The 115,101-nt window shown below is 63.2% G+C and carries 98 protein-coding genes, 3 tRNA genes, 1 pseudogene and 1 other annotated feature (2 of these 103 running past the window's edge); of the genes and pseudogenes, 76 read left to right on the top strand and 26 right to left on the bottom strand.

Annotated features, from left to right (window positions below):
• Positions 1–953, top strand: the 3' portion of a protein-coding gene (rpoD, locus tag AAEU42_RS12635; protein ID WP_342234028.1) for an RNA polymerase sigma factor RpoD. The gene continues 283 nt to the left of window position 1, outside the view; 953 of the gene's 1,236 nt are visible here — the last part of the coding sequence; the start codon falls outside the window, past its left edge; its stop codon occupies positions 951–953.
• A gap of 159 nt (positions 954–1,112) precedes the next feature.
• Here rpoD and AAEU42_RS12640 read toward each other — a convergent pair whose 3' ends face one another.
• Entirely contained in the window at positions 1,113–1,640 is a 528-nt protein-coding gene (locus AAEU42_RS12640; protein WP_342233925.1) for a hypothetical protein, read from the bottom strand.
• Positions 1,635–2,249, bottom strand: a pseudogene (locus AAEU42_RS14590) (collagen-like domain-containing protein); the annotation flags it as partial. The pseudogene AAEU42_RS14590 and the gene AAEU42_RS12640, both read right to left, overlap by 6 nt.
• A gap of 394 nt (positions 2,250–2,643) precedes the next feature.
• Between AAEU42_RS14590 and purE the strand changes: the two are divergent.
• The 12 genes from purE (at position 2,644) to AAEU42_RS12700 (ending at position 15,961) form a co-directional block, all read left to right on the top strand.
• A complete protein-coding gene (purE, locus tag AAEU42_RS12645) occupies positions 2,644–3,141 on the top strand; it encodes a 5-(carboxyamino)imidazole ribonucleotide mutase (RefSeq protein ID WP_342233926.1) in 498 nt (165 codons plus the stop codon).
• A gap of 11 nt (positions 3,142–3,152) precedes the next feature.
• Positions 3,153–3,713 carry a GNAT family N-acetyltransferase gene (locus tag AAEU42_RS12650; protein ID WP_342234029.1) on the top strand — a complete coding sequence of 187 codons (561 nt, stop codon included), beginning with the start codon at positions 3,153–3,155 and terminating at the stop codon, positions 3,711–3,713.
• 5 nt (positions 3,714–3,718) lie between these two features.
• Positions 3,719–4,429 carry a phosphoribosylaminoimidazolesuccinocarboxamide synthase gene (gene purC, locus AAEU42_RS12655; protein WP_342233927.1) on the top strand — a complete coding sequence of 237 codons (711 nt, stop codon included), beginning with the start codon at positions 3,719–3,721 and terminating at the stop codon, positions 4,427–4,429.
• A 1-nt stretch (position 4,430) separates the two neighbouring features.
• Positions 4,431–5,879: an amidophosphoribosyltransferase gene (purF, locus tag AAEU42_RS12660; RefSeq protein WP_342233928.1), complete on the top strand. Its 1,449-nt coding sequence runs from the start codon at positions 4,431–4,433 to the stop codon at positions 5,877–5,879.
• Positions 5,880–5,889: 10 nt separating this feature from the next.
• Complete coding sequence (purM, locus tag AAEU42_RS12665) at positions 5,890–6,927, top strand: phosphoribosylformylglycinamidine cyclo-ligase (protein WP_342233929.1); 1,038 nt, start codon at positions 5,890–5,892, stop codon at positions 6,925–6,927.
• On the top strand, positions 6,924–7,559 hold the full coding sequence (gene purN, locus AAEU42_RS12670) for a phosphoribosylglycinamide formyltransferase (protein WP_342233930.1): 636 nt from the start codon (positions 6,924–6,926) through the stop codon (positions 7,557–7,559). Before purM ends, purN begins: the two co-directional genes overlap by 4 nt.
• Positions 7,556–7,816: a hypothetical protein gene (locus AAEU42_RS12675; RefSeq protein ID WP_342233931.1), complete on the top strand. Its 261-nt coding sequence runs from the start codon at positions 7,556–7,558 to the stop codon at positions 7,814–7,816. Before purN ends, AAEU42_RS12675 begins: the two co-directional genes overlap by 4 nt.
• Positions 7,791–8,501 (top strand): IMP cyclohydrolase, encoded by a 711-nt coding sequence (locus tag AAEU42_RS12680; RefSeq protein ID WP_425288219.1) that lies wholly within the window; start codon positions 7,791–7,793, stop codon positions 8,499–8,501. The genes AAEU42_RS12675 and AAEU42_RS12680 overlap by 26 nt, the downstream gene beginning before the upstream one ends.
• A 15-nt stretch (positions 8,502–8,516) precedes the next feature.
• Positions 8,517–9,539 carry a DUF7662 domain-containing protein gene (locus AAEU42_RS12685; protein ID WP_425288220.1) on the top strand — a complete coding sequence of 341 codons (1,023 nt, stop codon included), beginning with the start codon at positions 8,517–8,519 and terminating at the stop codon, positions 9,537–9,539.
• A gap of 20 nt (positions 9,540–9,559) precedes the next feature.
• A complete protein-coding gene (locus tag AAEU42_RS12690; RefSeq protein WP_342233934.1) occupies positions 9,560–10,738 on the top strand; it encodes a phosphoribosylaminoimidazolecarboxamide formyltransferase in 1,179 nt (392 codons plus the stop codon).
• A 244-nt stretch (positions 10,739–10,982) separates the two neighbouring features.
• Complete coding sequence (purD, locus tag AAEU42_RS12695; protein ID WP_342233935.1) at positions 10,983–12,266, top strand: phosphoribosylamine--glycine ligase; 1,284 nt, start codon at positions 10,983–10,985, stop codon at positions 12,264–12,266.
• A gap of 11 nt (positions 12,267–12,277) precedes the next feature.
• Positions 12,278–15,961 (top strand): phosphoribosylformylglycinamidine synthase, encoded by a 3,684-nt coding sequence (locus tag AAEU42_RS12700; protein WP_342233936.1) that lies wholly within the window; start codon positions 12,278–12,280, stop codon positions 15,959–15,961.
• Positions 15,962–16,136: 175 nt separating this feature from the next.
• Here AAEU42_RS12700 and AAEU42_RS12705 read toward each other — a convergent pair whose 3' ends face one another.
• Genes AAEU42_RS12705 through AAEU42_RS12720 form a run of 4 tightly spaced genes read right to left on the bottom strand, consistent with a single transcriptional unit; the run spans position 16,137 to position 20,162 of the window.
• Positions 16,137–16,943 carry a nuclear transport factor 2 family protein gene (locus AAEU42_RS12705; protein ID WP_342233937.1) on the bottom strand — a complete coding sequence of 269 codons (807 nt, stop codon included), beginning with the start codon at positions 16,941–16,943 and terminating at the stop codon, positions 16,137–16,139.
• Positions 16,944–16,964: 21 nt separating this feature from the next.
• The gene (gene ilvD, locus AAEU42_RS12710; protein WP_342233938.1) at positions 16,965–18,644 is read right to left on the bottom strand and encodes a dihydroxy-acid dehydratase; all 1,680 of its coding nucleotides are present in this window, start codon (positions 18,642–18,644) and stop codon (positions 16,965–16,967) included.
• A 9-nt stretch (positions 18,645–18,653) separates the two neighbouring features.
• Entirely contained in the window at positions 18,654–19,781 is a 1,128-nt protein-coding gene (locus tag AAEU42_RS12715) for a YkvI family membrane protein (RefSeq protein ID WP_342233939.1), read from the bottom strand.
• A gap of 57 nt (positions 19,782–19,838) precedes the next feature.
• Positions 19,839–20,162, bottom strand: a complete 324-nt coding sequence (locus tag AAEU42_RS12720) for a Dabb family protein (protein ID WP_342233940.1) — start codon at positions 20,160–20,162, stop codon at positions 19,839–19,841.
• Positions 20,163–20,385: 223 nt separating this feature from the next.
• Between AAEU42_RS12720 and AAEU42_RS12725 the strand changes: the two genes are divergently transcribed.
• From AAEU42_RS12725 to AAEU42_RS12735, 3 genes are all read left to right on the top strand, one after another.
• Complete coding sequence (locus tag AAEU42_RS12725; RefSeq protein WP_342233941.1) at positions 20,386–22,281, top strand: sigma 54-interacting transcriptional regulator; 1,896 nt, start codon at positions 20,386–20,388, stop codon at positions 22,279–22,281.
• Between the two features lie 288 nt (positions 22,282–22,569).
• Positions 22,570–22,645 (top strand) — tRNA-Ala (locus tag AAEU42_RS12730).
• 22 nt (positions 22,646–22,667) lie between these two features.
• Positions 22,668–22,743 (top strand) — tRNA-Ala (locus AAEU42_RS12735).
• Positions 22,744–22,819: 76 nt separating this feature from the next.
• On the opposite strand, the gene AAEU42_RS12740 is transcribed toward AAEU42_RS12735, so the two are convergent.
• The 3 genes from AAEU42_RS12740 to AAEU42_RS12750 form a co-directional block, all read right to left on the bottom strand.
• Positions 22,820–24,097, bottom strand: a complete 1,278-nt coding sequence (locus tag AAEU42_RS12740; protein WP_342233942.1) for an Ig-like domain-containing protein — start codon at positions 24,095–24,097, stop codon at positions 22,820–22,822.
• Positions 24,098–24,190: 93 nt separating this feature from the next.
• Positions 24,191–24,736, bottom strand: coding sequence for a hypothetical protein (locus tag AAEU42_RS12745; RefSeq protein WP_342233943.1), 546 nt, complete (start codon positions 24,734–24,736; stop codon positions 24,191–24,193).
• A 21-nt stretch (positions 24,737–24,757) separates the two neighbouring features.
• Entirely contained in the window at positions 24,758–25,885 is a 1,128-nt protein-coding gene (locus AAEU42_RS12750) for an FtsW/RodA/SpoVE family cell cycle protein (RefSeq protein WP_342233944.1), read from the bottom strand.
• A 176-nt stretch (positions 25,886–26,061) separates the two neighbouring features.
• On the opposite strand from AAEU42_RS12750, the gene tsaE reads away from it, so the two are divergent.
• The 7 genes from tsaE (at position 26,062) to AAEU42_RS12785 (ending at position 32,291) form a co-directional block, all read left to right on the top strand.
• Positions 26,062–26,481 (top strand): tRNA (adenosine(37)-N6)-threonylcarbamoyltransferase complex ATPase subunit type 1 TsaE, encoded by a 420-nt coding sequence (gene tsaE / locus AAEU42_RS12755; protein ID WP_342233945.1) that lies wholly within the window; start codon positions 26,062–26,064, stop codon positions 26,479–26,481.
• Positions 26,482–26,483: 2 nt separating this feature from the next.
• Entirely contained in the window at positions 26,484–27,194 is a 711-nt protein-coding gene (tsaB, locus tag AAEU42_RS12760) for a tRNA (adenosine(37)-N6)-threonylcarbamoyltransferase complex dimerization subunit type 1 TsaB (protein WP_342233946.1), read from the top strand.
• A gap of 14 nt (positions 27,195–27,208) precedes the next feature.
• Positions 27,209–27,838 (top strand): uracil phosphoribosyltransferase, encoded by a 630-nt coding sequence (gene upp / locus AAEU42_RS12765; RefSeq protein ID WP_342233947.1) that lies wholly within the window; start codon positions 27,209–27,211, stop codon positions 27,836–27,838.
• Between the two features lie 221 nt (positions 27,839–28,059).
• Entirely contained in the window at positions 28,060–29,538 is a 1,479-nt protein-coding gene (locus AAEU42_RS12770; protein ID WP_342233948.1) for a phosphohexomutase domain-containing protein, read from the top strand.
• Between the two features lie 17 nt (positions 29,539–29,555).
• Positions 29,556–30,500 (top strand): transketolase, encoded by a 945-nt coding sequence (locus tag AAEU42_RS12775; protein ID WP_342234030.1) that lies wholly within the window; start codon positions 29,556–29,558, stop codon positions 30,498–30,500.
• A 1-nt stretch (position 30,501) separates the two neighbouring features.
• Entirely contained in the window at positions 30,502–31,449 is a 948-nt protein-coding gene (locus tag AAEU42_RS12780) for a transketolase family protein (RefSeq protein WP_342233949.1), read from the top strand.
• A 14-nt stretch (positions 31,450–31,463) separates the two neighbouring features.
• A complete protein-coding gene (locus AAEU42_RS12785; RefSeq protein WP_342233950.1) occupies positions 31,464–32,291 on the top strand; it encodes an HAD family hydrolase in 828 nt (275 codons plus the stop codon).
• Positions 32,292–32,337: 46 nt separating this feature from the next.
• On the opposite strand, the gene nth is transcribed toward AAEU42_RS12785, so the two are convergent.
• Complete coding sequence (gene nth / locus AAEU42_RS12790; protein WP_342233951.1) at positions 32,338–32,994, bottom strand: endonuclease III; 657 nt, start codon at positions 32,992–32,994, stop codon at positions 32,338–32,340.
• Between the two features lie 86 nt (positions 32,995–33,080).
• Here nth and AAEU42_RS12795 point away from each other — a divergent pair, with 86 nt between their 5' ends.
• The 6 genes from AAEU42_RS12795 to AAEU42_RS12820 all read left to right on the top strand — a co-directional run bounded on the left by AAEU42_RS12795 (position 33,081) and on the right by AAEU42_RS12820 (position 39,367).
• Positions 33,081–34,322, top strand: a complete 1,242-nt coding sequence (locus tag AAEU42_RS12795; protein ID WP_342233952.1) for a serine hydroxymethyltransferase — start codon at positions 33,081–33,083, stop codon at positions 34,320–34,322.
• 151 nt (positions 34,323–34,473) lie between these two features.
• Positions 34,474–34,911, top strand: coding sequence for a LytTR family DNA-binding domain-containing protein (locus AAEU42_RS12800; protein WP_342233953.1), 438 nt, complete (start codon positions 34,474–34,476; stop codon positions 34,909–34,911).
• 44 nt (positions 34,912–34,955) lie between these two features.
• On the top strand, positions 34,956–35,366 hold the full coding sequence (locus AAEU42_RS12805; protein ID WP_342233954.1) for a DUF3021 family protein: 411 nt from the start codon (positions 34,956–34,958) through the stop codon (positions 35,364–35,366).
• A 101-nt stretch (positions 35,367–35,467) separates the two neighbouring features.
• Positions 35,468–37,753, top strand: coding sequence for a WG repeat-containing protein (locus AAEU42_RS12810; RefSeq protein WP_342233955.1), 2,286 nt, complete (start codon positions 35,468–35,470; stop codon positions 37,751–37,753).
• 76 nt (positions 37,754–37,829) lie between these two features.
• The gene (locus AAEU42_RS12815) at positions 37,830–38,099 is read left to right on the top strand and encodes a helix-hairpin-helix domain-containing protein (protein WP_342233956.1); all 270 of its coding nucleotides are present in this window, start codon (positions 37,830–37,832) and stop codon (positions 38,097–38,099) included.
• Positions 38,096–39,367, top strand: coding sequence for a replication-associated recombination protein A (locus tag AAEU42_RS12820; protein ID WP_342233957.1), 1,272 nt, complete (start codon positions 38,096–38,098; stop codon positions 39,365–39,367). Before AAEU42_RS12815 ends, AAEU42_RS12820 begins: the two co-directional genes overlap by 4 nt.
• A gap of 176 nt (positions 39,368–39,543) precedes the next feature.
• Here the strand turns inward: AAEU42_RS12820 and AAEU42_RS12825 are convergent, their stop codons facing one another.
• Both AAEU42_RS12825 and AAEU42_RS12830 read right to left on the bottom strand, forming a co-directional pair.
• Entirely contained in the window at positions 39,544–41,208 is a 1,665-nt protein-coding gene (locus AAEU42_RS12825; RefSeq protein WP_342233958.1) for a GGDEF domain-containing protein, read from the bottom strand.
• 273 nt (positions 41,209–41,481) lie between these two features.
• Entirely contained in the window at positions 41,482–42,423 is a 942-nt protein-coding gene (locus tag AAEU42_RS12830; protein ID WP_425288221.1) for a S1 RNA-binding domain-containing protein, read from the bottom strand.
• Positions 42,424–42,550: 127 nt separating this feature from the next.
• Here AAEU42_RS12830 and AAEU42_RS12835 point away from each other — a divergent pair, with 127 nt between their 5' ends.
• Both AAEU42_RS12835 and hisC read left to right on the top strand, forming a co-directional pair.
• Complete coding sequence (locus tag AAEU42_RS12835) at positions 42,551–42,745, top strand: DUF951 domain-containing protein (RefSeq protein WP_342233960.1); 195 nt, start codon at positions 42,551–42,553, stop codon at positions 42,743–42,745.
• Entirely contained in the window at positions 42,742–43,809 is a 1,068-nt protein-coding gene (gene hisC / locus AAEU42_RS12840; protein WP_342233961.1) for a histidinol-phosphate transaminase, read from the top strand. The genes AAEU42_RS12835 and hisC overlap by 4 nt, the downstream gene beginning before the upstream one ends.
• A 50-nt stretch (positions 43,810–43,859) precedes the next feature.
• On the opposite strand, the gene AAEU42_RS12845 is transcribed toward hisC, so the two are convergent.
• Complete coding sequence (locus tag AAEU42_RS12845; protein WP_342233962.1) at positions 43,860–44,702, bottom strand: DegV family protein; 843 nt, start codon at positions 44,700–44,702, stop codon at positions 43,860–43,862.
• Positions 44,703–44,893: 191 nt separating this feature from the next.
• Between AAEU42_RS12845 and pyrH the strand changes: the two genes are divergently transcribed.
• The 8 genes from pyrH (at position 44,894) to AAEU42_RS12885 (ending at position 55,343) form a co-directional block, all read left to right on the top strand.
• The gene (gene pyrH, locus AAEU42_RS12850) at positions 44,894–45,616 is read left to right on the top strand and encodes a UMP kinase (RefSeq protein WP_342233963.1); all 723 of its coding nucleotides are present in this window, start codon (positions 44,894–44,896) and stop codon (positions 45,614–45,616) included.
• A gap of 1 nt (position 45,617) precedes the next feature.
• On the top strand, positions 45,618–46,172 hold the full coding sequence (gene frr / locus AAEU42_RS12855) for a ribosome recycling factor (protein ID WP_342233964.1): 555 nt from the start codon (positions 45,618–45,620) through the stop codon (positions 46,170–46,172).
• Between the two features lie 101 nt (positions 46,173–46,273).
• Positions 46,274–47,014 carry an undecaprenyl pyrophosphate synthase gene (locus tag AAEU42_RS12860; RefSeq protein ID WP_342233965.1) on the top strand — a complete coding sequence of 247 codons (741 nt, stop codon included), beginning with the start codon at positions 46,274–46,276 and terminating at the stop codon, positions 47,012–47,014.
• Position 47,015: 1 nt separating this feature from the next.
• A complete protein-coding gene (locus AAEU42_RS12865; RefSeq protein WP_342233966.1) occupies positions 47,016–47,831 on the top strand; it encodes a phosphatidate cytidylyltransferase in 816 nt (271 codons plus the stop codon).
• A 4-nt stretch (positions 47,832–47,835) separates the two neighbouring features.
• On the top strand, positions 47,836–48,999 hold the full coding sequence (locus tag AAEU42_RS12870) for a 1-deoxy-D-xylulose-5-phosphate reductoisomerase (RefSeq protein WP_342233967.1): 1,164 nt from the start codon (positions 47,836–47,838) through the stop codon (positions 48,997–48,999).
• Between the two features lie 19 nt (positions 49,000–49,018).
• Positions 49,019–50,113 carry a M50 family metallopeptidase gene (locus AAEU42_RS12875; protein ID WP_342233968.1) on the top strand — a complete coding sequence of 365 codons (1,095 nt, stop codon included), beginning with the start codon at positions 49,019–49,021 and terminating at the stop codon, positions 50,111–50,113.
• Positions 50,114–50,117: 4 nt separating this feature from the next.
• Positions 50,118–51,155, top strand: coding sequence for a flavodoxin-dependent (E)-4-hydroxy-3-methylbut-2-enyl-diphosphate synthase (gene ispG / locus AAEU42_RS12880; RefSeq protein WP_342233969.1), 1,038 nt, complete (start codon positions 50,118–50,120; stop codon positions 51,153–51,155).
• Between the two features lie 21 nt (positions 51,156–51,176).
• A complete protein-coding gene (locus AAEU42_RS12885) occupies positions 51,177–55,343 on the top strand; it encodes a PolC-type DNA polymerase III (protein WP_342233970.1) in 4,167 nt (1,388 codons plus the stop codon).
• 42 nt (positions 55,344–55,385) lie between these two features.
• Here the strand turns inward: AAEU42_RS12885 and AAEU42_RS12890 are convergent, their stop codons facing one another.
• Positions 55,386–55,649 carry a helix-turn-helix domain-containing protein gene (locus AAEU42_RS12890; protein ID WP_342233971.1) on the bottom strand — a complete coding sequence of 88 codons (264 nt, stop codon included), beginning with the start codon at positions 55,647–55,649 and terminating at the stop codon, positions 55,386–55,388.
• Between the two features lie 115 nt (positions 55,650–55,764).
• Here AAEU42_RS12890 and AAEU42_RS12895 point away from each other — a divergent pair, with 115 nt between their 5' ends.
• Positions 55,765–56,037 (top strand): hypothetical protein, encoded by a 273-nt coding sequence (locus AAEU42_RS12895; protein WP_342233972.1) that lies wholly within the window; start codon positions 55,765–55,767, stop codon positions 56,035–56,037.
• Between the two features lie 92 nt (positions 56,038–56,129).
• Here AAEU42_RS12895 and AAEU42_RS12900 read toward each other — a convergent pair whose 3' ends face one another.
• Both AAEU42_RS12900 and pyrB read right to left on the bottom strand, forming a co-directional pair.
• Complete coding sequence (locus AAEU42_RS12900; RefSeq protein ID WP_342233973.1) at positions 56,130–56,561, bottom strand: aspartate carbamoyltransferase regulatory subunit; 432 nt, start codon at positions 56,559–56,561, stop codon at positions 56,130–56,132.
• 1 nt (position 56,562) lies between these two features.
• Positions 56,563–57,474, bottom strand: a complete 912-nt coding sequence (gene pyrB, locus AAEU42_RS12905) for an aspartate carbamoyltransferase (RefSeq protein WP_342233974.1) — start codon at positions 57,472–57,474, stop codon at positions 56,563–56,565.
• A 111-nt stretch (positions 57,475–57,585) separates the two neighbouring features.
• On the opposite strand from pyrB, the gene aguA reads away from it, so the two are divergent.
• From aguA to AAEU42_RS12935, 6 genes are all read left to right on the top strand, one after another.
• On the top strand, positions 57,586–58,680 hold the full coding sequence (gene aguA, locus AAEU42_RS12910; protein WP_342233975.1) for an agmatine deiminase: 1,095 nt from the start codon (positions 57,586–57,588) through the stop codon (positions 58,678–58,680).
• Positions 58,681–58,716: 36 nt separating this feature from the next.
• Positions 58,717–60,060, top strand: coding sequence for an APC family permease (locus AAEU42_RS12915; RefSeq protein WP_342233976.1), 1,344 nt, complete (start codon positions 58,717–58,719; stop codon positions 60,058–60,060).
• A gap of 7 nt (positions 60,061–60,067) precedes the next feature.
• Positions 60,068–61,801, top strand: a complete 1,734-nt coding sequence (locus tag AAEU42_RS12920) for a Na+/H+ antiporter NhaC family protein (protein ID WP_342233977.1) — start codon at positions 60,068–60,070, stop codon at positions 61,799–61,801.
• A gap of 20 nt (positions 61,802–61,821) precedes the next feature.
• On the top strand, positions 61,822–62,856 hold the full coding sequence (gene ptcA / locus AAEU42_RS12925) for a putrescine carbamoyltransferase (protein ID WP_342233978.1): 1,035 nt from the start codon (positions 61,822–61,824) through the stop codon (positions 62,854–62,856).
• A 14-nt stretch (positions 62,857–62,870) separates the two neighbouring features.
• Positions 62,871–63,809 carry a carbamate kinase gene (gene arcC, locus AAEU42_RS12930; RefSeq protein ID WP_342233979.1) on the top strand — a complete coding sequence of 313 codons (939 nt, stop codon included), beginning with the start codon at positions 62,871–62,873 and terminating at the stop codon, positions 63,807–63,809.
• Positions 63,810–64,151: 342 nt separating this feature from the next.
• Positions 64,152–66,647, top strand: coding sequence for an ATP-dependent helicase (locus AAEU42_RS12935; protein WP_342233980.1), 2,496 nt, complete (start codon positions 64,152–64,154; stop codon positions 66,645–66,647).
• Here the strand turns inward: AAEU42_RS12935 and AAEU42_RS12940 are convergent.
• Together AAEU42_RS12940 and AAEU42_RS12945 are read right to left on the bottom strand one after the other, a co-directional pair.
• Complete coding sequence (locus AAEU42_RS12940) at positions 66,613–67,287, bottom strand: HAD family hydrolase (RefSeq protein ID WP_342233981.1); 675 nt, start codon at positions 67,285–67,287, stop codon at positions 66,613–66,615. The two genes, AAEU42_RS12935 and AAEU42_RS12940, sit on opposite strands and share 35 nt — an antisense overlap.
• Before the next feature lie 111 nt (positions 67,288–67,398).
• Positions 67,399–67,989: a DNA-3-methyladenine glycosylase gene (locus AAEU42_RS12945; protein WP_342233982.1), complete on the bottom strand. Its 591-nt coding sequence runs from the start codon at positions 67,987–67,989 to the stop codon at positions 67,399–67,401.
• A 42-nt stretch (positions 67,990–68,031) separates the two neighbouring features.
• On the opposite strand from AAEU42_RS12945, the gene AAEU42_RS12950 reads away from it, so the two are divergent.
• The 8 genes from AAEU42_RS12950 to AAEU42_RS12985 all read left to right on the top strand — a co-directional run bounded on the left by AAEU42_RS12950 (position 68,032) and on the right by AAEU42_RS12985 (position 75,375).
• On the top strand, positions 68,032–68,952 hold the full coding sequence (locus tag AAEU42_RS12950) for a DMT family transporter (protein WP_342233983.1): 921 nt from the start codon (positions 68,032–68,034) through the stop codon (positions 68,950–68,952).
• A gap of 33 nt (positions 68,953–68,985) precedes the next feature.
• Positions 68,986–69,191, top strand: a binding site (T-box leader).
• A 39-nt stretch (positions 69,192–69,230) separates the two neighbouring features.
• Positions 69,231–69,749 carry a hypothetical protein gene (locus tag AAEU42_RS12955; protein ID WP_342233984.1) on the top strand — a complete coding sequence of 173 codons (519 nt, stop codon included), beginning with the start codon at positions 69,231–69,233 and terminating at the stop codon, positions 69,747–69,749.
• Between the two features lie 11 nt (positions 69,750–69,760).
• A complete protein-coding gene (locus AAEU42_RS12960; protein ID WP_342233985.1) occupies positions 69,761–70,282 on the top strand; it encodes a YcxB family protein in 522 nt (173 codons plus the stop codon).
• Positions 70,283–70,299: 17 nt separating this feature from the next.
• Positions 70,300–72,936, top strand: a complete 2,637-nt coding sequence (locus AAEU42_RS12965; RefSeq protein WP_342233986.1) for a valine--tRNA ligase — start codon at positions 70,300–70,302, stop codon at positions 72,934–72,936.
• 120 nt (positions 72,937–73,056) lie between these two features.
• A complete protein-coding gene (locus AAEU42_RS12970) occupies positions 73,057–73,824 on the top strand; it encodes a hypothetical protein (protein ID WP_342233987.1) in 768 nt (255 codons plus the stop codon).
• A gap of 90 nt (positions 73,825–73,914) precedes the next feature.
• Entirely contained in the window at positions 73,915–74,223 is a 309-nt protein-coding gene (locus tag AAEU42_RS12975) for an STAS domain-containing protein (RefSeq protein WP_342233988.1), read from the top strand.
• 13 nt (positions 74,224–74,236) lie between these two features.
• Positions 74,237–74,674 (top strand): anti-sigma F factor, encoded by a 438-nt coding sequence (gene spoIIAB / locus AAEU42_RS12980; protein ID WP_342233989.1) that lies wholly within the window; start codon positions 74,237–74,239, stop codon positions 74,672–74,674.
• Positions 74,671–75,375, top strand: coding sequence for a sigma-70 family RNA polymerase sigma factor (locus tag AAEU42_RS12985; RefSeq protein ID WP_342233990.1), 705 nt, complete (start codon positions 74,671–74,673; stop codon positions 75,373–75,375). Before spoIIAB ends, AAEU42_RS12985 begins: the two co-directional genes overlap by 4 nt.
• 53 nt (positions 75,376–75,428) lie before the next feature.
• Here the strand turns inward: AAEU42_RS12985 and AAEU42_RS12990 are convergent, their stop codons facing one another.
• Complete coding sequence (locus tag AAEU42_RS12990; protein ID WP_342233991.1) at positions 75,429–76,124, bottom strand: alpha/beta hydrolase; 696 nt, start codon at positions 76,122–76,124, stop codon at positions 75,429–75,431.
• A gap of 173 nt (positions 76,125–76,297) precedes the next feature.
• Here AAEU42_RS12990 and AAEU42_RS12995 point away from each other — a divergent pair, with 173 nt between their 5' ends.
• Genes AAEU42_RS12995 through AAEU42_RS13010 form a run of 4 tightly spaced genes read left to right on the top strand, consistent with a single transcriptional unit; the run spans position 76,298 to position 81,289 of the window.
• Positions 76,298–77,248: a glycosyltransferase family 2 protein gene (locus AAEU42_RS12995; protein WP_342233992.1), complete on the top strand. Its 951-nt coding sequence runs from the start codon at positions 76,298–76,300 to the stop codon at positions 77,246–77,248.
• Complete coding sequence (locus AAEU42_RS13000; RefSeq protein ID WP_342233993.1) at positions 77,241–77,645, top strand: GtrA family protein; 405 nt, start codon at positions 77,241–77,243, stop codon at positions 77,643–77,645. The genes AAEU42_RS12995 and AAEU42_RS13000 overlap by 8 nt, the downstream gene beginning before the upstream one ends.
• Positions 77,646–77,690: 45 nt before the next feature.
• Complete coding sequence (locus AAEU42_RS13005) at positions 77,691–80,402, top strand: hypothetical protein (RefSeq protein ID WP_342233994.1); 2,712 nt, start codon at positions 77,691–77,693, stop codon at positions 80,400–80,402.
• A complete protein-coding gene (locus AAEU42_RS13010) occupies positions 80,402–81,289 on the top strand; it encodes an SPL family radical SAM protein (RefSeq protein WP_425288222.1) in 888 nt (295 codons plus the stop codon). The genes AAEU42_RS13005 and AAEU42_RS13010 overlap by 1 nt, the downstream gene beginning before the upstream one ends.
• A gap of 31 nt (positions 81,290–81,320) precedes the next feature.
• On the opposite strand, the gene AAEU42_RS13015 is transcribed toward AAEU42_RS13010, so the two are convergent.
• A complete protein-coding gene (locus tag AAEU42_RS13015; RefSeq protein ID WP_342233996.1) occupies positions 81,321–82,109 on the bottom strand; it encodes a CotA family spore coat protein in 789 nt (262 codons plus the stop codon).
• A gap of 206 nt (positions 82,110–82,315) precedes the next feature.
• Here AAEU42_RS13015 and AAEU42_RS13020 point away from each other — a divergent pair, with 206 nt between their 5' ends.
• A complete protein-coding gene (locus AAEU42_RS13020) occupies positions 82,316–82,711 on the top strand; it encodes a serine proteinase (protein ID WP_342233997.1) in 396 nt (131 codons plus the stop codon).
• A 53-nt stretch (positions 82,712–82,764) separates the two neighbouring features.
• Here the strand turns inward: AAEU42_RS13020 and AAEU42_RS13025 are convergent, their stop codons facing one another.
• The 4 genes from AAEU42_RS13025 to AAEU42_RS13040 form a co-directional block, all read right to left on the bottom strand.
• On the bottom strand, positions 82,765–85,782 hold the full coding sequence (locus AAEU42_RS13025; RefSeq protein WP_342233998.1) for a bifunctional diguanylate cyclase/phosphodiesterase: 3,018 nt from the start codon (positions 85,780–85,782) through the stop codon (positions 82,765–82,767).
• 48 nt (positions 85,783–85,830) lie between these two features.
• Positions 85,831–87,294, bottom strand: a complete 1,464-nt coding sequence (locus AAEU42_RS13030; protein WP_342233999.1) for an extracellular solute-binding protein — start codon at positions 87,292–87,294, stop codon at positions 85,831–85,833.
• 166 nt (positions 87,295–87,460) lie between these two features.
• Entirely contained in the window at positions 87,461–88,372 is a 912-nt protein-coding gene (locus AAEU42_RS13035; protein WP_342234000.1) for a C40 family peptidase, read from the bottom strand.
• A gap of 47 nt (positions 88,373–88,419) precedes the next feature.
• Entirely contained in the window at positions 88,420–88,713 is a 294-nt protein-coding gene (locus AAEU42_RS13040) for a hypothetical protein (protein WP_342234001.1), read from the bottom strand.
• A gap of 160 nt (positions 88,714–88,873) precedes the next feature.
• Between AAEU42_RS13040 and AAEU42_RS13045 the strand changes: the two genes are divergently transcribed.
• Both AAEU42_RS13045 and AAEU42_RS13050 read left to right on the top strand, forming a co-directional pair.
• On the top strand, positions 88,874–90,154 hold the full coding sequence (locus AAEU42_RS13045) for a glycosyltransferase family 39 protein (RefSeq protein ID WP_342234002.1): 1,281 nt from the start codon (positions 88,874–88,876) through the stop codon (positions 90,152–90,154).
• 69 nt (positions 90,155–90,223) lie between these two features.
• Entirely contained in the window at positions 90,224–90,658 is a 435-nt protein-coding gene (locus AAEU42_RS13050; protein ID WP_342234003.1) for a tautomerase family protein, read from the top strand.
• 48 nt (positions 90,659–90,706) lie between these two features.
• On the opposite strand, the gene AAEU42_RS13055 is transcribed toward AAEU42_RS13050, so the two are convergent.
• Positions 90,707–92,029, bottom strand: a complete 1,323-nt coding sequence (locus AAEU42_RS13055) for a glycosyltransferase 87 family protein (RefSeq protein WP_342234004.1) — start codon at positions 92,027–92,029, stop codon at positions 90,707–90,709.
• A 339-nt stretch (positions 92,030–92,368) separates the two neighbouring features.
• On the opposite strand from AAEU42_RS13055, the gene rpoB reads away from it, so the two are divergent.
• From rpoB to AAEU42_RS13070, 3 genes are all read left to right on the top strand, one after another.
• Entirely contained in the window at positions 92,369–96,076 is a 3,708-nt protein-coding gene (rpoB, locus tag AAEU42_RS13060; protein WP_342234005.1) for a DNA-directed RNA polymerase subunit beta, read from the top strand.
• Positions 96,077–96,094: 18 nt separating this feature from the next.
• Positions 96,095–99,886: a DNA-directed RNA polymerase subunit beta' gene (gene rpoC / locus AAEU42_RS13065; RefSeq protein ID WP_342234006.1), complete on the top strand. Its 3,792-nt coding sequence runs from the start codon at positions 96,095–96,097 to the stop codon at positions 99,884–99,886.
• A gap of 123 nt (positions 99,887–100,009) precedes the next feature.
• Positions 100,010–100,086 (top strand) — tRNA-Arg (locus tag AAEU42_RS13070).
• A 203-nt stretch (positions 100,087–100,289) separates the two neighbouring features.
• Here the strand turns inward: AAEU42_RS13070 and AAEU42_RS13075 are convergent.
• Complete coding sequence (locus AAEU42_RS13075; protein ID WP_342234007.1) at positions 100,290–101,423, bottom strand: hypothetical protein; 1,134 nt, start codon at positions 101,421–101,423, stop codon at positions 100,290–100,292.
• 284 nt (positions 101,424–101,707) lie between these two features.
• Here AAEU42_RS13075 and AAEU42_RS13080 point away from each other — a divergent pair, with 284 nt between their 5' ends.
• The 12 genes from AAEU42_RS13080 to AAEU42_RS13135 all read left to right on the top strand — a co-directional run.
• Positions 101,708–102,109, top strand: a complete 402-nt coding sequence (locus tag AAEU42_RS13080) for a terminase small subunit (RefSeq protein WP_342234008.1) — start codon at positions 101,708–101,710, stop codon at positions 102,107–102,109.
• A 460-nt stretch (positions 102,110–102,569) separates the two neighbouring features.
• Positions 102,570–103,985 carry a phage terminase large subunit gene (locus AAEU42_RS13085; protein ID WP_342234009.1) on the top strand — a complete coding sequence of 472 codons (1,416 nt, stop codon included), beginning with the start codon at positions 102,570–102,572 and terminating at the stop codon, positions 103,983–103,985.
• A gap of 167 nt (positions 103,986–104,152) precedes the next feature.
• The gene (locus AAEU42_RS13090; RefSeq protein ID WP_342234010.1) at positions 104,153–104,386 is read left to right on the top strand and encodes a hypothetical protein; all 234 of its coding nucleotides are present in this window, start codon (positions 104,153–104,155) and stop codon (positions 104,384–104,386) included.
• Positions 104,383–106,257, top strand: a complete 1,875-nt coding sequence (locus AAEU42_RS13095) for a portal protein (RefSeq protein ID WP_342234011.1) — start codon at positions 104,383–104,385, stop codon at positions 106,255–106,257. Before AAEU42_RS13090 ends, AAEU42_RS13095 begins: the two co-directional genes overlap by 4 nt.
• A 68-nt stretch (positions 106,258–106,325) precedes the next feature.
• Positions 106,326–107,174 (top strand): hypothetical protein, encoded by an 849-nt coding sequence (locus AAEU42_RS13100; protein WP_342234012.1) that lies wholly within the window; start codon positions 106,326–106,328, stop codon positions 107,172–107,174.
• A 24-nt stretch (positions 107,175–107,198) separates the two neighbouring features.
• Positions 107,199–108,254 (top strand): chitobiase/beta-hexosaminidase C-terminal domain-containing protein, encoded by a 1,056-nt coding sequence (locus AAEU42_RS13105; protein WP_342234013.1) that lies wholly within the window; start codon positions 107,199–107,201, stop codon positions 108,252–108,254.
• A 354-nt stretch (positions 108,255–108,608) separates the two neighbouring features.
• The gene (locus AAEU42_RS13110; protein WP_342234014.1) at positions 108,609–109,046 is read left to right on the top strand and encodes a hypothetical protein; all 438 of its coding nucleotides are present in this window, start codon (positions 108,609–108,611) and stop codon (positions 109,044–109,046) included.
• Between the two features lie 125 nt (positions 109,047–109,171).
• Complete coding sequence (locus AAEU42_RS13115; RefSeq protein ID WP_342234015.1) at positions 109,172–111,004, top strand: hypothetical protein; 1,833 nt, start codon at positions 109,172–109,174, stop codon at positions 111,002–111,004.
• A gap of 12 nt (positions 111,005–111,016) precedes the next feature.
• Complete coding sequence (locus AAEU42_RS13120; RefSeq protein WP_342234016.1) at positions 111,017–112,672, top strand: hypothetical protein; 1,656 nt, start codon at positions 111,017–111,019, stop codon at positions 112,670–112,672.
• Positions 112,673–112,798: 126 nt separating this feature from the next.
• Positions 112,799–114,628, top strand: a complete 1,830-nt coding sequence (locus tag AAEU42_RS13125; RefSeq protein WP_342234017.1) for a WD40 repeat domain-containing protein — start codon at positions 112,799–112,801, stop codon at positions 114,626–114,628.
• Between the two features lie 19 nt (positions 114,629–114,647).
• Positions 114,648–114,953, top strand: coding sequence for a hypothetical protein (locus tag AAEU42_RS13130; protein ID WP_342234018.1), 306 nt, complete (start codon positions 114,648–114,650; stop codon positions 114,951–114,953).
• 92 nt (positions 114,954–115,045) lie between these two features.
• Positions 115,046–115,101 carry the beginning of an XkdX family protein gene (locus tag AAEU42_RS13135; protein WP_342234019.1) on the top strand. Its footprint extends 82 nt past the window's final position, so only the first 56 of its 138 coding nucleotides appear in the window; the start codon lies at positions 115,046–115,048; the stop codon falls past the right edge of the window.

Consider the following 115,101-nt stretch of genomic DNA (forward strand, 5'->3'; position numbering starts at 1 on the left):
AGGAAGAGGTGGTGGATCCCGCCGCCCTGGCCGATTCCTTCGGCATCGACGACCCGGTGCGGATGTACCTCAAAGAGATCGGCAAGGTGGATCTGCTGACCGGCGAGGAAGAGGTGCAGCTGGCCCAGGACATGGGCCTGGGGGCCGAGGCCTCCGCCGCCCTGGCCGAGGCCGGGGACGACCTGGACCCCGAGGCCCGCAAAGAACTGGAAAAGGCCGTGAAGAAGGGGGAGCGGGCCAAGCAGCGGTTGGCCGAGGCCAACCTGCGGCTGGTGGTCTCCATCGCCAAGCGGTACGTGGGCCGGGGGATGCTTTTCCTGGACCTCATCCAGGAGGGCAACCTGGGCCTCATCAAGGCCGTGGAGAAGTTCGACTACACCAAGGGCTATAAATTCTCCACCTACGCCACCTGGTGGATCCGGCAGGCCATCACCCGGGCCATCGCCGACCAGGCTCGGACCATCCGCATCCCCGTCCACATGGTGGAGACCATCAACAAGGTCATCCGGGTCTCCCGCCAGCTCCTTCAGGAGCTTGGCCACGATCCCAGCCCCGAGGAAATCTCCGCCGAGATGGGGATGCCCGTGGACAAGGTGCGGGAGATTTTGAAGATCGCCCAGGAGCCCGTCAGCCTGGAGACCCCCATCGGCGAGGAGGAGGACTCCCATCTGGGGGACTTCATCCCCGACGAGGACGCCTCCGAGCCTGCCGAGGCCGCCAGCTACACCCTTTTGAAGGAACAGCTCATCGACGTGCTGGACACCCTCACCCCCCGGGAGGAGAAGGTGCTGAAGCTGCGCTTCGGCCTGGAGGACGGCCGCACCCGCACCCTGGAAGAGGTGGGCAAGGAGTTCAACGTCACCCGGGAGCGCATCCGCCAGATCGAGGCCAAGGCCCTGCGCAAGCTGCGGCATCCCAGCCGGAGCAAAAAGCTGAAGGACTTTTTGAACTGAGCGGAGGTGAGGGATGCCCTCTCCCGCGGGGCGTCCCGAATGGAGCGCAGTTTGCCCCGACGACGCGGCATCTCAGCCGGAGCGAGAAGCTGAAAGACTTTTTGAACTGAGATATCAATCACAAGGGAGGGACCGCCGTTGGCGGTCCCTCCCTTTGTCTTACGACGGAGGCAGAAGGATATCGGAGACGCGGAACACGGACAAGGTGCCTGTGAGAGAGAGGGGGCGGTTGGACTGGAAGTGGAGACGGAGATAGAAGGAGCCGGGGGAATTGTCCAGATAAATGCCGCAGACGCCCAACGGGGCACCGTCCACGGAGGCGTGGGCGGACGACGCGGCCATGCGGATGGGCAGGCGGCCCACCACGGGGGTGAGCTGGAACCAGTCTCCCGCCACGGCGTCCGAGGCCTGAACGGTGTAGCTGATGCAGAAGATGCCGTGCTGGTTGAGCAGGATGGTATTCTCGTCGTACTGCGGTACGATGCCCCCGCCGCTGAACAGGGGTTGGAAAACCAGATAGTCTCCATTGCTGTAAGCCTGGGCGCGGATCTGGGCGCTGACATAAGCGGTTGACAGCGTGCCGTCGGCCCCGCTGGGGCCGGTGGGACCGGTGGCACCGGTATTTCCAATGGGCCCAGTCGGTCCCGCGGGGCCCCGAGGCCCCTGCGGGCCTCGGGCGCCTTCCAACCCCTGGAGCCCAGGGGCGCCCTGCAAACCCTCCGGTCCCCGGGGGCCTGCGGGCCCCTCCGGTCCTTGGGGACCCTGGGCCCCCCTGGGGCCGTCCGCTCCCCGGGGACCCTGTGGTCCTGTCGGCCCTGTGGGGCCTTGGAGTCCAGCCGGGCCCTGGAGACCGGGGTTCCCCTGGGGGCCGGTGCCGCCCTGCGCTCCTTCGGGACCTTGGGGGCCCGTAGGACCCTGGGGTCCTTCCGGGCCTTGTGGCCCCTGGGCACCCTGGAGGCCGTTGGCGCCTCTGGGGCCCTGCGGACCTGTGGGACCCGTGTGTCCGGAGGGGCCCTGAGGCCCTGCCGGACCCCGGGCACCCTGACGGCCCTGGGTGCCGTCGATCCCCCGGGGCCCTTGGGGACCGGTGGGCCCGGCGGCGCCTTGAGGGCCTCTTGGCCCTTCCGGTCCCTGGGGCCCCTGGGCCCCTTCCGCTCCCCTGGGCCCCTGCGGTCCGGCCGGTCCCGCGGGGCCTGTATTCCCCCGGGGCCCGGTTGGACCGGCGGGGCCGGTGGGGCAGGGACAGCCCGGCTCCGGCCCTGGACAGGGGGGCGGGCAGAGATATGGATTGCTCATAGGTGTTCCTCCTAACGGTGGATTTGGGTATGGTTTCCCCGCCAGCCTATGCCGGCGGAACGGGGGGCGTGTTCCCGCCGAATCGTCGAAAAGAGACGGCCTTTTCGACACCGGCCTTGTGGGATTTTCTAAAAATGTCGAAGGTGGAGAAATTGGCGTTGCAATCCTTTGGGAAGTTCGATATAGTTAACGTGAAACAACGCTTGAAGAGGAGGCGAGGGGGATGACCGGCTGTCAGTTTTGGCAGGGCAGTGTAGCCGCCACCGGTGTGCCCTCCTGCTCCCGGCGGGGGGAGTCTGCCCTTTTTGCCGGGGCCTTCGAGCAAGCATAAGAGGACATGGCGCGTATGCGCCATGTCCTCTTTCATTTTTTGATTGGGATCAGGAGGAACAATATGAAAAAGGTCGCTATCATCATGGGAAGTGACAGTGATTGGCCGGTGGTAAAGGCCGCCGCCCAGCAGCTAAAGGCTTGGGACATCCCCTTTGAGGCCCATATTCTAAGCGCCCACCGCACCCCGGAACAGGCGGCCCGGTTTGCCCAGGCCGCCCGGTCCGAGGGCTTCGGGGTCATCATCGCCGCCGCCGGCATGGCCGCTCATCTGGCGGGCGTGTTGGCGGGAAACACCACCCTGCCCGTCATCGGTATCCCCATGAGGGGGGGCGCCGCCGACGGCCTGGATGCCCTGCTGGCCACGGTACAGATGCCCTCCGGCGTGCCGGTGGCCACGGTGGCGCTGAACGGCGCCAAGAACGCCGCGGTGCTGGCGGCCCAGATGTTGGCCGTCACCGATGAGGCCCTGGCCGCCAAGCTGGCTGCGACCAAGGAGGACATGAGAGCCCAGATCGCCCAAAAGGATGCCGCCCTCCAAGCCGAACTGGCCGGGCTGTAAGCGCCGTGGACATGGAGCGGGACGGCCTGCGCCTGATCCCTGCCCACCCCGATCTGGCGGAGGCCCTGGCGGACTTTTACCGCCGGAACCGGGAGGCGTTTCAGTACATTGACCCGGTGCGGGCCGGGGATTTCTTTACGCCGGAACACCAGCGGGCGGCCCTGGAGCGGGAACTCCGGGACTGGCAGGAGGGGCAAAGCAGGCGGTTCTATCTGGAGCGGACGGAGGCGCCGGGGCGGATCGTGGGACTCATCGGTCTGAACAATATCATCTGGGGCGCCTTTCGTTCGGCCTTCCTGGGCTATAAATTGGACGCCCAGTGCTGGAGCAGAGGTTGGATGACCCAGGCCGTGGGTCTGGTGACCCGGTTCGCCTTTCAGGAGTTGGGCCTCCACCGGATCGAAGGAAACGTGATGCCCCGGAACAAGGCCTCGATCCGGGTGCTGGAGAAAAACGGATACCGGCCCGAGGGGATGGCGCGGAGCTATTTGGAGATCAACGGAGTGTGGGAGGACCACATTCACATGGTAAAGCTGGCGGAAGATCAGGACGAGAATAAAGAAGGAGATTGATTAAAATGGAGAAGAGAGAGCAGCTGTACGAGGGCAAGGCTAAGAAGGTTTACGCCACCGACGACCCCAACCTGGTCATCGTGGACTATAAGGATGACGCCACCGCCGGCAACGGCGCCAAGAAGGGCACCATCCGGGGCAAGGGCGTGGTGAACAACAAGGTCACCAATTCCCTGATGCGGATGCTGGAAAAGGAGGGCGTGCCCACCCACTTCGTGGAGGAGCTGTCCGACCGGGAGACCTTGGTGAAGAAGGTCTCCATCGTGCCCCTGGAGGTCATCGTGCGCAATGTGGCCGCCGGGTCCTTCACCGCCCGGCTGGGGGTGAAGGAGGGCACCCGGTTCGACCAGCCCACCCTGGAGTACAGCTTCAAGGACGACGACCTGGGCGACCCCCTCATCAACCACTACCACGCCCTGGCCCTCAAGGCGGCCACCGTGGAGGAGATGAAGACCATCGACACCTACGCCTTCCAGGTCAACGAGGTACTCAAGAATTACCTCAGGCAGTACAACATCGATCTCATCGACTTCAAGCTGGAGTTCGGCCGCCTTTCCGACGGCACCATCGTCCTGGCCGACGAGATCAGCCCCGACACCTGCCGCTTCTGGGACGCCACCACCGGCGCCCACCTGGACAAGGACCTGTTCCGCCGGGACCTGGGGGGCGAGGTGGAGGCCTACCAGGAAGTCATGAAGCGCCTGCTGGGGGAGTAAGATGAGCGCCATTTGGGACAAGCTCCACGAGGAGTGCGGCGTCTTCGGCCTCTACGACGTGGGGGACATTGAGGACATTATCGCGGACACCTACTACGGCCTCTACGCCCTCCAGCACCGGGGGCAGGAGAGCTGCGGCATGGCGGTGAACGACGACGGGGTCATCCAGCTCCACAAGGACGTGGGGTTGGTCAGCGAGGTCTTTTCCCGGGAGGTGCTGGAGCGCCTGCCCCGGGGGAAGATGACGGTGGGCCACTGCCGCTACGCCACCACCGGCACCCGCAGCGCCTCCAACGCCCAGCCCTTAGTGGTGCGGCACGTGAAGGGCTCCATGGCCCTGGCCCACAACGGCAACCTCACCAACGCCGCAGAGCTGCGGCGGGAGTACGAGATGCAGGGGGCCATCTTCCACTCCACCAGCGACACCGAGGTCATCGCCTACACCATCACCCGCCACCGGCTCCAGGCCGCCTCCATCCAGGAGGCGGTGGTGGGGGCCATGGCGGAATTGAAGGGGGCCTACTCCCTGGTCATCATGTCCCCACGGAAGCTCATCGCCGCCCGGGACCCCATGGGGTTCCGGCCCCTGTGCATGGGCCGGCTGGGGGAGAGCGTGGTCTTCGCCAGCGAGAGCTGCGCCCTGGACGCCATCGGCGCCGTGTTCGTCCGGGACATCGACCCGGGGGAGGTGGTGGTGGTCTCCGACGGGGGGAGCGTGGAGTCCATCCGCACCCACTGCGCGGGGGAGCGGCGGGCCTTCTGCTCCTTTGAGTACATCTATTTTGCCCGCCCGGATTCCGTCATCGACGGCTCCGCCGTCCACACCGCCCGCCAGCGGGCGGGGGCCCTGCTGGCACTCTCCCACCCCGTCCAGGCCGACGTGGTGGTGGGGGTGCCCGACTCCGGGCTGGACGCCGCCCTGGGCTACGCCCAGCAGAGCGGCATCCCTTACGGCATGGGCTTTTTGAAGAACAAGTACATCGGCCGCACCTTTATTGCCCCCAACCAAAAGCAGCGGGAGAACGACGTGCGCATCAAGCTGAACCCCATCGCCGCCACGGTGAAGGACAAGCGGGTGGTGCTGGTGGACGACTCCATCGTCCGGGGCACCACCAGCCTGAAAATCGTCAAGCTCCTGCGGGAGGCCGGGGCCAGGGAGGTCCACATGCGCCTGTCGGCGCCCCCCTTCCTCTACCCCTGCTACTTCGGCACCGACATCGACTCCAGCGAGAACCTCATCGCCTACAAGCACTCGGTGGAGGAGATCGCCCAGATCATCGGGGTGGACTCCCTGGGCTTCCTGCCCGTGGAGGACCTGCCCAAGCTCCCCGAGGGGGGCTGCGGCGGGCTGTGCGACGCCTGCTTCACCGGCAACTACCCGGTGGAGCCCCCCAAGGCCGGGGCCAAGAGCAAGTTTGAGAACAAATTCTCCGAGAGCACCGGGGATTGAGGAGGGTACCATGGAGAAGAGTTTTTCCGAGAGCTACAAGGCCGCCGGGGTGGACATCACCGCCGGGTACCAGGCCGTGGAGCTGATGAAGGCCCACGTGGGCCGCACCATGATCCCCGGCGTGCTGGGGGGGCTGGGCGGCTTCGGCGGCCTCTTTGAGCTGGACGTTCAGGACATGCCCCACCCGGTGCTGGTCTCGGGCACCGACGGGGTGGGCACCAAGCTGAAGCTGGCCTTTTTGCTGGACAAGCACGACACCGTGGGCATCGACTGCGTGGCCATGTGCGTCAACGACGTGCTGGCCTGCGGGGCCAGGCCCCTGGTGTTTCTGGATTACATCGCCTGCGGGAAGAACGTCCCGGAGTGCGTCGCCGCCATCGTCTCCGGCGTGGCCGAGGGCTGCGTCCAGGCGGGCTGCGCCCTGGTGGGGGGGGAGACCGCCGAGATGCCCGGGTTCTACCCCGAGGACGAGTACGACCTGGCTGGCTTCACCGTGGGGGCCGTGGACAAGTCCAAAATTTTGGACAACAGCAAAATGGCGGCGGGGGACGTGATTTTGGCCCTGCCCTCCTCCGGCGTCCACTCCAACGGCTTCTCCCTGGTGCGGAAGGTCTTTGACTTGGAGGGGAAAGACCTTCATCGGAACGTGCCCGAGCTCTCCGGCGAGCTGGGGCCCGCCCTGCTCACCCCCACCAAAATCTATGTGAAGCCCGTCCTCAAGCTGATGGAGTCGGTGGCGGTCCACGGCGTCAGCCACATCACCGGGGGCGGGTTCTACGAGAACATCCCCCGGTGTCTCCCTGACGGCCTGAGCGCCAAGATCCGGCGGAAGGCCGTCCGGGTCTCCCCCCTCTTCGACCTCATCGCCAGGGAGGGGGATATCCCGGAGCGGGACATGTTCAACACCTTCAACATGGGCGTTGGCATGGCCCTGGTGGTGCCCGCCGCCGACGCGGACAAGGCAGTCGACCTTTTGAAGGCCGAGGGCCAGGAGGCCTACCCCATGGGGGAGATCGTCCCCGGCGAGAAGGGCGTGGCGCTGGTATGACCAACATCGCTGTGCTGGTCTCCGGGGGCGGCACCAACCTCCAGGCCCTTTTGGACGCCCAGAGCAGGGGGGAGCTCCCCGGCGGGCGCATCTCCCTGGTGGTGTCCAGCAGGCCCGGGGCCTACGCCCTGGAGCGGGCGGGTCGGGCCGGGGTGGAGGCCGTCACGGTGGCCCGGGGGGACTACCCGGACACCGACGCCTTCTGTGCCGCCCTGCTGGACGTGCTGAAGGCCCACCACACCGGCCTTGTGGTGCTGGCGGGCTTTTTATCCATCCTGAACGGGGCTTTTATCGCCGCCTATGAAAACCGTATCATCAACGTCCACCCCAGCCTTATCCCCGCCTTCTGCGGGAAGGGTTATTACGGCCTGAAGGTCCACGAGGCGGCCCTGGAGCGGGGGGTGAAGGTCACCGGCGCCACTGTCCACTTCGTCAACGAGGGGGCGGACGAGGGGCCAATCATCCTGCAAAAGGCGGTTGACATCCTGCCGGGGGACACCCCGGAAACGCTGCAAAAACGGGTCATGGAGGAGGCGGAGTGGAAGCTCCTGCCCCGGGCCGTGGCCCTCTTCTGCGCCGGACGGCTGGCCGTGGAGGGCAGAACAGTACGAATCAAGGAGGATGGCGTATGAAGCCGATGGAACGCCTGGTGGGCGTGGTCGCCGCCGGGTTTTTGCTCCTGTTTGGGATTTATTTGACTTACGGCTACCATTTTGGCCCGTTCGGGCAGATATCTCTGCTATTTGGCGGGGCCGCAGCGATCGCCGGGCTTGTGGTCCTGGTGCGTGAGGTGGGCCTTTACATTTTTCATCTGCTTCCCCCGGAGGACTTCACCGGGAGTGAGCCCACAAAGAAAGAAGAGGATGAGGAACATGGAACAACTGACTGAGCTTTTGGCCGCCAACCCTTATCCCGGCCGGGGTATCACCCTGGGGCGGTCCGCCGACGGGAACCGGGCGGTGGTGGTCTATTTCATCATGGGCCGCAGCGAGAACAGCCGCAACCGGGTCTTTGAGGAGACCGCCGACGGCATCTGCACCAGGGCCTTTGACGAGAGCAAGATGACCGATCCCTCCCTCATCATCTACCACCCGGTGCGGACGTTTGGCCGGGGATTGGTGGTCACCAACGGGGACCAGACCGACACGGTGGTGGAATTTTTGAAGGAAGGAAGGCCCTTTGAGCAGGCCCTCCGCACCAGGGAATTCGAGCCGGACGGCCCCAACTGGACCCCCCGCATCTCCGGCCTGCTGGCTCCGGATGGGAGCTATAAGCTTTCCATTTTAAAGGCGGCCGATGCCGCGGGCTCCGCCTGCGTGCGGGAGACCTTCGAATATCCCGCGCTCCCCGGCACCGGCCATTTCATCAGCACCTACGAGACCGACGGCGACCCGCTGCCCTCCTTCCGGGGGGAGCCGAAGACGGTTTCCCTGGGAAATGAGAGCGCCAAAGCCCTGGCGGACCAAGTGTGGGCCGCCCTCAACGCAGACAACAAGGTCTCCCTTTTCGTCCGCACGGTGGAGCTGGAGAGCGGGAAGACCGAAACCGCCATCATCAACAAACACCAGGCGTAAGAGGAGAGAAAAGCCGTGCCTAAGGGAGATAAATACGCGGTTTTGACCGATTATCTGATAAAAAACGGCGGAGAAAGACGGTCCATGACCTTTGATATGCTGGAGGGGATCTGTGGTCTGCCCGCTTCCGCGTATCAATATCCCGCCTGCTGGGTCAATTCTGCCCAAAACTCTCTGTGCCATGGTTGGCTTTTGGCCGGTTATGTGGTAGAGCAGTGCTCCATTCCCGCCCGGCAGGTCACCTTCCGCCGGGACCCGAAGCTGGCAAGGGAATATTTGGAACAGGAGAGCCGCCGCGCGCCCGGCTGTGGACCTTCCCGAAGGCGGACGGCCTCCGCGGATAAGGGAGCGGAGCCGGAAGCTCTGCTGAGGGCGGGAGAGGGCTTCCTGGAGCGGATGGAGGATGACCCTCACGCCCGTTATCGGTTCTGGGAACACTGTTATTTGGCTTTCTCCGCCGCCCGGAAGGGATCGGCGGACCTGGACTTTCTGTCCCTCCATCTGGCCTGGTATTTGGCTAGCTGGGGGATGCTGCGGGGTGGGGCCTTTCTACTGCAAAAGGACTACAAGATACATCTTCCGGCGGCGGCGCTTCTTTTGGAGGACCGCTGGTCCTCTCTGACGGAGCTGGGCCGGGGATCACTGGCGCGGGGCGACTTTGCCGGGCAAGTGATGGAGCTGTCAGGAGAACTGAGCCAAACCTACCGCAGAGAGGCGGGGGAGACGCCCTCAGACACGCTGCTGACCAAGATCCTTTTGGGCACATTGGGCTGCGTCCCGGCCTATGACCGCTATTTCAAATGGGCGGCCCGAGAGACCGGAGTGGCGCGCGGGGCCTTTTCCAAAGGATCTCTTCAAGCGCTGGGACGGCTCTATGCCGGGCATTGGGAGGCCTGGGAGGCCCTGCGGGAGAAGTGCTCCCGGCGGGTCGTATATCCGCCGATGAAAATCATAGATATGTGTCTCTTCCAGTATAGCCTGGAGCGCCAGCCCAAGCTTGGGGCGGGAAAGGGAGAGGCAGATCAAGTATTTGTCTGATCGGGAAAGGAATGTGACAGATGACAGAACTGGAACTGAAATACGGCTGCAACCCAAACCAGAAGCCCGCCCGCATTTTCGTGGAGGAGGGGGAGCTGCCCGTCACCGTGCTGGGCGGCAAGCCGGGCTACATCAACTTCATGGACGCCCTCAACTCCTGGCAGCTGGTGCGGGAGGCAAAGCAGGCCACCGGTCTGCCTGCCGCCGCCTCCTTCAAGCATGTCTCCCCGGCGGGGGCGGCCCTGGGCCTGCCTCTGGACGATGTATTGAGGCGGATGTACTTTGTGGACGACGCCATTGAATTGACCCCCATCGCCTGCGCCTACGCCAGGGCCCGGGGGGCGGACCGCATGAGCTCTTACGGCGACTGGGCCGCCCTGTCCGACGTGTGCGACGCGGCCACCGCGAGGCTCCTCCAGCACGAGGTGTCCGACGGTATTATCGCCCCCGGCTATACTGACGAAGCCCTGGCCATCCTGAAAGGGAAGAAGAAGGGCAATTACAACGTGGTGCAAATCGACCCCGCCTATGAGCCCCCCGCCCTGGAGCGCAAGCAGGTCTTCGGCGTGGTCTTCGAGCAGGGGCACAACACCGTGACCTTCGGCGAGGAGGCCTTTGCCAACATGCCCACCCGCAACAAGACCCTGACGGCGGAGCAGAAGCGGGACCTCACCCTCTGCCTCATCACCCTCAAGTACACCCAGTCCAACTCCGTGTGTTACGCCAGCGGCGGGCAGGTCATCGGCGTGGGGGCCGGCCAGCAGAGCCGCATCCACTGCACCCGTCTGGCGGGGAACAAGGCCGACCTGTGGCAGCTTCGCCACCATCCCAAGGTGCTGGGCCTGCCCTTCCTGCCCACTCTGGGCCGGGCGGACCGGGACAACACGGTGGATTTGTACCTCTCCGACGAGGAGAGCGGCGACGTGCTGGACGAGGGCAAGTGGCAAAGCCGCTTCACCGTCTGCCCGGAGCCCTTCACCAGCGCCGAGAAGCGGGCGTATCTGGACACTGTCACCGGCGTGTGCCTGGGCTCCGACGCCTTCTTCCCCTTCGGGGACAACGTGGAGCGGGCCCACCGCAGCGGCGTCACCGCCATCGTCCAGCCCGGCGGGTCCATCCGGGACGACAACGTGATCGAGACCTGCGACAAATACGGCATCGCCATGGCATTCAACGGGCTGAGGCTGTTCCATCATTAAGGCGGGGGCGGGCGGATGCTATCCGCCCCTACAGGGGTGTCCGCGCTGGCGTAGGTTCGGATGCGAGTAGCCCCGACAAGGGTATCCACGCTGGCGTGGGTTTCGGATGCGAGTCGGCCCGACAAGGGTATTCGCACCGGCATGGGTTTAGATGCGAGCCGCCCCGACAAGGGCAAAGGCGTTGGCGTAGGGGCGGATAGTATCCGCCCGTTGAGCTTCACATGACGCAAGAGGGTGTGTTGAAATGAAAATATTAGTGGTTGGCGGCGGAGGGCGGGAGCACGCCATCCTCCGCAAGCTGAAAGAAAACCCGGAGGTGACCGAGCTGTACGCCGCCCCCGGCAACGGCGGCATCGGCTACGACGCCGTGCGGGTGCCAATCTCCGCCACCGACGTGGAGGCCATCGCCAAATGGTGCTCCCTGGAGGGGATGGACTACGTGGTGGTGGCCCCCGACGACCCCCTGGCCCTGGGGCTGGTAGACCTTTTGGAGGAGCGGGGCATCCCTGCCTTCGGCCCCAACAGGGCCGCCGCCCGCATCGAGGCCAGCAAGGCCTTCGCCAAGGACCTGATGAGGAAATACCACATCCCCACCGCCGCCTATGAGACCTTCACGGAGGTGGAACAGGCAAAGGCCTATCTGGAACAGAACGAGGCCTGGCCCATCGTGGTGAAGGCCGACGGGCTGGCTCTGGGCAAGGGCGTGCTCATCTGCCAGGACAGGGCCGAAGCCATTGCCGCCGTGGAGGAGATGATGGTGGGGGGGAAGTTCGGCGCCTCGGGGGCCACGGTGGTCATTGAGGAGTTTTTGACCGGCCCGGAGGTCTCCGTCCTCTCCATCACCGACGGCAAGACCCTGGTGCCCATGGTGTCCTCCATGGACCACAAGCGGGCCCTGGACGGGGACCGAGGGCTCAATACCGGGGGCATGGGCACCGTCGCCCCCAACCCCTACTACACCCCGGAAATCGCCGCCGAGTGCATGGAGAAGATTTTTCTGCCCACCATGGAGGCCATGAACGCCGAGGGGCGGACCTTCAAGGGCTGTCTCTACTTCGGGCTGATGCTCACCCCCAAGGGGCCCAAGGTCATCGAGTACAACTGCCGCTTCGGCGACCCGGAGACCCAGGTGGTGCTCCCCCTGCTGGAGACCGACCTCTACACCGTCATGCGGGCGGTGACCGACGGCACGTTGGGGGAGCTGGACGTGACATTCTCTGACCGGCACGCCGCCTGCGTGGTGCTGGCCTCCGGGGGCTACCCCGGCACATATGACAAGGGTATCCCCATTACGGGTCTCATGGACGGTCAGCTCCCCAGCTCCGACGCGGCCGTCTACCACGCCGGCACCGCCCTGGAGGGGGAATCCCTTGTGACGGCAGGGGGGCGGGTCCTGGGGGTCACAGCTCTGGGGGATACCCTGGAGGAGGCTGTTTCCAAAGCCTATAATGCCGTAAAGGAGATTTCCTTTGCGGGGATGCACAAGCGAAACGACATCGGGGCCAGGGCGCTGGCCGCGAAAAACTAGGAGGGACGTCCATGGTCTACCGTGTTTACGCCGAAAAGAAGGCCCCCTACGCCGTGGAGGCCAAGGCCCTGCTGGAGGAGCTGCGGAACCTGCTGGGCATCGGGGGCTTGGACGGCCTGCGCATCCTGAACCGCTACGACGTGGAGGGGGTGGACGAGGCCCTCTTCCGCCGGTGCGTCCCCGTGGTGTTTTCCGAGCCCGCCGTGGACGAGGTCTACGACCACCTGCCCCAGGGGGACTGCGCCGTGTTCGCCGTGGAATACCTGCCCGGCCAGTTTGACCAGCGGGCGGCCTCGGCCAGCGAGTGCGTCCAGCTCATCTCCGCCGGGGAGCGCCCGGCGGTGCGCTCGGCCAAGGTGTACCTCCTCTCCGGGGCGCTGTCGGCGGAGGACGTGGAGCGGGTCAAGCGGTACGTCATCAACCCCGTGGAGGCCCGGGAGGCGGCCCTGGACAGGCCGGACACCCTGGCGGCGCGGTACGACGCGCCGGAGACCGTGGCCGTCCTGGAGAGCTTCAACGCCCTGGACGCCGCAGGCCTTGCCAAGCTGGGGGAAGAGATGGGCCTCGCCATGGATGGGGCTGACATGGCCTTCTGCCAGGGCTATTTTCAAAAAGAGGGACGGGACCCCACCGTCACCGAGGTGCGGGTGCTGGACACCTACTGGTCCGACCACTGCCGCCACACCACCTTCGGCACCATTCTGGACGAGGTGACGGTGGAGGAACCGGCGGTGAAGGAGGCCTGGGATCTCTATCTGAGGCTCCGGGCCGAGACCAGCCGGGACAAGAAGCCTATCTGCCTCATGGACCTGGCCACCATCGGGGCCAAATATTTAAAGCAGAAGGGCATCCTGAAAAACCTGGACGAGAGCGACGAGATCAACGCCTGTTCCGTCCGTATCCAGGTGGACAACGGCGGAAAAATGGAGGACTGGCTCCTCCTCTTCAAGAACGAGACCCACAACCACCCCACCGAAATCGAGCCCTTCGGCGGCGCGGCCACCTGCATCGGCGGGGCCATCCGAGACCCCCTGGCGAACCGGGGCTATGTCTTTTCCGCCATGCGGGTCACCGGCGCGGGGGACCCCCTGGTGCCGGTGGAGGCGACCCTGGCGGGCAAGCTGCCCCAGCGCAAGTTGGTGACCACCGCTGCCCAGGGCTATTCCAGCTACGGCAACCAGATCGGCCTGGCCACCGGCCAGGTCACCGAGCTCTACCACCCCGGCTACGTGGCCAAGCGCATGGAGATCGGGGCGGTGATGGGGGCGGTGCCCGAGGCCAACGTCCGGCGGGAGGAGCCGACCCCCGGCGACGTGGTCATCCTCCTGGGGGGCCGCACGGGCCGGGACGGCTGCGGCGGGGCCACCGGCTCCTCCAAGGCCCACAAGCTGGAGAGCCTGGAGAGCTGTGGGGCGGAGGTCCAGAAGGGCAACGCCCCCGAGGAGCGCAAGCTCCAACGGCTGTTCCGTAATCCGGCAGCCACCCGGCTCATCAAGCGCTGCAATGACTTCGGCGCGGGCGGTGTGTCCGTGGCCGTGGGGGAGCTGGCCGACGGCCTTATTATCGACCTGGACACCGTGCCCAAGAAATATGAGGGCCTGGACGGCACAGAGCTAGCCATCTCTGAGAGCCAGGAGCGCATGGCAGTGGTGGTGGAGGCCCAAGAGGCCGATGCCTTCATCGCCCTGGCCCACGGGGAAAATCTGGAGGCCACGGTGGTGGCGGTGGTCACCGAGGCGCCCCGGATGGTGATGAAGTGGAAGGGGAACACCGTCTGCGACATCGCCCGGAACTTCCTGGCCTCCAACGGGGCGGAGAAGCACGCGAAGGCAGTCATTTCCGCTCCACGCGCAGTGATGGAGGACCATTCCGCCGCCCCTCTCTCGGAGCGGCTCGGGGCTCTGGTCACCGACCTGAACATCTGCTCTCAGCAGGGGCTTGCCCAGCGGTTCGACTCCACCATCGGGGCGGCCACCGTGCTCATGCCCTTCGGCGGCAAGTACCAGAAGACCCCCGCCCAGGTCATGTCTCACAAGCTGCCCGTGGCGGGGGAGACCGCTACCTGCGCCGGCATGGCCTTCGGCTTTGACCCCTTCGTCAGCGAGCGGGACGAGTTCCGGGGGGCCTGGCTGGCGGTGTGCGAGAGCGTAGCCAAGCTGACGGCGGCGGGCTTCCAGAGGGAAAAGATGTACCTCACCTTCCAGGAGTATTTTAAGCGCCTGGGCGCGGACCCGGAGCGGTGGGGCAATCCCCTGGCCGCCCTCCTGGGGGCCCTCAAGGCTCAGCTAGACCTGGGGGTGGCCGCCATCGGCGGCAAGGACTCCATGTCCGGCACCTTCGAGCACATTGACGTGCCCCCCACCCTGGTGTCCTTCGCCGTGGCCTCCGGGGCGGCGGGAAACGTGATCTCCCCCGAGTTCAAGGCCCCCGGACACCGGGTGGTCCTACTAACGCCGGAGTACGACGGCTTTCTGCCCATGCCGGAGAGCTTCAACGCCCTGTGCGCCAAGCTGGAGGGGCTGATTTCGGAGAAACAGGTCCTTTCCGCCTGGGCGGTGGTCCACGGCGGCGTGGCCGAGGGCCTCTTCAAGATGTGTCTGGGCAACCGCGTCGGCTTTGCCGGGAGTGTGGACGGGGACACCATCTTCGCCGTCCGCCGGGGGGCCTTCCTCCTGGAGCTGGCGGAGGAGGCGGAGGACGTGGGCCTTCTCCTGGGCCGCACCGTGGAGGAGTACGCCTTCACCCTGAGCGGGGAGCGAGTCGATTTGGCGGAGCTGGAGCGGGCCTACGAGGCCAAGCTGGCCCCCGTCTTCCCCCTCACGGCGGCGGGGGAGGGGGCGGCCCCCACGCTCTCCAGCGGGGCGAAGGCTCCAGCTGCTCCCGGCCTCCACATCGCCAGGCCCCGGGTGCTCATCCCGGTTTTCCCCGGCACCAACTGCGAGTATGACAGCGCCCGGGCGATGGAGCGGGCCGGGGCCGTTCCCCAGGTGCTGGTGGTGAACAACCTGACCCCTGCCCGCGTAGAGGAGAGCGTTTCCGCTCTGGCCAAGGCCGTCCGGGAGAACCAGATGGTATTCCTCCCCGGCGGCTTCTCCGGCGGCGACGAACCCGAGGGGAGCGCCAAGCTCATCGCCGCCCTCTTCCGCGCCCCCGCCCTGGCCGAGGCCGTCACCGACCTGCTGGAGCGGCGGGACGGGCTGATGCTGGGCGTGTGCAACGGCTTCCAGGCCCTCGTGAAGCTGGGGCTGGTGCCCTTCGGCAGAATCCAGGACATGACGGGGGACAGCCCCACCCTCACCTTCAACACCATCGGCCGCCACCAGAGCATGTTGGTGCGCACCCGGGTATCCAGCGTCAAATCACCCTGGCTGGCGGGCGCCAAGGTGGGGGAGGTGTACACCGTCCCCATCAGCCACGGCGAGGGCCGCTTCGTGGCCCCGGAGGCCACGCTGAAGGCTCTGGCGGAGAACGGCCAGATCGCCGCCCAGTATGTGGACCTGGCGGGGGAGGCCACCATGGACGGCCTCTATAACCCCAACGGCAGCTATTGGGCCATCGAGGCGGTGACCAGCCCCGACGGCCGGGTGCTGGGGAAGATGGGCCACTCTGAGCGGATGGGAGAGGAACTCTACAAAAATGTTCCGGGCCGTTTTGATATGGGTATTTTCCGCTCCGGGGCGGCCTATTTCCAGTAATATAGAGATTGGCTATGGAATAATGGCGCAGAGGTCCCGGCGGAGCGTTTCAATCATTCTGTCGCCTGGGGGGATACACCCCTTTGGATAGCCTTAAAAAAGTCGTCCCCGCCGCCTTCTTAGGCGGCGGGGACGACTTTTTTAAGGTGGAATAGTTGCCGATGCGATAAATATATCAATACAGCCCGTTATCGTTGATGGGCGGGAACTTCAACACCTCGATGTCTTGAATGGTGTCCCAATGCTCCACGATCTTCCCGTTCTCCACCCGGAAGATGTCCACCAGGTTGCGTCCGGGCTCACCGGGGGTGAGTACGGAGTGGACGTGGAATCCCACCAGGTTTCCTTGGGCCACGGTCAGTTTGATCTCGTTCCGGCCCTGGGGAAAATGCTCTTTGCGGAAGCGGACGAATTTGAGGAAATGCTCCGGGCCGTCCTGGACATGGGGGTTATGCTGGATATAGGTATCCCCCAAAAATTTTGCGCATTTGTCGGCGTCCTTTTCGATGCCGTAGGCGGTATAGAAGGCGGTGACCAGCGCCCGGTTTTCCTCCGTCTTGTCCAGATCGGTGAGGATCTCATCTCCGGCCTGGTTGAAAAGGCCGTTGTCGTTGATGGGCGGGAATTTGAGCACCTCCACGTCCTGGATCACGTCCCAGTGCTCCACCACCTTGCCATCCTCCACCCGGAAAGTGTCCACCAGATTGCGTCCGGGCTCACCGGGGGTGAGTACGGAGTGGACGTGGAGCATGACCTTGTCGCCGTCAGCGATGGTCAGCATTACGTTGTTGCGGCCCTCGGGGAAGTGATCGTGGCGGTACTGAACGAAGCGCAGGAAATGGTCAACGCCGTCCTGTACGTGAGGGTTGTGCTGGATGTATTTGTCTCCGAAAAATTGCTTGCACTTCTCCGCGTCTTTTTCGATGCCATAGGTGCGGTAAAATTCTGTGACAATTTTTTTGCTCTCTTCGGTCTTGTTCATAATAAAACCTCCTGTTCAGTGTTAATCCAGCACGGCGCCCTTGTTAGCAGAGGAAACCAGCCTTGCGTAGCGGGCCAAATAGCCGGTGAGATCTTGCGGGGGAGTGTAGGACCATTCCCGCCTGCGCTGGCTCAGTTCTTCCTCAGATACATGGAGCTCCAGGCGCTTATGGATCACGTCAATGGTGATGGAGTCTCCGTCCCGCACGAGGGCAATGGGGCCACCCTCCGCCGCTTCAGGTGAGATGTGTCCCACAAAGCAGCCGTTGTTGGTGCCGGAGAAACGTCCGTCGGTGATAAGGGCTGTGCTTTTGGCCAAACCCTGGCCGTTGAGCATTTTGAGGGTCAGGTACATTTCCCGCATACCGGGGCCTCCCTTGGGCCCCTCATAGCGTACCACTACCACGTGGCCGGGTTTGATCTTTCCCGCCTTGATGGCCTCAATACACGCGTGCTCTCCATCAAAGCAGATAGCGGTGCCGGTAAACTGGCGCACCTCCTCCGCAATGGCGGCGGGCTTGGCCACGCCGGTATCCGGAGCCAGATTTCCCCGCATGATCACCAGCCCGCCCAGTGTGCTGTATGGGTTGTCCAGGGGACGGATGAGATCAGAAGTGTCCGGAAAGGGATTGGAGAAGCGATCCAGCGTTTCTCCCAACGTACAGCCGTCCACCGTCATCACATTGGTATGAATGTGTTCGCGGAGGGCGCGCATGACCGCCGGAATACCGCCGGCTTTGTAAAGATCCTCACAGTCCTGCGTGGTGGAGGCAGGGGAGACCTTGGCGATGTGGGGGATGGCGCTCAGGCGGTCAAAGGCGTCCAGGACCCGATCTGAGGAGAACCCAAGTTCATGGGCCAGGGCGCAGGTGTGGATGACGGCGTTGGTAGAGCCCCCCACGGCCATAAGCAGCATGATCGCGTTTTCGATGGCTTCCCAGCTCATGATCTGCCGGGCAGAGATTCCGGCGCGCACCAACGCCACGATTTGTTCGCCGCTGCGGAAAGCGCTGCGCTTGCGCTCATGATACACCGCCGGAATAAGGCCGCCGCCGGAGAGGGTCATGCCGATGGCCTCGGAAAAGCTGCACATGGTATTGGCCGTACCCATGAACTGGCAGGAGCCGCAGGTGAGGGAGCAAGTGTTGGTGAGCTGCTGAAGCTCCGCTTCCGTGGCGCGGCCCTGGGTGTAGAGGCCGAAAGCCTCTGATATGGTGGTCGTGTTGCTGCGGGCCTTTTCCCGGAAGGGCGGGGAAGAAAGCATGGCGCCGCCGGGCACCAGAATGGCGGGCAGGTCCAGCCGCGCGGCGGCCATAAGCATCCCCGGAACGATTTTATCACAGCTTCCCAGCAGAATGACGCCATCGAAGCGGTGGGCGCGGCATTGGACCTCAATGGAATCCGCGATCACGTCCCGGGACGGCAGGCAGTAGTGGGAGCCATAGTGGTTATCGGACACACCGTCACAGCAGGCGATAACGCCAAATTCCACCGGGGTGCCTCCCGCACGGTAAATCCCAAATTTCACCTGCTCCGCCAGCATTCGCAAATTGTTGTGTCCCGGCACGGACTCGTTAAAAGAACAGGCGATCCCGATGATGGGACGGGAGAGATCGTCGTCGGTATAGCCGTTGGCCTTGTAACAGGTTTTGTTGGAGATGAACTCCAAATCATTGAAGCTGCCTACATGTTGTTCACGCATGGCAGACCCTCAGGACACACCGGCCGCATCGGCCGCATCCATTTTCTTGATCCGTCTGCGTCCCACGAAAATCGTGGGGATCAGCAGGGTGACGATGCAGAAATAGCCAAGATACTGGAAGCCGGTGCCCACAAGCTTGTTCAGGCCAAAGCCGGAGAAAGCGCTCACGTAGACCAGCATGATGATAGCGATAATGAGCTTGGTGACTTTGGGATTCTTAAACTTGAAAAATCTGCCGTAACGTCCGGAAAGAGCGTTGGAGAAAGAAATCGTGTTCGTGCAGCAGGCGAAAAAGACTACCATGACATAGCAGGCGACCAGCACAGGGGCACCCACGCGGGTGATGACCCAATAGTTGGGCAGGGTATCCTGAATGGCCTCAGGGTAGCCCAGCAGCATGAGGGCTACGACGATGAGAAACAGAGAGTTGAGAGCGATACCAAAAATAATAGACTTCTTTACCTCACTGCGGTTTTTCAGTCCGTGAACTACGGCGATACAGCCGCCAAACACACCGGTGGACTGGAAAGCGGCGTATAGGATGCTGCGCCAGAGAGCGGCACCGCCGTTGGCATCGGACAGAGAGCGCCCTGCGAAGCTGGGGGCAATTCCGCCGTTATTTGTGATGCCTGCAATGACCACGGCGAAGATGGCCACGAAAATGATAACGGACATACCAGTGGAGGCCGCCCGCACAAGGCTTTCACCGTAAATAGAGAAGAAGATGGTGCAAAAGACGATGGCGACGATGCCCAACCATACGGGCGCGCCAAAATAATCATGGAACAGGGTGGAGGCCGTAGCGACGCAGGCGCCGCCCGAGAGCCCTACGGTGCCGACAAAGGAAAACTCAAACAAGTTTGCGAAAATCTTGTGGTAAGGGTCAAACAGCTTGTTGGCAAAGTCCTTAAAATCCACGGCCTTGGTCCTGCGGGAGAATTCCATAGCATAATAAAGACCGAGACCCAGCAAGGCCATCGCCACCAGGGGCATGATCAGAGACCAGAGGCCGTATCTGACAAAATAGGATACGGTCTGATTACCGGAGGCCGCGCCTGGTCCGCAGTGGATGCCGAACCACACGCATGCTACGCCAATCCAGGCGGGGATGAGTGCTTTCTTTGTTTTTCCTTCCATGAAAAAAACCCTCCTCTTAATGTGCTGAATACATGCTTTTTAGAATGGGGTGTGTTACTACGCACCTCCTGAAATGCCTTTACAACTCCCTCCCTCCTCGTGATCAAAGGTAAGCCGCATGACCAGACAGGACTCCACTTGCGCGGCGAAATCCCTGTGCAAGGGGTGATCCAAATAGGTGTCCAGGGCATCCTTGTTGATGAGATCCATACATACCATCAGGTCCGCATTGGAATCCCGCGCCACACAGTTGCGCTCCACCCGCACCTTATGTACGCCGGGTACCTGACGGGCCAGCTCCTCGTATGTCTCCCGGGCCAGGTCAAAGAGTGTGTCGCCCATATAGCCGGGCGTAAACTTCAACAGAAGGTAATGTGTCATACCTCACGCTCCTTTCCTCTTTGTCCGTCGCCCTTTTAGAATGCAAACGCCGTGCCAATTTAGCCAGCATGGACATAAAATAGTTGAATACGCTCGTGCTCCTTGGAATAAACAACAAAAAGTCCGGCTGGCCCGGGTCAATAAAAGAAACATTCTTTTCGTTTTTGAAAAAATGATTTCAAAATTGAAAAGAATGTGCTATATTTCCTTTGGAGGGATGTGCATGGAACCGATCAAAGAAAAGCAATTCTTGGTGGTCGCGCCCGAAGAGGCGCAGAAAGTCCAGGATTTCCAGGGAATCGAGCCCTATATCTACCGGGTGATTTTGTCCAAGCCATGTCCGGAACTCCTGGAGCAGGTAGCCCAGGCCATGAGGGAGACAAAGATATACGGCATCCTCACCCGTGGAAGCCTTGCGCAATACCTTTATGCCAATCATGTGCCGGCGCCCATCTTCCATCTGAAATATGAGCTGTATACCATCCTGGACCTGCTCAGCGAATGTGTGGCGTTGGGATATCACAACATTTGCATTTTTGAAATCGGATATAATACGCCGGGGAGCGAACCCAGCCCCAAGCGGACACGGGTCTCTCTGGAGGGCTGTGAACTCTTTTATTACAAGCTGTACGACCGGGGCGAGGCGGAGCAGGAGATCCGGGAGCTCCACGCCAAAAACCAGGTGGACGTAGTGGTGGGCGACGTGGAGCCCATCCTCATCGCCCGGCGGCTGGGCATCCCATATCGGAACTTTATCATTGACGAGTATTGCTACATGGGCGCAGTGGATGAGGCGCGCTACTCCACCGACATTGCCCTCAAGGAAAAAGCCCAAAACGACTTTATCGAGGTCATGACGAACATCATCTCCGAAGCCGTGGTCATCGTGGACAAGCTGGGGATCATCCGTACCTGCAACCTCCAGGCCGAACGCCTCCTTCTGCGGGGAGAGGGCTACGCCGATGTGAAGGGGTTGCTGGACTGCGATATGGAAACCCTGCTGACCCTCCCGGCCAACTACCTGCTCACCGTCCGGGAACGCAACTACGTCCTCAATATCGTCCCCCGCACCGTGGGGCGGGAAGAGCTCTACGCCCTGGTGCTGAACAGCGTCAACTATGTGGAAAACCTGGAAATTTCCATCCGCCGCCAGAACAAAGAGCGGGGCTTGACGGCCAAGATGACCTTCGAGGATATCGTCTGCCAGGATCCCGCGTCCCGGCGATTGGTGTCCACGGCGAAAAAGTACGCCCGAAGCAACGGCACTATCATTATAAGGGGAGAGACGGGTACCGGGAAAGAGGTGATTGCTTCCAGCATCCACAACGAGAGCGCCCGGGCCGACGGCCCATTCGTTGCCATCAACTGCGCGGTCTTTAACGAAAACCTCATCGAAAGCGAGCTGTTCGGCTATGAAAAAGGGGCTTTTACCGGGGCCCTCAGCAGTGGAAAGCGGGGGCTTTTCGAGCTGGCCCACCGGGGCAGCCTTTTCCTGGACGAGGTGGGGGAGCTTCCCCTCTCCCTCCAGGCCAAGCTTCTGCGGGTGCTCCAGGAGAAAGAGATCATGCGGGTGGGGGGCGATAAGATCATCCCCGTGGATGTGCGGGTCATCGCCGCCACCAACAAAGACCTCAAGAAAATGGTGCGGCAGGGGGAGTTCCGGGAGGACCTCTATTATCGCCTGGCCCTGCTGGAGGTGGAGATCCCGCCCCTTCGGGAGCGGCGGGAGGACATTGTCCCGCTGTTTACCAGCTTCCTGGCTGACGCAGCTGAGCGGGAAAACCGGGCGATCTACTGGGAAGACGTGGATGTCTTTACCCCAATTTTGGACTATGATTGGCCGGGGAACGTCCGGGAGCTGCGCAATTTTTCCGAGCGGGTGGTGCTGTTGTGCGAGGACTACCGTCTGAGCCGGCCTTTTATTGAGGAACTGGTGCGGCAAAAGCGCTCGCCGGAGACAGGCCCCCAGTACGTCTGCCCGGTCACCAACGACTTGAAGGCATTGGAGCGGGATTACATCGCCTTCCTCCTGCGCTTCTTCGGCGGGGATAAGGATAAGCTCTGCGCCTATCTCCATATGAGCAAGACCACCCTCTGGCGGAAGCTCAACGAGGCTTAGTTCGGAGTTCGCGAAAGCCGCGTGACCACAGGCTTATATTCTGACCGCTCGGCCGTGCCGCTGAAAATACGGCGGGGTGAAACAAGTCCCTGACAACAGCGGACCAGGGCACCGGTGAGGCACTGTGACCGTGCTTTGCCGGTGCCCTTTGCGCCGCATAACGATCTCCTGTCCATCCTCTTTATTTGGTAAAGAGAAAATTGAAAGATTGTGTTGACAAGCCGGATAAGTTCTGCTAAAATAACATTCGTTCCGCACGGCAGAGAACTGCGTGAGGGGCGCCTATTTGGGGGTATAGCTCAGCTGGGAGAGCGCTTGAATGGCATTCAAGAGGTCAGCGGTTCGATCCCGCTTATCTCCACCAAATACAACTGAATATCGTATGTGGGGGTATAGCTCAGCTGGGAGAGCGCTTGAATGGCATTCAAGAGGTCAGCGGTTCGATCCCGCTTATCTCCACCATAACAAAAAGGACATCCAAACGGATGTCCTTTTTGTTATTCCTATCTGCAAATGAAAGGCTGCCTTTGGGAGGGGATTACCACTTGAACCAGCCGCCGGTCTCCCGGCTGTCCAGCACGTCGATGGCGCCGGAGAGAAGGACGGCCGCCTGGGCCCGGGTGAGGGGTTCCTCCAAAGCGGCGGAGGTGGGGATGCCGCAGCTGGCCAGGTTGGAGACGGACTGGTTGGCCCAGGCAGGGGCGGCGGCGAAGGTCTCGGCCACGTCGGTGATGTTCAGGGCCCGGTCCAGCACCACGGCGGCCTCGGCAGCGGTGATGGGGGCGTCAGCCTGAAAGACCACCTGGCCGCTCTCGTCCAGGGTACCCTGGATCAGGCCGGACTTGAGCGCGGAGGAGACGTAGGGCTTGGCCCAGGTGGCCATGACCTCATCGTCGGCAAAGCCGGTGAGGGTCACGCCCTCCATGGCCTCCACCCCGGCGGCGGACATGGCCAGGGCGGTGAACTGGGCCCGGCTGACGGTCTCCTGGGGGTGGAAAAAGTACTGGTCCCCCATCTGCTCGCCCACCAGCAGGCCGGTCTCCGCCAGGCGGACGGCCTCCCGGTGGCCCTCCACGCCGGTCATATCAGAATAGGTGACCTTGGTCTTTTGCTTCTCGATCTTGATGGACACGGTGGCGGGGGCGGAGGTGTTGCCCACCGCGTCGATGGCCACGTAGGTGAAGGCATCCTTGCCGGTCTTGTTCTCATAGGGAGTGTAGGTGAAGCTGGCGGAGCCCTCATCGGCCTGGGTCACGGCGCCCCGGGCGGGCTTGCTCACCAGCTGAAAGGTCAGCAGGTCCCCCTCCGGGTCCACGGCGGCAAAGGTGCCGGTGGCCTCCACATTCTTATAGGTGGTCAGCTCCAGGGCCTCGGCCACAGGGGCGGAGTTGGCGCTGGCCAGGAGATAGAGGCCCACAGTCACGTCCTCGCCCACCTGGCCGCCGGCAAAGACGGGGGCAAAGGTGAAGCTGGTGGAGGAGAGCATAGGGGCGGACAGGGGGGTGAAGCGAAGGCCGGAGACGGCGCTCATGGCCACCTCGCTCCCCTCGGGGATGGCCTGGCCGGCGATGGTGAGCATCCCGGCGCTGGGATCGGGCAGGGAAGTGAGGACGATGGAGGACAGATTCCCGTCCCCGGAAACCCGGAAATCATCGGGGGAGAAGGAAATGACGCCGGTGGCGGGGCCGTTCTTGGAGAAGGCGGCCACCGACGGGACCTCCTGGGCGCCGCCGAACAGGGCGGCGGAGGCGGGCAGGGCCAGGGTGAGGGTGCAGATGACGGCCAGCGCCGTCAGGCGGCGGGAGAGACGTTTCAAAGAAAAAACCTCCTTCGGATGGGCAAAAATAGGGGTCAAGACACTGGCCCTATTTTTTGCTGTCCGAAGGAGATTATACAAAGGATGGGAATATCATTTGTCTTGATTTCCCCAAAAGGTGACGTTGACGGTCTCCGGGTCCTCCCCGGCTTGGCGGAGCAGAGCGGCGTAATCGGCCGGGTCCCTGCCGATCACGTATCCCTCCAGAAGGATGCGTATCCCCCGCAGCGTGTCCAAAAGGGCGGGGTCCGCCGGCGTTTCCGACATGTCGTCCAAGTAGGTTTCCAAGGCGAAAAAGAAACCCTGCAGTTCCCCAAGCTGGTCCCGGTCGAGCCCGAGGGCGGTGCTTTCGTGGAACGGGAAGGAGCACTGTGCCACGGTGTCCAGCCGGGTGCTGAGAACGGCGGCGCTCCGCTGGACCTGGGAGAGGGAGAGCCCCTCCCGCTGTTCGCCCGCGGCGTTGAGATAGCTTTTCACAGCATAGTGGAGATCGACGATGTCATCCTGTACCTCCCAAGCCAGCCCGTCCCGGAGTTCCCAGTACAGCCGGAGGGAAACCTGCCCCAGGAGAAGCGCGGCCACAGCCAAAAGAGCGGTGAGGCATTGGAAGACGCGAAGTGTGGATTTTTTCGGTTTCATCACTAGCCCCCCTTTTCCGCGTTATAACTGGCTCCTGTCCCTCAGCCAGCTGGGCAGGGAGCGGGTCTTGATGGAGGAGACCGCCCCCATGGCGGCGAACATGGTGATGATGGAGGTGCCGCCGTAGCTGAAGAAGGGGAGGGTGAGCCCCACGATGGGGAGGACGTAGAGGCACATGCCGATGTTGAGGACGCACTGGAAGAAGAGCATCCCGGCATAGCCCATGGCGGCCAGGGCGGTCATGGGGCTGGGGGCCCGGCGGGCCACCCAGACGCAGCGGGCGATGATGGCCGCCAGAATGAGGATGACCAGGATACAGCCCACCAGACCGAACTCCTCGCCGCAGACGGCGAAGATCTCGTCGGCGCTGCGGGAGGGGAGGGAGCTCTCATAGGGGCTCTGGGTCTGGATGCCCTGGAGGTAGCCCTGGCCGGAGAGCCCTCCGGAGCCAATGGCCAGGATACTGCGACTCTGCTGCCAGCCCGCCCCTTGGGTCTGTTCATAAAGGGTGGCCTGGTTGCCGGTGATGTGGTCGATGACCACGGTGACCCGCCGGGCGAAGTACTGGTCGCTGATGTGAGGCCAGACGAGGATGATGCCCACGACGCACACCACCGCCCCCAGGGCAAACCACCGCAGCTTCACCCCAGAGGTCCAGGTGAGGACCAGAAAGAGGAACAGGTACACCAGCGCCATGCCCAGATCGTGGGACACCACGGCGATCAGCCCCGCCGTCAGCCCCGTGTGGGCCGCCATCTGAAAGACGGATGAGGGGCGGCTGATGCCCTTTTTCTGAAGCTTGGCGCACTGCCAGGCGAAGAGGAGGATGAAGGTGAGCTTGGTGACCTCGGCGGGCTGTATTTCCAGGGGAAAGCCGGGAATGGCGATCCAGCTGCGGTTGCCGCCGTGGGTGACCCCGATGGGGGTGCGCACCAGCAGGTTGAAGCCCAGATTGAAGGCCAGCAGCCACTTCCAGCTCTTCTCCACCAAAAGCTCCAGGTCCACGGAGGAAAGAATGATGTAGACTACCACCCCCAGGAAAATGCCGAGGCACTGCACCGGGACGCTGCGGCTGTTGTCGTTCCAGCGGGTGGCGGTATAGATGAGCACCAGCCCGTAGCCGCTGGCCAGGAGGCACAGGGCCAGCAACAGCTTGTCCCCCCGGGCCCAGAACTCCCGCAGGGAATCAGAAAACCAGGACAGGATACCCGCCCCCTTCCACGCAAAATCAATGAAAACAGTATACCATTCTTTCCCGTCTTATGCTATACTATATGGGCGTAATTTAGGAAAACATCACAAATTCCGGGCCGGGAGGTGGAGAAATGGAATACCGTACCGCCAGCGAGGCCGAGACCGAAGCCCTGGGGGAAGCCCTGGGCAGGACCCTGTCCCCCGGCGCGGTGGTGGCCTTCACCGGGGACCTGGGGGCGGGAAAGACCGCCTTCACCCGGGGCTTGGCCCGGGGCCTGGACATCGGGGAGCGGGTCACCAGTCCCACCTTTACCATTGTCAACGAGTACGAGGGGGGCCGCCTGCCCCTGTTCCACTTCGATATGTACCGTTTGGGCTCCTCCGACGAGCTCTTCGACATCGGCTGGGAGGACTACCTGCGCCGGGGCGGCGTATGCGCCGTGGAGTGGAGTGAGAAGGTGGCCGATGCCCTCTCCGGCTGTATCCAGGTGGACATCCGCCGGGGGGAGAGGGACTCGGACCGGATCGTCAGCATCAAGGGGGGACACTGAGCATGAAGATACTGGCACTGGAATCCTCCGCCCTGGCCTGCTCGGCGTGCCTGTGCGAGGACGATTTTCCGATCGCACAATTTTATGAGAACAGCGGCATGACCCACTCCAAAACCCTTCTGCCCATGGCGGAGGAACTGCTGAAGCACTGCGGGGTGTCTCTGGGGGACGTGGACGTGGTGGCCGCGGCGGCGGGGCCGGGGTCCTTCACCGGCCTGCGCATCGGCGTGTCGGCGGCCAAGGGGCTGGCCTGGGCGCTGGATAAGCCCTGTGCCAAGGTCTCCACGCTGGAGGCCATGGCCTGGAACCTGGCGGCCCTGCCCGGCCAGATCTGCCCCGTGATGGACGCCAGGAGGAGCCAGGTCTACAACGCCCGTTTCTCCTCCGACGGCGAGGCCATCCGCCGCCTGGCCCCCGACCGGGCCATCGGGCTGGAGGAGCTGGCCGCCGAGCTGGAAACAGAGGGCCAGCCGCAGATTTTAGTTGGAGACGGCGCCCAGCTATGCTATAATGATTTCATCAAACGGGGCCTGAAGGTCCGGATGGTCCCACCCAACCTGCGGTTCCAGAACGCCTGGGGGGTGGCGAGGGCCGCCCTGGACCAGGCGCGGGAGGGCAGGCTCATCCCGGCGTCCGAACTGACGCCCGATTACCACCGGCTCTCCCAGGCGGAGCGGGAGCGGCTGGCGCGAGATAAAGAAAAAGGGGAATGACTGAAATGGATCACATGGAAAAAGTACACGTATTGGACCACCCGCTTCTTCAGCACAAGCTGTGCATCCTCCGGGACGAAAACACCGGCGTCAAGGACTTCCGGGAGGTGGTCAGCGAGATCGCCACCCTGATGTGCTATGAGGCCACCCGGGACCTGCCCCTGGCCGACGTGACCATCAAGACCCCCGTGGCCACCGGCACCTTCAAGCAGCTGGCGGGCAAGAAGCTGGCCATCGTCCCCGTCCTCCGGGCGGGCCTCGGCATGGTGGACGGTATCCTGACCCTGATCCCCTCGGCCAAGGTGGGCCACATCGGCCTCTACCGGGACCCGGACACCCTGGAGCCGGTGGAGTACTACTGCAAGATGCCCACCGACATCTCCGAACGGGAGGTCATCATCCTGGACCCCATGCTGGCCACCGGCGGCTCCGCCTCCGCGGCCATCCAGTTCATCAAGAACTATGACGTTAAGCACATCAAGCTTATGAACATCATTGCCGCCCCCGCCGGCATCGAGCGGGTCCACAAGGACCATCCCGACGTGGACATCTACGTGGCCGCCGTGGACGAGAAGCTCAACGACCACGGCTACATCGTCCCCGGCCTGGGGGACGCGGGCGACCGTATTTTCGGCACGAAGTAAAAACTTGTGCCGGGGCGTGTCCCCGGCCTGCGGGGACAATTTTTAGACCCGGACTTTGCCTGAGACGAAAAAACCATCAAAAAGACGGCTGAACACACCGGTTTCAGCCGCCTTTTTGTACTGTTTACGCCAAAGCATTTGCGGGGAATCCCTTGCAACCGGCAGAGCATTTGTCGTATACTGAACATACTTGGACAAAATGAGGAAAAGGGGCTGACAGGATGGGGAATGATCTTCGGCAGTTACAAAACGGCAGCGACGTGCGGGGTGTGGCGCTGGCCGTCCCCGGCGGCAGGGAAGTGGATCTGACGGGCGGGGCCTGCCAGCGCATCGCCGGGGCCTTTGTGCTGTGGCTCTCCCAACGGACGGGCACGCCCGCCCGGCAGCTGCGCATCGGCGTGGGGCACGACTCCCGCCTGACCGCCTCCCCCCTGAAAGAGGCCGCCGTGCGGGGCATCCGGGCCCAGGGGGCCGAGGCGCTGGACTGCGGCCTGGCCTCCACCCCCGGCATGTTCATGGGGACTGTTTTCCCCGGCACGGCCTTTGACGGCTCCATCATGCTCACCGCCAGCCACCTGCCCGCCGAGCGTAACGGTATGAAGTTTTTCACCCCGGAGGGGGGCCTGGACAAGCCGGACATCACGGCCCTTCTGGAGCTGGCCGGCGGCGTGGAGGAGGCGGAGGGGCCCTCGGAGGCGGAGCCCTCCGAACTGATGGGCCAATACGCCGCTTACCTGCGGGGAAAGATCGTGGAGGGGGCGGACAAGGGCGGGCGGCCCTTGGAAGGCCTTCACATCGTGGTGGACGCGGGGAACGGCGCCGGGGGCTTCTTCGTCACCCAAGTGCTGGAGCCCCTGGGAGCGGACTGTTCCGGCAGCCGGTTCCTGGAACCTGACGGCAATTTTCCCAACCATATCCCCAACCCGGAGGACCGGCAGGCCATGGAGGCCATCCGCTCCGCCGTGTTGGACAGCGGGGCCGACCTGGGCCTCATCTTCGACACCGACGTGGACCGGATGTCCGCCGTCCTCCCGGACGGCGCCGAGGTGAACCGGGACGCCATCATCGCCCTGACCGCCGCCATTCTGGCCCCCGGCCATCCGGGCGGCACCATCGTCACCGACTCGGTGACCTCCGACCGGCTCACCGTTTTCCTGGAGCGGGACCTGGGGCTGAAGCACCGCCGGTTCAAGCGGGGCTACAAAAACGTCATCAACGAGGCCATCCGCCTGAACGCCGAAGGGGTGCCCACCCCCATGGCCATGGAGACTTCGGGCCACGGCGCCCTCCAGGAGAACTACTTCCTGGACGACGGGGCCTATCTGGCGGTGAAGCTGGTGGTGGCCCTGGCCAGGCACGGGCGGCTGGGAGACCTGATCGCCAAGCTGCCCCCCGCCGTGGAGGAAGCGGAAAAGCGCATCCCCCTTTCGGGGGCTGATTTCAAGGAGAAGGGCGCCGCCGCGCTGGAGGCCTTCGCCCACCGGGCGGAGGAGCGGGGCATCCCCCTGGCCCCCACCTGCGAGGGGGTCCGGCTCTCCCTGCCCGAGGGCTGGATGCTCCTGCGGCAGTCCCTCCACGACCCTCTGCTTCCCCTGAACGCCGAGGGGAACCACCCCGGGGACTGCGCCAAGCTCCTGTCCCTGGCGAAAGAATTGCTCACCGGACTGGACGGGCTGGACCTGTCCGTTCTGGACCGATAAAAAGGAAGGATGATATGATGGAAACGCACGCGCTCCGAGGCCTGGCCCTGTCGGCGGCCAAGATCCGCTCCCTGGCCATGGATCAGGTGTACACTGCCGCTTCCGGCCACGTCGGCGGCTCCCTGTCCGTGGCGGATATCCTGGCCGTCCTCTATTTCCACACCATGAAGGTGGACCCCACCGCCCCCAAGGACCCCGACCGGGACCGGCTGGTCCTCTCCAAGGGCCACACCACACCCGCCCTCTACGCCGCCCTGGCGCTGAAGGGCTACTTTCCCAAGGAACAGCTCAAGCTGTTCCGCTCCATCGAGGGGCATATGTCCGGCCACCCCGACATGGTGCACGTCCCCGGCGTGGATATGTCCACCGGCTCCCTGGGCCAGGGGATCTCCGCCGCCGTAGGCATGGCCCTGGCGGGGCAGATCGACCGGAAGGATTACCGGGTCTACGCCATCCTGGGCGACGGTGAGGTGGAGGAGGGCCAGGTGTGGGAGGCCGCCATGGCCGCCGCCAAGTATCACCTGGACAACCTCTGCGCCATCGTGGACGTCAACGGCCTCCAGATCGACGGCTCCACCACCGACGTGATGCCCACCGAGCCCCTGGACGAGAAGTTCGCGGCCTTCAACTGGAACGTTTTGAAGGTGGACGGCCACGACCTGGCCGCCATCGCCGAGGCCCTGGAGCTGGCCGCGGAGTGCAAGGGGATGCCCACCGTCATCCTGGCGAAAACGGTGAAGGGCAAGGGGGTCTCCTTCATGGAGAACGACGCCGGCTGGCACGGCAAGGCCCCCAACGACGAGCAGTACAAGCAGGCTCACGAGGAGCTTTCCGACGGTGTGCGGATCGCCGCCGAGGAGATGGCCGCCGAGGCCATGGACGACGCCGTGGCCACCCTGGAAAAACTGGACCAGGCCTATGAGAACCTGTACGGAAAAGACGAGACGGAGGAGTGGATATAATATGGGAGAGAAGATCGCCACCCGCCAGGCCTACGGCAAGGCCCTCATTGATCTGGCGGAGCAGTACCCCGAACTGGTGGTGCTGGACGCCGACCTGGCCAGCGCCACCAAGACCGACGGCTTTGCCAAGGCCTATCCCGACCGCTTCTTCGACATGGGGATCGCCGAGTGCGACATGGTGGGCGTGGCCGCCGGCCTGGCCACCTGCGGCAAGAAGCCCTTTGCCAACACCTTTGCCATGTTCGCCGCCGGCCGGGCCTTTGAGCAGGTGCGCAACTCGGTGGCCTATCCCCGCCTGAACGTGAAAGTGGTGGGCTCCCACGGCGGGCTGTCCGTGGGGGAGGACGGGGCCACCCACCAGTGCTGCGAGGACTTCGCCACCATGCGGAGCATCCCCGGCATGGTGGTCTGCTGCCCCTGCGACGGCAACGAGATGACCCAGGCCGTGAAAGCCCTCATGGACTACGACGGCCCCGCCTACCTCCGCCTGGGCCGCCTGGCGGTGGAGACCGTCACCGACGCCGTCCCCGACTATAAGTTCGAGCTGGGCAAGGGGGTCACTCTCCGCCCCGGCGGGGACGTGACCATCATCGCCGTGGGCCTCATGGTCCAGAAGGCCCTGGCCGCCGCCGAGCTGCTGGCCCAGGAGGGGATCGACGCCCGGGTCATCGATATGCATACCATCAAGCCCCTGGACGAGAAGCTTGTGGTCAAGGCGGCCTGGGAGACCGGCTGCATCGTCACCACCGAGGAGCACAACGTCATCGGCGGCCTGGGTGAGGCGGTGTGCGCCTGCGTCAGCGCCCAGCACCCGGTGCCCGTGATCCGCCACGGGGTGGAGGACGTCTTTGGCCGCTCGGGCAAGGCCGAGCAGGTGTTGGAGCACTACGGCCTGACCGCCCAGGGCATCGTGGAGAAGGTCAGGAAGGCCCTGGAATTGAAAGGGTAACGGAGATAATTCACTTGAATATCAAACTCATCGCCATGGATATGGACGGCACCCTTTTGGACGCCAACCACGTCACGGTTCCCCAGCGGAATATCACGGCCCTCCGGGCGGCCTCCCGGCTGGGGGTGGCCCTGGCCATCGCCAGCGGCCGGACCTGGAGCCTTATCTCGGACGCCGTGGAGCAGCTGGGATTGATGGATTACGCCCTGGTGGGCAACGGGGCCGCGGTCCGGGATGTGCGGGGCAGAAAGCGGATCTACGAAAAATGTATGCCCAACGCCCAAGCCCTGGACATCATCCGCATCCTTCAGAGCCACCGGCTGCCATTCGAGGTGTACTGCGCCGGGCAGAACTATGTGGAGCGGGGGGACGTGGACCTGGTGCGCCCCCACTGCCTCTCGCCGGAGTTTACCGCCCTCTTTGCCGAAAAGACCCTCTTTCCCGAAAAGCTGGCCGACGCCCTGGCGGGACGGGACGTGGAGAAGTTCAACATTTTCCACGTGCCCCTGGCGGAGCGGGAGCAGGTGGAGCGGGAGGTTCTGGCCACCGGGGCGCTGGAGATCGCCAACGCCTTTGCCCAGAACATGGAGCTGGCCGCCGGAGGCGTGAACAAGGGGACCGCCCTCCAGGCCCTTGCGGCCCACCTGGGCCTGGGGCCGGAGCAGGTCATGGCCTTCGGGGATGCGGGCAACGATCTGGAGATGCTCTCCTGGGCGGGCTGGTCCTTCGCTATGGACAACGCCTCACCCCAGGCGAAAGCCGCCGCCAAATACCGCGCCGCCGCCAACACGGAGGCGGGGGTGGGCCAGGCGGTGGAAAAATATGTGCTGGAACAGGCATAGAGATAAAAAAAGAGCCCGGCGTGTCATCACGCCGGGCTCTTTTTTGTTATGTCTCGTCTTTTTTCCCGCTCTTGTTGTACAGGTCGCACCAGGGCCGCAGGGTGCAGCTTTCGCACACCGGCCCCCGGGCCATGCACACCGCCCGGCCGTGGAGCACCAGCCGGTGGCAGAAGTCGTTGGACTCCTCGGGAGGCAGGATTTTCCGCAGCTGCTCCTCCACCTTGGCCGGGTCCTTGGTGCCGTCGGTGAGGCCCAGGCGGCCCGAGATGCGGATGCAGTGGGTGTCAGCGATGACCACGCCGGGGGTGTGGTACACGTCCCCCAGAATGAGGTTGGCGGTCTTGCGGCCCACGCCGGGGAGCTTCAGCAGGTCCTTCATGGTATTGGGCACCACCCCGCCGTAGTCGGAGAGCAGCATTTGGGATGCGGCCACGATATCCCGGGCCTTGGCCCGGAAGAAGCCGGTGGAGTGTATGTACTCCTCCACCTCGCTCACGTCGGCGGCGGCCAGAGCCTCCAGGGTGGGGAAGCGGGCGAAGAGGGCGGGGGTGACCTGGTTGACCCGCTCGTCGGTGCACTGGGCGGCCAGCCGGACGGAAAACAACAGCTCGTAGGGCTTGGGATATTGAAGGGAACAGATGCCCTCGGGGTAGACTTTTTTCAATTCCTCCACAATCAGGGCCGCGCGTTCCTTTTTTCTCATACAATTCACCTCTTGACGGAATCTTTTATCCATAATATCATACTTTTATCGCGATTGCGACACCAATTTAAAGGGGGAGCAGGTAAATGCTGAAGGAGAACATGGAGCTTATCCAGGCCCAGGACCCGGAGCTGGGCGCCGCCATCCGCGCCGAGTATGACCGCCAGCAGCGCAACATCGAGCTCATCGCGTCGGAGAACTTTACCAGCCAGGCCGTGATGGCCGCCCAGGGGAGCGTCCTCACCAACAAGTACGCCGAGGGGTATCCCGGCCACCGGTACTACGGCGGCTGCCAGTGCGTGGACGTGGTGGAGGAGCTGGCCCGGACCCGCGCCTGCGCCCTCTTCGGCGCCGACCACGTGAACGTCCAGCCCCACTCCGGCGCCCAGGCCAACTACGCCGTCTACGCCGCCTTCTGCGAGCCCGGCGACACGGTGCTGGGCATGGACCTCTCCAACGGCGGACACCTGACCCACGGCTCCCCCGTGAATTTTTCCGGCCGGAACTACAAAATCGTCTCCTACGGCGTGGGCGCCGACGGGCGCATCAACTACGACGAGGTCCGGGAGCTGGCCCGGAAGCACCACCCCAAGATGATCATCGCCGGGGCCTCCGCCTACCCCCGCATCATCGACTTCAAGACCTTCGGCGACATCGCCAAGGAGGTGGGGGCCTACCTCTTCGTGGACATGGCCCACATCGCCGGGCTGGTGGCCGCCGGGCTCCACCCGTCCCCCATCCCCTACGCCGACGTGGTGACCACCACCACCCACAAGACCCTCCGGGGCCCCCGGGGGGGCATGATCTTCTGCAAGGCCGAGTACGCCAAGAAGATCGACTCCGCCATCTTCCCCGGCAGCCAGGGCGGCCCCCTGGAGCACGTCATCGCCGCCAAAGCCGTCATGCTGGGAGAGGCCATGAAGCCCGAGTTCAAGGCCTATGAGGAGCAGATCGTGAAGAACGCCTCCACTTTGGCCAACGCCCTGCTGGCCGAGGGCTTCGACCTGGTGAGCGGCGGCACGGACAACCACATGATGCTGGTTGATTTGCGCAGTATGCACCTCACCGGCAAGGAGCTGGAGCGGCGGCTGGACGAGGTGAACATCACCGCCAATAAGAACGCCGTCCCCAACGACCCGGAGAAGCCCTTCGTCACCAGCGGCGTGCGCATCGGCACCCCCGCCGTTACCACCCGGGGCTTCAAGGAGCCGGAGATGCTCCTCATCGCCAAGTTCATCGGCGCGGCGGCCAAGGATTTCGACGGCCAGGCCGACGCCATCCGGGCCCAGGTGGCCGAGCTCACCGGCCGGTTCCCCCTGTACGAGTAAACAAGCGAAAAGAAGGCAGGCGCGACGGGAGACCGTTGCGCCTGCTTTTTTGCATCTTGCCGGGGGAAAAGGGCCCCTTGCCGGTACGGCCCTTGCAAATCCGGCCCGGAGCGGGTATGCTCAACCTGTCAGCTGGCAAGGAGGAAGGTCCATGAAAATCACAGTGGAACACAGCCAAGTGGAGGAGAACGAGGTCATCCTGCGCTGTCCGGCCCTGGACGAGGAGATGCTGGGCGTGCTGTCCCTGCTCAAGTCCAGCCTGCAAAAGCTCTGCGCCTGGGACCAGGAACGGGAGATGGTGCTGCTTGCCCCCGGAGAGGTCCTCTACGGCGAGTCGGTGGAGGAGCGGACCTATCTGTACACCGCCGGCCAGGTCTACCGCACCGCCCTCACCCTGGGAGAGCTGGAGACCCGGTACGAGGCCTTGGGCTTCTGCCGGGTGAGCAAGTCCATGGCGGTCAACCTCCACGGCATCCGCAGCCTGAAAAGCCGCGGGGCGGGCCGGATCGAGGCGGCCATGAAGAACGGGGAGAGGCTCATGATCTCCCGCCATTACGCGCCCCTGCTGCGGGAGCGGCTTGGGATGTAGGAGGTATTGAAATGAAAGAGTTTTTCAGTTTCTATCGCTGGGGCATGAACATGAAATTCCATATGTCCATCTATACCATCGCCCTGCTTTCCGTCAAAAGCGTGGTCAATCTGCTGCAGGGCAGCGACGTAGTATCCATTTGGACCATGATCGAGATGGTGGTCCTATCCATGGTGCTGGCCATCTGCGAGACCTTCCTGTTCCCGGAGGAGAAGGAATTGCCCTCCGCCGCGCTGCGGAACAGGACGGTGGTTTGGGCGGTGCTGCTGAACGTCCTGTTCCTGGGCGGCAGCCTGTTCTTCCACTGGTTCTCCGGCGTGCCGGCGTGGGGGGCGGCGGCGCTGGTCGCGTTCCTGGAGGGGGGAGCCTTCGCCATGTGGATTGGGATGCATGTGGCCCTGAAAAAAGACACCGCCCGGCTCAACCGAAAGCTGAAGGTCTTTCAGGAGGAGTGAGGCCCAAATCCCACTGTACGGGGGAGAGGCAACGTGATAAAATGGACGAAACGGGACTCCGTTTCGTCCATTTTTTGCTTTTGCGGGAAAGGAAGAATTCCATGAGACGGTTTTTGACAGCCCTGCTCTGTACGGCTCTACTGGCGGGGACAATGCCCGCCGCACTGGGCGCACCCGACTACGTGGGCGGATATTTTAACGGCCGTGCCGCTTTTTCGGAAAACGGCAAGACCGGCTTCCTGGACGAGGAGGGGCGGGTGGTGGTTCCCGCCGTCTACGACGATGTGAGGGTCTACGACGGCGGCTACGCCCGTGTGGCCCAGTGGGTGGGCGATACCCAGCGCTGGGGCGTTTTGGATGTGGAGGGGAACCAGATCCTTTCTCTGGAATACGACTGGATCGGGGAGTTGTGCGAGGGCTTGCGGGCGGTGTCCCTGAATGGGAAGTGGGGCTATCTGGACGAGGCGTTCCAGGCGGCTATCCCCTATCAGTTTACCGGCGGGGCGGAGGACTTTGACGGCGGTTACGCCCAGGTGGCTATACGTGACGAGGACGGTACGCCGCTGTGGGGGCTTATCGACCGGGCGGGGAACCAGGTGGTCCCCTGCCGGTACCTGTGGGCGGCGCGGCCGGATGGCGGCTTGGCCCGGGTCCAGTCCCGGGAGGAGCTCTATGGGGCCGTGGACGTGTCCACGGGGGAGGAGGCTTACCCCTGCCAGTTCCGCTCGGGAGAGGCCCTGTCCCGGGCCATAGAGGAGGGCGTCAGTGACCCGGACCTGCTGTGGAAGGCGGCGGCCCAGGCGGGGGAAAACCAGGGCCTCTCCGTGACCTGGTACCCCGAGTGCGAGGGCCTCATGCGCCGCTACGGCACCGACCGGATGCTGCTGGTGAAGGACGGTAAAAGCGGGCTGTTCGGCCTGGACGGCACGCAGTATACCGGCTTTGTGTTCGACGCGGTGGGGGAATTTGACAACCAGGGCCGGGCTACGGCGGCGAGAGATGGAGCATGGGGCAAAATCGACTTAAACGGCGATACGGTGGTGGATTTTGTCTACGCCACGCAGGAGGAGGCCGCCGACGAGGTGGGGGTTCGCTTCGTGGAACAGTGGGGAGACCAGCCGCCCTACGCCCTGGCGTCCCTGGATGGCAAGCTGCTGACAGGCTATCGGTATTGGGCTTACCGCCCCTTCTCCCACGGCTACGCCATGGTGACGGACGGCGGGGAGGGCTGGGGCTACGTGGACACCACCGGAAGGGAGATCACCCCCCTCCAGTATGGCGGCTACGGGGACCTGGGCAGCGACGATTTCGGCGCCGACGGCTGTGCCGTGGTTCAATACGCCGGAAGGGACTACAACGTGATCGACGGCCAGGGCCGGGAGCTTTTCGCCCAGCGTCAGGGGCGGAAGCCCTGGCGGGCGGGCCTTGGCCTGTGGGGCTATGAGACGGAGGAGGGCGTGGGCTTCGTTGACGGCGCGGGCCGGGTGGTGATCCAGCCCCAATATTTCTACCTGACCGACCCCAAGGGCTTTATGCGGGGAAATGTCTTTGACGAGGCCACCGGCCTGGCCCAGGTCTGGGACAGCCAAAACTCGGAGCCGTACTATATTGACGCCGCCGGAGCCCGGGCGGCGGCCCCGGAGGCGGTGGATGAGAGTGCCCTTTTCCACGAGGGCCTTGCATGGACCCATTCCGAGATGGGTTCCTCCGGTTTCGGCCTGGACTGGGGCATGGGGGCCTGGGGCTTTCAGGACCAGACCGGCGGTCTGGCGGTGCCCCATCTCTACGATGCCGTGGGCTATTTTGACCACGGCTATGCCTCCGTGCAGGTGGACGGAGTCTTTGGTATGCTGAAAAATCCCCTCTGCCGGGAGGATACCTCCCCCTGGGCCGCCCAGGAGTTGGCCCAGGCCCGGGAAGGGGGCTATGTCACACCCCGGTGCGGGACCTATCAGACCTACACCATCACCCGCCTTCAATTTGCTGAGCTGGCGGTAAACTACCTGGAGAAGGCCACGGGGGAGACCGTGGCCCCCGCCCCGGCGGACACCTTCTCCGACACCGCCGACGAGGCGGTCTTGAAGGCCTATGCCGCCGGGATCGTCCAGGGCACCGGGGAGGGCGGATTTTCCCCGGACGGCCCCCTGACCCGGGAACAGCTCGCCGCCATGCTCTGGCGGGCCATGGAGCGGGCGGGCATTGCGGCGGAGTCCGCCGACCTGACGGCCCACGCCGACGGCGGAGAGGTCTCCGACTGGGCCGCCAGGGGCATGTCCGCCCTGGTGGGCCGGAAGGTGCTGGAGGGCACGGGGGAGAACGCCCTGTCCCCCAAGTCTTCGTGCACGGTGGAGCAGGCTGTTTTGCTGGTCTTTCGGGCGGCTAAGTGACGCTTTACAAAGAAGTAGAACATATGTTAGAATGGGGAGGACAAGATCCTCCCCATTTTTTCCCTGGAGGTACGCCGTGAAAACAGACCTAAAAACCATCCCCGGCGTGGGACCCAATATGGAGCGGCGCTTTCTGGGCCTGGGCATCTCCTCGGTGGAGGAGCTGAGGGGCCGGGACCCAGAAGAGCTGTATTTTCTCGACTGCGCACGTTATCCGGGCGGGGTGGATCGGTGCTGTCTCTACGTGTACCGTCTTGCGGTGGCCTTTGCCGAGGGGCGGCTCACGGATCCGGAACAGCGCAAGTGGTGGAGCTGGAAAGATGATAAGGGAGGGGAGCGCCCATGACATACCGGCCTTTGGCGGATGAGATCCGCCCCGAGACCCTGGACGAGGTGGTGGGGCAGAAGCACATTTTAGGCGAGGGGGGCCTTCTCAGACGCATCATCGAGGGGGGGAACATCCCCAACCTCATCTTTTACGGCCCCTCCGGCACCGGCAAGACCACCGTGGCCAACATCATCGCCAAACGCACCAACCGCACCCTGCGGCGCCTCAACGCGACCACGGCCTCCCTGTCCGACGTGAAGGACGTCATCGGGGAGGTGGGGACCCTCCTGGCCCCGGAAGGGGTTTTGCTTTACCTCGACGAGATCCAGTACTTCAACAAGAAGCAGCAGCAATCCCTGCTGGAGGTCATCGAGCGGGGGGACGTGACCCTCATCGCCTCCACCACGGAAAACCCCTATTTCTACGTTTACAACGCCGTCCTCTCCCGCTCCAGCGTCTTTGAGTTCAAGCCCTTGAGCGCCAACGATCTGATCCCCGCCGTGGAGCGGGGGTTCCGGCTGATGGGGGAGCGGCTGGGGGCCAAGGCCAAGTGCGAGAAGGGGGTGGTGGAGCACATCGCCACCGCCTGCGGAGGGGACTGCCGGAAAGCCATGAACGCCGTGGAATTGCTGATGAACTCCGCCGCACGGAAAGGGAAAACCCTTGCCATTACTTTGGAGGACGCCCAGACGGTGGCCCAGAAGTCAGCCATGCGCTACGACCGGGAGGGGGACGACCACTACGACATCGCCTCCGCCCTGATGAAGTCCCTCCGGGGCTCCGACCCGGACGCCGCCCTCCACTACCTGGCCCGGCTGCTGGAGGCGGGGGATATGATCACCGCCATCCGCCGCATTTTGTGCTCAGCCAGCGAGGACGTGGGCATGGCCTATCCCCAGGCGGCCCTTATCGTGAAGGCCTGCGTGGACAACGCACTCCAGCTGGGCCTGCCGGAGGCCCAGCTCCCCCTGGCCCAGGCGGTGGTCCTGCTGGCCACCGCGCCCAAGTCCAACTCCATCGTGGCGGCCATCGGCGCCGCCCGGGCGGACGTAAAGGCGGGGAAGACGGGGGAATACCCCCGGCACCTCCAGAACGTCCACGCCGACTCCGCAGGCCTGGAGCGGGACCAGGGCTATCTCTACCCCCACAATTTCCCCCACCACTGGGTCAAGCAGCAGTATCTGCCCGACATCCTGCTGGGGAGCCAATACTACGTCTATGGCGAGAACAAGACCGAGCAGGCCGCGCGGCAGTACTGGGAAAAAATCAAGGGGGAGGAGGGCTGAAAGAAGCTTCCTCTTTCAATATCTGGCGAAGAAAGCGGGGTGGTAGGATACCGCCCCGCTTTTTGGCTGCTCTTCGGCTCAGGCCCGCATGGTCATTCTGCCCCTCCGGCGTCCTTTTCTCCAGCCCATGTCCGCCGGGGACCGCCGGTCTTTCGATCGCGCTTGGGGGCCGGGTGTCACGAGGGGCCCGGCGCCTGGGCCTCTTTCCAGTTCCGCTTGTCCTCATACATCAGCTGGTCCGCCCGGGAGAGGAGCCTTTCCAGGGTATCGCCGTCCGAAAAACGGAAACGGTCACAGCCGAAGGCGATACTGAGACCGGGGGAATGGGCGGCGCTGTACCGTGCGGCCCCGGCGTCCAGCCGGGCCCGCAGGGCCCGTACGTCCGCCTCGGAGCGGTCGAAGAGGAGGAGGACGAACTCGTCCCCTCCCACGCGGTACACCCGTCCCTCTCCCTCCGCCCCGTCCCGGAGCAGCTCCGCCGCGGCCCGGATGAGGGCGTCCCCGGCGGCGTGGCCCAGGGCGTCGTTGGTCTTTTTCAGATTATTGATGTCGGCGGAGAGGCACCAGATGGAGGAGTGGCGTTCCAGCTTTCCCTCCACCCGGGCCAGCTCCGCCTCGAAGGCCGCGCGGTTGGCAAGGCCGGTGAGGGCGTCGGTGTATGCCATCTGCCGGTAAGTGCTGGAGCGGAGGGAGGTCTCGTAATAGCGCAGGTTCTGCCGCAGCAGATAGCCGGTCTGGAGCAGCAGAAAGGCCAGCACGCCGAGCTGAAAGCCCAGGGCCTTTTGATAGAATACCGGCAGGTAGAAGCGGAAAATATCCGCCAGGGCCCCCACCAGCACGGGGGAGAAGGACAGCACCGGCCACCACCGGCGATTTTTCCCCCAGGCCGCCGACAGGAGCGACGACAGGAGCAGGAGCGCCGACAGCGCCATCAAAAGGTGAGTGAGCGTCAACCCCCTGCGTAGCTCCCAGCCAAAGAAAAGATGCCCCAGCGTCTGGGCGGCGAAGTTGAGGAAGAGGACGCAGCAGTCCGCCGTCAGCAGGGCCCGGAACCGCGCCCCGCACACCTCCGCCGCCAGGGCCAGCAGGGGAAGGGGGATCAGCATGAACAGCAGGAATTCCAACAGGTAGATGGGGTAGGGCTCCGGTATGAACAGGTGGACGGTGTCGGTGATGACGAAGGAGTACAGGGAGAACACCAGGGCGAACAGGCCGATGTGCAGAAAGCTGGCCTGGAAAGCAAGGGCGTCCTCCCGCTGGGCAGCCACCGTGTACAGTGCTTGCAGGCCGCAGATGAGCAGGAACAGGCCGAAGCAAAAGATGGCGGCGGCGATTGCCAGGATGGGCAGTTCGTCCGCCATCATGCCATAGACCAGAGCTCCCTCGGAGCCGACCAGAGGCACGGAGATCTCATAGGGAACGCCCCCGCCCAGGAGGGGCGCGGCCTCGATCCGCAGTGTGCCGGCCTCCTCCGGCAGCGGGAGCAGGGTGAACACCTTGCCTATGGTCCTGTCCTGTCCCGGAGGCCTGCACAGACAGCATCCCAGCTCCGTTCCATTCCAGAGCAGCCGGGTGTTCTGGTATTTGGCGTAAAAGAGCAGGTAACGAGGACTGCCGTCCCCGGTGGGCAGGGAGGTCTCAATACCGTACCCTTCCGGCGGATAAGCCTGTTTGACGGGCAGTGTGACGCTGGCGCCGCCGTCATCAGTCCAGCCGCCCTCCAGCCGCGTCACGTCCATCCGGGGGCGTGGGCAGCCGCCCACGCCCCGTGTCAGTGCCAGCGTAATCAGCACAAGGGCTGCCGACACGCCGATCAGAAGCAGGATCAAGCGTCGGGACATCCGTGGGGTTTGATTTGGGCCGTGGTCGATTTGATTCATGGCCGTGTCCTCCCCCTTTCGGTCTGTTTCCCGCCTGCGGGCCGGTATGGCCCACTCTGCGTCGCTCGGCCTGTATCTTGATTATAACGTACGAAGGAGAAATTCGAAGGCTGCCGGGCCAAAATTGATAAAAAATTGATATTGGGCAGAGAATGGCCGCTTGGAAGATCAAAAAGCACAGCCCATTGGGCTGTGCTTTTTGAAAAGTCCGGCCCTGCCGGCGGGGGTATATTCTCACGAAGAAAAGACCGTCTCCCCGCCCGGCTTCTGGCAGCCGGGGGGCGCGTAGCGCCAGCGGTCCAGAACACCTTCAGTGACGAAATAGCGGGGCGGCTCCGGGACGTCGGCGGGGGGGAGAGTGTCGATGACCAGGAGCTTGAGCTTCATCCGCTCCGGGAGGATGGATTTGATGTAGACTGAGACCCGGTCCCCCTCCCGGATGCCGTCCTTGCACTCGGCCAGCCCTGAGAGATTGGGAGTCAGCTCCACAAAGGTGCCGTAGTCCTTTACACCCCGGGCGTAGCCGGGAACGGTCATGCCTGGGCGAAAGAGGGCGGCGTTTTCCGCCCAGGTGCCCAGCAGCTCCCGGTGGGTCAGAACCACCCGCCCCGCGGCCCGGTCCACCGCCAGCACCGCGGCGTAGATCTCCTGGCCCACCCGCAGCCGGTCCCTGGGATGGGCGATGCGGGAGATGGACAGCCGTTCCACCCCAATCATGGAGGGGACGCCGCAGCCGATGTCGACGAAAGCCCCGAAGGGCTCCAGGTGGGTGACTGTAGCGGGGATCACCTGTCCGGAGGTCCAGGAGAGAATGTCCTCCAAAGCAAGGGCCTGGGCCCGCCGCCGGGAGAGAATGGGGGTGAGGGCCCCCTCCCGCTCCTCCAAGGCCTCCACGGTAAAGCACACCGGCTTGCCCACCCGGGAGAGAATGGCGATGTCCCGTGTGCTGCCGTCGGCGATGCCCAGGGCGGTCTCCTCCCGGGGGATGCGGCCGGTAAGGGACCCCAGTTTCACCAGAAGGTCGTGGTTCTCATCACACAGAAGGGCGACGCCCTCCAACACGGTCCCTGTCTCCATGGCCTGGGCCAGCGCCGCGGGCGTGGCACAGGCGGCCTGATTGGTCCCCGTGGTGAGCAGGCGGCCCTCCGGGAGAAAACGACTCGTCAATTTTACCAAATCCTTTCCGCTTGAACCCGTTGTTTTTCTGGATAGGCCACTATATGCAAAGGGACAACTTGAATTGACAGGGGGAAAAAGGGCTTTTATAATAATAGAAATGGGACAAAGAGGGGGGCGGCCTGACGTGGACATCCATGTGGGAGACGTGCTGGAGCTGAAAAAAGCCCACCCCTGCGGCAGCCATGAATGGCTGGTTCTGCGGGTGGGCATGGACTTCAAACTGCGCTGCGCCGGCTGCGGCCATGAGCTGATGATCCCCCGGGCCAAGGCGGAGAAGAGTGTCAAAAAAATCATACGGGCTGAGGAGAAAAACGGATGAAAGAACTGTGGAGCCAGCGCTGCCGGGGCCTGATCCCCTATACCCCGGGCGAGCAGCCCAAAGGGCGGAAGCTCATCAAGCTCAACACCAACGAGAATCCCTATCCCCCCTCGCCCCAAGCGCTGCGGGCCATCAAGGAGGCGGCGGGGGAGGGCCTGCGGCTCTACCCGGACCCCGAATGCACCGAGCTGCGGGAGGGCATCGCCCTGGCCCTGGACGTGAAGCCGGAGCAGATCTTCGTGGGCAACGGCTCCGACGAGGTGCTGTCCCTGGCCTTCCAGGCCTTTTTCGACCCGGATAAGCCCATCCGCTTTGCCGACATTACATATTCTTTTTATCCCGTTTTTGCCGATTTTTACGGTCTGAGCTACCGGGAGATCCCCCTGGATGAACATTTCAGCCTGCCTTTGGCGCCCTTTCTGGAGCCCGGGGGCGGGGTGGTCCTGGCCAATCCCAACGCCCCCACGGGCCGGGAGCTGGACCTGTGCGACATCCGCTCCATCGTGGCCGCCAATGAAAACAGCGTGGTTGTGGTGGACGAGGCCTACGTGGATTTCGGGAGCCGTTCCGCCGTGGAGCTGGTGAGCCTGTTCCCCAATCTTCTGGTGGTGCGCACCTTCTCCAAGGGCCGGTCCCTGGCGGGGCTCCGGGTGGGCTACGCCGTGGGGGACAAGGACCTCATCGCCGGACTGAACGCGGTGAAAAATTCCTTCAACTCCTACCCTGTGGACCGGCTGGCTCAGGCGGGCGCCCTGGGGGCCATCCGGGACCAGGACTATTTCCGGGCCACCGCCACCAAGATCATCAGCACCCGGGCCTGTACCAGCGGGCACCTGCGCTCCATGGGATTTACCGTGTGTGACTCGGCGGCCAATTTCCTCTTTGTCACCCATGAGACCGTCCCCGCGAAGGTCCTTCTGGAGGGCCTGCGCCAGCGGGGGATCTTGGTCCGCTGGTGGGATAAGCCCCGCATCAGCAATTATCTGCGCATCACCGTGGGCACTGACGAGGATATGCAGACCCTCTGCCAGGCGCTGCGGGAGATCATCGCCGAGCAGGCATGAAAAGACCCCCGGCCTTTTTTGAAAAAGGCCGGGGGTCTTGTTTGAAACGCTTATTTTCGGGCGAACATGACACCGACGGTGGCGGGTCCGCAATGGCTGGAGACGGTGCAGCCGCATCGGATCTCCACCACCTCCTGGAAGGGGGCCAGGGTGGGGATGAGTTCCAGCACCGCGTCTACCGCCTCCCTGGGGGCGTCGGGGTGGACCACGAAGCAGTGACGCAGGTCCAGGTCGTCCCGGTCAATGATGCGGTCCCTGGCGTAGTCGCAAAGAGCCTTGGTGAAGGAGCCCCGGTATTTTTTGCCCACGGTGAGCTCCCCGTCCTTGGCCTCGATGCAGGGCTTGAGCCGCAGGAGGTTGGCCCCAAGGGCCGCGGCGGCGGAGCACCGCCCGCCCTTGCACAGGTAGTCCAGCCGGTCCAAGGTGAAGGTGGTCTCCACCTTGGCGGCGTATGCGGTCATGTAATCCACCAGGGCCTTGGGGTCCATCCCGCTCTCGGCGGCCTCCGCCCCCGCCACGGCCACAAGGCCCTGCCCGGCGGAGAGGGAGCCGGAGTCGATGACGTACACGTTGGAGAAGTCCTGAGCGGCGATGCAGGCGTTTTGATAGCTGGCGGACATTTTGGAGCCGATGTCCACGTTGACGACGGCCTCGTGCAGGGGGGAGAGGCGCTGGAAGAACTCCTGGAACTCCAGGACGCTGACCGCCGAGGTTTTGGGCAGTTCGCCGCCGGCGTCCACGTTGCGGAAGATATCGGCGGGAGAGATCTCCAAGCCATCCTTGTAGCCCTTATCGTTGAGGTGGATGGTCAGAGGCAGAACCTCGATCTGGTAGCGCTCCAACTGCTGGGGCGTCAGGTCGGCGGTACTGTCGGTGGTGATCTTGATAGACATTGGCGGCCGCATCCTTTCTATTATCGGGTGGTTTCGAACTGATTCTACATTTGCCGAGGGGAAAAGTCAAATCCCTTTCCCTGCCAGAAGAGAACAATTTGTAAAAACTTTGGCCGAACCTCTATGCAAAAATGGAAAACTATATTAAAATATAAGGGCGTAAAACATATTACACACAAAGGGGTGTCATGATGTCGAACCCAAAATATAAGCGTGTCCTGCTAAAGATAAGCGGAGAGGCCCTGGCGGGCGACGCCGGGCGGGGCCTGGACTTCGATGTGATCGGCCGGGTATGCGAGGTCATCAAAAAATGCAGCGCTGAGGGCGTCCAGGTGGGCGTCGTGGTGGGCGGCGGCAATTTCTGGCGGGGGGTCAAGGACGGCGGCGACAAGATGGAGCGCACCCGGGCCGACCATATGGGCATGCTGGCCACTACCCTCAACTGCCTGGCGGTGGCCGATGTGCTGGAGCAGCACGGCGTCCCCGTGCGGGTCCAGACCGCCATCGAGATGCGCTCCATCGCCGAGCCTTACATCCGCTCCCGGGCCATCCGGCACCTGGAGAAGGGGCGGGTGGTCATCTTCGGCTGCGGCACCGGCAATCCCTTCTTCTCCACCGACACGGCCGCGGTGCTACGGGCGGCCGAGATCGACGCGGACGTGATCCTTCTGGCCAAGAACATCGACGGGGTGTACTCCGCCGATCCCCGGAAGGACGCCAGCGCCGTGAAATATGACGCCATCACCTATGACGAGATCCTGGCCCAGCATTTGGAGGTCATGGACTCCACGGCCACGTCCCTGTCCATGGACAATAAGATCCCCGTGGTCCTCTTCGCCCTTAAGGACCCGGAGAACATCTACCGGGTGGTCATGGGAGAAAAAATCGGAACGGTCATCAAGGAGGTAAAGTAAAATGCAGGAGTTCAATCAGGAATTTGACCATAAAATGAAAAAGACCCTGGAAGTGGTGGCGGGCGACTTTGCCTCCGTCCGGGCCGGCCGGGCCAACGCCGCGGTGCTGGACAAGATCGCGGTGGACTACTACGGTACCCCCACGCCCATCAACCAGGTGGCGTCCATCTCTTCCCCCGATCCCCGGAGCCTGATGATCCAGCCCTGGGACGCCTCTTTGCTGAAGGCCATCGAGAAGGCCATCCAGACCTCCGAGCTGGGCATCAATCCCCAGAACGACGGCAAGGTCATCCGCCTTCTCTTCCCCCAGCTTACCGAGGAGCGCCGCAAGGAGCTGACCAAGCAGGTGAAGAAGTACGCCGAGGGCGGCAAGGTGGCCGTGCGCAACATCCGCCGGGACGCCATGGAGAAGCTCAAGGCCGCCGAGAAGAAGGGCGACATGACCGAGGACGACCGCAAGGACTGCGAGAAAGAGCTTCAGGATATGACCGACAAGTACTGCAAGGAGCTGGACGAGATGTCCGCCAAAAAGGAAAAGGAGCTCATGGCGGTGTAATGCCGGCGGCTTGTCCCATCATATAGATCAAAACGGACACGGATTTCCCGCCGGCCTGGCCGGCGGGAAATCCGTTGCTGTAACGACGGGAGGCTGCGCAGATGCCCCTTTTTGGGAAAAAAGAAGAGACCAGGGTGGATTACAGCCGCCTGCCAAGCCATGTGGCCATCATCATGGACGGAAATGGCCGCTGGGCCAAGAGCCGGGGTCTGCCCCGGACGGCGGGCCACGCGGCGGGAGCGGAGACCTTCCGCACCATCGCCACCTACTGCCGGGAGATCGGCATCTCCTACCTGACGGTGTACGCCTTCTCCACGGAGAACTGGAAGCGGCCCATGGAGGAGGTCTCCGCCATCATGGGCCTTCTGAGGAAGTATCTGCTGGAGGCCATCACCGATATGGAGAAGGAGAAGGTGCGCTTCTGCTTCTTCGGGGATCTGACCCCGCTGCCCTATGAGCTGCGGGAGCTGTGCCGGCGGGTGGAGAACACCTCATCCAAGTTTGAGGGCTGCCAGGTGAACATCTGCCTCAACTACGGCGGCCGGGACGAGATCCTGCGCTCCGCCCGGGCCTTTGCCGCCGACTGCGTGGCGGGGAAGCGGAAGCCGGAGGAGTTGACGGAGGAGCTGTTCGCCGGCGGCCTCTGGTCCGCCGGGGTGCCCGATCCCGACCTTGTGATCCGGCCCAGCGGAGAGGTGCGGCTTTCCAACTTCCTGCTGTGGCAGTCGGCTTACGCTGAGTTTTACGTCACCGAGGTCAACTGGCCCGACTTCAGCAAAGAGGAACTGCGTAAGGCGCTGGCGGCCTATCAGAGCCGCTCCCGCCGGTTTGGAGGGATTTGACTTGGGTAAACGGATCATGGTGGCGGTGATTTTCATTCCGGTGATCTTTGTGATCTTCTTTTGGCTGCCGCCTGTCGCCCTGCCGGTCGCGGTCTCCATCCTGTCCATGATCGCCGTCCACGAGGTGCTCTGGTCCACCGGCTTTGTGAAAAATATTTGGATCTCGGGGCTGTCCATTGTCCTGGCCGGGGTCATCCCCTTCTGGGTTTTCATCGGCGAGGGGATGCGCTCGGCCCTGTGCGGCATTTTCGGCTTTTTCGTCCTCACCTTTGTGGTGGCCATCGGCAGCCATTATACCGTCACGGTGGAGAAAATGGGCGGCGCCTTCTTTTTTGCCGCTTTCATCCCCTATTTTCTCTCCTCCTTCATCCGCATCGACGCCATGGAGCTGGGGAAATACCTGATCCTGCTGCCCCTGGTGGCCTCCTTCACCAGTGACGCCTTTGCCCTTTTCGCCGGGATGGCCTTCGGCAAGCACAAGCTGGCTCCCGATCTCTCCCCCAAAAAGACGGTGGAGGGCGCCGTGGGAGGCTTTGCCGGCGCCATCGTATGCTGTCTGGTTTACGGCGCCGTGATGCAGCTGGGCTTCGGGCTGTCGGTGAGCTATCTTCGGCTGGCCGTCTACGGAGCGCTGGGGAGCGTTCTGTCCCAGCTGGGTGACCTCTCCTTTTCCTATATCAAGCGGCAGTATGAGCTCAAGGACTTCGGCAACATCTTTCCCGGCCACGGCGGGGTGCTGGACCGGTTCGACAGTGTCCTGTTCTGCGCCCCCCTGATCGAGATCCTGCTCCACTGGCTGCCCGCCATCGGGAGGTGAGGGTATGACAAGGAAGATCGCCCTGCTGGGCTCCACCGGCTCCATCGGCCGGCAGTCCCTAGAAGTCATAGAGGCCCTGGGCCACACCGTCACGGCCCTCACCGCCAACCAAAACGTGAAGCTCCTGGAGGAGCAGTGCCGGAGGTTCCGGCCCCGGCTGGCGGTCTGCATGGACCCGGACGCCGCCGCCGGGCTGAAGATCAAGCTGGCCGATACCGCCGTGGAGGTGGCGTCTGGGATGGAGGGGCTCTTGGAGGCCGCCGCCCTGGAGGACACCGATACCGTCCTCACCGCCGTCATGGGCATGGTGGGGCTCAAGCCCACGCTGGCCGCCCTGGAGCTGGGCCGCCGGGTGGCGCTGGCCAACAAGGAGACCCTGGTGTGCGCCGGGGAGCTGGTGATGGAGACCGCCCGCCGCCGCGGGGGCGAGGTGGTCCCTGTGGATTCCGAGCACTCCGCTATTTTTCAATGCCTTCAGGGCTGCCGGGACCGGGGGGAGGTACGCCGATTGATCCTCACCGCTTCCGGCGGGCCTTTTTTTGGCAAAAAGCGGGCCGAGCTGGAAGGGGTGACGGTGGCCCAGGCCCTCAACCACCCCAACTGGTCCATGGGGGCCAAGATCACCGTGGACTCGGCCACCATGATGAACAAGGGCCTGGAGGTCATCGAGGCCATGCGGCTCTACCGGATGCCCCTGGACCAAATTTCCGTGGTCATCCACCGGGAGAGTATCATTCACTCCCTTGTGGAATACTGTGATAATGCCATCCTGGCGCAGCTGGGTACGGCGGACATGCGCCTGCCCATCCAGTACGCCCTCACCTGGCCGGACCGGGTGCCCGGCCCGGCCAAGCCGCTGGACCTGCTGGCCTGCCCGCCGCTGACCTTCCAGGCCCCCGATTCGGAGAACTTTCCCTGCCTGGCTTTGGCCATGGAGGCGGCCCGCACCGGCGGCACCGCCACCGCCGTTCTCAACGGCGCCAACGAGGCGGCGGTGGGGCGGTTCCTGGCGGGGGAGATCGGCTTTGGGGAGATCCCCCGGCTGGTGGAGCGGGCCCTGGAGACCGTGCCCGTGGTCCCAACCCCCACCCTGGACGACATCTTGTCCGCCGACGCCGACGCCCGCCGGTCGGCGGGAACCGGAAGCTGCGCTTCGCGCTGGAACTGATTTGATGGGAGACTGATCCATGCTTTATATCCTCATTGCCATCCTCATGTTCGGCATCCTCATCGCCTTGCACGAGTTCGGACATTTTGCCGCCGCCAAGCTGTGCGGGGTGAAGGTCAACGAGTTCTCCATCGGCATGGGGCCCCAGGTGATCCACAAGAAGGGGAAGGAGACCGACTATTCCTTCCGGCTCCTGCCCATCGGCGGCTTCTGCGCCATGGAGGGGGAGGAGGAAGGGGAGTCCAGGGACCCCCGGGCCTTCCCCAACCGGCCCTGGTGGCAGCGGTTGATCATCCTGCTGGCGGGGGTTTTTATGAACTTCCTGACGGGCTTTCTCATCATCCTCTGCCTCTTTTCCGGAGCCCAGGGTTTTTATACCCCCGTGATCTCCGGCTTTATGGACGGCTTTCCCCTGGAGGGGGAGCAGGGCCTCAAGGTGGGGGACCGGGTGCTGTCGGTGGACGGCCACGCCGTCTATCTCCAGCAGGACGTGTCCTTTTTCCTGAACCGCACCGACGGGGTGAGCGTGGACCTCACCGTGGAGCGGGACGGGCGGAAGGTGGAGCTGAAGGACCTGCCCCTGGCGCCCCGGGCCTATGAGGTGAACGGGGAGAGCAGGCTCATGTTCGGCCTTTACCTCTCCAATGTGGAGAAGGCCACACTTGGGGCCAAGCTGAAAAACGCCTGGTTCCAGTCGGTGGACTACGTGCGCATGGTCTGGGTGAGCCTGGGAGACCTGGTGACCGGAGCCGTGGGCCTCAGAGATATGTCCGGCCCCCTGGGCATCGTGGATATGGTGGGCCAGGTGGGCGAAGAGGGGGCCCAGGCCGCCCAGGAGGCCGGCACCTCGGCCTTTTTGGGGGCGCTGACCAGTATTTTGAGCCTGGTGGCCTTCATTTCCATCAACCTTTCGGTGATGAACCTGCTGCCCATCCCCGCCCTGGACGGGGGTCAGATCTTGTTCATGGCGGTGAACGGCGTCCTGCTGTCCATCCGGGGCAGGAAGCTGGACCCCAAATACCAGGGCTGGGTCAGCGCCGCCGGGTTCATCTGCCTGATGCTGCTGATGCTGGCGGTGACCGTCAGCGATATCTTGAAAAAATTCGGGGTGTGACAGCATGACGAGACAGATCCGCGTGGGAGGCGTGCCGGTGGGCGGCGGCGCCCCCGTCACCATCCAGTCCATGACCAATACCCCCACCCAGGACGCGGCGGCCACCGTGGCCCAGATCAGGCGTCTGGAACAGGCCGGGTGCGAGATCGTCCGGGTGGCGGTGCCCAATCTGGACGCCGCCCGGGCGGTGGGGGCCATCAAGGCCGCCATTGCCATTCCCCTGGTGGTGGATATCCATTTTGACTACAAGCTGGCCCTGGAGTGCGTCCGCCAGGGCTGTGACGCCGTACGCATCAACCCCGGCAACATCGGCTCCGCCGAAAAGGTCCGGGCGGTGGCCCAGGCCTGCCGGGAGCGGGGGCTCCCCATACGGGTGGGGGTCAACGGCGGCTCCCTGGAAAAGCCCCTGCTGGCCAGGTATGGGGGGGTCACGCCGGAGGCGCTGGTGGAGAGCGCCTTTGGGCACATCAGGCTGCTGGAGGACTGTGGATTCGAGGATATCTGCGTCTCCCTCAAGTCCTCCTCCGTGCCCGTCACCATGCGGGCCTATCAGCTCATGAGCGGGAAAAGCGATTATCCCCTACATATCGGGGTCACGGAGACGGGAACGCTCCGGATGGGCACCCTGAAATCCGCCGTGGGCATCGGCGGCCTGCTGGCCCTGGGCATCGGGGACACCGTGCGGGTGTCCCTCTCCGCCGACCCGGTGGAGGAGGTTTACGCCGCCCGGGACATCCTGAAGGCCGCCGGCGTGCGGCGGGAGGGGCCGGAGCTGGTCTCCTGCCCCACCTGCGGCCGGACGAAGGTGGACCTGATCTCCCTGGCCCAGGAGGTGGAGGAGCGGCTCAAGGCCGTGGACAAGCCCATCACGGTGGCCGTCATGGGCTGCGCCGTCAACGGCCCCGGGGAGGCCGCCGCCGCCGACGTGGGCATTGCCGGGGGCGTGGGAGAGGGCCTTCTCTTCCGAAAAGGGGAGATCGTGAAAAAGGTTCCCCAGGACGCGCTGGTGGACGAGCTGTTTGACTTGATCGCTGAACTTTGATTTTGGATGTGTGAGGGTCCTATGCCGCAGAAGATACCATTTTTAAAATTATTTTCCGCCTTCCCCTCCCAGGGGACCCTGGCCTGCCAGGTGTCCTCCTGGGAGGTGGCCGGGGCGGTCATCGACAAGAAGAACCGGGCCATCAAGGCCAAGGTCCTCTGTCCCGTGCTGCCCCTGGAGGAGATCAGACGCTCCGCCGAGGCCGCCCTGGCGGAGGCCTACCAGGTGGAGCGGGTGGAGCTGGCCCTGGCCGTGGTGGAGCGGGGGACTCCGCCGCCCCCTGTGGAGGAGGTGCCCCTGCCCGAGCCTCCGCCGGAGGAGATCCCCCTGCCTGAGCCGCCCCCCGAGGAGGCCGTCCCGCCCCAGACCGCTCCTCCGGAGGAGGACCCGGCCATGGAGGCCTTCCGCCGCACGGAGGAGATCCGCCGGAAGGCGCTGGAGTCCCTAAAGCGCTCCGGCCCCAAGGAGCGGAAAAAGGACGGCAAGCGGAAGGCCCGGCTTATTTTCGGCCAGCATGAGATCAAGAAGGACCCCATCCCCATGTCGGAGCTCAACCTGGACATGGGCACGGTGGTGGTAAAGGGCGACGTGTTCTCGGTGGAGAACAAGGAGCTGACCAAGCGGAAGGCCTGGGTGGTCAGCTTCGACGTCACCGACTACACCGGCTCGGTGCGGATCAACAAATTCTTCCCCGGAGACGAGGGCAAGGCCCTGGTGGACAACATCCGGGAGGGGATGCACGTGGTGATCCAGGGCCGGCTGAACCTGGACCGGTTCACCAACGACATGGTCATGGAGCCCTACGCCGTCATGGAGGGGGAGAAGGAAGAGCGGAAGGACACCGCCCCGGAAAAGCGGGTGGAGCTCCACCTCCACACCACCATGTCGGCCATGGACGCCCTCACCCCCACCGGCGCCGCCGTGAAGCGGGCGGAGAAGTGGGGCCACCGGGCCATCGCCATCACCGACCACGGGGTGGCCCAGTCCTTCCCGGACGCCTGGCACGCCGCCAAGAACATCAAGATCCTCTACGGCGTGGAGGCCTACTTCATCAACGACGTGGACGACCGGGTGGTGGTCCACGGCACCGACGAGCAGGATTTCCACGGGGAGATCGTCTGCTTCGACATTGAGACCACCGGCCTGAGCAAGCAGCACGACCTCATCACCGAGATCGGCGCCGTGGTGCTGCGGGACGGGCAGGTCTGCGAGACCTTCAACACCTTCGCCGACCCGGGCCGGAAGCTGCCCCGGGAGATCGTGGAGCTCACCGGCATCACTGACAAGATGCTGGAGGGGGCCCCCAGCCAGGCCGAGGCCATCTCCGCCTTCCTGGACTTCGCCGCCGGCCGGCCCCTGGCCGCCCACAACGCCGAGTTCGACATGGGCTTCATCTCGGAGGGCTGCCGCCGGATGGGGCGGCGGTTTGAGAACACCGCCATCGACTCCCTCATCCTGGCCCAAAACCTGCTGCCCGATCTGAACAAACATAAGCTGGACATCGTGGCCGAGCGGCTCAACCTGCCCGCCTTCAACCACCACCGGGCCAGCGACGACGCCGCCACGGTGGCCTACATGCTGGTGCCCTTCTTTCAAATGCTGGAGCACATGGGGGTCCACTCCCTCCAGGCCATCAACCCTGCCATGACCGCCCTCCGGGGCAAGGGCAAGGCCAGGCGGCAGCCCAAGCACCTCATCGTGCTGGCCAAGAACCAGATGGGCCTGCGCAACCTCTACCGGCTTATTTCCGACGGGCATTTGAAGCACTATAAGCGCTATCCCATCATGCCCAAGAGCGAGATCGACAAGTACCGGGAGGGGCTTATCATCGGCTCCGCCTGTCAGGCGGGAGAGCTCTATGAGGCCGTCTCCAAGCGCAAGGACTGGGCGGAGCTGAAGCGCATCGCCTCCTGGTACGACTTCCTGGAGATCCAGCCCCTTTGCAACAATTTCTTCATGCTGCGCAAGGGGATGGTCCGCTCGGAGGAGGAACTGCGGGACTTCAACCGGGACATCCTGGCCCTGGGCCGGGAGCTGGACAAGCCCGTGTGCGCCACGGGGGACGTCCACTTCCTGGACCCGGAGGACGAGGTCTACCGCCACGTCCTGCTGGACTCCAAGGGCTTCGAGGACTGTGACGAGCCCCTGCCCATCTACTTCAAGACCACCGACGAGATGCTGAAGGAGTTCGCCTACCTGGGGAAGGACGACTGCTACGACGTGGTCGTCCGTTACCCCAACCTGGTGGCCGACTGGTGCGAAAAGATGGACCCCCTGCCCCAGGGGCTTTTCGCCCCCAAGCTGGAGAACTCCGCCGGAGAGCTGGAGAGCCTGGTGTACGACAAGGCCCATGAGCTGTACGGCGGCGAGCTGCCCCAGATCGTCCAGGACCGGATCGACCTGGAGCTGCCCGGCATCATCAAACGCAAATACGACGTCATCTACATGTCGGCCCAAAAGCTGGTGCAGAACTCCCTGGAGCACGGCTACCTGGTGGGCTCCCGGGGCTCGGTGGGCTCCTCCATCGTGGCCTTCCTCTCCGGCATCACCGAGGTCAACTCCCTGCCCGCCCACTACCGCTGTCCCAAGTGCAAGCACAGCGATTTCGACGCCGGGAAGGACTACGGCTGCGGGGCGGATATGCCCGACGCGGTGTGCCCGGTGTGCGGCAGCCAATATGTCAAGGACGGCTTCAACATCCCCTTCGAGACCTTCCTGGGCTTCGGCGGCGACAAGGTCCCCGATATCGACCTGAACTTCTCCGGCGAGTACCAGTCCAAGGCACACCGCTATACCTTCGAGCTCTTCGGGGAGAGCCACGTGTTCCGGGCGGGCACCATCGGCACCGTGGCGGAAAAGACAGCCTTCGGCTATGTGAAAAAGTATTTGGAAAAACGGGGGATGCACGTCACCCGGGCCGAGGAGAACCGGCTGGCCAAGGGCTGCACCGGGGTCAAGCGCACCACCGGCCAGCACCCCGGCGGCATGGTGGTCATCCCCCAGGACCGGGAGATCTACGATTTCTGCCCCGTCCAGCACCCCGCCGACGACACCTCCACCGACATCGTCACCACCCACTTTGAATATCACTCCATGGAAAGTAACCTCCTCAAGCTGGACATGCTGGGCCACGATGATCCCACCATGATCCGCATGCTGGAGGATTTGACGGGGGTCAACGCCCGGACGGACATCTCCCTGGACGACCCGGACACCATGAGCCTGTTCACCTCCTCGGAAAAACTGGGCTACGTGGACGACCCCGTGCTGGGCCCCACCGGCGCCGTGGCCATCCCGGAGTTCAACACCCGCTTCACCCGGGGGATGCTGATGGACACCGAGCCCCAGGATTTCAACACCCTGGTGCGGCTGTCCGGCTTCTCCCACGGCACCGACGTGTGGGCGGGCAACGCCCGTGACCTCATCCTGGCGGGTACCGCCAGCGTTCTGGAGACGGTGGGCTGCCGTGACGATATCATGCTCTACCTCATCCAGCAGGGGATGGAGCCCAAGGTGGCCTTCAAGATCATGGAGGCGGTCCGAAAGGGCAAGGTGAAGAAGGGCGGCTTCCAGGACGGCTGGGTGGAGGACATGAAAAAGCACGGCGTGCCCGACTGGTACATCGACTCCCTGGCCAAGATCGGCTATCTGTTCCCCAAGGCCCACGCCGTGGCCTACGTGATGATGGCCTTCCGTATCGCCTGGTTCAAGGTCCACCGGCCCCTGGCCTTCTACGCCGCCTTTTTCTCCATCCGGGCCAAGGCCTTTGACGCAACCATCATGTGCCAGGGCATGGACCTGGTGAAGAGCAAGATGAAGGAGATCAAGGCCAAGATGGACGACAAGTCCGCCTCCGCCGTGGAGGAGGACACCTATACCACCTTGGAGGTGGTCTACGAGTTCTATCTCCGGGGGCTCACCTTCCGGAACGTGGATCTCTACCGCTCCCAGGCCGTCCACTTCGTCCTGGACGGGGAGAACGCCCTCATCCCGCCCTTCACCTCCATCCCCGGCCTGGGGGAGACGGCGGCCCAGTCCATCGTGGAGCAGCGGGTGGGCCGGCAGTTTATCTCCATCGAGGAGTTTTCCTACGCCTGTCCCAAGGTGTCCAAGACCCATATCGAGCAGCTCAAGGCCGCCGGGGCCCTGGACGACATGCCGGAGACCAGCCAGATCACCCTGTTTTAACAAGAAGAAAAAAGCCCACCGCCTTTCGGCGGTGGGCTTTTTTTATTCCTGCTCTGGCTTCTGATATTCCAGCAAGTCTTCGATTTTACAGTCCAGGGCGTAACACACCTTGGCGAAGAAATCCAGGTCGGCCATCTCTATGTTTTCACCCTTGTAATAGCGGTTGATGACATCATATTTTGCGCCGGTAAGCGTCCGCAGACGATTTCGGGTGATCCCACGCTTTTCTAACATGTCGGCCAACTTTACCCTAACGCTGCCATATGCATGGGTTTTGTAGCTGACCACACTTTTGAAATCATCCACGAAATCACCTCTTCTGATAGCAGGTTTATTGTATCAGCGGATTTCCTGTTTGACATTATCCTTATTAAAGGATATCCTTATATAAGGTAAATATGTAAAAGGGGGGGAGAAGGATATGCCAGAAAGAGATGACCAAACTGACCGGGACCCAGGGCAGGCAATAAAGCTGGACCGCTTGGAGCTGGCGGCACAAGCCATTCAGGTGGTGGCCTTGGAAAATCATATGTCGGAGGAGATGGTGCGTGAACAGCTTATGTCTATGATTCTGGAGGGAATGAGCAGTGAGGACCCGGAGGACCAGAAACGGTGGGAGAGAATTCCCAGAGCCGGCGAAATGCCAACACCGGAAGAGTTTATTGCTTTCTGTTCGGAAATGCTTGGTCAATAAAAGAGCGCCTTACCGATTTTCGGTAAGGCGCTCTTTTATCCTGTCTGGATAAAGCAGGAAAGCATTGGTTATCCTACTTCGGTACAGGACTGTCAGACCTTTTTCTTGCGGTCGAAGACCTGGTCGCAGTACTTGCAGCGATAAAGCCCCCGTTCAGCGTCCACCAGCTGAAAGACGTGGGGCAGCTCTTGTTCCACGGAGGTGATGCAGCGGGGATTGGTGCAGTGGATGATGTCGGTGACCGCGGCGGGCAGCTTGAGGCGCTTCTTCTCCACGATCTTGCCGCCGTCGATGATGTTCACGGTGATGTTGGGGTCGATGAAGCCCAGGGCGTCCAAGTCGAGGTCGATGCGGTCCTCGATTTTCATGATGTCCTTGCGGCCGGTCTTGCCGCTGCGGGCGTTCTTGATGATGGCCACGCAGCAATCCAGCTTGTCCAGGCCCAGCACCTTGTAGATCTCCATGCTGCGGCCGGCCTCGATGTGGTCGATGACCAGCCCGCGCTCTACGCTGTCAACATTCATCTCATTCCACCTCCAAAAGCGTCATGATAAGGGCCATGCGGACGTATTTGCCGAAGAGGACCTGGTCAAAATATTTGGCCCTGGGGTCGTCGTCCACCTCCACGGCGATTTCGTTGACCCGGGGGAGGGGATGGAGGACGGTCATGTCCTCCCGGGCCAGCTTCATCTTGGCGGCGTCCAAAATGTAGCTGTCCCGCAGGCGGATGTAGTCCTCCTCGTTGAAGAACCGCTCCCGCTGGACCCGGGTCATGTACAGCACGTCCATCTCCCCGATGGCGTCCTCCAGGCTCTCCACCTCCTGGAAGTCGAAGCCGCCGGCCCGCAGGTCGTCCCGGATGTAGTCGGGCACCCGCAGCTCCGGGGGGCTCACCAGGAGGAAGCGCACCCCCTCGTAGCGGCACATGGCCTTGATGAGGGAGTGGACGGTGCGGCCGAATTTCAAGTCCCCGCACAGCCCCAGGGTCAGGTGGTCCATCCGGCCCTTGAGGCGGTGGATGGTCAGCAGGTCGGTGAGGGTCTGGGTGGGGTGGTGGTGCCCGCCGTCCCCGGCGTTGATGACCGGCACCGTGGCCTTGGCCGCCGCCACGGTGGCCGCGCCCTCCTTGGGGTGGCGCATGGCGATGATGTCGGCGTAGCAGGAGACGGTGCGGGCGGTGTCCGCCACGCTTTCCCCCTTGGACGCGGAGGAGGAATCGGCCGAAGAAAAACCCAATACGCCGCCCCCGAGCTCGAGCATCGCTGCCTCGAAACTTAAACGGGTGCGGGTACTGGGTTCAAAAAACAATGTGGCCAATTTCTTTCCGTCGCACTTATGGGCGAAGGCCTTGGGGTCGTCGACGATGCGGTCGGCCAACGCCAAAAGCGCGTCGGTCTCGTCCACCGTGAGGTCCATGGGACTGATCAAATGTCGCACGCTCATTCCTCCTATCGTATGTATCCGTAATAGGATACACAACCGCGGTAAAAATTGCAAGAGGAAAATTTTACTGATTTCCAAAATTCATTGTGAAGGAGTTTTTACGATATGGCAAAGCGCATCGAATCCACCCCCAAGAAGGACGGCTTCCGCATGCCCGGCGAGTTCGAGCCCCAGAAGCAGATCTGGATGATTTGGCCCGAGCGGCCCGACAACTGGCGCAACGGCGGCAAGCCCGTCCAGAAGGCCTACGTGGAGGTGGCCAAGGCCATCCGCCAGTTCGAGCCGGTGACCATGGTGGTCTCCTACGGCCAGTACGCCCACGCCCGCAACGCCCTGCCCGCCGACATCCGGGTGGTGGAGATGTCTAGCAACGACTCCTGGATGCGGGACTGCGGCCCCACCTTCCTCAAGAACGACCAGACCGGCGAGGTCCGGGCCGTGGATTGGGACTTCAACGCCTGGGGCGGCCTGGTGGACGGGCTCTATTTCCCCTGGGACGCCGACCAGGCCATCGCCCAGAAGGTCTGCGAGATCGAGAACGTGGACACCTATCGCACCCCCGATTTCGTCCTGGAGGGCGGCTCCATCCACGTGGACGGGGAGGGGACCCTCCTCACCACCGAGATGTGCCTCCTCTCCGAGGGCCGCAACCCCCACATGTCCAAGGAGGAAATCGAGGAAAAGCTGAAGGAATACCTGAACCTGGAAAAAATCATCTGGATCAAGGACGGCATCGACCCCGACGAGACCAACGGCCATATCGACGACGTGGCCTGCTTCGTCCGCCCCGGCGAGGTGGCCTGCATCTGGACCGACGACGAGAGCCACCCCTTCTACCACGAGGCCCAGGCCGCCTACAAGACCCTCACCGAGGCCACCGACGCCAAGGGCCGCAAGCTGAAGGTCCACAAGCTGTGCCTCACCAAGGAGCCCATCCTTCTCCAGGGGGCGGACGCCATCGACTCCGTGGAGGGCACCATGCCCCGGGAGGACGGTGAGGTGTGCATCGCCTCCTATATGAACTTCCTCATCGTCAACGGCGGCGTCATCGTGCCCCAGTACGGCGACGCCAACGACGCCCTGGCCCTGGAGCAGGTCCAGGCCATGTTCCCCGAGCGGAAGGTGGTGGGCGTCCAGACGAGAGAGGTGGTCTACGGCGGCGGCAACGTCCACTGCATCACCCAGCAGCAGGTCCAATAAAGAAGGAGGGAAAACCACCTCCTGGGAGGGGATCATATGGAAAACGAGAGGAAAAAAGTAAGTCTTTGGCAGACCATTTTGTTCACCATCTGCGGCATCCTGGTGCTAGACACCTTCGTGGCCCCCGCCATCATCGGCGTCAGCTCCATCACCATCTGGATCGTCACCGCCATCATCTTCTTCATCCCCTACGGCCTTTTGAGCGCTGAGCTGGGCTCCGCCTACCCCGACGACGGCGGCATCTACACCTGGGTCCACAAGGCCTTCGGGGAGGCCCCCGCCGTCCTCACCGGCTGGTACTACTGGGTCAACGTGGCCTTCTGGATGCCCTCGGTGTTTGTGGCCTTCGCCTACTGGTTCTCCTACGCCTTCGCCCCCGACGCCAACCCCTGGATTCTGGCCGCCATCGCCATATTGATGTGCTGGCTCATCGTCTGGATCGGCGTCCGGGGAGTGGAGCTGAGCGTGGCGGTGTCCAACGTGGCCGCCATCTGCAAGGTGGCCGTGCTGCTGATTTTCGGCTTCCTGGGCGTGGCCTACGCCATCGAGTTCGGCCTGGCCAACGACTTCAGCCCCCGCAGCTTCATCCCCAGCTTTGACAACACCACCCAGTATATCGCCGCCATCGTCTACAACCTCCTGGGCTTCGAGCTCATCGGCTCCATCGGCTCCAAGATACACGACCCGGGCAAGACCATCCCCAAGATGACCGTCTTCGCTGGCGTCATCATCACCGGGCTTTACGTCTTCGGCACCTTCGGCATCCTGGCCGCCGTGCCCGCCGCCCAGGTGGACACCGTGGACGGTTTCTACTACGCCCTCCAGGAGCTGTGCACCGTCCTGGGCCCCCTGTCCCGACCCGCCTTCTACGTCATCATCGTGGTGGCCATGCTCACCCTGGTGTCCAACATGGTCACCTGGACCCTGGGCGCCAACGAGGCGCTGGCCGCCGCGGAGCTGGACAAGCGCAGCAAGCTGCTGGGTCACCGCAGCGCCAAATACGGCACCCCCGACGGGCTCTATATCATCATGGGCGTGCTGTCCACCATCCTGATTGTCCTCAACTTCTCCCTCTCCGGGGACGCCAACGAGATTTTCTGGACCATCTTCTCCTTCAGCTCGGTCATCTTCCTGCTGCCCTACCTCTTCATGTTCCCGGCGGCGGTGAAGCTGAGAAAGTCCGACCCCAAGACCCCCCGTATCTACAAGGCCCCCGCCCTTACGTTCTGCGCCGTCATCTGCGAGATTTGCGTGGCCGCCTCCATCTTCTTCCTTTTCAAGGACGCGGGCAGCGGCTTCGCCCTGGGCCTGCTCATCGTGGGGACGCTCCTGACCACCCTGGCGGGCTTCTGGCTCTACAAGGCTGGGGATCGGAAGTAACGCCCCCTTGAAACGCAACTTCTCCCGGCTGGCCGCCGGCGCGCTGATGGCCCTGGCGGCCCTGTGCGTCTGGGCCCTGGCCTCCCCCAATCAGACGGCGGCGGCGGTGGCCCTTTCCCCGGAGGCCCTGGGCCCCAGCCTGGGCGTGGTGTCCCTGCTGCCCCCGCTGGTGACGGTGGCCCTGGCCTTCCTCACCAAGGAGGTGGTGACCTCCCTCCTGGCGGGGAGCGCGGTTGGTCTGGCCCTCCTCATCCACGCCGAGGGCGGGGCGGGGGGCCTGGGCCAGGGGGCGCTCTCGGTCCTCCGGCGCTTGTGCGCCACCCTTTTGGAGGTGCTCACCGTCCCGGAAAACTGCGCCATCCTGGCCCTGTGCCTCATCATCGGGGGCCTCACCGCCCTCATCCGGGCGGCGGGGGGCTTCGAGGCCCTGGCGGGGCGCCTCTCCCACCATGTGAAGACGCCCCGGCAGGCCCAGCTTTTGTCCGAGCTTCTGGGGGTGGCGGTCTTTTTCGACGACTACGCCAACTCCCTCATCGTGGGCCCCGTCATGCGCCCCATCACCGACCGGGTGGGGGTATCCCGGGAAAAGCTGGCCTTCCTGGTGGACTCCACCGCCGCCCCTGTGGCGGGCATCGCCCTCATCTCCAGCTGGATCGCCGCCGAGGTGGGGGCCATTGACGCTGGCCTTGCCGCCGCGGGGGTGGAGGCCTCGGCCTACGGCGTCTTTCTCTCCAGCATCCCCTACTGCTTCTATAACCTCTTCTGCCTCGTCTTCATCGTCTGCTCCATCGCCCTGGGCCGGGACTACGGCCCCATGTACCAGGCGGAGCTCCGAGCGAGAGGGGGAAGGCCGGTGCCGGAGGGCTCCCCGGAGCCCGAGGCGGCGGGGGAGGGGAAGGGAAGCGCCGGCCTCTTCATCGCCGTGGGCGCGGTGGCCTTCCTCTGCCTCTACGCCGTGGTGGGATTTTACCACTCGGGCTACCGGGCGGCGGTGGCCGCCGGCCTGCTGGCCCCCGGTTCCCGCTTTTCCCTGTCCACCCTGGCCCTGGCCTTCAGCCACGCCGACACGGTGGGGGTGCTGGTGGAGGCGGCGGTGCTCACCTCCCTGCTGGCCCTGGCGGTGGGGGTGGCCTCGGGGGCCTTCCCCTTCCTGGAGGGGGTCAACGCCTGGCTCCAGGGGGCGGGGGAGCTGCTGTTCACCGCCGTCATCCTGGGCCTTGCGTGGACCCTCTCCAACCTCATCGGGTCGCTGGGCACCGCCTGGTTCCTCTCCGAGCTCATCGCCGTCAGCCTGCCCTTCTGGCTGCTGCCCACCCTCGTCTTTTTGGCCTGCTGCGTCATCAGCTTCGCCGCGGGCAGCTACGGCTGTATGCTGATGATGATGCCCATGACCGTCCCGGTCGTCGTGGCGGTGCTGGTCCGAGCGGGGGAGGCGGTCCGGGACCCGGCGGCCTTCCTGGCCTGCTGTGTGGCCTCGGTGCTGGCCGGGTCCATCTTCGGGGACCACTGCTCCCCGGTGACCGACACCACCATCCTCTCGGCCCAGGGGGCCGGGTGCGCCCTTCTGGCCCACGTCCGCACCCAGCTGCCCTACGCCCTCACCGTGGCCGCCGTCTCCGCCCTCTGCGGCACCCTGCTCACCGGCCTGGGGGCAAGCCCTGTGCTCACCCTGCCCCTGGGGGCCGCGCTCCTCTGGCTCATCCTGCGCTTCGCGGGAAAGAAAATCGAACGACCCCATTGAATATTCAGGAGGTATTTATTATGGTTCGCAATTTTATCGACACCAACGACTTCACCAAGCAGGAGCTGCTGGACATCATCCACCTGTCCCTGAAGATCAAGAAGTGCATCAAGGCGGGCTACTACCCCCCCCTCATGCGCCGCAAGACCCTGGGCATGATTTTCCAGCAGTCCTCCACCCGCACCCGCGTGTCCTTCGAGACCGCCATGGAGCAGCTGGGCGGCCACGCCCAGTACCTCGGCCCCGGCATGATCCAGCTGGGCGGGCACGAGACCATCGAGGACACCGGCAAGGTCCTCTCCCGGCTGTGCGACATCGTTATGGCCCGTGTCATCGAGCACAAGAGCATCGTGGCCCTGGCCAACGCCTGCTCCGTGCCCGTCATCAACGGCATGTCCGACTACAACCACCCCACCCAGGAGATCGGCGACATGTGCACCATCATCGAGCACCTGCCCTCCAACAAGAAGCTGGAGGAGTGCAAGGTGGTCTTCGTGGGCGACGGCACCCAGGTGTGCGCCTCCCTGGGCTTCATCACCACCAAGCTGGGTATGAACTTCGTCCACTACGGCCCCAAGGGCAACCAGCTCAATGAGGAGCACAAGGCCATCCTGGAGGCCAACTGCAAAATGTCCGGCGGCACCTGGCAGGTCACCGACGACCGGGAGAGCGTCCGTGGCGCCGACTTCATCTATACCGACGTCTGGTACGGCCTCTACGAGAGCGAGACCCCCAAGGAGGAGCGGGTGAAGACCTTCCACGACTACCAGGTCAACCGGGAGCTGATGCAGCTGGGGGCCCTGGACTGCAAGTTCATGCACTGCCTGCCCGCCACCCGGGGAGAGGACGTCACCGACGAGGTGATCGACTCCGCCGCCTCCATCTGCTGGGACGAGGCGGAGAACCGCCTCACCGCCATGCGGGGCCTGCTGGTGTATTTCACCCGCTACCAGCACGCCGGCTCCCAGCTTCAGCAGGAGGCCGTCCGGGAGGAACTGGAGGAGTTCATGGACGAGATTTTCGACGGCGATTACAGCTGCGGCTGCGGCTGCTGAGAGGGGAGAGGCCCATGTCACGCATCGTCATCGCCCTGGGGGGCAACGCCCTGGGGAATACACCGCGGGAGCAGATGGCCCGCCTCAACGAGGCGGCCCCCTCCCTCATCGGCCTCATCAAGCAGGGCCATGAGATCATCGTCAGCCACGGCAACGGCCCACAGGTGGGCATGATCAAGCTGGCCTTCGACACCGCCGCCGAGGCGGGGGCCAAGGTGGCCTCCATGGCCCTGCCCGAGTGCACCGCCATGAGCCAGGGCTATATCGGCGCCCATCTGCAAAACGCCATCCTCCGGGAGGTGCGGAAGGAGGGCATGCCCTGGTACGCCGCCACCGTGGTCACCCAGGTGGTGGTGGACAGGGACGACCCCGCCTTCCAGAAGCCCACCAAGCCTATCGGCGCTTTCTACGACGAAAAGACCGCCCGGGAGCTGATGGCGGCCAACCCCGACCTGACCTTCGCCGAGGACTCCGGCCGGGGCTGGCGGCAGATGGTGGCCTCCCCCAAGCCGGTGGACATCGTGGAGAAGGAGTCCATCCTGAACCTGCTGGACCACGAGTTCATCGTCATCGCCTGCGGCGGCGGCGGGGTCCCCGTGGTGAAGAAGGGGGACGGGGACTACGAGCCGGTGCCCGCCGTCATCGACAAGGACTTCGCCTCGGCCAAGCTGGCCGAGCTGGTGGGGGCGGACTACCTCTTCATCCTCACTGCCGTGGACCGGGTGGCCATCCGCTTCGGCACCCCGGAGCAGGAAGACCTGAAGGAACTGACGGTGGCCCAGGCCCAACAGTATTGCGACGAGGGCCATTTCGCCCCCGGCTCCATGCTCCCCAAGGTCCAGGCCGCCATCTCCTTCGCCCAGTCCGGCCCCGGCCGCCACGCGGTCATCGCCTCCCTGGAGAAGGCTCCCCTCGCCATGAAGGGCGAAAGCGGAACCGTTATCCACGCCTGAATAGAAATGTGAAGGCCGGGCCCCCACGCGGATCAATGCGGGGGCCCGGCCTTTGTATTCCCTTTATCAAAAGATTTGAGATTGCCGGAGCCCTATACGGAGGAAAAGTTAAAAATAAAAGCCTTCCCCTGGGGGAAGGTGGCCCCGCAGGGGCCGGATGAGGGGAAGTTAGGAGGAAAGAAGGGGGTTCCGGTCTGCGGCCCTCCTACCCCCCGCGGAAAAGCCTAAAAGCGGCATGATTTTAGATACTGCCGCCCCCTGAGAGACAAACCCGCCGTTGACCTGGGGCCGGTTCTGTAATAAAATAAGACCACTGTGAAAAAAGAGGGATAGGAGAACATTATGCTGCAAGGAAGCGAAGAACTGCGATTTTGTAAGGCGAGGCGAACGGCCATCGAGGGGGAGTTCTCCCACCTGAACCCGGAGCAGCGCAGGGCGGTGCTGGCCACCGAGGGTCCCCTCCTGCTGCTGGCGGGGGCGGGGAGCGGAAAGACCACCGTCCTCATCAACCGGGTGGCCAACCTGATGAAATACGGCCGTGGCTCCGACTGCGACGAGGTGCCCGGCTGGGTCACGGCGGAGGATCTGGCCTTTTTGGAGGACTACGCCGCCCACCCCACGGAAGAGGGGCGGGCGCGGGCGGAGCAGCTTTGCAAGGTAGACCCCGCCGTGCCCTGGTCCATCCTGGCCATCACCTTCACCAACAAGGCTGCCGGGGAGCTCAAGGATCGGCTGGAGCGGATGCTGGGCCCCTCGGCCAACGATATCTGGGCCTCCACCTTCCACTCGGCCTGCTCCCGCATCCTCCGCCGGGACATCGACAAGCTGGGGTACGACACCTCCTTCACCATTTACGATTCCGCCGACGCCGAACGGGTGGTAAAGGACGCCATGAAGGATCTGCGAATGGACGAGAAGGCCTTTCCGCCCAAGTCCATTCTGGGCTACATATCCAGGGCCAAGGACGCCATGAAGCTGGCCCGGGACTACGCCGAGGAGTGCGCCAAGTCGGGGGATTACCGGCTTCAGCGCATTGCCCAGGTATATACCGAGTACGAAAAGCGGCTCAAGGCCGCCAACGCCCTGGACTTCGACGACCTCATCCTCCGCACCGTCCTGCTCCTTCGGCAGGACGAGGAGGTGCGGACCTACTACCAGCGGAAGTTCCGCTACGTGCTGGTGGACGAGTACCAGGACACCAACAACCTCCAATACCAGCTGGCCTCCACCCTGGCGGGGGGCTACGAGAACTTCTGCGTGGTGGGCGACGACGACCAGTCCATCTACCGCTTCCGGGGGGCCACCATCGAGAACATCCTCTCCTTTGAAAACCAGTATCACGGCTGCCGCACCATCCGGCTGGAGCAGAACTACCGCTCCACTCAGAACATCCTGGAGGCGTCCAACGCCGTCATCCGCAACAACCAGGGCCGGAAGGGGAAGGAGCTGTGGACCGACCAGGGGGCGGGGGACAAGGTCCAGGTCTATACCGCCATGAACCAGGACGACGAGGCCCAGTACGTGGCCGCCCAGATCTTGGCCGGGTTCTCCGAGGGCTGCCGCTGGAAGGATTTCGCCATCCTCTACCGGATGAACGCCCAATCCCGGGAGCTGGAAATGGCCATGAAGCGCAACGGCGTGCCCTACCGCATCATCGGTGGCACCCGGTTCTTCGACCGGGCGGAGGTCAAGGATATGCTGGCTTACCTGTGCGTGGTCAACAACCCCGGCGACGACCTGCGGCTCCAGCGTATCATCAACAACCCGCCCCGGGGCATCGGGGCTAAGACCGTGGAGACAGCCCAGATTTTGGCGGCCCGAAACGGCCTGTCCCTCTGGGAGGTGGTGAGCGACGCACGCCGCTATCCCGACCTCCAAAAGGCCGCCGCTAAGTTGGGGGCCTTCGCCGAGCTGATTCGGGGCCTTCGGAAGGCGGCGGGGGAGATGCCCCTCACCCAGTTCTACGAGGTCCTCTGCGCCGACAGCGGCTACGCCGTGGCCCTGGAGGCCAAGGACACGGTGGAGGACCGCACCCGGCTGGAGAATGTGCGGGAGCTGGGCTCCTCCATTCAGAGCTATCTGGAAAACGCCGAGGAGCCGAGCCTCTCCGGCTTTTTGGATGAGATCGCCCTCTATACCGACCTGGACAACCACGACCCCAGCGAGGACTGCTGCGTCATGATGACCATGCACTCGGCCAAGGGTCTGGAATTTCCCGTGGTCTTTGCCGTGGGCATGGAGGAGGGCATTTTCCCCGGGATGCGGGCCATCGGGGACGAGGAGGAGATGGAGGAGGAGCGGCGGCTGTGCTACGTGGCCATGACCCGGGCCAAGCAGCGGCTCCACATGACCTGCGCCGCCCAGCGGATGCTCTACGGCCGCACCTCCGCCAACCGGCCCTCCCGGTTTTTGGGGGAGATCCCCCCCGAGCGGGTGGAGCGCTCCGGGCGCAACCCCCTGTCCATGGGCTATGAAGGGCGGCTCACCGAGAGCGACTGGCGGCCCGAGCGGGAGACGTACGGCGGGGGTGAAAAAAGGCCCCCGGTGGGCGGATACGCCTCCGGCAGGCCTTCTGTGGGCTATGATAAGGGGTACACCGCCCCGGCGGCGCCCAAGGTCCCACCGGTCAAGCTTCCCGGGATCAACGCCCGTCCTCCCGCCGCGCCCCTCCCCGATTTTCAGAAGGGGGAGATGGTCCGGCACAAGGCCTTCGGCAAGGGCATGATCCTCTCCATCATGAAGATGGGAGGGGACGCGCTGGTGGAGGTGGCCTTTGACAACGTGGGCACCAAGAAGCTGATGCTCAAGTCCGCCGCTCAGTATATGGAAAAGCTGTGAGAGAATCTATGTAGGGGGTAAAGCCCTCCAAAGTCCGTACCGCGATCCGGCTGTTCTCCACCACGTCGACCCAGCGTCCGGCGTAAAAGTCGTCGTAGACGCCCACCACGGTGAAGCCGGACTTTGTGGCGGCGGCGCAGTTGTCGGGGGCGTCCTCGAAGAGGACGCAGCGGCCGGGGGGGACGCCGAACCGCTCCGCCGCCATGGGATAGACCGCCGGGTCACGTTTCTCCAGGCCCGCCTCCTGGGCAAAGAAGAGACCCTGGAAGTAGCCCTCCAGACCGTGGTGGGCCAGGGCGGCCCGGCACAGCTCGGGGAGGGAGGCGGTGAGGAGGGCCATGGGCTCCCCCTTGGCCCGGAAGGCCTCCAGCAGCTCCAGCGCCCCCGGCTTCAGGGGGATGGTGCGGGCGTAGGCGTCATAGGCCCTGTCCCGCCACTCCTCCATGATGTCCTCCGGGTTCTCCTCCAGGCCATAGTGTTCCTTCGTGAACCGGGCGGCCGCCGGGAAGATGGAGTGGCTCACCATCTGGATGTACTCCGGTGTGGAGACCAGGCCCCGCTTGGAGAGGAACGCCTCGTCCACTTGGAGCCAGACGCCGTTGGAGTCGATGAGGGTGCCGTCCAGGTCGAAAAAGATCATAGATAAAACCTCCCCACAGGGCAGGCCCCGTGGGGGCCTTAAAAGTTTGAAGTATCGTGGGGCGGAAGGAAATTCCGCCCCCGCTCCGCCGCATAAGCGGCATTGGCGGTTCTATAAATAGAACCGCCAGGGAAAATCTGCCGCCTCCTCGGCGTAGTCGATGCCGATCCGCCGGCCCGTATGGATCGTTTCGGGCCGCTCCCCGCTGTCCAGCAGATACAGCTCGTCTCCCGAGAGGGAGAGGCCGTTCTGCTCGGTGGTAAGAGAAAGTCCTTTACAGAGTTTTCCCGGCCCGTTGAGGAAATTTTTCCTCTGGTAGGCCGACATTTCATGGACTGTACAGCCAAACCGCTTGACGGAAATAGCGTCGGCGTCGGCCTGGGAGACCGGCTCACCGGCCCGGATAAGGACGGCGGCGGGCTCCCCCTCGGCCTCGGTGACGAAGTTGAGGCAGTGGTACATACCGTAGATGAAATAGATATAGGCCGTCCCCGGCGGGGCGAAGAGGGTTTCGGTCCGCTTGGTCCGCTTATAGCCGTAAGCATGGCAGGCCTTGTCCGACCGGCCCACGTAGGCCTCGGTCTCGGTGATCCGCACCGTGAGGGGCACGCCGCCCCAGACCCGGACCAGATGTTTTCCCAGAAGCTCCCGGGCCACGGTCACCGTGTCCCGGTCGAAAAAATCGGAAGTCAGTTTTTCCATTATGCCACCTCATTTGTGTTATTCTATCATACCGAAAGGGCTGTGACAATCTTGAACGAGACCACCATGCGCCGTTTGGCGAAGCCCATGCTCTTCGCCGCGGCCCTCATCTGGGGCTCCTCCTTCTTCATCATGAAGGGGGCCGTGGACATGATCCCCACCTTCTTTCTCCTGGCCATCCGTTTCACCGGCGGGGCGGTGCTGCTGGCCCTGATCTGCTGGAAAAAGTGGAAGGAATTTACCCCGGACTATCTGTGGCGGGGGGCCGTCATCGGCGGGTTCCTCTTCACGGCCTACTCGGTGCAGACCTTCGGCATCATGTGGACCACGCCCTCCAACAACGCCTTTCTGACGGCGGTCTACTGCGTGCTGGTGCCCTTCCTCTACTGGCTGGTGGCCAAGCGGCGGCCGGACCGCTGGAACATCCTGGCGGCGGTCCTCTGTGTGACCGGGGTGGGGCTGGTGTCCCTGAACGGGGGCTTCCGCATCACCGCCGGGGACGCGCTGACCCTGGTGGGGGCGCTGTTCTATGCCTCCCATATCGTGGCGGTGGCCAAGGTCTCCCCCGGGAAGGACATCTATCTGCTGACGGTGTTTCAATTCGCCTTTGCCGCCCTCTTCGCCTGGATCGGCGGGTTTTTGTTCCAGGAGCTTCCCTCCGCCGCCATCCTCAGCCCCGACCTGGTGCTCCAGATGGTTTATCTCACGGCGGTCTGCACCACCGTGGCCCTGCTGTTTCAAAACGTGGGTCAGGTCTGGTCTGATCCCTCCTCGGCGGCCATCATCCTGTCTTTGGAGTCGGTGTTCGGCGTATTGTTCTCGGTGATCTGCTACGGCGACCCGGTGACTCCCCGGCTGCTGGCCGGATTTGCCCTGATCTTCGTGGCGGTAGTTTGCTCCGAAACCAAGCTTTCCTTTCTGCGAAAAAGGGAGAGGGCGGGGGAGGAAGAACCCATCCCTTGACTTTTTGGCATCTTTCACATATACTAGACAAGTTCAAAGGCAGAGAAGGGGAGCAGTACGCCCCAGGGGAAGCGGAGAGAGGGACCGGTTGGTGCAAGGTCCCGTGACCCTGTCGCGGAAGTCGCCCCGGAGCCGTCGGCCTGAATGGAGTAAGGCCGGACGTATCCCACGTTACGGGCAGAGCGCGGGCGTTTTGCGCCCGAATTCAGGTGGTACCGCGGATTTGATTCGCCCTGAGGCCGAGAGGCCTCAGGGCGTTTTTTGCGGGGAGGGACAATATGCGCTTTCAGTTTAAACTGACCTATGCCTTTGAGGACCTGCTGGTGCTCAACCGGGTTGTGAGAAAAACCTACCGGCGGTGGCCTGCCAGGATCAGCCGGGGGTTTGGGTTCTTCTTGTGCGCGCTGTGCGTGCCTCTTGGCATTTTTTTGCTGTATCTGGGAGAAGTGTTCACGGGTTTCCTGGACCTGCTGCTGGGGCTGGTGATCCTGGCGCTGACCATCTGGTATGACCGGATCAACGCCTGGGCCTCCCGGCGGCTTCTGCTGAAGGACACCGGTGAGATCACCGTGACCCTGGAGGAGGACGGGCTGCTGGAGCAAAGCCTGAAGGGGGAGGCGTTCTACCCCTACGGGGCCTTTATCGGCGGTTTTCACTGCCGGGGGCGGTACCTGCTCTTTTTGGACAAGAAGCACGGCGTGATTCTGCCCGAGTGTGCCGTGACCGCCGGGGACCCGGCGGCGCTGGGCGTTTGGCTCACGGAGAAATTAGGGAAAGAGATCACAGAGGTTCGCTGAGGAGGTTGAACATGGAGTTTCTGGTAAAAACTAACCTGGGCACCACAGAGATCATGGCCTATCAGAAGATCGCGGGCAAGACGGTGCAGAAGGTGAAAATGACGGCCCTCCACTGGGGGCTGATCGGATTCGGTCTGCTGGGGCTCACGGCCAGCGGCGCGGCCTTGAGCGTCGCCCGGGGAGGGGCCGGAGCGGTCCTGGGCATTGCCCTCAGCATGCTGGCCTTTGTCTGGGGCGTCAACTGGTACCGCTATCTGACCTTCAAGACTGCCCGGCGGCTCCCCGCCGAGTTCGAGCAGAAGTTTTACTTTGACGACGCCAGCATGGTGGCCCAGGGCGGCACGGAGAAGGTGGTCCACCAATACGGCGAGTTCCGGGACCTGGCGGAGACGGAGGACTACTTCGTCCTCTTCCTGCACAAGGGGGCCGGATATATCCTGGACAAAAAGGGCTTCCTCACCGGCACCCTGGCCCAGTTCGGGGAATTTATCAAAGAAAAGACGGGGAAGGACATCCCCTTCGTGAAGATTTAAGACAGGAGTGAACCGATATGGCAAAGGAATTGCCGAAGGCATATGAACCCCAGGAGGTGGAGCGGCGCATTTACGAGATGTGGGAGAAGGGCGGCTGCTTCGAGGGGCACAGGGACCCCGATAAAAAGCCCTTTACCATCGTCATGCCGCCCCCCAACGTCACCGGGCAGCTCCACATGGGCCACGCCATGGACTGCACCCTTCAGGACATCCTGACCCGGTTCAAGCGCATGGAGGGCTACGCCGCGCTGTGGGTCCCCGGCACCGACCACGCCGGCATCGCCACCCAGATCAAGGTGGAGGAGGCTCTCCGGGAGAACGAGGGCCTGACCCGCTACGACCTGGGCCGGGAGAAGTTTTTGGAGCGGGTGTGGGACTGGAAGGCCAAGTACGGCGCCCGCATCGTGGAGCAGCAGAAGAAGCTGGGCGTGTCCTGCGACTGGTCCCGGTCCCGGTTCACCATGGACGAGGGGCTCAGCAAGGCCGTGCGGCACGTGTTCGTGAGCCTTTACAACAAGGGGCTTATCTACAAGGGCTCCCGCATCATCAACTGGTGCCCCCACTGCGTCACCGCCCTCTCCGACGCCGAGGTGGAGTACAAGGACAAGCCCGGGCACCTGTGGCACATCCGCTACCCCATCCAGGGGGAGAAGGACCGCTGGGTCATCGTGGCCACCACCCGGCCTGAGACCATGCTGGGGGACACCGGCGTGGCCGTGAACCCCGCCGACGAGCGGTACAAGGACATTGTGGGCAAGACCTGCGTTCTGCCCCTGGTGGGCCGGGAGATGCCCATCGTGGCCGACGAGTACGTGGACATGTCCTTTGGCACCGGCTGCGTGAAGATGACCCCCGCCCACGACCCCAACGACTTCGAGGTGGGCCTGCGGCAGCATTTGGAGACCATCCGGGTGCTGGACGACAACGGGAAGGTCGTGGAGGGCTACGGCCGGTACTCCGGCATGGACCGCTACGAGGCCCGGAAGGCCATCGTGGCCGATCTGGAGGAGCAGGGCTACCTTGTGAAGGTGGAGCCCCACCAGCACAACGTGGGCACCTGCTACCGCTGCCACAACGACGTGGAGCCCCTCATCTCCGCCCAGTGGTTCGTAAAGATGGAGCCTTTGGCGAAAGAGGCCCTGCGGGTGGTGAAGGACGGGGAGACCAAGTTCGTCCCCGACCGGTTCTCCAAGACCTATATCAACTGGATGGAGAACGTGCGGGACTGGTGCATCTCCCGGCAGCTTTGGTGGGGGCACCGCATCCCCGCCTGGCAGTGCGACGACTGCGGGGAGATGACGGTTTCCGAGACCGACCCCACCGAGTGCGCCCACTGCCACGGCAAGCACATCCATCAGGAGGAGGACGTGCTGGACACCTGGTTCTCCTCCGCCCTGTGGCCTTTCTCCACCCTGGGCTGGCCCGAGGAAACCGAGGACTTCAAGTATTTCTACCCCACCGACGTGCTGGTCACCGGCTACGACATCATCTTCTTCTGGGTGGCCCGGATGATCTTCTCCGGGTGCGAGCACACGGGGAAGCCGCCCTTCCACACGGTGCTCATCCACGGCCTGGTGCGGGACGACAAGGGGCGGAAGATGTCCAAGTCTCTGGGTAACGGGGTGGACCCCCTGGTGGTGGCCGAGGAATACGGCGCGGACGCCCTGCGGTTCAACCTGGTCACCGGCAATTCCCCCGGAAATGACATGCGCTTCCTCCCCGAGCGGTGCGAGGCCATGCGGAATTTCGCCAACAAGATCTGGAACGCCAGCCGGTTTGTCCAGATGAACCTGACCATCGACCACGTGGAGATGCCGAAGGAGCTGACCAACGAGGACAAGTGGATCTTGTCCAAGCTTAACGACCTCATCCCCGACATGACCACCAACATGGACAGCTACGAGCTGGGGGTGGCCGCCCAGAAGGTCTACGACTTCATCTGGGACGACTACTGCGACTGGTATATCGAGTTCACCAAGGCGCGGCTCCAGGGGGAGGACCAGGGGGCCAAGGAACAGGCCCAGCAGGTGCTTTGCTACGTGCTCACCGAAACCTTGAAGCTTCTTCACCCCTTTATGCCCTTCCTCACCGAGGAGATCTGGCAGGCCCTTCCTCACGAGGGGGATTACCTGATGCTCCAGAAGTGGCCCGAGCGCCGCGCCGAGCTGGAGTTCCCCGCGGAGGAGAAGGCCGTGGACCTGCTCATCGACGCCATCCGGGCCGTCCGGGGCAAGCGGGCCGAGCTCAACGTGCCCCCCTCCAAGAAGGCCCACCTCACCGTCTCCACCGGGGAGATGGACGTGTTCACCCAGGGCATCCCCCTGCTGAAGCGGCTGGCCTACGCCAGCGAGGTGACCGTGGTGGGCGTGACCGAAGCCCCCGAGGGTGAGAAGGGGATGACCAGCGTGGTCACCCCCGTGGCCCGGGTGTTCATGCCCATGGCCGAGCTGGTGGACCTGGAGAAGGAGAAGGCCCGCATCCAGAAGGAGCTGGAGCAGAAGAAAAAGGCTCTGGCCGGTCTGGAGAGCAAGCTGTCCAACCCCGCCTTCCTCAGCAAGGCGCCTGAGAGCGTGGTGGCCGCCGAACGGGAGCGGGCCGACACCCTGCGGGCATTGATGACGAAATTGGAGGAATCTGCCGCTTCTTTGTCCTAAGCGGAGAAAAAGAACAAATTTGAACAATTTTGTCACACATTTGTTGTTGTGCTTTGGCCCGGGGACGGATACAATAGCGTACAAGGCGCGGTGTATCCGCCTGAAGGAGGGGCGCTGCTCATGAAGAAAAAATGGATCCTGCTCTCCGCCGTTTTGGCAGTGGCCCTGTCCGGGTGCGGCCCCCGGGCGGCGGAAGAGACGCCGCCTGCCGCGGCCTCGTCCGCTCTGCCGGCGGTCCCCACCGTGATGGTCACGGTCCGGCCCACGCAGACGCCGCTGGCCGAGAGCCCGGAGGAGACGGAAAAACCGGTGCGCCCCACCGCCGGCGCTCCCGTCGTCACCACGCCGGAACCGACCCTCCAGGCGGAGCCCACCCCTTCGCCGGAGCCGCCGGACGTGCCCTCGGACGAGGCGGTGCTGCTGGCCTACCGCCAGGCGGCGGAGGCCTACAACTGGTTCGTGATGGCCACCCTGCCCGGGGATCAGACTGACCAGCGGGAGGTGGACGGGATCGTCTACACCCGTGTGGCCGATCCCCGTTTCGCCACGTTGGACAACCTGCGGGGCTATTTGAAGAGCCTCTTTTCAGACGAGCTGGTGGATGCCCTTTTACCCACCGGAGGGACCCAGTATGTGGATCTGGACGGGGCCCTCTATGTCCAGGAGGGGGCCCGGGGAGCCGACATCACCAAGGGAGGGGTCACCCTGATCGTGCTCTGGCCCGAGGAGGCCGCCCCCGTCGGCTGTACCGTACAGGCCACCGTGGAAGTGGTGGAGTGGAGCGAGGACATGCTCACCAGCACGGTGGTGGGCCAGGAGACCTATTCCTTCCCCTACCAGAAAGTGGGCGAGAAATGGGTCTTTACCCAATTTGAATCCATATTCTGACAGAATCTACAATTCAGACGCGCTATAATCGCTGTATCCGAACAAGGATACAGCGATTTTTTTGTTTTTTACGAAGAGGAGGAGACCCAAATGCCGGTGACCTGCGCGGAAGAAGGACGGGCCCTGACTGTCCGGGTAGAGGGCGAGGTAGACCATCACGCCGCCCGTCAGCTCATGGAGGAATTGGGCCGGCGGGTGGATACCGCCCTGCCCCGGAGCCTGACGCTGGACCTGGGGGGCGTGAGCTTTATGGACAGTTCCGGCATCGCGGTGGTGCTGCGGACCTGGCGGCGGATGAGCCAGCTGGGGGGCGTCATGACGGTGCGGAACGTGCCGCCCCAGGCGGCCAAGGTGCTGAAAGCCGCCGGGATCGACAAGCTGATCCCCTTTCAGGAATAAGGAGGACGTACATATGAAACCCATCAACGAGGCCAAATTGACCTTCCTCAGCCGTTCGGCCAACGAGGGCTTTGCCCGGACGGCAGCGGCCTGCTTCGCCGCCCAGCTGGACCCCACCCTGGATGAGGTCAACGATATCAAGACCGCCGTCAGCGAGGCGGTGACCAACTGCATCGTCCATGCCTACCCGGACACTTTGGGCACCGTGACCCTGCGGCTGCGGCTCTTCCCCGACAACAGCCTGGAGATCGTGGTGAAGGATACGGGGGTGGGCATCGCCGACGTGGAGCAGGCGCGGACGCCCCTCTACACCACCGGTGGAGCCGACCGCTCCGGCATGGGCTTTACCATCATGGAGAGCTTCATGGACCAGATGAAGGTGCGTTCCGCCCCTGGAAAGGGCACCACCGTGACGATGCGCCGCCGCATCTCCCGGCGGCTGGGAGCGTGAGCGCGGAGACCCTGTCTCTGCTGGAAGCGGCCCGGGAGGGGGACAACGACGCCTGCGCCCGGCTCCTGGAGGAGAACGCCGGCCTGATCTGGAGCGTGGCGCGGCGGTACTTCGGCAGGGGGGTGGACCCGGAGGACCTCTACCAGCTGGGGTGCCTGGGCTTTGTGAAGGCGGTGCGGGGCTTTGACCCGGCCTTCGGCTGTCAGTTCTCCACCTATGCCGTGCCCAAGATCGCCGGTGAGATCCGCCGCTTCCTCCGGGACGACGGCACCGTAAAGGTGAGCCGTGGCCTGCGGGAGCGGGGGGGCAGCATCCGGCAGGCCAGGGACAGGCTGCAAAATGATTTGGGGCGGGAGCCCACCCTCTCCGAGCTGGCGGAGGAGACGGGGCTGGAGGCGGAAGAGATCGCCGCCGCCGAGACCGCCAACGCCCCCGTGGCCTCCCTTCAGATGGACCTGGGGGAGGGCCTCACCCTGGAACAGCTGGTGGGGGACGAGGGGATGGAAGAGGGCGTCCTGGAAAAGCTGGCCCTCCGGGAAGCGGTGAAGAGCCTGCCAGACCGGGAGGGCCAGGTGGTGGCCCTGCGGTATTTCCGGGGCCTTACCCAGGACAAGACGGCCCGCATCCTGGGTGTGAGCCAGGTCCAGGTCTCCCGGATCGAACGCAAGGCCATGGCGAGACTGCGGGAGCTGCTGGAATGAAACTGGGCTGTCAGTTTAAGCTGACAGCCCAGTTTTTCCCTTAGGGGCCTTCGTTAAAATTGTTCCAGCGTCCACCGCTCCAAAACATCCAGCTGTTCCGGGGTGTGGAACCAGTGTTCGCCCTGTTCCATGACGGTGAGACGGCAGGAGAAGCGGCGGGCGAAATCCTCCACCGCTGCCCGGTCCGTCAGGTGGTCGTGTCCGGCGTAGAGGATGCTGGTGGGGAAGGGCCAGTGGACGATGGGGTGTTCCCTGGCGTAGGTCAGGTAGTCCCAGGATAAGGTCTGACCGAAATCGGTGGGGATGGTCCCCTCGGCCTTCAGGCGCTCCTCCGTGACGCCCGCCCAGCCCATCATGGTTTGAATGAGCCTGGTCATGTCCAGAATAGGGGAGACAAAGAGGCAGCGTTCCAGGTTCCTGTCCTGCATGGCCAGCATGCTGAACCAGGCGCCGATGCTGTTGGCGTAGAGAGCGGCCGCGGCCCAATTCGTGCCGACGTGATCCATCACCCGCCGCAGCTCGGGGACCGTGTGCCAGGGGTCAAAAGAATCCGTCTCCTCTGCCCGCTCCCCGTGGCCGGGCAGGTCGACGCTCAACACCTGCCAGCCCCGGGGGCAGGCGGCGCCGCTGAAAGAGGCGGCCTCCTCCTTGCTGCCGCCCTGGCCGTGTACATAGAGAAAGACCCGCTCCGCGGGCGGCCCCCACAGAAGAGCCGGGACGCCGCCCAGGGTGATATGTTCCCGCCGCATAATGTTTCCTCCTGAGAAAGAATTGTGTTCATTTTACCACGGCCTTGAAAAAATGACCAGGGGAGAGGACGGCGTTTCCAGATGAAAGGCGGTGAAAAGGGAACCGGCAGGTTCCCTTTTTCGTCCAAGAAGTGTATAATAAAACCAATACACCAAAGAGGGAGTTGTACCCTGTGAAGGATATCTTATACATCGTGGTCCCCTGCTACAATGAGGAGGAGGTTTTGCCCGAGACTTCCCGCAGGCTCAAGGAGAAGCTGGACAGCCTCATGGCCGCTGGGACGATCTCGGAGAAGAGCCGTATCCTCTTCGTCAACGACGGCTCCAAGGATAAGACCTGGCCGCTTATCGAGGGCCTTCACGCCCAGGACCCGGTGTTTTCCGGGGTGGACCTGTCCCGGAACCGGGGGCACCAAAACGCCCTGCTGGCGGGGCTGATGACGGCCAGGGACAAGTGCGACATGGCCATCTCTATGGACGCCGACCTCCAGGACGACGTGGACGCGGTGGATGCCATGGTGGACAAGTACTATGCCGGCTGCGACATCGTCTACGGCGTGCGCTCGTCCCGGAAGAAGGACACCTTTTTCAAGCGGTTCACCGCCGAGGGGTTTTACCGGGTGATGAACTTTCTAGGGGCGGAGACCGTATTCAACCACGCCGACTACCGGCTGATGTCCAAGCGGGCGCTGGAAGGGCTGGCGGAGTTCAAGGAGGTGAACCTCTTCCTCCGGGGCATCGTGCCCATGATCGGCTACACCGCCGGGACAGTGGAGTATGAGCGGGGGGAGCGGTTCGCCGGGGAGAGCAAGTATCCGCTGAAGAAGATGCTCTCCTTTGCCATGGAGGGCATCACCAGCCTGTCCACCAAGCCCATCCGGTTCATCACAGGGCTGGGCTTCCTTATTTTCCTGATCTCCATCATCATGCTCATCACCTTCGTTGTCAAGTGGGCCCTGGGCATGACGGTGGCGGGCTGGGCCAGCGTGATCTGCTCAGTGTGGGCCATCGGGGGGCTCATCCTGCTGTCCCTGGGGGTCATCGGAGAGTACATCGGGAAAATCTACCTGGAGACAAAGGCCCGGCCCCGGTTCCTCATCCGGGAGGTGCTGGACGATGAGTAAGCTCATCGACGCCTCCATCCCCAAGTTCCTGCTGGTGGGAGTGGGGAACACCCTCCTCTCCATGGTGCTCATGTTTGCCCTGGAGGACTTGGGCTACTGGCCCTCCACCGCCATCGCCTACGTGGCCGGGGCGGTGATGAGCTTTTTCCTCAACCGGCGGTTCACCTTCAAGAGCGAGGAGGCCTTCGGCCGGTCGGCGGTGAAGTTTGCCCTCAATGTGGCGGTGTGCTACGTCCTGGCCTACGGCATCGCCCAGCCTTTGGGCGGGCTGATTCTGGGCTTTACGCCCCTGGACGCGGTTTGGCGGGAACGGCTCACCAAGCTGGGGGGCATGGGGCTGTACACCATTTTGAACTATTTCGGCCAGCGGTTTTTTGCCTTCAAGAAAGGGAAGTAGGGGCGGGCTGCGTCCGTCCATCCACCTGCGGAAAAGGAGGGCTCCATGAAAAAACGGGTTTTGGCGTATGTCCTGGTTCTGGCCCTGTGCGCGGGGCTGTGTCCCGCGCTGGCGGCGGAGGGGGAAGAGGTGTTTCAGCCTGGCGAACTTTGGTGGTACGCGGGATTGGACACGCTGAAGATCTCCGACGACCAGGGGGCCAGTTATGCCGAGCTTCCCGGGGTGCAGGATTACTGCTGGCGCACCGGGCTGGCCCTCAACGATCTGGTCATGGTGACGCCGCTCTCCGGCGGCGGGGTCCGGGTGGAGGCCCAGGGCCAGTGGTACGACGCCGGGGAGGACCGGCTGAAGGCCGGGGATGCGTTTCGGCGGGATTACTCCGCGGACGAGGTGGCTCGGGCCCTGGCCGGGGCCGTCCCCACCCCCATGCGGGTCCTGGCCGCCGACTCCGGCGGTGTGGCCCTGGGCGTCAGGGAGGTCAGAGACACCCCGGACTTCGATTTGGCGGCGGAGGCCTCCAGCGGGCAGTATTTTCCCCCACCCGCTCAGAGCAGGGACCAGCTGCTTCGGACTGCCGACGGCGTCACTTGGGACATCGTGGATCTGCCGGAGCTGACCGGCATTGTTGACGGCTGGTATGACGGCTCCGCGTTCCATGTGATGGGCTATGAGACCGGATTTCGTTCCGTCGACGGCCTGAGCTGGACGGAAGAGCCCCTGGTCTACCGCCCCAGCACCCCGCTGGCCGCCGACCTGGGGCCTTATCACTTTGAGCTGGTGCGGAGCGAGAGCCCGGACGCGTTCGGCTATGAGGTATACATCATGGACACGGTCTCCGGGGACACCGGCGCCCTGCTGCCCCATATGGGGCAGGGCATCCGGGACAAAGGCATGGAGGCAGGAGCCATCCAGGCCTGGTACGGCCCGGACGACACGGTGTTTCTGGCGGTCTATGACCGTTACCGGATGGGACAGCTCGTGGTATGCATCAACTATCCCGTCTCTTCTCTGGACTGGGTGCTGGCAAATCAGAGCGTCCGGTTTCGGACGGTGGAGGTGCAGGCAGACAACGGTACGATCCGCCTGGGGACGGACGGCAGCTGGTATTTGCCGCATGGACTGCTGAGGGACGACGGCTCCGGCTGGAAACGGGTGGCGGACGTGCCCTGGAGGGTCAATATCGAGGTGCTGCCATACAATGGCAAGACCTTCATGGTCTACGACAAAACGGAAGGGGAGCAGCACCTCTACGTCTCCGTTGACGGCTTGTCCTGGACGGTGGTGGACACGCTGCGGCCCCGGGATATCAGAGCCATACAATACGACTACGTCGACTATGCCTTCGCCTGGACGGGAACAGAGTACATTGCCTGCCGGGAGGCGGCGGAGAGCCCGCACGGCATGATGGGCTCTAGCGGCGGCTGGTGGTACGAGGGGAACACCTCGGTCTATTTTTTGAACGAACAATTTCAGCTTACCGGATCCCATGATTTTGGCCGTTTGGTACAGGCGGTTGGTTTCTATGACGGGGCCTACTATGCCCAGGTGGCCAACTCGGACGGGGGCCGGTACGGCTGGACCAGCTACAAAGAGGACGGCAGCGAGTTTGAGCCAAAGGCTTTTAATCAATCCCTGGGCTCCACACTCTACCGCTCCGCCGACAGGGAGAGCTGGGAGGCCCTGCCGGATATCTATATGGATCTTGAACAGATCATGGTGGCTGCCAACGTGCCCCTTCCTCCCTCCGCCGTTCCCACTGGGGACCCGGCAAAGCCCCTGCGCGGAGTGGCCCAGCTGGACGGCTGGCGCTTTGTGCTGGCGGAGGGCACGAGGTGGGATTACGACGAGGCGACAGAGGAGAGCACCTCTTATTTCGGTACTTGGGTCTATCTTTTGAAGGACAGGGCTATGGACTGGGTGGAGCTGCCCGACCTGCGCCATGCCATTCTGGCCAGCTATATCACGCCGGGGGAATTGACCGCCCGGTATGACCCAGACGGCGCGGTGCGGGTGACGGTCACCGACCTCTACACGCCCTCGATGGAGTGTTCCGTCGCCTATGACCCGGCCTCCCTGGACTGGGTGAAGGAGCATATGGGGCAGCTGGGTTATCGGGCCGGTGAACGGGAGGAGCAAAACAAGCCCGGGGTGGCCGATATTATGCTTCTGGAGCTGCCCAACGGGGAGCGGGAGCTGCTCTACCGGACTCCGGCCAACGATGGACAGTATATGTGGTACGACAGCGTGCCCTGGAGCAATTCCATCACTCTGCTGCCCTTCAGCGGTAAGGATTTTATGGTGCTGGACCTGATCGATGGAAAGGTGTATATCTCCTCCGACGGGGTGAATTGGGCCGAGGCCACAGGGGATTGGATTGTGGGGAAGCGGCAGAAGGCCGCCCCGCAATACGCCATGACGTGGGCGGGGGACAAGTACCTGGCCTGCTGCAGGATGGGAACGGCGGTGGACGGGGTGTTTCAGGGCTATGACGACCCGGATAGTGGGAAGGCCCTCTTTTTGAACGAGAATTTGGATTTGATCGGCTCTTACGACTTTGGCAGGCTGATCAGTGAAATCGGGTATCAGGATGGGGTTTATTATGTCATGACGGGGAGCATAGGCTGGGATGAGGCATCGGGTATGTTTAATAAACCGATGAGTGAGGACGCTCCCGTCCTCTGGCGTTCCAATGACGGCGTGAATTGGGAGCGATTCGACGCCTTTCAGGTCCGGGCTTCACTGGTGAGGACGAGATGATGGAATATATCCCCGCCAAGCACATCCTCATCCGCAACAAATCCACCGAATGGTTCGGCACCGACCACACGGTGAACCTGTACCGGGGCTGCTGTCACGGCTGTATCTACTGTGACTCCAGAAGCGAGTGCTACCAAAACGACGATTTCGACACCGTGAAAGCCAAGGAAAACGCCTTGGAGCTTCTGCGGGACGAGCTGCGGCGAAAGGTGCGGCCCGCCTTCATCGGCATGGGCTCCATGTCCGATCCCTACAATCCCTTCGAGGGGGAGCTGGAGCTGACGAGAAAGGCCCTTATGCTCATTTACGCCTACGGCTGCGGGGCGGCCGTGTGCACCAAGTCCGACCTCATTCTCCGGGACGCAGACCTATATGCGGATATCCAGACCCAGGCGCCGGTGGTGTGCAAGCTCACCATCACCACCACCGACGCCGCCCTGGCGGGCAAGGTGGAGCCCTACGTCTCCACTCCAGCCCGGCGGCTGCGGGCGGTGGAGGGCCTGTCCCAAAAGGGGGTCTTTACAGGGGTGGTGCTGATGCCGGTGCTGCCCTTCCTGGAGGACAGCGTGGAGAATGTGCTGGCCGTGGTGGACGCCGCCGCCGATGCCGGGGCCAGGTTTGTCTATCCCGCCTTCGGCATGACCATGCGGGACCGGCAGAGGACCCATTACTACGAACAGCTTGACCAAAAATTTCCCGGCGTGCGGCAGAAATATGAAAAGCAGTACGGGGAGCGGTACTCCTGCCCCAGCCCCAGGGCCAAGGCGCTGTGGGCGGCGTTTTCCCAGCGCTGCCGGGAGCGGGGGCTCCTCTATGAGATGCGGCATATTGTCTCAGCGGCCAAACGGCCCTATGAGGACAGCCAGCTGACCTTTTTTGATATGTAAGCGGGGATGGCGGATGCCATCTCCGCTTTTTTCAGCCCAGGACCTCGATCTCCCCGGCGCATACCAGGTAGAACCGGCGCTGGAGCTCGTTCCAGAGGATGAGGACGGTGCCGATGGAACCCACCACCGTCACGTTCTGAAGGATGAGGCCGCCCACCGTGAAAGTGGCCAGGCGGCTCAGGTTCCGGGCGGAAAGCTCGCTGAGGAGCCCGGAGGCGCAGCCGGCGGGATCGCCGCCGTGAGTGGTGCTGGAACAGGTGCCGCTCTCGGGTGTCAGGGCCCGCAGGATGGCTCTCTGGGCCCGGCGGCCGTTGACCTCGTTATCTTCCTCGCTCCCTTGATCCAGGAGTTGGAAGGCCGCGGCCTTCAGGGCGCAGACGTTGATCTGGTCCGCCGACTGCAGGATAACGCTCCGGGAACCGGCAACGGAGAAGGCCGGGCCCTCCACCTCCAGCAGGTCGTTGCTGCAAGGGGAGAAGCGCAGGAAGGTGCCCGAGGCGGAGACGATGTTGTCGGAGGGGCCGTCGGGCTGGACCGGCGCCGCCGCAGTGTCACTGAGGCTGCCGCCCACGGAGGCGGAGCCGGTGAGGAAGAGGAAGCTGTCAAAGTCCACCAGCTCGTTGAGGGCCGGGTCACACAGAAGTTGGAGGGCGCTGACCATAGAGCTCTTACAGCAGCGGTCCCCGGGACACGGGGCGGGGACGGGAGGGCGGCAGGGGAAGGGGGGCGGTGTGGGAATGGGGCAGGAGGGGGCCAGGGAGGCGCAGAACTCCTCCGCGGAGATGGGGCCCTGCCCATCAAAACAATTCATGCGGGACATATGATCCACTCCAATGTTGGATTTGACGCGGGGGTGTGAGGCCCGCGCAGTCCATTGTATGGCCCATCTGGCCGGCTGGTGAAAGCTGTCCTGTCAAGGCGAATTATGAATTGTTCTTTAATTTCCGCCTATTTACCTTGCGCCGGAGGGCAAAAGAGGTTAGAATGAATACAGAAATCCAAATCGAAAACAGGAGGGAATACCCTATGGCTTTTTTTGACACCTTTAAGGACAAGGCGATGGACCTGGCCCAGACGGGCGTGGCGAAATCCAAGCAGCTGGCGGAGATCGCCAAGCTGAACCTGGCCAACGCCGGAGAAGAGGACAATATCAAAAAGGCATATATCGAGCTGGGCAAGCTTTATTACGCCGAGCGCGGCATGGCCCCCGAGGCTGCCTACGCCGCACTGTGCGAGAAGGTCACTGCCGCCAAGGTGAATATCGAGGAGAACAAGGCGCGGATTGATGAGCTTAAGACCGAGGAAGGCATCCTGGAGGATGATCCGGTCATCATGGAGGTCCACCCCGAGGAGCCTGTGACGCCTCCCGCGCCCCCCGCCGGGGATGACAACGTGCCCCCCGAGGAGCCGCCCCAGTTCTAAGTGAACACAAAAAGCCCCCACACAGTCGTGTGGGGGCTTTTCCTATGTCTGATTCACCGCCCTGTCTGGAGCCATGCCTCCCGGAGCTGGGCGAGGACTTCTTCGCTGGGCGGCGTAGGCTGGAGCTTGGGGCGGCTGAGGTAGTAACCCTGGAGATAGTTGGCGCCCAGGGCCACCACGGTACGCATCTCCTCGGCGGTCTCCACCCCCTCGGCGATGACCTTGATGCCCATGCTCCGGCAAAGGCCCACCAGGTTGCGGAAAATGGCCTGGCGGTTTTCATCCTGGTCGATGTTTCGGACGATGCTCATGTCCATCTTGACATATTGGGGCTGAATGCTGAGCAGGAGGGCGTCGTTGCTGTATCCGGTGCCGAAATCGTCCAGGGCCACCTTTTGATGGTACTGGCGGCAGCGCTGGAACTTGGCGGCGTTGGCGGTATCGTTCATCTCGTCGTTTTCCGTCAGCTCGATAACGGTGCGCTCCAAATAGGGGCCGAAACGGGCGTCATAGATGGCGGTCTCCTCGGGGGTCATGGACTGGCTGGGGATGGAGTTGAGGAAGATGAGGGCTCCCTCGGCCTTGTCGCTCAGGGCGTCAAAGGCCTCGATCCCGCGGCACCAGGTCAGCCACTCCACCTGGTGGAGCTTGGACTGGGTGCGGGCGATGCGCAGCAAGTCCTGGGGAGAGGACAAAATCGTGGAGCGGGGGCGCATAAGGCCCTCATACCCCATGATCGTGCCGTTGGAGCAGTCCACCAGGGGTTGAAAGACAAAGTCCACCGCCTGGGTCTCCAAAATACGGTCCAGCTCGGCGTTGTTGTACAAAAGGAAGGAGTTTTCATGGTAGGCTTGGAGGTCGAAGTCCCGGATGGTGCCCTTGAGGGAGTGCTTGGCCTCGTACATGGCAAAGTCCGCGAAACGGACCAGCTCCTCCAATACGGTGCTGTCGTCGGGGTACCAGGCCACGCCGGCGGAGGCGCGGAGACGGCAGGACTCCCCGCTGGGGAGGAGGATGGAGGTGCTGGTGAAGGCCTCCTGAAGCCGGTCGATGACCTGCTGGAGCTCGGCGCGACTGGTGTATCCGCTGAAAAAGAGATAGAACTCGTCGCCTGAGATGCGGGCCACGACGCAGCGGTCGGCGGAAAAGCGCCGAAGCACGTTGGCGGCGCCTCGGATGTACTCGTCACCGTAATCGTGGCCATAGGTGTCGTTGATGGACTTGAGATTGTCCAGATCCAGCATCATCATGGCCCCCACGCCCAGAGCCCCCGGCTTCTGGGTGAGCTTCTCCAGGTGGGCGTAGAAGGCGCGGCGGTTGAGCAGGCTGGTCAGCAGGTCGTGGTCCCGCTCATATTCGATGCGGCGGCGCTCCAGCCGGGACTCGGTGACGTCCACCAACGCGCCCAGAACGAGATCGCCGCCCTCCTGGGTCACCTGGATCTGCACCCAGCGGGGCGCGCCGGTGACCAGGTCGGTGAGGTGGAGGATGGCCGCCTCGCCGTCCCCGCTCTTCTCCTCCACACACATGGAGAGACTCTGGAGCAGCTCCAGAAAGGCGGGGACATCCGGGGGGATCTCCGGGCTGGGAAGGCCCAGGAGGGAGTAAAAGTCCTCCGTGTAATAGAGAAAGTTGTGGCTCAGGCTCAGCTGGAAGGCGGCCAGGGGAACATGGGCCATCCTGACGATGCGGGACAGCCGGGAGGAGGATTCCGCCACGTCGTGGCTCAGCCCTTCGATGGCGCTGGAGAGGTCATCGATCTCCAGGATCTTGGTAGGCTCCAGATGGACCGGCTTGCTGGGGTCCAGGGTGCGGACCTTCCGGGCCAGGGTCCGCAGGGGGCGGGTGAAGCTGACGCCGGCGATCAGGGATATGGTGATGCCCAGGATCAGGGTGGAAAGGGTCAGAAGGATCATCTGGCTGCGGACGTGGGCGGTAAAGTCCAGCAGGTCGCCGCTCTTGATCGCCGCCACCAGGGCCCAGTGCTGGGTCTCAAAGGGGGCGTTGACGTTGTAGAGCTTCAAATAGCGCACGCTGCAATAGACATCCCCGGCGTTGTGGCCTTGGGCGGGAATGGCCATGTGGAGGTCTCCGTATACGTTCTTGCTGTCCAGCTGGAAGGTGCCGGACTCACCGAAGATCCACCGGGCCGTGGGACCCGAGGTGGATACCGTGCGGAAGGTGATAGGCTGGTCCCCCGCCGCGGGGACCTCGTCCGCGATGGCCAGCAGGTAGGCTCCGTTGGAACCGCCGGAGAGCTCGGTGTAGGGAAGCTGCTGGCGCAGGTAGTCCACCGACAGCTCGATGCCCAGGACCCCGTACGGAAGTCCCTGCGCGTCCAACAGCGGTTGGCTGTATGTAATGACCGTGGTCTGGTCATTTTTCAGGGTGTGGGGCGGGCTCCAGTAGCCCAAGTCCTGGAGGGAGGCGCCGGGGTTTTCGGCGGCGGCCGTGATGGGGGCGTAGAAGGTGTCGGCGTCCCGGTCCACGGAGAGGGTGGGGGCCCAGTTGATGTCCATGGTGAGCCCCAGGCGGTCCACCAGGTCCGCCGAGCAGCGCTTGAGGAGCAGATCGGCGTTGGTGGAGGAGATGGAAGAGGGGTCCATGTCCCGCAGGTACAGGCAGGCCTTGTTCAGGACGCTCCCATCCGCCGGGGCGGCAAGGGCGTCCGGGCCGTTGAAAACGACGAAGGCGCCGTTGACCGAGTTGCGGCGCATGGTGGAGATCAGGGGGTCCGCCAGCCGGGCCAGCAGGTCCACCGTCTGGTCACTGTTGGGGATCAGATCGGCGGAGGTGAGGCCCTGGGCGTCCAAGAAATCGGAGACGATGGCCTCCACCATGTTCTGGGTCCACTCCAGCTCCGACCAGCGCTGGAGCATGTCGTTTTCCAGATAGTTTGTGCGGTTGGAAATCTGCTCGTCGAAGATATCCACGGCGTTCTGGTCCAGCTGGTTGAGGACACCGCCCTGGAAGAGAAAGGCGGCGAACAGGGCGCACTGGAACACAAGTGTGGCGATCAGAAAGGTGGATACGCGAAACAGAAAGGATTTTCCGCGCTGGGGATTGCGCATGGGCTGTCACCAGCCTTTCCAATGATAGGATCAGGAAAAGTAAAAAGCTCAGCCGGCGGCCTGGGCGGCGGAGAGATCGGCCTTGAGCTGGTCTAACCAGCCCTGGAAGTTGGCGTCGGTGTCATACCGGGCCACGGCGTCGGCCAGGGAGGTCCCCTGAGCGGTCAGGGCCAGGATGGCCTGCCGGTCGGCGTCCGCCTTTTCACTCATGGACTTCTCCAGCACGCTGCGGCAGGCGTTTCCGCCGTCGAAGGCGGGGGTGGTGTAGCAAGTGCAGGCGTTGAGTTGATCCAGACCGGCGCTCAGCGTGTCCCGCATCCGGCCGGCGGCGGTGTCATCCGCCTTGCCGCTGAGGGCGCTCTCCAGCACGGGCAGGGTGAGGGCCTCGTTGGTGACGGGGAGGTAGCCGGAGCCGGCGGAGAAGGCGGCGTTGCGGTCGGGGTCCGTGAACCACTTGAGAAAGACGGTAGAGGCATATTCCACGGCGGGGTCGGAGGCGATGACGCACATGCCCGCGCCCTGCTGGACGGCGTAGGGCTCACCCCCGTCAAAGATGGGGGCGGGGTAGACCGCGTAGTCGATGGGATAGCTCTCCAGGTCATTGATGGTGACCTCGGTGGGGAAGTAGGTGGAGCCGGAGGAGGAGCCTACCAGGGCGATGATGGCGCCGGTATGGGCGGCGTCGGTGCGGAAGTTGCCCTGGGCGGAGAACCAGCCGTTAATGTAGGGGACATAGTAGTTGTCCCACAGCTTGCGGAAGACGGCCTCGTCGGCGTTGATGGTTACGCCGTCCTTCCCGCGAGCGAAGAGCTCCACCCCCAGCTGGCGGCTGCCGATAATGAAGTAGTTGGCCATGGCGTCCCGGCCGAAGAAAGCCTTGCCGTCGTCCGGCTCGGGGGTGAGGGAGTCGGTCCACTCATAATAGGTCCGGGCGGTGCGGGTGACCCCCTCGATGGTCTCCAGATCACTGAGGTTGACGCCGGTGGCGGTGGAGAAGGCGGCCCAGTCGGTGGCGTTGAGCATCAAAAGCTCCACCGATTTGGCGATGGGGAAGACCTTGAGGGTGCCGTCGTCAGTGAGGTGCCCCTCGGCGATGAACTCGGGGCGGTAGGCGGCCAGCTCCTCCTCGGAGAGGTAAGGGGTCAGGTCGGCCAGCAGACCCAGCTTATCCACCTGATAGGCGGTGTCCGCGTAGGCGGCAAAGATATCAGGGGTCTCGCTGGCGCCCACCTTGTGGGCGGCGGCGTCCAGTACTTTTGAGGTCAGCTCATTGACATTGCCTTGACTGAAGGCCTCCACCACGATGCCCGTTTCCTGGCCCACGGTCTCGTTGAACTCGGTGACCAGGCTGTCGAAGGCGTCCTTCTGCGGGCCGTTGTAGTAGTGCCAGATCTCCAGCGAGACAGGGGACTCCGGGTCCAGCTTAGGCAGGGCGGGCGCCTTGGGGGAACAGCCGGAGAGGGCCGTCAGGGACAGGGCGGCGGCGAGGGTGAGGCAGGCGAGCTTTTTCATGATACAAGACCCCTTCACATGATTCGGTTTTCGGCTACTGTCCACCGATCAATCGGTGCAAGGGCGGACAATGAAAAAAACTATTATATCATTATACATGGGAATAATTCCTTTGTCAAAAAAAGACGCCACCCTTTGGGTGGCGTCTTTCAACACAAAAAAGAGATCAGAAAATACGGCGGGCGTACACATAGGTATTGTTGTAGTAATTGGAATTAAGGCTGTCGAACTGCACGGCGTATGTGTTGGTGGAGGCATGGATGAACTGGCCGTCGCCCACATAGATGCCCACGTGAGAGACGGGGGTGGAGACCCGGCCGTTGTTGAAAAAGACCAGGTCGCCGGCCTGAAGCTCACTGCGGGAAACCGCGGTGCCGTTGTTGAGCTGGGCGCTGGCGGTGCGGTTCAGGGTATAGCCGAAATGGGCGTATACGTACTTGGTAAAGCCGGAGCAGTCAAAACTGTTGGGGCCGTTGCCGCCCCAGACATAGGGCTTGCCCAGGAACTGCTTGGCGTACTCCACGATCTGCTGGCCCAGGCTGGAGGAGGAAGCGGTCACGGTATCGTCTCCCCGGGAGCCCGCGGAGTCCTTGCAGGTGACCATATAATCGCTGGATACATAACCGTTCATGCCATTATAGGAGATTTTGTACCAACCGGCGTCGATGCCGGTGATGGTGACCACATCCCCGTTGTTCAGGGAGAAGATGTGGGTATACTCGGTACCGGGGCCGGTGCGCACGTTGAGGGTGCCGCCGGTGGTCTGGACAAGGCCGTAGCCGATGGTCACGTCCGCCTGATTGGCCACGGTCAGATACTCGCCGGACATGTAGCCCTCCACGGACTTGTAGTCCACCTTGTACCAGCCGTTGCCGGCGTCCTCCAGAACCACCACGGTGTCCCCGCTGGGGGCGGTGGCCAGGATAGCGGCGTCGGTGCTGGCCTCGGCGCGCATGCGCAGGGCGTCGGCGGTCACGGTGCCCACCCCGAGACTGGCGGCGGAGGCGCCTACCACACACAGAGCGGAGAGAGCGGCGGTCATCACAGCGGCACGCAGGAACTTACCAGAAAAGGACATGGGACTCATCCTACCTTTCTATATCTCTTCTCTTTTGTGTGAGGAACTTACTTGCCGGAGAGAGCCCGCTCCAGCCAGATGGAGCCCACGTCCATGGCGGCATAGAGGCTGTCCTTCTCGCTCTTCTTCACCACCCGGTCCCGGCTTTTCAGGTCGGGGTCGGTGAGCTGGAGCTGGACGGAGACCTTGGTGGCCACGTCCAGATCGCCTTCCTTTTTCGTGGAAAGGATCTGAAGGGCGATGATATATTTGTCGGCCATGCTGCCGTAATAGATCAGGTTATCCTTCCTGCGAAGGGGGTGGCCCTTGTAGACCAGAGGGATATCTTTCATGTCAGGCATCGAATGCCTCCTTTATGTTACTGTTATGTTTCAACGCTTGTAACCAAATTGTAACACATTGATACCAAAGTGTCAACGCCTGTTTGGAAAGAAAAGGTCGAGAAATATTTGCCAAACCGATACGGGGCCAGTATACTAACACCATATGGGAGAGATGCACATGATGACACTTTGGACCCTGGCCGCCACACTTCTCTTTTTGGCGGCTTTTGGAGGGCTGGTCCTGCGCTGGCTGGCCTTCAGCGGGGCGGAGATCCCCGCCCCGTTTTCCGATCCGCTCCCCTCCAGGATCGGGAAAAAACCAGATCAGACAGACCTGTGGAAGGTGTTTCTGGCGGCCCTTTTATTCCGCCTGGCCCTGGCTCTGGGGAGCCTGCTACTCTACAACACCCTCTCCGGCGGGGCGGTGGGGCTGAGGGGACTGCCGGAGCTGTGGAGCCGGTGGGACGCCCTCCACTATATCAAGTTGGTGGAATTGGGCTACGGGGGTTATCTGGAGGATGGACAACCCCTGTTCCTGGTGTTTTATCCCCTCTATGTGTGGATCACCAGGGCGTTTGCCCTGGTGATCCCGGATACCGCCCTGGCCGGGATGGCGGTGAGTTTTCTCTGCTTTGCCTGGGGATGTGTCTACCTCTACCGGCTGGCGGCGGAGGAATACGGGGCGGCGGCCGCCCGCCGGACGCTGGTCCTGCTGTGGGCCTATCCCTTCTCCTTCTTCTTCGGCGGCATCATGACCGAGAGCCTGTTCCTCCTCACCACCGCGGCGGGACTCTACCACATCCGCCGCCACCAGTGGGGCAGGGCGGCGGTCTGGGGGTTCCTGGCCGCTTTGACCCGGATGCAGGGGGTCCTACTGGTGGGGGCCGCGGCGGCGGAGCTGGTCAATGGGGTCAAACCCTTCCGGCACCGGGGGGCGGCCAGGGGACGGGCTTTCCTGGAGATTGGGAAGAAGCTGCCTCTGCTCTGCGTCCCCATCCTGGGCAGTCTGGCTTATTTCGCCCTCAACGCCCACGTCACGGGGAATCCCTTCGCCTTCACGAAAATGCAGGCCCACTGGAGCCAGGGCTTCCAGTGGTTCCCCGGGGTGCTGGGGTATCTGGCGAAAAACGCCCTGACCTGGCCCAGCGTGACCACCCGGTGGGAGATGTGGATCCCGGAGCTGCTGCTCTTTCCTGTTTTCGCCCTGCTGCTGTGGCGAAGCTGGAAAAAGCACCGGAGCATGTTTACCCTGTATGGCTTCGTCTATTTTATTCTGAACTACTGCCTCTCCTGGCTTTTGAGCGCCGGGCGCTACCTCTCCTGCGCGGTGCCCTGCTTCCTCTTCGCCGCCGATGAGCTGGAGGGGAAGCCCAAGAGGACGGCGGCTCTGGTGGCCGTGATGTTGGTTCTCCAGGCGGTGTTTTTATACCGCTATCTGTGCTGGGGGCAGGTAATGTAAGCGAGGATAAAAGGATGCGGAAACCGAGAGGCTTTGGGCGGAACAGTAGGAAAGGGGAGAAAAAGGAATATGCCGACGTACATGGTGTTTTCGGCGCCGGGGGCGCTGACGGCGGAGCAGGAACAGCGGGTGGCCGAGGCCATCACCGCCGCCCACTCCAAATCCACCGGGGCGCCCCGGTACTACGTTCAGGTGATCCTTGGGGCGGGGGAGGGCTGCCGCCGCTTTGTGTGGGGACAGCCCAGCCAAAAACAGCTGTGGATCCGGGGGGACATCCGGGCGGGCCGGAGCGACGAACAGCTCAAGGACCTGCTTCTGGAACTGATGCGGGGGGTGGCCCGGGCGGCGGAGATAGACGAGGAGGACGTGTGGATCGACCTCAATGAGGTGAGGCCCACGGCCATCCTGAAATTTCGGACCGTCTTTCCACCCGCCGGGCGGGAGAAGGAGTGGGAGGAGAGCCTTCCCGCCCCTCTGCGGGAAAAGCTGGGCATCACACCCTGATCGAATAAAAACCGGGCGGCCCCTTATATAAAAAGGTCCGCCCGGTTTTTAGTTTCCAGTGAGGATCCGCCAGAGCGCGTACACCGCGGCGGCCAGGGCCGCCAGCATCAGCAGCCCCTCGCCCAGCTGGGTCCAGGTGAAGCCGAACAGGGAGAGGACCATGACGTAGCGGGTCATGAGGTAGGCGTGATAGCCGCCCAAAGAGGCCAGCTCCGCCGCGGCCGCGGCGGGCGCGTGGGCGGGGGTGACGCAGGCCCACACCACCAGCAGGACCCCGCCCAGGAAGAAATAGCGCTCGTGCATATAGGGCAGGAAGAAGGGGATGCCCAGGCTCAGGGCTGCCCCGGCCAGCAAAAGGGCGGCGTTGTCCGCCTCCTTGCGTTTCCAGAAAAGGAGGGCCAGAACGGCCAGCATGAAGAGGAAGGCCAGCAGGATGCCGGTTTTGGCGGCTCCGGCCCCCAGCTCGGCGCGGTAGGGGATCAGGGTGAACATGGAGGGGGAGTTGTAGTTGATGGTCTGCCAGCCCACGCTGGAGCTGGCCTGATCCAGATAGACGCTGAGGATGTCCCGCACCGGCTTGCCCGCCAGAAGGGCGGGGGCCATGGTCAAAACGAAGGTGCCGGGAAAGACGAAAAGGTGGCGGAATTTGACCCGGCCGGTGAACCACAGGGCGCACCACAGGGGGATGATAAAAATGGCCTGGAGCTTGAAGGAGAAGGCCAGGGCCAGGAGGGCCAGGGAGGACTTGGGCTTCTCCTCCAAAGCGCAGGCCAGGGCGTGGAGGCACAGCGCCCCCCACACGGCGTCGCACTGTCCCCAGCAGGCTCCGTTGAGGACGATGGTGGGGAGGAGGAGCAGGGCGGAAAAGCAGATCAGGGGTGCCTTGGGGCGCTTCGTCAGGCCCCGTACCAGCCGCAGCCCGCCCCAAGCCAGCAAAACGTCGAAGAGGACGGAGAAGAGCTTGATAAGGTAAAGGTCAGGGAGGGGGAGGTAGGAGATCAGGGCTAAAAGATAGAGGTAGGGGACGTTGTAGTTGCCCACCGGGTCCTTCAAGGCGGCAAAGCCGCCGTTCTGCCGGAAGTGCTCCACCCAGTGGGAGAGGAAGTCCTGGTAGTCCAGGGAGGCATAGGAGAAGAGGAAGGCGCGCAAAAACAGGGCCAGGCCGATGGGCAGCAGCATCGTGAGGAGGGTGTCGCGCCCATACCCCGCCCGGTGGAGGAGAAAAAGGGCCAATGCCCCCAGCGCCAGGAGGCAGACCGGGAGGAACATCTGGCTGAGGACGCCGCCGGGCAGGGTATAGCCCCGAAGGGCGGCCAGGGCGGCGAAGAGGAGTCCCAGGGCGGCACAGGGACGGGTCAATTCCTTTTTCAAAACAAAAAGCACCCCCGAAAACGAAAAAAATCTGGATTTCTCCAGATCAAAGGATAAAAATCATTGACTTATGCGGTGTTACATGGTATACTGAAATGCTTCTATCTGCCAGTTTGCCCTATTTCTCCATCATCCTATCGTGTGGTCAGTGTATCACAGACGGGCTGGACTTGCAAGACTGGCGGAACGCTTTTTAACAACCGTTCCGGGCGTTCTAAGAAAGAAAACAGGCGCCCCCTTGTGCGGTTTGACGGAAAAAGTATGACGGACGGCGGAGGATCAAGGCCTGACAAGGGCTTTTCCCTGCCGGAAATACGAAAAACGAGGTGTGATTTCTACATGGTCAAGGACGTCTATTACGGCAAGACCCTGCGTAAGAGCTTCGCCCGCCACGAGGTCCCCTTGGAGATGCCCAATCTCCTGGAGATCCAGAAGAACTCCTACCAGTGGTTCCTGGACAAGGGACTGCGGGAGGTGTTCAAGGACGTGGCCTCTATCACCGACTACGCCGGAAACCTGGAACTGTCCTTCATCGACTACACGATGGATGAGGCCCCCAAGTACGACGTGGACGAGTGCAAGGCCCGGGACTGCACCTACGCCGCCCCCATCAAGGTACGGGTGCGCCTGCGCAACAAGGAGACCGAGGAGATCAAGGAGCAGGAGATCTTCATGGGCGACTTCCCCCTGATGACTAAGGCGGGCACCTTTGTCATCAACGGCGCCGAGCGTGTCATCGTCTCCCAGATCGTCCGCTCCCCCGGCATCTACTATTCCAGAAACGCCGACAAGGCGGACAACCTGACCTACGCCACCACGGTCATCCCCTACCGGGGCGCCTGGCTGGAGTATGAGACCGACCTCTCCGACATCTTCTATGTCCGCATCGACAAGAACCGGAAGATCCCCGTCACCTGCCTGATCCGCGCCGTGGGCCCCCGGACCGACGGCGAGATCCTCGACATGTTCGGCGAGGACCCCCGTATCCTGGCCACCCTGGAGAAGGATACCTGCAAGACCTATGAAGAGGCTATGCTGGAGATCTACCGCAAACTGCGTCCCGGCGAGCCTCCCACGGTGGACTCCGCCGAGAGCCTGATGAACGCCCTCTTCTTCGATGCCCGCCGGTACGACCTGTCCGCCGTGGGCCGCTATAAGTTCAACAAGAAGCTGGCCATCGCCACCCGTCTGGCCGGCCAGACTTTGGTCATGCCCATCGTGGACCCCGCCACCGGCGAGATTCTGGCCGACGCGGGGGAGACCATCACCCGGGACAAGGCCTGGGAGCTCCAGGCCAAGGGCGTCAACGAGGCCGTGGTGGATGTGGACGGCACCCCTGTCAAGGTGTTCTCCAACCACATGGTGAACATGGGGCCCTTCGTCCCCTTCGATCCCGAGGAGTGCGGCATTACCGAGGACGTGCGCTACGCCGTGCTCATGGACCTGATTGCCCAGGCCGGCGGCGATGAGGAGGTCCTCAAGGAGCTGGTGGCCGACCACGCCGACGATCTGGTGCCCAAGCACATCATCGTGGACGACATCATGGCCTCCATCAACTACCTCAACTGCCTGGCCTTCGGCGTGGGCGTGCCCGACGATATCGACCACCTGGGCAACCGCCGCCTGCGCTGCGTGGGCGAGCTGCTGCAAAACCAGTTCCGCATCGGCTTCAGCCGCATGGAGCGGGTCATCCGGGAGCGGATGACCATCCAGGATTTGGACATTGTTACCCCCCAGTCCCTCATCAACATCCGGCCCGTCACCGCCGCCATCAAGGAGTTCTTCGGCTCCAGCCCCCTGAGCCAGTTCATGGACCAGACCAACCCCCTGGCCGAGCTGACCCACAAGCGCCGTGTCTCCGCCCTGGGCCCCGGCGGCCTGAGCCGTGACCGGGCCTCCTTCGACGTGCGGGATATCCACTACTCCCACTACGGCCGCCTGTGCCCCATCGAGACCCCCGAAGGCCCCAACATCGGCCTGATCTCCTACCTGGCCTCCTACGCCAAGGTGAACCGCTACGGCTTCATCGAGACCCCCTACCGCAAGATGGATAAGGAGACCGGCACCATCACCGACGTCATCGAGTATATGACCGCCGACGTGGAGGACCCCTACAACGTGGCCCAGGCCACCGAGCCGGTGGACGAGAACGGCCGCCTGATCAACGACCGTGTCACCTGCCGCCACCGCAACGAGATCATCGACGTGGACCGCAACCAGGTGGACTATATTGACGTCTCTCCCCAGATGATGGTGTCCATCGCCACCGCCATGATCCCCTTCCTGGAGAACGACGACGCCAACCGGGCCCTGATGGGCGCAAACATGCAGCGGCAGGCCGTGCCCCTGCTGACCACCGAGGCCCCCATCGTGGCCACCGGCCAGGAGTACAAGAACTGCATCGACTCCGAGGTGGTCATCCTGGCCGAGGACCCCGGCGAGGTCACCCGGGTCAGCGCCGACTATATCACCATCCGCTACGACGACGGCCGGGTGGTGGACTATAAGCTCACCAAGTTCCAGCGCTCCAACCACACCACCTGTATCAACCAGCGGCCCATCGTCAACGTGGGCCAGCGGGTGGAGAAGGGGGATGTCCTGGTGGACGGCCCCTCCACCTCCAACGGCGAGGTGGCCCTGGGCAAGAACATCCTCATGGGCTTCATGACCTGGGAGGGCTACAACTACGAGGACGCCATTCTCCTCAACGAGCGCATGGTCAAGGACGACGTGTTCACCTCCATCCACATCGAGGAGTACGAGACCGAGGCCCGGGATACCAAGCTGGGTCCCGAGGAAATCACCCGTGATATCCCCAACGTGGGCGAGGACGCCCTGAAGGACCTGGACGAGCGGGGCATCATCCGGGTGGGCGCTGAGGTCACCGCCGGGGACATCCTGGTGGGCAAGGTCACCCCCAAGGGCGAGACCGACCTCACCGCCGAGGAGCGGCTCCTGCGGGCCATCTTCGGTGAGAAGGCCCGGGAGGTCCGTGACACCTCCCTGAAGGTGCCCCACGGCGAGCGGGGCATCGTGGTCAACGTCAATGTATTTACCCGGGAGAACGGCGACGAGCTGTCCCCCGGCGTCAACATGGTGGTCCGGGTCTACATCGCTCAGAAGCGGAAGATCTCCGTGGGCGATAAGATGGCCGGCCGCCACGGCAACAAGGGCGTTGTCTCCCGCATCCTGCCCCAGGAGGATATGCCCTTCCTGCCCGACGGCACCCCCCTGGATATCGTGCTCAACCCCCTGGGCGTGCCTTCCCGTATGAACATCGGCCAGGTGTTGGAGGTCCACTTGGGCTACGCCGCCAAGGCCCTGGGCTGGAAGGTGGCCACCCCCATCTTCAACGGCGCCAACGAGCAGGACATCGAGGACACCCTGAAGATGGCCGGCCTGGCCCTGGACGGTAAGAGCGATATGTACGACGGCCGCACCGGTGAGAAGTTCGACAACCGGGTCACCACCGGCTACGTCTACTTCCTTAAGCTCCACCATCTGGTGGACGATAAGATCCACGCCCGCTCCACCGGCCCTTACTCTCTGGTCACCCAGCAGCCCTTGGGCGGCAAGGCCCAGTTCGGCGGCCAGCGCTTCGGCGAGATGGAGATGTGGGCCCTGGAGGCCTACGGCGCGGCCTATACCCTCCGGGAGATGCTCACCGTGAAGTCCGACGACGTCACCGGCCGTGTCAAGACCTACGAGGCCATCGTGAAGGGCCACAACGTGCCCTCTCCCGGTGTGCCCGAGGCCTTCAAGGTGCTGGTGAAGGAGCTGCAGTCCCTTTGCCTGGACATCCAGGTGCTTGACCGGGACGGCTCCGTCATCGAGCTCAAGGAAGAGGACGAGGACACTTATCCCCCCGACCGTGTCCGGGAGGACGACGATTTCTACCAGTACCGGGACGAGAACGAGTTCGCCGCCGCGGGTTACACCCTCAAGGAGAGCAGCGACGAGGACGACCTGGTCATCGAGGCTGACGATGAGGACGCCGACGAGGACGACCTGGTGGAAGTGGACGACGGGTCCGAGGACGACGAATAAGAGAGGGAGGACGACAATATGAGTTACGCTGAATTTGACGCCATCCGCATCGGCATTGCCTCCCCGGAGCAGATTTTGGAGTGGTCCCACGGTGAAGTGAAAAAGCCGGAGACCATCAACTACCGCACCCTCAAGCCGGAGCGGGACGGTCTGTTCTGCGAGAAGATCTTTGGGCCCACCAAGGATTGGGAGTGCCACTGCGGCAAATATAAGAAGATCCGCTACAAGGGCAAAGTCTGTGACCGCTGCGGCGTGGAGGTCACCCGGGCCAAGGTCCGCCGGGAGCGCATGGGCCACATCGCCCTGGCCGCCCCCGTGTCCCACATCTGGTATTTCAAGGGCATCCCCTCCCGGATGGGCCTGCTGCTGGACATTAGTCCCCGCATCCTGGAAAAGGTGCTTTACTTTGCCTCCTATATCGTCACCGATCCCGGCTTCACCCCCCTGGCCAAGAACCAGATCCTCTCCGAGAAGGAATACCGGGACATGCGGGAGAAGTACGAGGACGATTTCGAGGCCGGCATGGGCGCCGAGGCCGTGAAGAAGCTGCTCCAGCAGCTTGACCTGGAGGAGATGTCCGTCTCCCTCCGTGCCGAGCTGAAGGACGCCTCCGGCCAGAAGAAGGCCCGCATCGTCAAGCGTCTGGAAGTGGTAGACGCCTTCCGTGTCTCCGGCAACAAGCCCGAGTGGATGGTCATCGACGTGCTGCCCGTCATCCCCCCCGAGCTGCGGCCCATGGTCCAGCTGGACGGCGGCCGGTTCGCCACCTCCGACCTCAACGACCTCTACCGCCGGGTCATCAACCGGAATAACCGCCTGAAGCGGCTGATCCAGCTCAACGCCCCCGACATCATTGTCCGCAACGAGAAGCGGATGCTCCAGGAGGCGGTGGACGCCCTCATCGACAACGGCCGCCGGGGCCGGGCCGTCACCGGCGCCAACAACCGGGCGCTGAAGTCCCTGTCCGACATGCTCAAGGGCAAGCAGGGCCGGTTCCGTCAGAACCTCCTGGGCAAGCGTGTGGACTACTCCGGCCGTTCCGTCATCGTGGTGGGCCCCGAGATGAAGATCTACCAGTGCGGCCTGCCCAAGGAGATGGCCATCGAGCTCTTCCGGCCCTTCGTCATGAAGAAGCTGGTGGAGGATGGCACCGCCAACAACATCAAGTCCGCCAAGAAGATGGTGGATAAGGGCAACCCCAAGGTGTGGGACGCCCTGGAGTTCGTCATCAAGGACCACCCCGTCATGCTCAACCGGGCGCCTACCCTCCACCGCCTGGGCATCCAGGCCTTCGAGCCGGTGCTGGTGGAGGGCCGTGCCATCAAGCTCCACCCCCTGGTGTGTACCGCCTTCAACGCCGACTTCGACGGCGACCAGATGGCCGTCCACGTGCCCCTGTCCGCCGAGGCCCAGACCGAGGCCCGGGTGCTCATGCTCTCGGCCAACAACCTGCTGCGGCCTCAGGACGGCGGCCCTGTCACCGTGCCCACCCAGGACATGGTGCTGGGCTCCTACTACCTGACCTATGAGCGCTACCCCGAGCACGCGGAAGGGGAGACCTACGCCGACTGCGACGCGGTTCGGGCCGCCCTCAAGAGCGGCGAGCTCACCGAGGACAGCTATATCTGGGTGAAGAACCCCGGCCAGCCCGACGACATCCCCACCTGCGCCGGCGTGGCCGCCCAGACCCCCGAGGGAGAGCTGCCCCGGGAGATCCTCCACGCCTTTTCCAGCGACGAGGAGGCCCGCCTGGCCTATGACGAGGGCGAGCTGGACCTCCACGAGCCCATCATGGTCCGCCGCTACGTCACCGTTGACGGGGTGGAGCGCCACAAGCTGGTGCGCACCACCGTGGGCCGCCTGATCTTCAACGAGGGCATTCCCCAGGATCTTGGCTTTGTGGACCGTAACGATCCTGAGGCCGCCTTTGAGCCGGAGATCAACTTCATCGTCGGCAAGAAGCAGCTGGGGAAGATCATTGATAAGTGCATCAACAAGCACGGCTTCACCATCTCCGCCGGGGTGCTGGACACCATCAAGGCCAAGGGCTATCACTACTCTACCCAGGGCTCCCTCACCGTCTCCATCTACGATATGACGGTGCCCCCCTCCAAGCCGGAGAAGATCGCCGAGACCGAGCAGGAGATCGTGAAGATCGAGCGCCAGTACAAGCGGGGCTTCATCACCAACGACGAGCGCTACCGCCTGGTGGTGCAGGCCTGGGAAAAGACCACCAAAGAGGTGGCCGACTCCCTGATGGAGGGACTGGACCGCTACAACCCCATCTGGATGATGGCGGACTCCGGCGCCCGTGGCTCCATCGCCCAGATCCGCCAGCTGGCCGGTATGCGCGGCCTGATGGCCGATACCGCCGGCCGTACCATCGAGATCCCCATCAAGGCCAACTTCCGTGAGGGCCTGTCCGTCCTGGAGTACTTCATCTCCGCCAGAGGCGCCCGGAAGGGCCTGGCCGATACCGCCCTTCGTACCGCCGACTCCGGCTACCTGACCCGCCGCCTCGTCGACGTGGCCCAGGAGGTCATCATCCGGGAGCACGACTGCGGCACCCACGACGGCATCCTGGTCAGTGAGATCAGCGAGAACGGCCAGGTCATCGAGACCTTCGGCGAGCGGCTCAAGGGCCGCTACCCCGTGGAGGACGTGGTGGATCCCAAGACCGGCGAGCTACTGGTGAGCCACGACACCATGATGACGGTGGACACCGCCAGGCTGCTGGAGGACCATGGCATCCATGAGGTGATGATCCGCTCTGTGCTGACCTGTGAGTCCCGCAGCGGCGTGTGTACCAAGTGCTACGGCGTCAACCTGGCCATCGGCGAGCCGGTGGGGGCGGGCGAGACCGTGGGCATCATCGCGGCCCAGTCCATCGGCGAGCCGGGCACCCAGCTGACCATGCGCACCTTCCACACCGGCGGCGTGGCCGGCGGCGATATCACCCAGGGTCTTCCCCGTGTCGAGGAGCTCTTCGAGTCCCGCCGTCCCAAGAAGATGGCCCAGCTGGCTGAGATCAGCGGCAAGGTCACCGTGGAGGAGGCCAAGAAGGGCGGTAGCATGTACAACGTCACCATCGTGGCCGACGACGGGGAGACCGTCACCTACGCCCTGCCCCATTCTGCGGGCATCCGGGTGAAGACCGGCGACGTGGTGGAGAAGGGCCTGGCCCTCACCGACGGCGCACTCTATCCCCAGGACGTGCTGCGGGTCCGGGGCATCCACGAGGTGTACAACTACCTGATCCAGGAAGTCCAGAAGCCTTACCGCCAGCAGGGCGTGGATATCAACGACAAGCATATCGAGGTCATCGCCCGCCAGATGATGCGCAAGGTCCGGGTGGAGGAGTCCGGCGACTCCGACCTCCTCAGCGGCTCCACCGTGGAGCTGGTGGAGTTCCTGGATGCCAAGAAGGCGGTCCAGGCCCGCATCGACGCGGGGGAGAAGCGGGAGGACGGCACCGACCTGGTCCTGCCCGCCGCCACCCGTCTGCTGCTGGGCATCACCAAGGCCTCTCTGGCCACCGATTCCTTCCTGTCCGCCGCCTCCTTCCAGGAGACCACCAAGGTCCTCACGGAAGCGGCCATCAAGGGCAAGGTGGACCACCTGCTGGGCCTGAAGGAGAACGTCATCATCGGTAAGCTCATTCCCGCCGGTTCCGGCCTTGACCAGTACCGCAAGTACGACAAGGTGGTGGATTCCGTGGTGGGTACCGACGAGGAAGGGCCCGCCCTTTCCAACGTGAGCGTTTCTATGGCGGAATCTCTGGCCGGCGCCGAAGATTTCGTGACGGAATAAGAGAAGAATAGGAGACGGCGGCATCAAAAAGATGCCGCCGTCTCTCTTTTTCTTTAAAAAATTTCGGACAGCCCCTTTACAAATCGAACCTGCTTTGCTATAATAATCAAGCACGTTTGAGATGCGTCCGTAGTTCAATTGGATAGAGCGTCAGATTCCGGTTCTGAATGTTGGGGGTTCGAGTCCCTCCGGGCGTACCATGGGAAAAGTCCTTGAAAACACTGTGTTTGCAGTGAGTTCAAGGACTTTTTTTATATCCAGTATGCAGTTTTACTAAGGGATTTATGGGGCATATTTGGAGGTTTGCTGCTGGGAAAGGTGCTGGAAAAGGTAATTTGCTTTACAACTCATTTTCTTTGAATAATATACGAGACAGGTTTATAGCGGCTCTGGGGGACTTTTGCTATATGGTTTCATAGAAGGACAGCAGGTTGTGAAGCGCCAGGAAGAGTTGGATACAGTCCCGTTTGCGGACGGGGCGGGTGTTCATTCCGTGTGCGAGAAAGTTCCGGTTGATTGTGGCGGGCTCCTGCTGGAAATTATCACTTTTGGCGAAGAGGGCGTCCAGACAGGCGGTGAGATTGAGATAGGACAGGTTGGTGAAGAGAAATTGCTCGGTCTGAATACCTATTTTCTCTTTCCACTTTTTTACCGCCCGGGCGCCTACAAGGCGGTTGGATTGTTTGGGCTGGTCTCGGATCAGTTTTGCGTCGATCAGGCTGAACAGCAGCATGGCGCAGGCCTTGTAATGCTTCTGCTGGTAGTTGAAAATAGCCGAGTTCAGGTCTTGGTGGTTCATCCTTTGGTTCCGCAGAGATTGAAAGAGCGATTCCATGGCGGATGGGGTGCAATAGGCCAGGAGGGCTTTGTGGGGGTCGTCAAAATGGCTGGGGCCGTCGCGGAAGAGGCGGTAGGGGGCGATGGGGATTGTGGTCCAGCCAAGGGCGCCCCATTGGATGTAGTGGTTCATGAGACGCCGCTTATCCGCGTCTGTATAGGTTGGGACAGTGATCTTGGCCAGGATGTCTATCAAGTTTTCTTGGAAGGCTGTAAACAAGGGAGAGAGAGACTCTGACATCTGTGCGAGGGCGCGTGTCATATTTGAGGCCGTGTCTTCTAGTTGCTTTTTAGCCTTAGCGATTGCGGCGGAAAATTCTTTCATTATCTGATCAACATATTGAGAATACGCGGATTGAAAGCGCTCTTCAGGGGGCAGGGCTTCATCGGTTGCTTGATAGAAGGGGAGCAGCTTTTCCTGGCTTTCCGTGACCGCCGTGATATACGCCGCGATCGCGGGTGCGGAGCGCTCCTGACAGAGGTCCTCCAGGCTGGGAGGGGAGGGCTCGTTTTTGAGTTTTTCACAGATGATTGCGGCAATGGCGTACTTTGGGCCGTCCGTTTCCAGGGTCAAAAAATAGAGCTCTTCCTCTTCCAGAGAAAGACGAGAGGAAATCGTGTAGGATTTTTCATTGATCGTCAAATTGATGTAGGGTTCCTTGGGGGTGGAAAAGTTGAGTTGATGTGTTTCCGGCTCCATGGCAATCGCTCCGTTTTTCTTTTGATGTGGCATAGGTAGATTTATTATAGCAAATTGAGGCGGTGTTTGGATATGCGCTCGATTTGTGAAAAATCATTTTTGACAGTCGGGAGCGCTGCGGGGCAGCGTGTCCCGGCTTTTGTTATACATTTTGTTGGAAAAAATCGTCGTTTTGACGGGTTAAAAATCGATGTTTCCCCTCGTACCTATATACAGACAAGTTTGTGTGACCGCTGGGAGAGTTCCCGGCGGTTTTATTTTACTCGTATGGAGGAGGTGGAGACATGGGTAGCAGAGGTACCGGCGGTCGGGGGAAGGGGAAGAGTGAGCACCTTTTCACACCGGAGGAGTTGGAGGCGAAGCTCAGTGAATACATGGACAAGTGTCGGGAGGAAGGGAGACGGCCCACCCGGCCGGGGATTCGGTTGGCGCTGAATATCTCGGAGGATACCCTTCTTCGGTATGAGGGGGGAGAGGGCAATTACAGGGAGCTTGCGAGGCCTTTAAAAAGGGCGATGGATCGGATCCAGGACGAGCTGGAGCAGGGGAAAGATTCCATGAATATCTTCCTTTTGAAACAGCCGTGCTATGGAGGGTATGCCGATAAACCCGCAAACGACTGGGACAGAACGGTAAACGTCAATATCTCCTTTGGTGGAGAGAGCGGAGGCAATTACGGGAAGTAAGCATAATACCCATTTTGTTTACTTCGGTGTAATTGGCCAATAGACTGGGGCGCAATGAGTTTGAGGTTCTTGAGCCTGCCTTGGTGAACAAAAGGCAAAACGGGGGCGCGGGCTTGGGCAGGTTGACGAAGGCATGAGAGGCCTATTTGGGAGGGGGTAAGCCCCCACCCCCACCCCCCAGGGGGCACCGGAAAAAGAGGGGGTGGCGGAAAAACGGGTATAGCCCTGTTTCTGCACAGCCACCAAAATTTCAAAAAAGAGAGAAAAAGACATCCATTTTGCAAGCAGGCGGAAAGAACGTATCTATTCAGGCGTGGGGCGTAAAAACAAGCCCTTGAACGGGCGGAAAAATGGGGTCCCCGGGAAGCTGTGAAACGGCTTTCTGGGGAGAGGACGAACACCGGAATGAGTGAGCCCTGGCCTTTAAGCCGGGGCGAGGAATATGGAGGTTGTGAGGACGATGGCTGGGAGAGGGAGACCGAAGCAGGGGGTCAAGGGTGTCATCGAGCTGGACTTTGGGGCGCCCAACGCCAAACAGAAGAAGTTCCTCTCCTCCAGGAGCCGGTATACCGCCTACGGCGGGGCCCGGGGCGGGGGGAAGAGCTGGGCGGTGCGGGCCAAGGCCGCCGCCGGGGCCCTCAACTACGCCGGGATCAAGATTTTGATGCTCCGGCGGACCTACCCGGAGCTGGAGGCCACCCTCATCTCCCCTCTGGTGGAGTTTTTGAACACCGCCCGGGTGGAGGGCAAGCCCGCGGGGGATAGGCTGTTCACCTACAACGCCACCATGCGGACCTTGTTTTTTACCAACGGCTCCGTCATCAAGTTCGGCCACCTCCAGAGCCCCAACGCCATCACCGAGTACCAGGGGCAGGAGTACGACTGGATTTTCATGGACGAGGCCACCCACTTCACCGAGTGGGAGTTCCGTACCCTGGCCGCCACCCTCCGGGGGGTGAACAAGATCCCCAAGCGGTTCTACCTCACCTGTAACCCCGGCGGGGTGGGGCATTTGTGGGTGAAGCGGCTGTTCATCGAGCGGGACTTCAAGCCGGAGGAGACGCCGGGGGACTACACGTTTATCCCCGCCACCGTGGAGGACAACACGGTGCTGATGGCCTCCAGCCCCGACTACATCCAAATGCTGGACCTGCTGCCGGACGACATCCGGGCGGCTCACCGCTACGGCGACTGGGACGCCATGGCGGGGCAGTTCTTCCCCGAGTTCACCAGGGCCAGCCACGTGGTGAAGCCCTTTGTGGTGCCCCAGGAGTGGCCCCGCTACCGGGCCATCGACTACGGCTTGGATATGTTCGCCTGTCTGTGGATCGCCGTGGACTTCTCGGGGCGGGCCTGGGTCTACCGGGAGGTCCAGCAGCCGGGGCTCATCGTCTCCCAGGCGGCGGAGCTGGCCCGGAGCCTGACCCTGCCGGAGGAGCGGGTGCAGTACACCATCGCCCCGCCGGATTTGTGGTCCACCCAGAAGGACACGGGGCGGACCATGGCGGAGGTGTTCACCCAGAACGGGGTTGGGCTTGTGAGGGCAAGCAACAGCCGGGTGCAGGGGTGGCTGACCCTGAAAGAGTATTTGAAGCCGGGGTCGGATGGGCGGCCCATGCTACTGGTGAGCGAGGACTGCCCCTGCCTCATTCGGAACCTGCCCGCCCTCCAGCACAGCGAGAAGAACCCCTCGGACTGTTCCACCGAGCCCCACGACATCACCCATATCTGCGACGCCGCCCGGTATTTTGTCCAGTTCCGCACCCTTGGGGCCATCCGGGCCCAGGAGCGGGAGGAGGACGAGCCGGGGGAGCGGATGGGGTATGAGGAGGCCATGTGCGGGGGAGAGGTTGACGAGAGTTATTTGTTGGCATGAGGGGGGCCCAGGGCGGAGGCGTGGGAGGGGAGCGGGAGGTTCCCCTCATCCGCCCCCTCCGGGGGCACCTTCCCCCGAGGGGAAGGCTTGGGGAGGCGGGCGGACACATAGGTCCGCCCGTGCGGAGGCAGGGAAGGCTTAGAGGGCGGTTTTGGAAGGAGAGAGATATGGTGATTTTGGCTGTGGCGCTGGCCGCCGTGGCGCTGGGGGTGGCGGGGGCCGCATTGGCGTTGGCGCTGGCGGGGACGGTTTGGAAAGAGCGGAGGGCCGCCGGGAGCGCCGGGGCGGCGGAGGAGCCGGAGGAGGAGCGGCGGAAGGCCGAGGAGGCGGAGAAGCGGATGCGGGAAGGGCTGGACCATCTGATGGACTTTGACCCCTTTCGGAAGGGGGAGGGTGAATGAGGCGGGAAGCGCCGACGGCCCAAGCTGTGTGGGCCGAGTTTGAGAAGGGGATCGCCTTCAAAAACCAAATCAACCTCTACGACACGGTGAAGCGCAACGAGGACTTTTTCATCGGCAAGCAGTGGGAGGGGGTGCAGTCCAACGGCCTGCCCACGCCGGTGTTCAACTTCATCAAGCGCATCATCCTCTTTCTGGTGGCCTCCACCGCCACCGACAACATCAAGATGTCGGCCTCCCCCCTCTCCTCCACCGGGCTCTACGGCGCCGGGGAGGTGGAGCGGCTTTGCGCCGTGGTGAACGCCCAGTTCGAGGCCCTTTTCGAGCAGAACAAGGTAGGCAAGCTCACCCGGGACTTTATGAGGAACGCCGCCGTGGACGGGGACGGGTGCCTGTATAGCTGGTTTGACCCGGAGGTGGAGACCGGCCAGGAGGCCCGGGGGGCCATCCGCACCGAGCTGTTGGAGAACACCCGGGTCATCTTCGGCAATCCCAACGCCCGGGACCCCCAGGGCCAGCCCTACATCCTGGTGACCCGGCGGGAGCTGGTGGAGGAGGTCCGGCGGCAGGCCAAGGAGATGGGCGGGGAGCCGGACGGGGTCCGGCCCGACGCCGACGAGGCCGACGACCGGTTCGACGCCCTCACCGACGGGAAGGTGACCACCCTCACCCGGCTGTGGCGGGGGGAGGAGGGCACCATCTGGTGCCAGAAGTCGGTGAAGGACGGCATCGTGCGCAAAGCCTGGGACACGGGGCAGAAGCGGTATCCCATCGTGTGGATGAGCTGGGACTACGTGCCGGGGTGCTGCCACGGACAGGCCGCCGTCACGGGGCTCATCCCCAATCAGGTCTTTGTCAACAAGATGTTCGCCATGACCATGATCTCCCTGATGACCACGGCCTACCCCAAGGTGGTCTACGACAAGACCCGGGTGGCCAAGTGGTCCGCCGCCGTGGGACAGGCCATCGGGGTGAACGGCGGGGACGTGGGGACGGTGGCCAAGACCATCGACCCGCCCGCCATCTCCCCCCAGGTGGGGCAGTTCATCTCCCTGGCCATCGACCTGACCAAGGAGTTCATGGGGGCCACCGACGCCGCCTTGGGGGACACCAGGCCGGACAACACCTCCGCCATCATCGCCCTGCAGAAGGCTTCCTCGGTGCCCATGGAGCTGACGAAGCAGAATTTGTTCCAGGCCATCGAGGATTTGGGGAACGTGTGGCTGGATCTGATGCGGGTGTACTACGGGCAGAGGTACGTAGAGATGGAGGGGGAGGCCCGCTCTCCGGCGGGTGACCTCACAGTTCAGCAAGGCGTGCGGGCGGATGATATCCGCCCCTACATGCAAAACCGAAGCCCAGCGGAGCGGGTTCGGTTTTGGGAGGAGGGGCAAAGGAGCGCAGCGCAGTTTTCCGGTTTGGCGGGAAATGGAGCGGAGCGGATTGAAGGTGAATTGGCCCAAGGGGCCAAGAGAGGCTGGCCTGGGCCATCGCCCCGACGAGGACCGGCGCTATTCGATTTTTCCGTGCTGGATTCTGTGCCTTTGAGCCTGAAGCTGGACGTGGGCGGGTCGGCCTACTGGTCGGAGATCGCCCAGATGAATACCTTGGACAATCTGTTGACCCAGGGGAAGATCTCCGTTATCGACTACCTGGAGCGGGTGCCCAGCGGGTATATCTCCAATCAGCAGGAGCTGATCGAGACCTTGAAGGACAGGCAGGCCGCCATGACCGGGATGGGGCCGGGAGTCGGCGGCGGGAACGTGGCCGATCCGGGCCTGCCCGACCAGGTGTCCGGCGGCAGCGGGTACGGAGAGCTCCAGAGAAAGCTCAATACCGTAGGGGCCGAAGGATTGAAGCTGATGAAGAGTTGAGGACACAATGGGGCGGACCAGCCCTTTGTGAATAGAGTGCCCGACCATAGGCACAGGAGGGATTTGAAATGGAAGAGAACAGCGAGAGCTTGGACCAGCAGATTGGCGGAGCCTGGGAGGAGACCGAACCCGAGACCACGGGGGAGGACCTTGGCGAGGCTGGAGAGAATGGAGAGGCCAAGTTGGCCCAGCCGGAGGAGAATGGGGCGGAGACCCCCAGCGGGGAGACGCCCGCCCAGCCGGAGCAGCCGGAGAAGGCGGCGGAGCCCGGGGCGGAGACCTTCACCCTGAAGCACCTGGACGAGGTGCGGCAGGTGGGGAAGGAGGAGGTGGTCTCCCTGGCCCAGAAGGGGCTGGACTATGACCGCATCCGCACCGAGCGGGATGAGCTGCGCCAATACCGGCAGGAGGCCGACCCGGCGCTGGCCCTGGTGAAGGGCTACGCCGAGAAGAACGCCATGACGGTGGAGGAGTACATCGACTACTGCCGCCGGCAGGAACTTGTGGCCCAGGGGGTCAACGAGCCCACCGCCCGGGCCCAGGTGGAGCTGGAGAAGCGGCAGGCGCGGATGGAGGCCCAGACCAGGGCCGAGACCGAGGCCCAGCGGCGGCAGGAGGCCATCCTCCAGCAGGCCAGGGAGCGGCAGGAGGCCAGGAAGAAGGACATGACGGCCTTCCTGGAGGCCTTTCCCGGCGTGAAGGGGGAGGACGTCCCCCGGGAGGTATGGGCCAAGGTGGCCGCCGGGGAGAGCTTAGTCACCGCCTACACCATGTACCAGAACCAGCAGCTTCAGCTTCAGTTGGCCGCCCAGCGGCAGAACAGGGAAAACGCCGCCCGGACGCCGGGCAGCATGAGCACCCAGGGGGAGAAGGCGGGAAAGACGCTGGGAGACCTCTGGGATGAGGTGGGCGAATGAGCCCACAGAAAGGGAGATTAAAGTATGGGTAACATTAATTACGCGCAGGCCTTCGCCCCCAAGGTGGCGGAGACCTTCAAGAAGGAGTCGCTCACCGATTCCGCCACTGGCAAGGGGTACAGCTTTTCCGGTGTGCGGTCCATCAAGGTCATGAGCGTGGACACCGTACCCCTCAACGACTACAGGCGCAGCGGGTCCAACCGCTACGGCGAGCCCGTGGAGCTGGGGGACACCGTCCAGGAGCTGACCATGCGGGATGACAAGTCCTTCGCCATGACCATCGACAAGGGCAATCAGTCCGACCAGATGAATCTGAAGGGGGCCGCCCGGGCCATGCGCCGGGAGACCGAGCAGGTGATGGTCCCCTACGTGGACAAGTACCGCTTCCGGGAGTGGGCGGCCAACGCCGGGATCGTCAAGGGCCTGTCCGCCGCCCCCGCCAAGAACACCATCGTGGACGCGGTGTTCGACGCCGGGTGCGACATGGACAACCTCATGGTGCCCGGCGCCGGGCGGACGCTGTTCCTGCCCAACACCTACTACAAGCTGCTGGCCCTCTCCGACCAGTTTCTTGGGGTGGACAAGCTGGGAGCCAAGGTGCTGACCAAGGGGGAGATGGGGGAGATCGACGGCATGACCGTGAAGCGGGTGCCCGACAGCTACTTCCCCGAGAACGTCTACTTCATGGTCAAGTACAAGGGCTGCACGGTGGACCCGGTGAAGCTCAACGAGGCCAATATCCACACCGACCCTCCCGGCATCTCCGGCAACCTGATGGAGGGGCGGTTCTACCACGACGCCTTTGTGCTGGGGGCCAAGGCGAACGGCCTCTACGTGGCGGCCGTGGCCGGGAAGGTGGCTGCGGCCCCCACCTTTACCGAGGCCAATTCCAAGGTGACGCTGGCCTCCACCACCACCGGGGCGGTGATTCGCTACACCGACGACGGCAGCGACCCCCGGTATTCCGCCAGCGCCAAGGTGTACGCCGCCCCCTTCGACGTACCCACGGGCAAGAAGGTGCGGGCCTTCGCCCGGAAGGACGGGGAATACGCCTCCGTTGTGAGCGAGAAGGCGTACTGAGCTGGGAAGGTTCCCCTCATCCGTCAGCGGCGAAGCCGCTGACACCTGGAGGTGAATTGCCCCGTAGGGGCAAGAGAGGCCACCCTGGGGTGTCCCCCGAGGGGAAGGCTTACGAGAGAAATATGCCCCGGATGGGAGACCGTCCGGGGCCCTATGGGAGAGACGGGGGCGTGACCCTGGCTTTCCCACCAGAATGGAAAAGGAGCCATAGCGTTAAGAAAACGCGCCAGTGGCGCGTTTTTAGCGGTGGCCGGACAGCTGTGCCGCCCGGGGACGTGTGGATAGGAGCGGCGGGCGGATATTATCCGCCCCTACATGGGCCGGAGATGTGTAATTGGAAGGGGCGACGAGGACGTGACAAATGCGCAGACGGTGTTTGAGATGGCGATGCACCTGATGGATGAGGTGAACGAGTCCACCGGAAAGGCGGACACCGCCGATACCAAGGAGTACAAGAACCGGACGGTGCCCATCCTCAACATTTTGCGGGTGGAGTGCTACCCCTACTCGGACACCTACGTGGTGGAGACGCCGGGGAAACGGCCCGTGTGCGACATCATCATGGGGTTCGACGATCCCATTGGGCTGGACGACGGCATCTGTCAGGGGGTGCTGCCCTATGGGCTGGCCGCCCATTTGCTGCTGGGAGAGGACGACGAGAAGGCGTCCTACTTTAACCAGCGGTATGAGGAAAAGCTGGCGCAGCTGGCCAGGGGCATCCCCTCCGGCGGGGAGGAGATCGATTTGCCCTATGGGGGGATCGAGTTCGGGGAGTTTGCGAAATGGGGATAGGTTCCCCTCATCCGCCCCAGTTTGCGAACTGGGGCACCTTCCCCCGAGGGGAAGGCTAAAAGAGCGGTAGAAAAGGGGTCCCCGGCGAAACCGAAGGTTTCGTTGGGGAAAGGACGAACAACGGATTGGAGCGGATACCCGGCCTTGGCCGGGTGGAGCGGAAAGGAGTTTGTGAGGACGCGGTGGCTGAGATCGGCGGCGGGGCTGGGAAGAGCGTGTTTCAGATTGACAAGTGGCTGGGGCTCAATGAGTCCCCCGATGGGGACACCGGGTTGAAAAACGGTGAGGCCGCCCAGATGCGCAACTTCCGGGTGACCCGGGAGCGGCATTTGCAGATCCGGCCGGGGTACGCCCCGGTATGTGTCCTTGCCCAGGGCCAGCCGGTGCGGGGGCTGTGGCGGGGATACGTGGACGGTCAGATCAGACTGCTGGCGGCCTGCGGAGGGCATCTGTGGTCCGTGGACCCTGCCGGGTGGAGCAAGACCGACTTGGGAGAGATTGCTGACGCCCCCACCTCCTTCTTCGGCTTCGCCAAAAAAGTGTATCTGCTCACCGGGGAGGAGTATTACTGCTGGGACGGAACGGGGCAGGTGAAGGTGGTGGAGGGGTACGTGCCCATCGTGGCCACTGCCACGGTGCCCTCCGGCGGCGGCACCCTGCTGGAGCAGGTGAACAAACTTACCGGCCTGCGCCGCCAGCAGTTCTCCCCCGACGGGACGGCCAAGGACTTCATGCTGGTGGAGACGGGCATCGACGAGATCGTGAAGGTGGAGGGGACGGGCGTTTCCTACACCGTGGACAAGGGGGCGGGAAAGGTGAGCTTTGCCTCCGCCCCCGCCAAGGGGACCAACACCGTCACCATCACCTGGAGGAAGGGGGAGGGAGACCGGGGAAAGGTCACTGGGATGCGGTTTTCCGAGCTCTTCAACGGCGCCTCCGACTCCCGGGTGTTCCTCTACGGGGACGGCACCAACGAGGCGGTCTACTCCGGGCTGGATGAGACGGGGCAGGCCACGGCGGAGTATTTCCCGGACCTCAACACCATGGCGGTGGACTCCGCCAACACCCCCATCACCGGGATGATCCGGCACTATGACCGATTGCTGGTGTTCAAGCCGGACAGCGCCTATTCCGCCCAGTACGGCACCCTGACCCTGGCCGACGGCTCGGCCACGGCGGCCTTCTACGCCTCGGCGCTGAACCGGGAGATCGGCTGCTCGGCTCCTGGGCAGGTGCGGCTGGTGAAGAACAATCCAAGGACCCTGTTCGGCTCGGCCTGCTACGAGTGGGCCCTGGCCATCGGCTCCACCCGGGACGAGCGCAACGCCAAGCGGCTGTCCGACCCGGTGACCGCCACACTGGCGGCCTTCGCCCTGGAGCAGGCGGTAACCTTCGACGACGAGGCCGAGCAGGAGTATTACGTGGTGTGCGCCGACCGGGCCATCGTCCACAACTACGGCTGCGACGCCTGGTATTACTACACCAACGTGCCGATGACGTGTTTGGAAAAGGTGGGGGACGGGCTGTACTTCGGCACCCCGGACGGGCGGCTGATGGAGTTCTCCCGGCGGTATCGAAACGACGATCTGGAGCCCATCGACGCCTACTGGGAGTCCGGGTCTATGGCCTTTGAGCGGGAGTGGATGCGCAAGTATTCCTCCCTGGTGTGGGTGGGCATCAAGCCGGAGACCCAGGCGGTGCTGTACATGACGGCCCAGTCCAACATCAAGTCGGATTACCCCGTGAAGGTCATCGCCTCGGGGCTTTCCAACTTTACTCATGCCAGCTTCGCCCACTGGAGCTTCGGGACCAACCGGAAGCCCCAGGTGATCCGGGCCAAGCTGAAGGTGAAGAAGGCTACCTTTTATAAGCTGATTCTGTATTCCAAGTCGGCGTCGGCCACCGCCACCATTTTGAGCGTGGACGTGCAGGTGAGGTATACGGGGAATGTAAAGTGAGGAGGCGGAAGTGTGGCAATCGAACGCTTTGAGAAGGATTTGAATATTGTTCAGACCTTGGTCATTCCGGGGCTGGACACCGATTTGGACGTGATCCAAAAGCTGGACGACGAGCCCAACGACGTGGGCGGGCTGTCTCCCGCCGAGCTGAAGGCCAAGTTCGACGAGGCGGGGAATCTCATCAAGGGGTATGTCAACGATACCCTGCTGCCCGCCGTCAGCGACACCGTGGCCGAGCACGACCAGCGGGAGGCCGCCGAGCGGCAGCGGCAGGCCCAGGAGGAGGACCGGGAGGCGGCCGAGGCCGGACGGGTGAGTGCGGAAGAGGCCCGGGTCCGGGCGGAGACGCTGCGCTCCGCCGCGGAGGAGGCCCGGGTCCAGGCGGAGGAGGCCAGAGGGGCGGCGGAACGGCTGCGGGCGCTGGCGGAGAGCGGCCGGGCCGGGAGCGAGGAGGTCCGGGTCCAGGCCGAGACAGCCAGGGTCAACGCCGAGGCCGCCAGAGTGGCGGCGGAAGATCTGCGGGCCCGGGCGGAAGAGGCCCGGGCGACCGCGGAGGCCGCCCGTGTGTCGGCGGAGACAGAGAGAGCCGCCGCCGAGACCGCCAGAGCGGCGGAAGAGGGCAGACAGGTGACGGCGGAGACGGACAGGGCCGGGGCGGAGCGGTTGCGGATAGCCGCCGAGGAGGTCCGGGGCTCTGCCGAAACCGCCCGGGCGGTGGCCGAAGAGGAACGGGACGCCGCGGAGGAGGCGAGAGTGGCCGCCGAGACCGGCCGGGGGCTGGAGGAGGCCGCGCGAAAGACCGCCGAGGAGGGCCGTGTGACCGCCGAGGAGGGCCGCCGGAGCGCCGAAGCCGGACGGGAGGAGGCGGAGGAGGCCCGGAACCTATGGGACGACTACGACCCAGCCAGGGCCTACACGCCGGGGAACAAGACGGCCTTCAACGGCTCGTCCTACCTGTGTACGGCGGCCACCACCGGGCACCCACCCACGGACAGGGCGTATTGGCGGCTCATCGCCGCCAAGGGCGCGGACGGGCAGGGGGCCGGGGATATGACGGCGGCGGTGTACGACCCCACCGGGAAAGCCCGGGACGTGTTCGCCTACGCCGACCAGAGCGCCGCGGAGCTGGTTTCCGACCTCCCACTCAAGAAGCTGGTTGGGACGGCGGAGCATCCGATCGACTTGGACACACTGACCCAGGTGGGGACCTACTATGTTCTGGGAAGCATTCTGGACAATGGATCGCCCGGTGTGTCGGATATAGGGTCAACGCTGCAGATTGGAACGCCGCTGTACGTGTATGACAATCTACATGGGCAGATTCTGCAGATGGTCTTTCTTTCCGGCGGCATCCTGTATAGGATTCGCGAAAATAGTGTGTGGACGTTTGGGGAAGTCGCCTTCCTGTCTCAATCGGTGAACGTCACCCTCACCGCCGCGGGGTGGAGCGGGAGCGGGCCGTTTACCCAGACGGTAAGCGTGAGTGGTCTCAGCGCCGATAAAAACGGCTCCATTGGTCTCGCCCAGAGCGCCACGGCGGAGCAACGGGCGGCGGCGCGGGACGCTATGATCTCCATCACAGGGCAGACCGATGGGAGTTTGATTGTGACGGCGGACGGGGAGAAACCGACGGTCAACCTTCCTGCCATTGTGACGCTACTGGGATGAGGAGGAAAACTTGGGGCTCTCGCCGAAGCCCAGCGGAGCGGGTTCGGTGGGGAGAGGACGAGCAACGAAACGGAGCGGATACCCGGCCTTGGACGGGTGGAGCGGAATGGAGTTTGTGAGGACGACATGGCGATTATGAGCATGTTTCCCAGCGGGGGCGGCGGGGTCAAGGTGTCGGAGCTGGAGGAGATGTGGAGGTTTGAGGGGTATACGAACCCTGTCAGAGCCGTCGCAGTAGACGCCAGCGGAAACGTCTACAGCGGGAGCGGCGACAGAACCGTGCGCAAGCTGAACAGCAGCGGCACTCAGATTTGGAGCTTCACGGGGCATACGCAAGATGTCAGAGCCGTCGCCGTGGACGCCAGCGGGAACATCTACAGCGGAAGCACAGACAACACCGTCCGCAAGCTGAACAGCAGCGGCACTCAGATTTGGAGCTTCACGGGGCATACGGACTGGGTCACCGCCGTTGCGGTGGACGCCTCCGGCAACGTCTACAGCGGGGGAGAAGACAAGACCGTCCGCAAGATAAACAGCAGTGGTACGCAAGTGTGGAGCTTCACGGGGCATACGAGCTATGTCAAAGCTGTCGCCGTAGACGCCTCCGGCAACGTGTACAGTGGGAGCGGCGACAGAACCGTGCGCAAGCTGAACAGCAGCGGCACTCAGATTTGGAGCTTCACGGGGCATACGGGCCCCGTCGAAGCCGTCGCTGTAGACGCCTCTGGCAACGTATATAGCGGGAGCCAGGACAAAACAGTCCGAAAGCTGAACAGCAGCGGGGCACAGGTCTGGAGTTTCACGGGGCATACGAACTGGGTCACCGCCGTTGCGGTGGACGCCTCCGGCAACGTCTACAGCGGGGGCTACGACAAGACCGTCCGCAAGATAAACAGCAGTGGTACGCAAGTGTGGAGCTTCACGGGGCATACGGACGTTGTCCTCTCCGTCGCGGTAGATTCTAGCGGCAACGTGTACAGTGGGAGCCAAGACAGAACCGTGCGCAAAATTGCTCAGCCTGTCGCCGTGCTGACGGCCCGGAAGAACGAGACTCTTCCCTCTCCGCTGACGGTGTATCGAATGGAGGACAGCGGGGACCCGCCTTGGGAGAGGTGGAGCTTCACGGGGCATACGGAAGCTGGTAGTGACGTTGCGGTAGACACCGCCGGCAACGTGTACAGCGGGAGCAGCGACAAAACCGTCCGCAAAATCAATAGCAGTGGCGCTCAAGTGTGGAGCTTTACGGGGCATACGGACTTTGTTCAGGCCGTCGCAGTAGACGCCAGCGGCAATGTCTATAGCGGGAGCACAGACAACACCGTCCGCAAGCTCAACAGCGGCGGCACGCAGGTCTGGAGCTTTACGGGGCATACGAGCTGGGTCAACGCCGTTGCAGTAGACTCCAGCGGCAACGTGTACAGCGGGAGCAGCGACAAAACCGTCCGCAAAATCAACAGTAGCGGCACCCAGGTATGGAGCTTCACGGGGCATACGGACGCTGTCTATGGCGTCGACAGCGACGCCTCCGGCAACGTGTACAGCGGGAGCAAGGACAAAACAGTCCGAAAGCTGAACAGCAGTGGGGCCCAGGTCTGGAGTTTCATGGGGCATACGAGCTGGGTCAACGCCGTTGCGGTGGACGCCTCCGGGAACGTGTACAGCGGAGGCTACGACAAGACCGTCCGCAAGCTCAACAGCAGTGGGACGCAGATATGGAGTTTCACGGGGCATACGAACACTGTCCGCGGAATTGCTGTAGACGCCAGCGGGAACATCTACAGCGGAAGCACAGACAACACCGTCCGCAAGCTCAACAGCGGCGGCTCGCAGGTCTGGAGCTTTACGGGGTATACGACCTATTTCAACGCCGTGGCGGTGGACGCCTCCGGGAACGTGTACAGCGGGAGCAGCGATAAAACCGTTCGTAAAATTAAGCAGGTCTATAAAATCTATTAAAAGTAGGAGGAAAACAATTATGAGCAAGAAATTCATTCAGGTGGACAACGGGCGGGTCATGCTGATCCACAATATGCCCTTTGACCCGGTGAACGGGCTGGGCAAGACCGAGGCGGAGCTGAACCAAATGGGGGTGCTCCTGGAGGAGGACCAGATTACCGAGCCGGAGAAGCGGCCCGGCAAGACGGCGCTGCCCTACTACACCCCGGAGAAGGGGTTCTACTGGGAGTATGAGGATGCCCCCTCCGGTCCTGCCTCCACCGATGATATCCAGGCGTTGGAGGCCAAGCTGGACTACATGGGCATGATGCTCGACGTGATGTGAGGACGGCGGGCGGCTGATAGCCGCCCCTACAGGAACGAGAGACGCGGGCCGTCGGGGACGCCGGCCCCTACGATGAAAGGAGCGCGTAAATCATGTTGGATTTTGAGACCATCAAGAAGTATTTCGACAAGGGGCTGTGGACTGAGGC

Origin of the sequence: Pseudoflavonifractor phocaeensis, assembly GCF_038439875.1 — a bacterium.
Classification (GTDB): domain Bacteria; phylum Bacillota; class Clostridia; order Oscillospirales; family Oscillospiraceae; genus Vermiculatibacterium.

What these genes read in the sequence shown, in the direction of transcription:
- AAEU42_RS13040 (WP_342234001.1), bottom strand. Translation starts at nt 88,713, where the DNA reads ATGCCTGACATGAAAGATATCCCTCTGGTCTACAAGGGCCACCCCCTT.
- purC (WP_342233927.1), top strand. Translation starts at nt 3,719, where the DNA reads ATGGAGAAGAGAGAGCAGCTGTACGAGGGCAAGGCTAAGAAGGTTTAC.
- AAEU42_RS12725 (WP_342233941.1), top strand. Translation starts at nt 20,386, where the DNA reads ATGGAACCGATCAAAGAAAAGCAATTCTTGGTGGTCGCGCCCGAAGAG.
- nth (WP_342233951.1), bottom strand. Translation starts at nt 32,994, where the DNA reads ATGAGAAAAAAGGAACGCGCGGCCCTGATTGTGGAGGAATTGAAAAAA.
- AAEU42_RS12900 (WP_342233973.1), bottom strand. Translation starts at nt 56,561, where the DNA reads ATGAATGTTGACAGCGTAGAGCGCGGGCTGGTCATCGACCACATCGAG.
- AAEU42_RS13105 (WP_342234013.1), top strand. Translation starts at nt 107,199, where the DNA reads ATGGGTAACATTAATTACGCGCAGGCCTTCGCCCCCAAGGTGGCGGAG.
- AAEU42_RS12775 (WP_342234030.1), top strand. Translation starts at nt 29,556, where the DNA reads ATGGAAACGCACGCGCTCCGAGGCCTGGCCCTGTCGGCGGCCAAGATC.
- AAEU42_RS13020 (WP_342233997.1), top strand. Translation starts at nt 82,316, where the DNA reads ATGGCTTTTTTTGACACCTTTAAGGACAAGGCGATGGACCTGGCCCAG.
- AAEU42_RS12810 (WP_342233955.1), top strand. Translation starts at nt 35,468, where the DNA reads ATGAGACGGTTTTTGACAGCCCTGCTCTGTACGGCTCTACTGGCGGGG.
- AAEU42_RS12860 (WP_342233965.1), top strand. Translation starts at nt 46,274, where the DNA reads ATGCCCCTTTTTGGGAAAAAAGAAGAGACCAGGGTGGATTACAGCCGC.
- AAEU42_RS12845 (WP_342233962.1), bottom strand. Translation starts at nt 44,702, where the DNA reads ATGTCTATCAAGATCACCACCGACAGTACCGCCGACCTGACGCCCCAG.
- AAEU42_RS12975 (WP_342233988.1), top strand. Translation starts at nt 73,915, where the DNA reads ATGCCGGTGACCTGCGCGGAAGAAGGACGGGCCCTGACTGTCCGGGTA.
- AAEU42_RS12650 (WP_342234029.1), top strand. Translation starts at nt 3,153, where the DNA reads ATGGAGCGGGACGGCCTGCGCCTGATCCCTGCCCACCCCGATCTGGCG.
- AAEU42_RS12940 (WP_342233981.1), bottom strand. Translation starts at nt 67,287, where the DNA reads ATGATCTTTTTCGACCTGGACGGCACCCTCATCGACTCCAACGGCGTC.
- AAEU42_RS12780 (WP_342233949.1), top strand. Translation starts at nt 30,502, where the DNA reads ATGGGAGAGAAGATCGCCACCCGCCAGGCCTACGGCAAGGCCCTCATT.
- rpoC (WP_342234006.1), top strand. Translation starts at nt 96,095, where the DNA reads ATGAGTTACGCTGAATTTGACGCCATCCGCATCGGCATTGCCTCCCCG.
- arcC (WP_342233979.1), top strand. Translation starts at nt 62,871, where the DNA reads ATGTCACGCATCGTCATCGCCCTGGGGGGCAACGCCCTGGGGAATACA.
- AAEU42_RS13030 (WP_342233999.1), bottom strand. Translation starts at nt 87,294, where the DNA reads ATGAAAAAGCTCGCCTGCCTCACCCTCGCCGCCGCCCTGTCCCTGACG.
- AAEU42_RS12820 (WP_342233957.1), top strand. Translation starts at nt 38,096, where the DNA reads ATGACATACCGGCCTTTGGCGGATGAGATCCGCCCCGAGACCCTGGAC.
- AAEU42_RS13080 (WP_342234008.1), top strand. Translation starts at nt 101,708, where the DNA reads ATGGGTAGCAGAGGTACCGGCGGTCGGGGGAAGGGGAAGAGTGAGCAC.
- purF (WP_342233928.1), top strand. Translation starts at nt 4,431, where the DNA reads ATGAGCGCCATTTGGGACAAGCTCCACGAGGAGTGCGGCGTCTTCGGC.
- AAEU42_RS12800 (WP_342233953.1), top strand. Translation starts at nt 34,474, where the DNA reads ATGAAAATCACAGTGGAACACAGCCAAGTGGAGGAGAACGAGGTCATC.
- purD (WP_342233935.1), top strand. Translation starts at nt 10,983, where the DNA reads ATGAAAATATTAGTGGTTGGCGGCGGAGGGCGGGAGCACGCCATCCTC.
- AAEU42_RS13090 (WP_342234010.1), top strand. Translation starts at nt 104,153, where the DNA reads ATGGTGATTTTGGCTGTGGCGCTGGCCGCCGTGGCGCTGGGGGTGGCG.
- ispG (WP_342233969.1), top strand. Translation starts at nt 50,118, where the DNA reads ATGACGAGACAGATCCGCGTGGGAGGCGTGCCGGTGGGCGGCGGCGCC.
- AAEU42_RS12680 (WP_425288219.1), top strand. Translation starts at nt 7,791, where the DNA reads ATGAGGAACATGGAACAACTGACTGAGCTTTTGGCCGCCAACCCTTAT.
- tsaB (WP_342233946.1), top strand. Translation starts at nt 26,484, where the DNA reads ATGAAGATACTGGCACTGGAATCCTCCGCCCTGGCCTGCTCGGCGTGC.
- AAEU42_RS12720 (WP_342233940.1), bottom strand. Translation starts at nt 20,162, where the DNA reads ATGACACATTACCTTCTGTTGAAGTTTACGCCCGGCTATATGGGCGAC.
- AAEU42_RS12795 (WP_342233952.1), top strand. Translation starts at nt 33,081, where the DNA reads ATGCTGAAGGAGAACATGGAGCTTATCCAGGCCCAGGACCCGGAGCTG.
- ptcA (WP_342233978.1), top strand. Translation starts at nt 61,822, where the DNA reads ATGGTTCGCAATTTTATCGACACCAACGACTTCACCAAGCAGGAGCTG.
- AAEU42_RS12745 (WP_342233943.1), bottom strand. Translation starts at nt 24,736, where the DNA reads ATGAAACCGAAAAAATCCACACTTCGCGTCTTCCAATGCCTCACCGCT.
- AAEU42_RS12955 (WP_342233984.1), top strand. Translation starts at nt 69,231, where the DNA reads ATGCGCTTTCAGTTTAAACTGACCTATGCCTTTGAGGACCTGCTGGTG.
- AAEU42_RS13100 (WP_342234012.1), top strand. Translation starts at nt 106,326, where the DNA reads ATGGAAGAGAACAGCGAGAGCTTGGACCAGCAGATTGGCGGAGCCTGG.
- AAEU42_RS13125 (WP_342234017.1), top strand. Translation starts at nt 112,799, where the DNA reads ATGGCGATTATGAGCATGTTTCCCAGCGGGGGCGGCGGGGTCAAGGTG.
- AAEU42_RS12895 (WP_342233972.1), top strand. Translation starts at nt 55,765, where the DNA reads ATGCCAGAAAGAGATGACCAAACTGACCGGGACCCAGGGCAGGCAATA.
- AAEU42_RS13130 (WP_342234018.1), top strand. Translation starts at nt 114,648, where the DNA reads ATGAGCAAGAAATTCATTCAGGTGGACAACGGGCGGGTCATGCTGATC.
- hisC (WP_342233961.1), top strand. Translation starts at nt 42,742, where the DNA reads ATGAAAGAACTGTGGAGCCAGCGCTGCCGGGGCCTGATCCCCTATACC.
- AAEU42_RS13035 (WP_342234000.1), bottom strand. Translation starts at nt 88,372, where the DNA reads ATGTCCTTTTCTGGTAAGTTCCTGCGTGCCGCTGTGATGACCGCCGCT.
- AAEU42_RS12825 (WP_342233958.1), bottom strand. Translation starts at nt 41,208, where the DNA reads ATGTCCCGACGCTTGATCCTGCTTCTGATCGGCGTGTCGGCAGCCCTT.
- AAEU42_RS13095 (WP_342234011.1), top strand. Translation starts at nt 104,383, where the DNA reads ATGAGGCGGGAAGCGCCGACGGCCCAAGCTGTGTGGGCCGAGTTTGAG.
- pyrH (WP_342233963.1), top strand. Translation starts at nt 44,894, where the DNA reads ATGTCGAACCCAAAATATAAGCGTGTCCTGCTAAAGATAAGCGGAGAG.
- AAEU42_RS12915 (WP_342233976.1), top strand. Translation starts at nt 58,717, where the DNA reads ATGGAAAACGAGAGGAAAAAAGTAAGTCTTTGGCAGACCATTTTGTTC.
- AAEU42_RS12990 (WP_342233991.1), bottom strand. Translation starts at nt 76,124, where the DNA reads ATGCGGCGGGAACATATCACCCTGGGCGGCGTCCCGGCTCTTCTGTGG.
- rpoB (WP_342234005.1), top strand. Translation starts at nt 92,369, where the DNA reads ATGGTCAAGGACGTCTATTACGGCAAGACCCTGCGTAAGAGCTTCGCC.
- purE (WP_342233926.1), top strand. Translation starts at nt 2,644, where the DNA reads ATGAAAAAGGTCGCTATCATCATGGGAAGTGACAGTGATTGGCCGGTG.
- AAEU42_RS12690 (WP_342233934.1), top strand. Translation starts at nt 9,560, where the DNA reads ATGACAGAACTGGAACTGAAATACGGCTGCAACCCAAACCAGAAGCCC.
- purN (WP_342233930.1), top strand. Translation starts at nt 6,924, where the DNA reads ATGACCAACATCGCTGTGCTGGTCTCCGGGGGCGGCACCAACCTCCAG.
- AAEU42_RS12885 (WP_342233970.1), top strand. Translation starts at nt 51,177, where the DNA reads ATGCCGCAGAAGATACCATTTTTAAAATTATTTTCCGCCTTCCCCTCC.
- AAEU42_RS12705 (WP_342233937.1), bottom strand. Translation starts at nt 16,943, where the DNA reads ATGAACAAGACCGAAGAGAGCAAAAAAATTGTCACAGAATTTTACCGC.
- spoIIAB (WP_342233989.1), top strand. Translation starts at nt 74,237, where the DNA reads ATGAAACCCATCAACGAGGCCAAATTGACCTTCCTCAGCCGTTCGGCC.
- aguA (WP_342233975.1), top strand. Translation starts at nt 57,586, where the DNA reads ATGGCAAAGCGCATCGAATCCACCCCCAAGAAGGACGGCTTCCGCATG.
- AAEU42_RS12935 (WP_342233980.1), top strand. Translation starts at nt 64,152, where the DNA reads ATGCTGCAAGGAAGCGAAGAACTGCGATTTTGTAAGGCGAGGCGAACG.
- AAEU42_RS12870 (WP_342233967.1), top strand. Translation starts at nt 47,836, where the DNA reads ATGACAAGGAAGATCGCCCTGCTGGGCTCCACCGGCTCCATCGGCCGG.
- AAEU42_RS12945 (WP_342233982.1), bottom strand. Translation starts at nt 67,989, where the DNA reads ATGGAAAAACTGACTTCCGATTTTTTCGACCGGGACACGGTGACCGTG.
- AAEU42_RS13005 (WP_342233994.1), top strand. Translation starts at nt 77,691, where the DNA reads ATGAAAAAACGGGTTTTGGCGTATGTCCTGGTTCTGGCCCTGTGCGCG.
- AAEU42_RS12715 (WP_342233939.1), bottom strand. Translation starts at nt 19,781, where the DNA reads ATGGAAGGAAAAACAAAGAAAGCACTCATCCCCGCCTGGATTGGCGTA.
- purM (WP_342233929.1), top strand. Translation starts at nt 5,890, where the DNA reads ATGGAGAAGAGTTTTTCCGAGAGCTACAAGGCCGCCGGGGTGGACATC.
- upp (WP_342233947.1), top strand. Translation starts at nt 27,209, where the DNA reads ATGGAAAAAGTACACGTATTGGACCACCCGCTTCTTCAGCACAAGCTG.
- ilvD (WP_342233938.1), bottom strand. Translation starts at nt 18,644, where the DNA reads ATGCGTGAACAACATGTAGGCAGCTTCAATGATTTGGAGTTCATCTCC.
- AAEU42_RS12770 (WP_342233948.1), top strand. Translation starts at nt 28,060, where the DNA reads ATGGGGAATGATCTTCGGCAGTTACAAAACGGCAGCGACGTGCGGGGT.
- AAEU42_RS13010 (WP_425288222.1), top strand. Translation starts at nt 80,402, where the DNA reads ATGGAATATATCCCCGCCAAGCACATCCTCATCCGCAACAAATCCACC.
- AAEU42_RS13085 (WP_342234009.1), top strand. Translation starts at nt 102,570, where the DNA reads ATGGCTGGGAGAGGGAGACCGAAGCAGGGGGTCAAGGGTGTCATCGAG.
- AAEU42_RS13050 (WP_342234003.1), top strand. Translation starts at nt 90,224, where the DNA reads ATGCCGACGTACATGGTGTTTTCGGCGCCGGGGGCGCTGACGGCGGAG.
- AAEU42_RS12970 (WP_342233987.1), top strand. Translation starts at nt 73,057, where the DNA reads ATGAAGAAAAAATGGATCCTGCTCTCCGCCGTTTTGGCAGTGGCCCTG.
- frr (WP_342233964.1), top strand. Translation starts at nt 45,618, where the DNA reads ATGCAGGAGTTCAATCAGGAATTTGACCATAAAATGAAAAAGACCCTG.
- AAEU42_RS12965 (WP_342233986.1), top strand. Translation starts at nt 70,300, where the DNA reads ATGGCAAAGGAATTGCCGAAGGCATATGAACCCCAGGAGGTGGAGCGG.
- AAEU42_RS13015 (WP_342233996.1), bottom strand. Translation starts at nt 82,109, where the DNA reads ATGTCCCGCATGAATTGTTTTGATGGGCAGGGCCCCATCTCCGCGGAG.
- AAEU42_RS13000 (WP_342233993.1), top strand. Translation starts at nt 77,241, where the DNA reads ATGAGTAAGCTCATCGACGCCTCCATCCCCAAGTTCCTGCTGGTGGGA.
- AAEU42_RS13025 (WP_342233998.1), bottom strand. Translation starts at nt 85,782, where the DNA reads ATGCGCAATCCCCAGCGCGGAAAATCCTTTCTGTTTCGCGTATCCACC.
- AAEU42_RS12675 (WP_342233931.1), top strand. Translation starts at nt 7,556, where the DNA reads ATGAAGCCGATGGAACGCCTGGTGGGCGTGGTCGCCGCCGGGTTTTTG.
- AAEU42_RS12700 (WP_342233936.1), top strand. Translation starts at nt 12,278, where the DNA reads ATGGTCTACCGTGTTTACGCCGAAAAGAAGGCCCCCTACGCCGTGGAG.
- AAEU42_RS12805 (WP_342233954.1), top strand. Translation starts at nt 34,956, where the DNA reads ATGAACATGAAATTCCATATGTCCATCTATACCATCGCCCTGCTTTCC.
- AAEU42_RS13075 (WP_342234007.1), bottom strand. Translation starts at nt 101,423, where the DNA reads ATGGAGCCGGAAACACATCAACTCAACTTTTCCACCCCCAAGGAACCC.
- AAEU42_RS12875 (WP_342233968.1), top strand. Translation starts at nt 49,019, where the DNA reads ATGCTTTATATCCTCATTGCCATCCTCATGTTCGGCATCCTCATCGCC.
- AAEU42_RS12960 (WP_342233985.1), top strand. Translation starts at nt 69,761, where the DNA reads ATGGAGTTTCTGGTAAAAACTAACCTGGGCACCACAGAGATCATGGCC.
- AAEU42_RS13045 (WP_342234002.1), top strand. Translation starts at nt 88,874, where the DNA reads ATGATGACACTTTGGACCCTGGCCGCCACACTTCTCTTTTTGGCGGCT.
- tsaE (WP_342233945.1), top strand. Translation starts at nt 26,062, where the DNA reads ATGGAATACCGTACCGCCAGCGAGGCCGAGACCGAAGCCCTGGGGGAA.